Annotated in this window: 110 protein-coding genes (2 of these 110 only partly in view); 43 read left to right on the top strand and 67 right to left on the bottom strand. The window is 31.5% G+C overall.

Annotated elements, in window-relative coordinates; translation table 11 throughout:
- The 10 genes from H0I32_RS14905 to H0I32_RS14860 form a co-directional block, all read right to left on the bottom strand.
- Nucleotides 1–176: the start of a DUF2314 domain-containing protein gene (locus tag H0I32_RS14905; protein WP_179314267.1), read on the bottom strand. The gene continues 580 nt to the left of window position 1, outside the view; 176 of the gene's 756 nt are visible here — the first part of the coding sequence; its start codon is at nt 174–176; its stop codon lies off the left edge, out of view.
- 24 nt (nt 177–200) lie between these two features.
- Nucleotides 201–722: a hypothetical protein gene (locus H0I32_RS14900; RefSeq protein ID WP_179314268.1), complete on the bottom strand. Its 522-nt coding sequence runs from the start codon at nt 720–722 to the stop codon at nt 201–203.
- A 14-nt stretch (nt 723–736) separates the two neighbouring features.
- Entirely contained in the window at nt 737–1,456 is a 720-nt protein-coding gene (locus H0I32_RS14895; RefSeq protein ID WP_179314269.1) for a DUF1963 domain-containing protein, read from the bottom strand.
- A 14-nt stretch (nt 1,457–1,470) separates the two neighbouring features.
- Nucleotides 1,471–1,893, bottom strand: coding sequence for a DUF2262 domain-containing protein (locus H0I32_RS14890; RefSeq protein WP_179314270.1), 423 nt, complete (start codon nt 1,891–1,893; stop codon nt 1,471–1,473).
- 33 nt (nt 1,894–1,926) lie between these two features.
- Nucleotides 1,927–2,676 (bottom strand): DUF1963 domain-containing protein, encoded by a 750-nt coding sequence (locus tag H0I32_RS14885; RefSeq protein ID WP_179314271.1) that lies wholly within the window; start codon nt 2,674–2,676, stop codon nt 1,927–1,929.
- Nucleotides 2,677–2,752: 76 nt separating this feature from the next.
- Entirely contained in the window at nt 2,753–3,895 is a 1,143-nt protein-coding gene (locus H0I32_RS14880; RefSeq protein WP_179314272.1) for a hypothetical protein, read from the bottom strand.
- Between the two features lie 198 nt (nt 3,896–4,093).
- Nucleotides 4,094–5,350 (bottom strand): hypothetical protein, encoded by a 1,257-nt coding sequence (locus H0I32_RS14875; protein ID WP_179314273.1) that lies wholly within the window; start codon nt 5,348–5,350, stop codon nt 4,094–4,096.
- Between the two features lie 46 nt (nt 5,351–5,396).
- Nucleotides 5,397–6,038, bottom strand: coding sequence for a hypothetical protein (locus H0I32_RS14870; RefSeq protein ID WP_179314274.1), 642 nt, complete (start codon nt 6,036–6,038; stop codon nt 5,397–5,399).
- Nucleotides 6,039–6,172: 134 nt separating this feature from the next.
- On the bottom strand, nt 6,173–6,709 hold the full coding sequence (locus H0I32_RS14865; RefSeq protein ID WP_179314275.1) for an HD domain-containing protein: 537 nt from the start codon (nt 6,707–6,709) through the stop codon (nt 6,173–6,175).
- Nucleotides 6,710–6,730: 21 nt separating this feature from the next.
- On the bottom strand, nt 6,731–7,636 hold the full coding sequence (locus H0I32_RS14860) for a DUF6892 domain-containing protein (protein ID WP_179314276.1): 906 nt from the start codon (nt 7,634–7,636) through the stop codon (nt 6,731–6,733).
- A gap of 162 nt (nt 7,637–7,798) precedes the next feature.
- On the opposite strand from H0I32_RS14860, the gene H0I32_RS14855 reads away from it, so the two are divergent.
- The 10 genes from H0I32_RS14855 (at nt 7,799) to H0I32_RS14810 (ending at nt 19,852) form a co-directional block, all read left to right on the top strand.
- The gene (locus H0I32_RS14855; protein ID WP_173588630.1) at nt 7,799–8,149 is read left to right on the top strand and encodes a hypothetical protein; all 351 of its coding nucleotides are present in this window, start codon (nt 7,799–7,801) and stop codon (nt 8,147–8,149) included.
- Between the two features lie 2 nt (nt 8,150–8,151).
- The gene (locus tag H0I32_RS14850; RefSeq protein ID WP_179314277.1) at nt 8,152–9,015 is read left to right on the top strand and encodes a hypothetical protein; all 864 of its coding nucleotides are present in this window, start codon (nt 8,152–8,154) and stop codon (nt 9,013–9,015) included.
- Nucleotides 9,016–10,149 carry an adenylosuccinate synthetase gene (locus H0I32_RS14845; RefSeq protein ID WP_179314278.1) on the top strand — a complete coding sequence of 378 codons (1,134 nt, stop codon included), beginning with the start codon at nt 9,016–9,018 and terminating at the stop codon, nt 10,147–10,149.
- 46 nt (nt 10,150–10,195) lie between these two features.
- Entirely contained in the window at nt 10,196–10,612 is a 417-nt protein-coding gene (locus H0I32_RS14840; protein ID WP_179314279.1) for a hypothetical protein, read from the top strand.
- Nucleotides 10,613–10,704: 92 nt separating this feature from the next.
- Nucleotides 10,705–11,766: an SMI1/KNR4 family protein gene (locus H0I32_RS14835; RefSeq protein ID WP_179314280.1), complete on the top strand. Its 1,062-nt coding sequence runs from the start codon at nt 10,705–10,707 to the stop codon at nt 11,764–11,766.
- 58 nt (nt 11,767–11,824) lie between these two features.
- A complete protein-coding gene (locus tag H0I32_RS14830; protein WP_179314281.1) occupies nt 11,825–14,311 on the top strand; it encodes a hypothetical protein in 2,487 nt (828 codons plus the stop codon).
- A gap of 3 nt (nt 14,312–14,314) precedes the next feature.
- A complete protein-coding gene (locus tag H0I32_RS14825) occupies nt 14,315–14,974 on the top strand; it encodes a DUF1266 domain-containing protein (protein WP_173588624.1) in 660 nt (219 codons plus the stop codon).
- Nucleotides 14,971–17,220 carry a tetratricopeptide repeat protein gene (locus tag H0I32_RS14820; RefSeq protein WP_179314282.1) on the top strand — a complete coding sequence of 750 codons (2,250 nt, stop codon included), beginning with the start codon at nt 14,971–14,973 and terminating at the stop codon, nt 17,218–17,220. The genes H0I32_RS14825 and H0I32_RS14820 overlap by 4 nt, the downstream gene beginning before the upstream one ends.
- A gap of 68 nt (nt 17,221–17,288) precedes the next feature.
- Nucleotides 17,289–19,211: a tetratricopeptide repeat protein gene (locus H0I32_RS14815; RefSeq protein ID WP_256928775.1), complete on the top strand. Its 1,923-nt coding sequence runs from the start codon at nt 17,289–17,291 to the stop codon at nt 19,209–19,211.
- A 5-nt stretch (nt 19,212–19,216) separates the two neighbouring features.
- Nucleotides 19,217–19,852, top strand: a complete 636-nt coding sequence (locus tag H0I32_RS14810) for a response regulator transcription factor (protein WP_173588621.1) — start codon at nt 19,217–19,219, stop codon at nt 19,850–19,852.
- Between the two features lie 57 nt (nt 19,853–19,909).
- On the opposite strand, the gene H0I32_RS14805 is transcribed toward H0I32_RS14810, so the two are convergent.
- The gene (locus tag H0I32_RS14805) at nt 19,910–20,902 is read right to left on the bottom strand and encodes a hypothetical protein (protein ID WP_179314284.1); all 993 of its coding nucleotides are present in this window, start codon (nt 20,900–20,902) and stop codon (nt 19,910–19,912) included.
- 152 nt (nt 20,903–21,054) lie between these two features.
- Between H0I32_RS14805 and H0I32_RS14800 the strand changes: the two genes are divergently transcribed.
- Nucleotides 21,055–21,450 carry a hypothetical protein gene (locus H0I32_RS14800; protein ID WP_173588619.1) on the top strand — a complete coding sequence of 132 codons (396 nt, stop codon included), beginning with the start codon at nt 21,055–21,057 and terminating at the stop codon, nt 21,448–21,450.
- A 156-nt stretch (nt 21,451–21,606) separates the two neighbouring features.
- Here H0I32_RS14800 and H0I32_RS14795 read toward each other — a convergent pair whose 3' ends face one another.
- Nucleotides 21,607–22,008 (bottom strand): hypothetical protein, encoded by a 402-nt coding sequence (locus tag H0I32_RS14795; RefSeq protein WP_173588618.1) that lies wholly within the window; start codon nt 22,006–22,008, stop codon nt 21,607–21,609.
- A 13-nt stretch (nt 22,009–22,021) separates the two neighbouring features.
- On the bottom strand, nt 22,022–22,711 hold the full coding sequence (locus H0I32_RS14790; protein WP_179314285.1) for a hypothetical protein: 690 nt from the start codon (nt 22,709–22,711) through the stop codon (nt 22,022–22,024).
- A gap of 275 nt (nt 22,712–22,986) precedes the next feature.
- Here H0I32_RS14790 and H0I32_RS14785 point away from each other — a divergent pair, with 275 nt between their 5' ends.
- Together H0I32_RS14785 and H0I32_RS14780 are read left to right on the top strand one after the other, a co-directional pair.
- Entirely contained in the window at nt 22,987–24,315 is a 1,329-nt protein-coding gene (locus H0I32_RS14785; protein WP_173588616.1) for a sodium:proton antiporter, read from the top strand.
- 389 nt (nt 24,316–24,704) lie between these two features.
- Nucleotides 24,705–24,992 carry a CAP domain-containing protein gene (locus tag H0I32_RS14780; protein WP_179314286.1) on the top strand — a complete coding sequence of 96 codons (288 nt, stop codon included), beginning with the start codon at nt 24,705–24,707 and terminating at the stop codon, nt 24,990–24,992.
- Nucleotides 24,993–25,241: 249 nt separating this feature from the next.
- Here the strand turns inward: H0I32_RS14780 and H0I32_RS14775 are convergent, their stop codons facing one another.
- The 19 genes from H0I32_RS14775 to H0I32_RS14685 form a co-directional block, all read right to left on the bottom strand.
- Entirely contained in the window at nt 25,242–26,066 is an 825-nt protein-coding gene (locus tag H0I32_RS14775; RefSeq protein WP_179314287.1) for a phosphodiester glycosidase family protein, read from the bottom strand.
- Between the two features lie 74 nt (nt 26,067–26,140).
- Nucleotides 26,141–27,244: a toxin-antitoxin system YwqK family antitoxin gene (locus H0I32_RS14770; protein ID WP_179314288.1), complete on the bottom strand. Its 1,104-nt coding sequence runs from the start codon at nt 27,242–27,244 to the stop codon at nt 26,141–26,143.
- Between the two features lie 207 nt (nt 27,245–27,451).
- Complete coding sequence (locus H0I32_RS14765; protein WP_218747082.1) at nt 27,452–28,207, bottom strand: hypothetical protein; 756 nt, start codon at nt 28,205–28,207, stop codon at nt 27,452–27,454.
- Between the two features lie 251 nt (nt 28,208–28,458).
- A complete protein-coding gene (locus H0I32_RS14760; protein WP_179314290.1) occupies nt 28,459–29,214 on the bottom strand; it encodes a hypothetical protein in 756 nt (251 codons plus the stop codon).
- Nucleotides 29,215–29,480: 266 nt separating this feature from the next.
- Complete coding sequence (locus tag H0I32_RS14755) at nt 29,481–30,170, bottom strand: hypothetical protein (RefSeq protein ID WP_179314291.1); 690 nt, start codon at nt 30,168–30,170, stop codon at nt 29,481–29,483.
- 12 nt (nt 30,171–30,182) lie between these two features.
- Nucleotides 30,183–30,563 (bottom strand): hypothetical protein, encoded by a 381-nt coding sequence (locus tag H0I32_RS14750; RefSeq protein ID WP_179314292.1) that lies wholly within the window; start codon nt 30,561–30,563, stop codon nt 30,183–30,185.
- Between the two features lie 23 nt (nt 30,564–30,586).
- A complete protein-coding gene (locus H0I32_RS14745) occupies nt 30,587–31,360 on the bottom strand; it encodes a hypothetical protein (RefSeq protein WP_179314293.1) in 774 nt (257 codons plus the stop codon).
- A 255-nt stretch (nt 31,361–31,615) separates the two neighbouring features.
- Nucleotides 31,616–32,104, bottom strand: a complete 489-nt coding sequence (locus H0I32_RS14740) for a hypothetical protein (protein ID WP_179314294.1) — start codon at nt 32,102–32,104, stop codon at nt 31,616–31,618.
- 53 nt (nt 32,105–32,157) lie between these two features.
- Nucleotides 32,158–34,314, bottom strand: coding sequence for a toxin-antitoxin system YwqK family antitoxin (locus H0I32_RS14735; protein ID WP_179314295.1), 2,157 nt, complete (start codon nt 34,312–34,314; stop codon nt 32,158–32,160).
- A gap of 158 nt (nt 34,315–34,472) precedes the next feature.
- Nucleotides 34,473–34,886: a hypothetical protein gene (locus H0I32_RS14730; RefSeq protein ID WP_179314296.1), complete on the bottom strand. Its 414-nt coding sequence runs from the start codon at nt 34,884–34,886 to the stop codon at nt 34,473–34,475.
- A 191-nt stretch (nt 34,887–35,077) separates the two neighbouring features.
- Nucleotides 35,078–35,812 carry a LytR/AlgR family response regulator transcription factor gene (locus H0I32_RS14725; protein ID WP_173588605.1) on the bottom strand — a complete coding sequence of 245 codons (735 nt, stop codon included), beginning with the start codon at nt 35,810–35,812 and terminating at the stop codon, nt 35,078–35,080.
- A 5-nt stretch (nt 35,813–35,817) separates the two neighbouring features.
- Nucleotides 35,818–37,419, bottom strand: coding sequence for a histidine kinase (locus H0I32_RS14720; RefSeq protein WP_173588604.1), 1,602 nt, complete (start codon nt 37,417–37,419; stop codon nt 35,818–35,820).
- A 620-nt stretch (nt 37,420–38,039) separates the two neighbouring features.
- Nucleotides 38,040–38,660: a hypothetical protein gene (locus H0I32_RS14715; protein WP_173588603.1), complete on the bottom strand. Its 621-nt coding sequence runs from the start codon at nt 38,658–38,660 to the stop codon at nt 38,040–38,042.
- 1 nt (nt 38,661) lies between these two features.
- Complete coding sequence (locus tag H0I32_RS14710; protein WP_173588602.1) at nt 38,662–38,931, bottom strand: hypothetical protein; 270 nt, start codon at nt 38,929–38,931, stop codon at nt 38,662–38,664.
- A gap of 439 nt (nt 38,932–39,370) precedes the next feature.
- Nucleotides 39,371–39,928 (bottom strand): hypothetical protein, encoded by a 558-nt coding sequence (locus H0I32_RS14705; RefSeq protein WP_173588601.1) that lies wholly within the window; start codon nt 39,926–39,928, stop codon nt 39,371–39,373.
- A gap of 34 nt (nt 39,929–39,962) precedes the next feature.
- A complete protein-coding gene (locus tag H0I32_RS14700; RefSeq protein ID WP_173588600.1) occupies nt 39,963–40,700 on the bottom strand; it encodes a hypothetical protein in 738 nt (245 codons plus the stop codon).
- Between the two features lie 33 nt (nt 40,701–40,733).
- Nucleotides 40,734–40,976, bottom strand: a complete 243-nt coding sequence (locus H0I32_RS14695) for a hypothetical protein (protein WP_179314297.1) — start codon at nt 40,974–40,976, stop codon at nt 40,734–40,736.
- A 33-nt stretch (nt 40,977–41,009) separates the two neighbouring features.
- On the bottom strand, nt 41,010–41,279 hold the full coding sequence (locus tag H0I32_RS14690; RefSeq protein WP_179314298.1) for an immunity 17 family protein: 270 nt from the start codon (nt 41,277–41,279) through the stop codon (nt 41,010–41,012).
- Nucleotides 41,280–41,314: 35 nt separating this feature from the next.
- On the bottom strand, nt 41,315–42,139 hold the full coding sequence (locus tag H0I32_RS14685; protein ID WP_179314299.1) for a hypothetical protein: 825 nt from the start codon (nt 42,137–42,139) through the stop codon (nt 41,315–41,317).
- 674 nt (nt 42,140–42,813) lie between these two features.
- Here H0I32_RS14685 and H0I32_RS14680 point away from each other — a divergent pair.
- Genes H0I32_RS14680 through H0I32_RS14670 form a run of 3 tightly spaced genes read left to right on the top strand, consistent with a single transcriptional unit; the run spans nt 42,814 to nt 44,938 of the window.
- Entirely contained in the window at nt 42,814–43,404 is a 591-nt protein-coding gene (locus H0I32_RS14680) for a hypothetical protein (RefSeq protein ID WP_173588596.1), read from the top strand.
- Nucleotides 43,405–43,447: 43 nt separating this feature from the next.
- Nucleotides 43,448–44,080 (top strand): hypothetical protein, encoded by a 633-nt coding sequence (locus tag H0I32_RS14675; protein WP_173588595.1) that lies wholly within the window; start codon nt 43,448–43,450, stop codon nt 44,078–44,080.
- A gap of 33 nt (nt 44,081–44,113) precedes the next feature.
- The gene (locus tag H0I32_RS14670; protein ID WP_179314300.1) at nt 44,114–44,938 is read left to right on the top strand and encodes a hypothetical protein; all 825 of its coding nucleotides are present in this window, start codon (nt 44,114–44,116) and stop codon (nt 44,936–44,938) included.
- Nucleotides 44,939–45,035: 97 nt separating this feature from the next.
- Here H0I32_RS14670 and H0I32_RS14665 read toward each other — a convergent pair whose 3' ends face one another.
- From H0I32_RS14665 to H0I32_RS14645, 5 genes are all read right to left on the bottom strand, one after another.
- Entirely contained in the window at nt 45,036–46,070 is a 1,035-nt protein-coding gene (locus H0I32_RS14665; protein WP_179314301.1) for an arylsulfotransferase family protein, read from the bottom strand.
- 19 nt (nt 46,071–46,089) lie between these two features.
- Nucleotides 46,090–47,328 carry a DUF1566 domain-containing protein gene (locus tag H0I32_RS14660; RefSeq protein WP_179314302.1) on the bottom strand — a complete coding sequence of 413 codons (1,239 nt, stop codon included), beginning with the start codon at nt 47,326–47,328 and terminating at the stop codon, nt 46,090–46,092.
- A 156-nt stretch (nt 47,329–47,484) separates the two neighbouring features.
- Nucleotides 47,485–48,672 carry a DUF1566 domain-containing protein gene (locus H0I32_RS14655; protein ID WP_179314303.1) on the bottom strand — a complete coding sequence of 396 codons (1,188 nt, stop codon included), beginning with the start codon at nt 48,670–48,672 and terminating at the stop codon, nt 47,485–47,487.
- A gap of 97 nt (nt 48,673–48,769) precedes the next feature.
- Nucleotides 48,770–49,486 (bottom strand): LytR/AlgR family response regulator transcription factor, encoded by a 717-nt coding sequence (locus H0I32_RS14650; protein ID WP_179314304.1) that lies wholly within the window; start codon nt 49,484–49,486, stop codon nt 48,770–48,772.
- Nucleotides 49,483–50,592, bottom strand: a complete 1,110-nt coding sequence (locus H0I32_RS14645; RefSeq protein ID WP_218747081.1) for a sensor histidine kinase — start codon at nt 50,590–50,592, stop codon at nt 49,483–49,485. Before H0I32_RS14645 ends, H0I32_RS14650 begins: the two co-directional genes overlap by 4 nt.
- A 1,042-nt stretch (nt 50,593–51,634) precedes the next feature.
- Between H0I32_RS14645 and H0I32_RS14640 the strand changes: the two genes are divergently transcribed.
- From H0I32_RS14640 to H0I32_RS14570, 15 genes are all read left to right on the top strand, one after another.
- Nucleotides 51,635–52,102, top strand: coding sequence for a hypothetical protein (locus H0I32_RS14640; protein ID WP_179314306.1), 468 nt, complete (start codon nt 51,635–51,637; stop codon nt 52,100–52,102).
- Nucleotides 52,103–52,267: 165 nt separating this feature from the next.
- Nucleotides 52,268–53,272 (top strand): competence protein CoiA family protein, encoded by a 1,005-nt coding sequence (locus tag H0I32_RS14635; RefSeq protein WP_179314307.1) that lies wholly within the window; start codon nt 52,268–52,270, stop codon nt 53,270–53,272.
- A gap of 211 nt (nt 53,273–53,483) precedes the next feature.
- Complete coding sequence (locus tag H0I32_RS14630; protein ID WP_179314308.1) at nt 53,484–53,825, top strand: hypothetical protein; 342 nt, start codon at nt 53,484–53,486, stop codon at nt 53,823–53,825.
- Nucleotides 53,826–53,829: 4 nt separating this feature from the next.
- Nucleotides 53,830–54,270, top strand: coding sequence for a UPF0158 family protein (locus tag H0I32_RS14625; RefSeq protein ID WP_173588586.1), 441 nt, complete (start codon nt 53,830–53,832; stop codon nt 54,268–54,270).
- Between the two features lie 226 nt (nt 54,271–54,496).
- Entirely contained in the window at nt 54,497–56,509 is a 2,013-nt protein-coding gene (locus tag H0I32_RS14620; RefSeq protein ID WP_179314309.1) for a YHYH protein, read from the top strand.
- A 222-nt stretch (nt 56,510–56,731) separates the two neighbouring features.
- The gene (locus H0I32_RS14615; protein WP_179314310.1) at nt 56,732–58,201 is read left to right on the top strand and encodes a T9SS type A sorting domain-containing protein; all 1,470 of its coding nucleotides are present in this window, start codon (nt 56,732–56,734) and stop codon (nt 58,199–58,201) included.
- Nucleotides 58,202–58,490: 289 nt separating this feature from the next.
- Nucleotides 58,491–58,853: a hypothetical protein gene (locus tag H0I32_RS14610; protein ID WP_179314311.1), complete on the top strand. Its 363-nt coding sequence runs from the start codon at nt 58,491–58,493 to the stop codon at nt 58,851–58,853.
- Between the two features lie 234 nt (nt 58,854–59,087).
- On the top strand, nt 59,088–60,287 hold the full coding sequence (locus H0I32_RS14605) for an SH3 domain-containing protein (RefSeq protein WP_179314312.1): 1,200 nt from the start codon (nt 59,088–59,090) through the stop codon (nt 60,285–60,287).
- A 276-nt stretch (nt 60,288–60,563) separates the two neighbouring features.
- Complete coding sequence (locus H0I32_RS14600) at nt 60,564–60,980, top strand: hypothetical protein (RefSeq protein WP_173588578.1); 417 nt, start codon at nt 60,564–60,566, stop codon at nt 60,978–60,980.
- Between the two features lie 273 nt (nt 60,981–61,253).
- The gene (locus H0I32_RS14595) at nt 61,254–61,502 is read left to right on the top strand and encodes a barstar family protein (protein ID WP_179314313.1); all 249 of its coding nucleotides are present in this window, start codon (nt 61,254–61,256) and stop codon (nt 61,500–61,502) included.
- 514 nt (nt 61,503–62,016) lie between these two features.
- On the top strand, nt 62,017–62,592 hold the full coding sequence (locus H0I32_RS14590) for a DUF6705 family protein (protein ID WP_179314314.1): 576 nt from the start codon (nt 62,017–62,019) through the stop codon (nt 62,590–62,592).
- A 323-nt stretch (nt 62,593–62,915) separates the two neighbouring features.
- Entirely contained in the window at nt 62,916–63,890 is a 975-nt protein-coding gene (locus H0I32_RS14585) for a hypothetical protein (protein WP_179314315.1), read from the top strand.
- Nucleotides 63,891–64,156: 266 nt separating this feature from the next.
- Complete coding sequence (locus H0I32_RS14580) at nt 64,157–64,444, top strand: hypothetical protein (RefSeq protein WP_179314316.1); 288 nt, start codon at nt 64,157–64,159, stop codon at nt 64,442–64,444.
- 590 nt (nt 64,445–65,034) lie between these two features.
- Nucleotides 65,035–65,583 carry a hypothetical protein gene (locus tag H0I32_RS14575; protein WP_179314317.1) on the top strand — a complete coding sequence of 183 codons (549 nt, stop codon included), beginning with the start codon at nt 65,035–65,037 and terminating at the stop codon, nt 65,581–65,583.
- 176 nt (nt 65,584–65,759) lie between these two features.
- A complete protein-coding gene (locus H0I32_RS14570) occupies nt 65,760–66,809 on the top strand; it encodes a hypothetical protein (protein ID WP_179314318.1) in 1,050 nt (349 codons plus the stop codon).
- Between the two features lie 185 nt (nt 66,810–66,994).
- Here H0I32_RS14570 and H0I32_RS14565 read toward each other — a convergent pair whose 3' ends face one another.
- The 21 genes from H0I32_RS14565 to mnmE form a co-directional block, all read right to left on the bottom strand.
- Nucleotides 66,995–67,429, bottom strand: a complete 435-nt coding sequence (locus tag H0I32_RS14565) for a hypothetical protein (RefSeq protein ID WP_179314319.1) — start codon at nt 67,427–67,429, stop codon at nt 66,995–66,997.
- A 340-nt stretch (nt 67,430–67,769) separates the two neighbouring features.
- Complete coding sequence (locus tag H0I32_RS14560; RefSeq protein WP_179314320.1) at nt 67,770–68,411, bottom strand: DUF6266 family protein; 642 nt, start codon at nt 68,409–68,411, stop codon at nt 67,770–67,772.
- Between the two features lie 125 nt (nt 68,412–68,536).
- Nucleotides 68,537–69,049 carry a DUF6943 family protein gene (locus tag H0I32_RS14555; RefSeq protein ID WP_243878570.1) on the bottom strand — a complete coding sequence of 171 codons (513 nt, stop codon included), beginning with the start codon at nt 69,047–69,049 and terminating at the stop codon, nt 68,537–68,539.
- 175 nt (nt 69,050–69,224) lie between these two features.
- A complete protein-coding gene (locus H0I32_RS14550; protein ID WP_179314321.1) occupies nt 69,225–69,392 on the bottom strand; it encodes a hypothetical protein in 168 nt (55 codons plus the stop codon).
- 796 nt (nt 69,393–70,188) lie between these two features.
- Nucleotides 70,189–72,135: a heavy metal translocating P-type ATPase gene (locus H0I32_RS14545; RefSeq protein ID WP_179314322.1), complete on the bottom strand. Its 1,947-nt coding sequence runs from the start codon at nt 72,133–72,135 to the stop codon at nt 70,189–70,191.
- Nucleotides 72,132–72,494 (bottom strand): DUF3703 domain-containing protein, encoded by a 363-nt coding sequence (locus H0I32_RS14540; RefSeq protein WP_013622781.1) that lies wholly within the window; start codon nt 72,492–72,494, stop codon nt 72,132–72,134. Before H0I32_RS14540 ends, H0I32_RS14545 begins: the two co-directional genes overlap by 4 nt.
- 56 nt (nt 72,495–72,550) lie before the next feature.
- Nucleotides 72,551–72,964, bottom strand: a complete 414-nt coding sequence (locus H0I32_RS14535; RefSeq protein WP_013622780.1) for a Fur family transcriptional regulator — start codon at nt 72,962–72,964, stop codon at nt 72,551–72,553.
- Nucleotides 72,965–72,966: 2 nt separating this feature from the next.
- Nucleotides 72,967–74,172, bottom strand: a complete 1,206-nt coding sequence (locus H0I32_RS14530) for an efflux RND transporter periplasmic adaptor subunit (protein ID WP_179314323.1) — start codon at nt 74,170–74,172, stop codon at nt 72,967–72,969.
- Between the two features lie 4 nt (nt 74,173–74,176).
- Entirely contained in the window at nt 74,177–78,511 is a 4,335-nt protein-coding gene (locus H0I32_RS14525; protein WP_179314324.1) for a CusA/CzcA family heavy metal efflux RND transporter, read from the bottom strand.
- Nucleotides 78,512–78,634: 123 nt separating this feature from the next.
- Nucleotides 78,635–79,030: a hypothetical protein gene (locus H0I32_RS14520; RefSeq protein WP_236630970.1), complete on the bottom strand. Its 396-nt coding sequence runs from the start codon at nt 79,028–79,030 to the stop codon at nt 78,635–78,637.
- Nucleotides 79,031–79,093: 63 nt separating this feature from the next.
- The gene (locus H0I32_RS14515) at nt 79,094–81,205 is read right to left on the bottom strand and encodes a Piwi domain-containing protein (RefSeq protein ID WP_179314325.1); all 2,112 of its coding nucleotides are present in this window, start codon (nt 81,203–81,205) and stop codon (nt 79,094–79,096) included.
- A gap of 31 nt (nt 81,206–81,236) precedes the next feature.
- Nucleotides 81,237–81,560: a hypothetical protein gene (locus tag H0I32_RS14510; RefSeq protein ID WP_179314326.1), complete on the bottom strand. Its 324-nt coding sequence runs from the start codon at nt 81,558–81,560 to the stop codon at nt 81,237–81,239.
- A gap of 6 nt (nt 81,561–81,566) precedes the next feature.
- The gene (locus tag H0I32_RS14505; RefSeq protein WP_179314327.1) at nt 81,567–81,860 is read right to left on the bottom strand and encodes a helix-turn-helix domain-containing protein; all 294 of its coding nucleotides are present in this window, start codon (nt 81,858–81,860) and stop codon (nt 81,567–81,569) included.
- 154 nt (nt 81,861–82,014) lie between these two features.
- Nucleotides 82,015–83,766 carry a DUF3987 domain-containing protein gene (locus H0I32_RS14500; protein ID WP_179314328.1) on the bottom strand — a complete coding sequence of 584 codons (1,752 nt, stop codon included), beginning with the start codon at nt 83,764–83,766 and terminating at the stop codon, nt 82,015–82,017.
- On the bottom strand, nt 83,763–84,671 hold the full coding sequence (locus H0I32_RS14495; protein ID WP_179314329.1) for a BT4734/BF3469 family protein: 909 nt from the start codon (nt 84,669–84,671) through the stop codon (nt 83,763–83,765). The genes H0I32_RS14500 and H0I32_RS14495 overlap by 4 nt, the downstream gene beginning before the upstream one ends.
- Nucleotides 84,658–84,954 carry a helix-turn-helix domain-containing protein gene (locus H0I32_RS14490; RefSeq protein WP_013622771.1) on the bottom strand — a complete coding sequence of 99 codons (297 nt, stop codon included), beginning with the start codon at nt 84,952–84,954 and terminating at the stop codon, nt 84,658–84,660. The genes H0I32_RS14495 and H0I32_RS14490 overlap by 14 nt, the downstream gene beginning before the upstream one ends.
- A complete protein-coding gene (locus H0I32_RS14485; protein ID WP_013622770.1) occupies nt 84,951–85,253 on the bottom strand; it encodes a helix-turn-helix domain-containing protein in 303 nt (100 codons plus the stop codon). The genes H0I32_RS14490 and H0I32_RS14485 overlap by 4 nt, the downstream gene beginning before the upstream one ends.
- 156 nt (nt 85,254–85,409) lie before the next feature.
- On the bottom strand, nt 85,410–86,357 hold the full coding sequence (locus H0I32_RS14480; protein ID WP_179314330.1) for a DUF6617 family protein: 948 nt from the start codon (nt 86,355–86,357) through the stop codon (nt 85,410–85,412).
- Nucleotides 86,357–87,451, bottom strand: a complete 1,095-nt coding sequence (locus H0I32_RS14475; RefSeq protein ID WP_179314331.1) for a site-specific integrase — start codon at nt 87,449–87,451, stop codon at nt 86,357–86,359. The genes H0I32_RS14480 and H0I32_RS14475 overlap by 1 nt, the downstream gene beginning before the upstream one ends.
- A 7-nt stretch (nt 87,452–87,458) precedes the next feature.
- Entirely contained in the window at nt 87,459–87,911 is a 453-nt protein-coding gene (locus tag H0I32_RS14470) for a helix-turn-helix domain-containing protein (protein WP_246284990.1), read from the bottom strand.
- Between the two features lie 130 nt (nt 87,912–88,041).
- Nucleotides 88,042–89,448 carry a tRNA uridine-5-carboxymethylaminomethyl(34) synthesis GTPase MnmE gene (gene mnmE, locus H0I32_RS14465; RefSeq protein WP_173588552.1) on the bottom strand — a complete coding sequence of 469 codons (1,407 nt, stop codon included), beginning with the start codon at nt 89,446–89,448 and terminating at the stop codon, nt 88,042–88,044.
- Between the two features lie 151 nt (nt 89,449–89,599).
- Here mnmE and H0I32_RS14460 point away from each other — a divergent pair, with 151 nt between their 5' ends.
- Nucleotides 89,600–90,334, top strand: coding sequence for a DUF4369 domain-containing protein (locus tag H0I32_RS14460; protein ID WP_179314332.1), 735 nt, complete (start codon nt 89,600–89,602; stop codon nt 90,332–90,334).
- Between the two features lie 250 nt (nt 90,335–90,584).
- Entirely contained in the window at nt 90,585–91,718 is a 1,134-nt protein-coding gene (locus H0I32_RS14455; protein WP_246293633.1) for a TlpA disulfide reductase family protein, read from the top strand.
- Between the two features lie 79 nt (nt 91,719–91,797).
- Here the strand turns inward: H0I32_RS14455 and H0I32_RS14450 are convergent, their stop codons facing one another.
- Both H0I32_RS14450 and H0I32_RS14445 read right to left on the bottom strand, forming a co-directional pair.
- Complete coding sequence (locus H0I32_RS14450) at nt 91,798–93,606, bottom strand: hypothetical protein (protein ID WP_179314333.1); 1,809 nt, start codon at nt 93,604–93,606, stop codon at nt 91,798–91,800.
- A 105-nt stretch (nt 93,607–93,711) separates the two neighbouring features.
- Nucleotides 93,712–94,365, bottom strand: a complete 654-nt coding sequence (locus H0I32_RS14445; RefSeq protein WP_179314334.1) for a rhomboid family intramembrane serine protease — start codon at nt 94,363–94,365, stop codon at nt 93,712–93,714.
- A 60-nt stretch (nt 94,366–94,425) separates the two neighbouring features.
- On the opposite strand from H0I32_RS14445, the gene H0I32_RS14440 reads away from it, so the two are divergent.
- A complete protein-coding gene (locus H0I32_RS14440) occupies nt 94,426–95,316 on the top strand; it encodes a lysophospholipid acyltransferase family protein (RefSeq protein ID WP_179314335.1) in 891 nt (296 codons plus the stop codon).
- A gap of 237 nt (nt 95,317–95,553) precedes the next feature.
- Here the strand turns inward: H0I32_RS14440 and H0I32_RS14435 are convergent, their stop codons facing one another.
- Nucleotides 95,554–97,059 carry an aminotransferase class V-fold PLP-dependent enzyme gene (locus H0I32_RS14435; RefSeq protein WP_246293634.1) on the bottom strand — a complete coding sequence of 502 codons (1,506 nt, stop codon included), beginning with the start codon at nt 97,057–97,059 and terminating at the stop codon, nt 95,554–95,556.
- Nucleotides 97,060–97,140: 81 nt separating this feature from the next.
- On the bottom strand, nt 97,141–98,529 hold the full coding sequence (gene glmM, locus H0I32_RS14430; protein WP_173588547.1) for a phosphoglucosamine mutase: 1,389 nt from the start codon (nt 98,527–98,529) through the stop codon (nt 97,141–97,143).
- A gap of 78 nt (nt 98,530–98,607) precedes the next feature.
- Here glmM and H0I32_RS14425 point away from each other — a divergent pair, with 78 nt between their 5' ends.
- From H0I32_RS14425 to H0I32_RS14410, 4 genes are all read left to right on the top strand, one after another.
- The gene (locus H0I32_RS14425) at nt 98,608–99,210 is read left to right on the top strand and encodes an ACP phosphodiesterase (protein WP_179314336.1); all 603 of its coding nucleotides are present in this window, start codon (nt 98,608–98,610) and stop codon (nt 99,208–99,210) included.
- A gap of 203 nt (nt 99,211–99,413) precedes the next feature.
- Nucleotides 99,414–101,702: a discoidin domain-containing protein gene (locus H0I32_RS14420; RefSeq protein ID WP_179314337.1), complete on the top strand. Its 2,289-nt coding sequence runs from the start codon at nt 99,414–99,416 to the stop codon at nt 101,700–101,702.
- 201 nt (nt 101,703–101,903) lie between these two features.
- Nucleotides 101,904–102,635, top strand: a complete 732-nt coding sequence (locus H0I32_RS14415; protein WP_173588544.1) for a hypothetical protein — start codon at nt 101,904–101,906, stop codon at nt 102,633–102,635.
- A gap of 218 nt (nt 102,636–102,853) precedes the next feature.
- Nucleotides 102,854–103,204 (top strand): hypothetical protein, encoded by a 351-nt coding sequence (locus H0I32_RS14410; protein ID WP_179314338.1) that lies wholly within the window; start codon nt 102,854–102,856, stop codon nt 103,202–103,204.
- A gap of 144 nt (nt 103,205–103,348) precedes the next feature.
- On the opposite strand, the gene H0I32_RS14405 is transcribed toward H0I32_RS14410, so the two are convergent.
- From H0I32_RS14405 to H0I32_RS14385, 5 genes are all read right to left on the bottom strand, one after another.
- Nucleotides 103,349–104,179, bottom strand: a complete 831-nt coding sequence (locus H0I32_RS14405) for a T9SS type A sorting domain-containing protein (protein WP_173588542.1) — start codon at nt 104,177–104,179, stop codon at nt 103,349–103,351.
- A gap of 184 nt (nt 104,180–104,363) precedes the next feature.
- The gene (locus H0I32_RS14400; RefSeq protein ID WP_173588541.1) at nt 104,364–105,125 is read right to left on the bottom strand and encodes an NYN domain-containing protein; all 762 of its coding nucleotides are present in this window, start codon (nt 105,123–105,125) and stop codon (nt 104,364–104,366) included.
- A gap of 417 nt (nt 105,126–105,542) precedes the next feature.
- A complete protein-coding gene (locus H0I32_RS14395) occupies nt 105,543–105,689 on the bottom strand; it encodes a hypothetical protein (protein WP_173588540.1) in 147 nt (48 codons plus the stop codon).
- 164 nt (nt 105,690–105,853) lie between these two features.
- Nucleotides 105,854–106,276 carry a DUF2452 domain-containing protein gene (locus tag H0I32_RS14390; protein WP_179314339.1) on the bottom strand — a complete coding sequence of 141 codons (423 nt, stop codon included), beginning with the start codon at nt 106,274–106,276 and terminating at the stop codon, nt 105,854–105,856.
- A 475-nt stretch (nt 106,277–106,751) separates the two neighbouring features.
- Nucleotides 106,752–107,366, bottom strand: coding sequence for a fumarylacetoacetate hydrolase family protein (locus tag H0I32_RS14385; RefSeq protein WP_173588537.1), 615 nt, complete (start codon nt 107,364–107,366; stop codon nt 106,752–106,754).
- Between the two features lie 242 nt (nt 107,367–107,608).
- On the opposite strand from H0I32_RS14385, the gene H0I32_RS14380 reads away from it, so the two are divergent.
- The 5 genes from H0I32_RS14380 to H0I32_RS14360 form a co-directional block, all read left to right on the top strand.
- Nucleotides 107,609–108,496, top strand: coding sequence for a phospholipase A (locus tag H0I32_RS14380; RefSeq protein WP_218747080.1), 888 nt, complete (start codon nt 107,609–107,611; stop codon nt 108,494–108,496).
- A 111-nt stretch (nt 108,497–108,607) separates the two neighbouring features.
- Nucleotides 108,608–111,532, top strand: a complete 2,925-nt coding sequence (locus H0I32_RS14375; protein WP_179314341.1) for an AsmA-like C-terminal region-containing protein — start codon at nt 108,608–108,610, stop codon at nt 111,530–111,532.
- 179 nt (nt 111,533–111,711) lie between these two features.
- Nucleotides 111,712–114,537 (top strand): excinuclease ABC subunit UvrA, encoded by a 2,826-nt coding sequence (gene uvrA, locus H0I32_RS14370; RefSeq protein WP_179314342.1) that lies wholly within the window; start codon nt 111,712–111,714, stop codon nt 114,535–114,537.
- Nucleotides 114,538–114,683: 146 nt separating this feature from the next.
- Entirely contained in the window at nt 114,684–114,851 is a 168-nt protein-coding gene (locus H0I32_RS14365; protein ID WP_173588534.1) for a lmo0937 family membrane protein, read from the top strand.
- A gap of 164 nt (nt 114,852–115,015) precedes the next feature.
- Nucleotides 115,016–115,343, top strand: the 5' end (the start) of a protein-coding gene (locus H0I32_RS14360; protein ID WP_173588533.1) for a TIGR00730 family Rossman fold protein. 359 nt of this gene lie beyond the right edge of the window; only the first 328 of its 687 coding nucleotides appear in the window; its start codon is at nt 115,016–115,018; its stop codon lies beyond the right edge, outside the window.

Genomic DNA, 115,343 nt, shown 5'->3' with positions numbered 1-115,343 from the left:
TCAGCCATTTGTTGAAAAGGAATTTTTACCAACGCTAAATTATGTGCAGGAACCACACGTTTTGCTTCCCAATATATTTCTCTCCAGAAATAGTTAAACGTGTCTTGTGCTTTAAGGTAAGCCGCTTTCATTTTTTCGTTTTGTTTAGCAAAAACGATATTGTTATCTTGACTCATAGTAATTGTTTTTTATTTATGTTTTTAAAGAAAGAATGTACCTGTTTCAGACATTCCGATAGGGTGTTGCGTACGTACTGTCCATTCTTCGTTATTCAAAATAGCATTAGGTTGCATTTCTATTTTGGTATCTAAACTTTTTCTACCCACAAGTACTATTTTGTCTTCTATGTTAGATTTAGTACTGTTGAAAATTTCTAAATAGGCTTCATTAAAATGCATTAGCATTATCTGTATTTTATTCTCAATTGTATAAATATCTAGCACTTTAAAATAAGCTCCAGAAGCAATTAAATGAAACCCATATTTTGCTACATCCGGATTTATTTCTCCTAAGTTAGAAGCCGAATTAGAGGCGATAGCAAAGCGTACATTTTTAGCTAAACCTTCTGCTTGATTAGAGACATCTGTAAAACCACGTTCTTGTATAATTTGATCTACCTTATAACGCGTCACTAAATCCTCTGAAAGCTCACAATCTCTATAATACATGGTTAAACCTGAAAATGTATTTTGGTAGGCCTGTTCAATTTTTATGTTTTCCATTTTGAAATTTTCAATTAATAAAAATCGTAATACAAACTCCACTGTTTGGTGTCGTTATTTTTAGCAAACATTAAACTACCATTATCTACCACGTTAAAATTTGCTTTTTCATCTGATGAAATTTGAAACACAAACTGAAAGCCTTTTCCAAAACCATCAGCATCGCCTATTCCAGATTGACAAAAAGAAGGATAACCACCTATTTTGTGGTCGTAAATATGTGCTGTAATTTCATCTGTGATATCAAAATAATCGTCGATAACACCTTCGTCTTCTAGTTTTAAAATTTCTGCTTCATCTTCTAGAGATAAACCGCCACCATCCCATAACGGGAAATCATTTTCGTCTAATTCTGCGTGTAACGGAAAAGCATTTATAAACGAGTCTGAATTTTCTATATTTTTAATTTGAATATTTTCTAAGTTGTTATATTCTCTTATCACCCAATGGTCTCCCATATCTTCAAAACATTCTGGCCATTCTGCAGAAACAAAAACAGTGATGAGTTTGGTATCCTTAAGACTTGGATGAACGTAAGGCAAATTAGGAAGGTAAAATTGCGCCAACGGAAACATTTGATCTCCGTTTTTATCTAACGGAATGTCTTCATCTTCATTATAAGCAAAGACTTTACCTATCCAACTTTCTTCAATCGTATTTTTGGGTCTAAAGCCACCTGTGTTAAATTTAGTAACCGGTTTAGATATTTTATTTTTAAGATCTTTTACTGTCATTTTTCGTGTTTTTTTTAACCAAACATGGTGCTATCGTCAAAATTTTCACCATCGTAAGATTGCGCGATTAAATAATGATTCCCGAACATTCCATCTTCATTATAAATGACATCTATCAAATCTTTGGCGTAAAAATGAATAGCTGTTATGGTTAATTTTTGTCTGAATTCTGGCTTGCTTAATTCTGGATATCCATTGTCTTCATCGACCCAGTTTTCATTGTAATTTTCGTAAAACGCATTTACGATTTCATCTGTGGCTTTTTTTTTATCTTCAAAATCTTCTAAAAATGAATTTCCTAAAGCAATCATGTCATCTAAATTAATGTCTTCGATATTTAGGCTGATATCAATTTTATTTTGCCCAAATAAAATTGTTGTTCTATAACAATCTTCGCTTCGTGGATCTTTTTTGAGCGTATCTTTGGTTATTTTCATTAGAATAATTTATAAATAAATAAACTTATGATATTAACCTAAATCGGTTCTAACGTTAGAGAAATCTCCTTTGGCAAGTTTATCTTTTTCAATAAAAAACATTAGAAACTCATCCATATCCCAGTCCCAAGAAAAAACATTATTCCATCGCAAAGTAAGTAAAGACGTCCATTCATCAGTTTTACGAGGATCATAAGCTAAGGTGTTGAAATATGGGTATCCAAATAAATAGCTGAACGTTTTTTTGCTTACCATATCTGGTACTTTGCTACAAACGTAATCTAGTTGCCTTTTATTTAATCCTTTATCTTTGTATAACTCTTCTCTGTAAGGTATATCTACATTTTCGAGTAAATCAATGCGTATACAATGATCTACATAGAAGTAATCTAAATTAGGATTTACATAGGTTTTTAAAGGTGTACCTTCTTCAAAATGATAGACTTTCGCATAATCTTTTGCTCCAAAAAATACATTTTTGTCATCATCATTAGCAATAAAAAAGCTTAACATTCCTGTTTTTGGTAGTGGCGTTTCAAATTTAATTTCACTTAAATTAATTTGTAATGCAAAACGATAATCACCAAACTCGTGTTTAGGCCATTCAAAATCTTCAGGTACTTCTGGATAGCCTCCTTGTTTACTTAAACCTACATTTTCTTTACTGCGATTTTCTCCTACTATTTTAATAGAGGGTAACATTACAGATCTTAAATACGCTTCTTTTTTATATAAATCGTATTTTTCAATTTTAACTATCTCTTCAAATTTAGCTTTGTCCATAAAGTTATTTTTTATTATTGATATCTTACAAAAATGAAGCTTTGCTTAGGTTTTTGAGTAACGGTTTTCAGTGATATTATAATTCTGCTTGACGTTCTTGAAGTTTATTTATTAACAAATCTATATGTTTTAATTTTTCTTTGTACTCACTTTTAATTACTTCTTGTGATGATTCTATAGTATCATTATAATCAAAATCTAATGGCTCTATTTTTTCTTGAAATTCTTGAGTGTTTTCTAAATTTTTAGACTTGAATAATTGTATTGCTACGCCTTCGTTATTTTCTAAATCTTTAATTGAAATTGTTTTAACAGTTCCGGACTGCGCTAATGCTAAAGAATCTGATGCAACAAAAACATCTTTCAGCGATAAGGTAAAATTCACTGTAGATGGACTACGATAAACAACACCTTCTATACCTTCTTCTATTTCTAACTGAGATGCTAGCGAAGCTTCTGGTTTTGGAATTTCTAATGTTAAAATATCCTTTAACACACCTTTACTTTCAAAAATATGCTTTGGATAAATGGTATGATAAATCTTATCATCTTTAGTATTAGACCAACGATTTTCTTCAGAATATAATGCTGTTGGATCTATAATTACAGTGTATTTTATTTTCGATTTTTTAACGTAAGGCTTAAAATCTTCATTTAACATTTTGAACTGGCTTTTATAGAAAGAGATTAAATTCAAAGCTAATTCTGCCTCATCTTTAGTCGTAATCTTATCTAATTTATCGTTCATTTCTAAAATTGCAGAATATGCTTCTGCTTCAATATTAGAATCTGTAAGCGAAGCTACTGGCAATGTATTACGTGCCATTATTTCTGAAGAAGGAATACTTATGGTTTGTTTTTGAATACTGTTTTTTCCATTTATTCCCGTATTTACAAATGAGGTTTCGGACAATTGCTTTCCGGTAACCACAAATGTTTGTGACTGATCTGCAACTAAAAGTTTTGTGATTTTAATAGGATCTTCAATCGTAACTTTAGTAGAACTTGATGTTAATGCTTGATCTATTCCATTTATAGAAACTCTTGGTTCATTTAGCGTATAAATCACCTCTAGTTTTAAAAGGTTTTTAGACAAATGATATTGAGTTTCATTAGCTGTTAATGTACTACCTTCTTTATATAAAGCTGTATAACTTTTTTTGCTACAAGAAGAAAATAGGCCTAATATTAACGTGAAATAAAGTAGAGTATTTTTCATTTTTGAATGTGTTTGTTTTACAGTTCAAAATTAGAACTAACACTCTATTATTTTATCCCTGAAACTAGTGAGATTTATACATACTGAATTCAGGTTGTTTTATTTTCTAACTAATAAACAACAAAAAAAGCACGCTTTTATAGACGTGCTTTTTTCTCTAAATACGATTAGTAAAGTGAAATAATTATGGATTCCTTTTTACCATTTCATTATAGGTTCATCTTTCCATAAAACAAGCCTAAATTCTTCGTAATGATTACCAGTCCCTATAGTGTGTTTATCTCTAAGCCCTTTTTCTAGTTGTAGTTTATGAAGCATTCCTGAAGCAGAACCAACCCACAGCGTCTTTTCATCTTCAGAAATGGTAATACCTGTAATTGTAGATCCTAAAAAATATCTCCAAATACAATTACCCTTGGTATCTACAGCTCTAATATACCCGAATGCATCTCCTAAAATATAGAATTCCGAAGTAGAAACGCCGCAATAAACTCTCATTTCCGAATCTATAGTTGTACAATCTTCACTTCCGTCATAAGCAGGTATACTAAGGTTTTTTAAACTTGAAGTATCTACACCAATAGTTATACCGTTATAAAAGTGACACGAATTTGTAATTAACTGTTTATCGTCTTTAGAAAAAAGACAAAAATCGGGGTAATCAGATTGCGGACCAATTTCCCCAATTTCAGTACCATTCTGATCTAAAATTCTATGATCGTAACACTGATCGCCCACAACGATATACTTATTATCATTAGAAAGCGTTGCATTTTCCATATCCAAATAAGGCTCCCACTCATCATCTTCTGGGTCTGGTAAAGGATGAATTAAATTTTCAATAGCGTTTGAAATAATGTAAATACCGTCTGATGATACTAAAAGAACTTTAAGTCCGTCGTTAAAAGGAATCAATTCTGTAATCCCTATATTTTTAGCTTTATCTAAAGTAAAAGTTGCAATAATTTCACCTTCCCAACCTTGTGTAGTTACAATCGTATTATTTGCTGCTATGGCAAAAACATGATTTTGCTTAGACTTTCCTATAGCACTTATAGACGAATCAAGCTCTAAAGTCTCACTGTCTTTAAGAAGATAAGCTTGTCTTTTTTGATAAGCTGTTCCTGTTAAAAAAACAATTTTCTGATGATCTATAAAATGTAATTGCTCTACACTTTGTCCTTTATCTTTCATAAACTGAACAAAAGGCGTGTGAGCAGGCGGAAAATCTATTCTAAATTGAGCAACCGTATTATTTTTGTTAGCTTCTTTTAAAAGTTGATAGACCATACCTGCCAAATGATCTCTTTCATCTTTAGGTTCTTCCCCTTTCCAATTTTCCCATCCGTTAGTTTCACCAAATGCAACCATTTTATTAACATCAGAAGCATATTTACTTCCTAAACTATTCCAGTCTTCTTTAGTGTTTTCTATATTTTTACTTGTTAACTCCATTTGTCCCTTTTTACTTAGAAATACCTTTAGTCTAAAGCGTTTCTATTTAATTAAAAACGATAGCTGTGTTGTTAGTGATGCTAAATTTTGCAGCATCTAAAAGTGTAGCACAAACCAATGTCTCTACCCAAAAATCACCTTTAGCTTGAATTTTCTCATTCAATTCTGGTAAATTTGAAACAATATCATTTTCGTTTAATGTAATCCCTAAATGTTTTGAAAGACTTTTTAATTCCCTTAAAAGATCGTAAGAAGAACCAATCATTGCCCCAGGAACGGGTGCTTCATCGTTGTCAAAAAGAATTTCTGGTAATTCTACTGGAATATAAAAACCTTCTGAATCTGAATGTGTTAAAAGATGACTAGACATATAAGAATAGTGGTCTTCTAAAATAGAATCTGCACCAGGCTCATCATCTTGTGAAAAAAGTGTTGGCTTCCAATTATCATTACCTTCATTCTCCCATACATGTGCAGCAAAACGTCTTAAATAATGCAAAAAACTATAAGGAAAACCGCCTGAGGATAGAGGTGCCCTTTCTAAAACATCTGGTTCTTGGTGAGGTGTTACATTATTCTTTGCCAATATTATATTTATATTGTTGAAGTATGTTTTATAAGCTTCGTAACCTTTTGGTTCATTTTCCTTGAAATCTACTAATATTCCACTTGTAATTGTTAATCCCATTATCTTGTTGTTTTTATTTTACAAGACAAAATTAGAATTAATACTTTTTTGTTTTATCCCTGAAACTAGTGAGATTTATTTTTACTGAATTTAGCCTGTTTCATTTTTTCGTTACTAAAAAAAGCCTCTCACGCCTAATGAACATACTTTGCATAATCATCAATTTTAAATTGAAGCCTGACATTTAAATAGTTATTTTTATCTTGAAGTTTAAATGCAATCAAAATGGCTTCTTCGTGATAAGCTTTTATCTTTTCAGGGTTCCATAAGCTTGGGGGTTGCTGTAAATTTGTAATCCTATCTGCTAATTTTACAAGACCAACTTCTTTCTCTAAACTATTTATTCGATTTAAACTATCAAGCATACGCTCGCTTTTAGTCGGAATGGTATTATTTTTAGTTAACGCTTGCACACCCTCGGCTATACTAAGACCAAATGTAGCTTCTATATCATTAAAACTCGTATCAGTATCTTCAAGCGTATCGTGTAATAATGCTAATTGTATGGCAAAAGCCAAATTAAAATCTGGTTCGTTTTGATAAGCCATTAAAACTTCCATCGCCACATTAGAGAGATGCAATACATAATTTGAATTACTTCCTGGCACCTTTTGATCGTGATGTTTTTCTCCTGCAAATTGTATGGCTTTTTGATATAAATCTTGAATCATAGGCTTTAATTTATTAATATTCTATAATGATTCTGCATCAATTCCTAGTGCTGAAAACTCATCATAAACACAATCTTTAGCATAACATAATGTTGCTTTTTTTAAATTAGGAAACTGTTTAGCATCTTCTGCAGATTCTATATCCCAATATTCTACTGCCCCACCTGAAAATGGAGATAAATTCATATAAATATCGTTTCCACCATCTTGATAAATCTCCGTGATTTCTGAAGCTAAACGTTTTGGGATGGGTAAATCTTTAAAATATTGCTCTACTTCTGCAATCGGCTCGTAGCCTTCTTCATTAATATCAATGTCACGTTCTTTATACCATCTTGCAAATTCGTGTATATCAAATAGAGGTTTTAATAATCCTTTAACATACATCAGTTCTTCAATAATTGACAGTTTAAATCCAAAATCTACAAAGGTGATTTCTTCTTCATTCAGTGGTTTAATACTGTACTTATCTTCCGGAATACCTTCCCAACGGTTATAAATTTCATAAGTACTTATTTCAATGGCACTAATACGGTTATCATTAACATCAAACCAAGCACTCATATTATTCAGTACTAAAGCACCACAATCATCACCTTCAAAAAGCGCAATATGCTCTGCTTTATGCGTTTTATAATAATTTATAATCTCTTCATCATTAAAATAAAATGTTCCAGAGAACTTGGTTTTCGGACAAAAATCGAAAGCATCAGGTTCTAACTCTAACGTTAGAGAATCGATATGTTCTCCATCGCCTGAATAGCCTAAAATCCCTAAATTATCCCAAGTAAAAATGGTATTCTCTTTTAGTTTTACACTTCTGTAATTCGCATCTAAACCATCTTTTAAAGTTTCTATTGAAACTGGAAATTCTATAGACACTAAATTAATTTTTAAACCTGTTGAAGATAAATGTATTGTCGTCATAATTACATGCTTTTAAAAGACCAAAGATAACAACATCCTCAAGAGTTTAAATGGCTGTTTTCCGTGATTTTTTATTCGGAATAAGAAAGCTCAAAACAATATCACGGTTATCAGGGATAAAAAAAACAATAGCTTCTTTTAACTTTGCTTAAAACCTTTTTTATGGAAGACCAAGTTAAAAGTGCTGCGTTTTTAGAATCCTTAAAACGTAACAACGAAAAAATAAGAGATGATCGTGCCAATGCTATTGCAGAAGATGCACAACTCATGTACAAACGCGAAACAGAAGATTTAGCTTTGTCTTTAAAACGTTTAAAACGTGAGCAAGAAAATATGCTAGATATGAGCCCTACAGATGCAAATAGTTTGGTCTTAGCTTCAGATTTTGATGCCAAAGATTATGTAGCCAAAGACTTAGAAATGTCAGTGAAAATTAGAAATTTTGAAATTAAATTAGAATTAGCCAAAAAGCGCTATACACACTTATTTGGTGGAATAATAAATGAACTATAATTATGGGAGGAGGAAGATTTAGTAACGACGCCTATAAGCGTTTACGAAAAATGAAAGACTATGGTAACAAGTCTAGAGAAGAAATATTTACATCCAGACACATAGATCCAGAAATGGATCCTACAAAAGCAGTCGTAAGAGAATCGAGAGATTCTGAAGAACATCCTGAAACAGTATCTATTATTGTCGCTCTAGATGTTACTGGAAGTATGGGTTTTGTACCAGAACATATTGTGAAAGAAGCCTTACCAGATCTTATTGGCTCATTAATGGAAGCTGGAATTGAAGATCCGCAAGTACTATTTTTAGGGATTGGCGATTTTATTTATGATAGTGCACCTTTACAAGTTGGACAGTTTGAATCGTCTGCAGAATTGTTAGACCGTTGGTTAACACGCGTCTATTTAGAAGGTGGCGGTGGCGGAAACAATCAAGAAGGGTATAACTTGGCACATTTGTTTGCTGCACGTCATACCGCTATTGATTGTTGGGAAATAAGACAACAAAAAGGCTTTTTATTTACCATTGGTGATGAACCTGTTTTCCCTACTATTCCAGCCGAAATCATTAAAAGATATACCTGTACAAATGAAGCAGAAACCATAACTACAGAAGCTATTATTACAGAAGCACAAGAAAAATATAATGTTTTCCATATGCATTTAGAGCATAACGAATGGTCAAAACAAGATAGTCGTAAAGGTAATTGGAAGACACTTTTGGGAGAAAACTTTATAGAAGTTCCTGATTTTAAAACCGTAGCAAAACGTATTGCAGAGGTGGTGATTCAAAATCATAAACCATATAGTGCTACAATAAATACAAATACGTCTTCTGACACTACAGAAGTAGAAAATATGCTATAAATGACAAAGTGTAGTTTGGTTATAGATTTAGGTTTTGGTGATGCTGGAAAAGGGTTAACGACCGATTTTCTGGCATCACAAAATCCTAAAGAAAGTTTAGTGGTTCGGCTTTCAGGAGGTCATCAAATTGGGCATACCGTGAGTACAGACACGCTTACCCATACGTTCAGTAATTTTGGTTCTGGGACTTTATTGGGTGTGCCAACGTATTATTCGAAGCACACTACCCTATTTCCTCCTGCCATTTTAGACGAAGGTGATTTCTTAAAAACCTACAAGCCAAAATTGTATTTTCATCCATTGGCGATGATTACTACGTTTTACGATATTGCTTATAATAGAGCGATTGAAAAACAACAAAATCACGGCTCTTGCGGCTTGGGTTTCGGTACAACCATCGCTAGAAATAAAGCAGAAGTATATCTTTATGCTAACGACTTACAATTTCAATGGATTTTAAAACAACGTTTAGAAAGTATAAAATTGTATTATGAAACGAAACTAGAAAGTCAGCCAAAATCGATTCAAGATTATTACAAAAACGAACTTAAAGATTACAACGAAGATTATTTTACTGACAGTTGTTTAGATATTAAAAAGTATTATAGTTTAACCTCTCTTTCAGAGTTAAAAAAAACATTCGAGCATTTTATTTTTGAAGGCAGTCAAGGTATTTTATTAGATACACAACATGGTTTTCATCCGCATACCACGTGGAGTTATACCACTTCTAAAAACGCTATTCAGCTTATAAAAACACATTTAAAAGCTGAAGTAGAAATAGATATTTATTACGTGACGCGCTGTTACCAAACACGACATGGCAACGGACCAATGTCTAACACAAAACCTGTTTCACTTCAGAATAATGAAAATGAAGCGAATGTAACTAACGAGTTTCAAGGGGAGTTTAGAACACAAGCTTTAGATCCAGTATTACTTAATTATGCTTTAAGTTCTGATGCCATTCATCATCAGGATTTAAAAACTCAAAAGCATGTAATGATTACCTGTCTCGACCAGTTACCTGGTTTTTCTTACGTGAATTTACTTCAAAAATTAGATACAACATTCAATACTATTTATGGAAGTTACGGCCCTAGACGAGAATGCATAGAGAAACTTCAAAATTGATTTTATAAAACCATAATACAATATCTAAGAAGATATATTATAAAGTATGCACAAAACAAACACTAAATCTGAAATTGAACTAAGTTCTAAAGCAAAAAACAAACCTTTGATTTTTGCACTATTTATGATAGGACTAAGCCTAATAACTCTACAAGCGACATCAATAGAAATAGTCTTTCCAATAGCATTTTGTATAATATTTTTTAGTCTATATGCCTTCAACAAAAATCTTAAAGTGTTTAAATTTTCAGAACATCACTTTGTATTTCAAGCCGGAATTATAGGTAAAAAAGAGGTATCTTATAGTGCCCTTAAATCTTATGTTGTTGAGAGAAAGGTTATGATTATCACCTATCAAAACCCGAATGAAAAAGAAAAAAAGATAAGAATTCAGGTCAGTCAAATTGAACCAACACAATTTCCATTATTAGAAGACATTTTAAAAAGTAAGATTAGGTTTTAAACCAATACCTTCATTTTTATAAAATCACTAGTTTCAGGGATAAAAATTTTAGTTTTCTAGAGTACTTTAGCATTGCCAAAAATTAAGAAAACATGAATAATTACGTAACGTATTCAGAAGATTTCAAATTATTAAAATGGGATGATTTCAATTTTGAACCTATCAAAATAGAGACACTTCCAACTCTTGAAGATCCAAAACATTACAAGAATTCTTTTACGTTTAGAGATGCACTTTTAGAGGCTATTGAAACCCGCTCTGGGAAAAAATTATTCAAACTATCACTTATTACACCAGATTATAAATTTAATACCAAATTTTACGGAATTGGATTTTTAGAAGACAGAACTGTTGCTACTTTTGAAATAGAAAATACGCCACTATTTAAAGCATGGTTTATAAATATTCAGCGTTTTAGAAGTGATGACGTCGTTAAAAATTTTGTAGAATCTGTTTATAACTTTAGTACGAGTTTGTATAGTTCTCAGCCTGTTTCTAATTTTAAAGATATTACGTTTCAAGACAACACAGGTGCTTTTATTAATGAATTTATTCCTAATCAATTTATAGCAGAACAATTAGCAAAAGAAAAAGCCGATTTCTTAAAGCCTTTTATTCAGTTAGAAGCTGAAATTAATATGAAAGAGGTTACACAATCTTTTATCGCTTTAATCACAGAAAAAAAATTAAAATTAAATCCACCGAATAGTAATGACGCGATTTATGCTCAGTTTGAAAAAGAGGCCGGTTTTCCTTTTCCTACAATAATAAAAGAATACTTAACGTTGCATAATGGTATTGATAGATGTGCTATAATGGGCGCAGATGATATTTATAAAGAATGGAAACAGTGGAAAGACATTTACGATGATTGGACGCAAGAAGACTTGTTCGATACCTATTCTACAAACCAAGGAAAAGCCTTATTAATGTACACCACACCCTATTGGATTCCGTTTTTCGATTTACAAAACGGTAATTTTTTAGCTTTCGATTTTGCACCAAATACAAAAGGAAAAGCCGGACAAATTATTCGTTATGGAGCTGATCAGGAAATTGGATATATTGAAGCCGAAGATTTAAATACCTTCTTGAAAAGTTTAATGGGTAACGAAGGCGAAATTGAAGAAAACGAATGGTTTTATGTCGAATAGAGAATCATCCTAAAAAGAATAAAACACATTACAATATAATTTGAATAATACCCAGCACATGTCTGCGATTTTTAAAGAAAAAATAGTACCAAAATTAAAGTTAGAATCATTAGCCCCACCTGAAGTAAAAGCAATGCTTCAAGTTTTAGAGATAATGGACGCTACAGATACCGATGTTTACAGAAATGCTGTAAACAGTAGTAAACACGAAGGTGTAACTGATGAATTTACAGAAAACACAGCGCAACACCTCTATTTTCACCCTAAGGTTTTTGCCAATGAACAGGAAGGTTTAGAGCTTGTTGGGTCTTGGTACCCACTATTACAAAAAGGATTATTTCCTGATGAAAAAAGCACGAATAAGCTCGTCGAGTTTTTAAATTTTAGTCTAAGTTATTTACAAACCGATGCCGTTTCTGAAGATTTAAAAACACAAATTTTTCAGGTTTTAAAAATGCTAGTACAAAGTGAATCGGAAGCCTCTCTTCCTATCGCCCGCTTTTTAATCGACCGGATTTTTGATATTCGAGATGTATTGAGTTCTGATTTTTTAATTCAGTTTTGTATTAGATATCAAATTTTAAACGAAACATATTCCGTTGTCCAGTCAGATAAAACGATTACTAAATTTCCGTTCAAAATAAACAACGATTTTGTTCAGTATTTTTTTGAGAATGATTGGAGTAAATTCATCACTCAATTTCATCGTATATTACCCGTCGGTCGCGTATACGTTACTGGTGCTTACGATTTAATGTTGCCTTGGTTTACCACAGATTTAGCAGCCTATTATTATAATAGCTTAGAAGTTATTTACGAAGCACATAAAGCGATAAAAGAACGCTTGATTTTTGGAGACGTTAAAAGTTTAGAATTACTTAATTTAAAAACGGCTGAAGGTTTTTATCCGTTAATTGCCGCTTTGGGTCCTAAAGTTTGGGATGCTGGCGATACCTTATTATTTAATAATCGAGATAAAAATATACCGCAAGAACAATTAGACGTTTGCTATTTAAGATTTATAGATTGGTTAACTGCCGATGGCGGAAGTAATTTTTATACGGAAGCTTTTAAAGATTATGGCAAACTCATTTTCACAGAAAATACAGCAGAAGCACTTCCGCTGCGATGCATTCCGTTTTGGTTTAATACATGCCATCCAGAAACAGGTATTAAAAACCAAACAGAAACATACAATATCATTTTTTCAGATCTATTGATTGAAGAACGCCAAGGCAAACTTCCTATAATGCGTTTTGATCACAAGGATTTTCAAATGACGGGTGAATTTTTAATTAAAAACGTTTTTCAAACTAAAGATAACTTAAAGGGGTTTCTTCATGGTTTTACTAAAGAAAGTATTAAAAATCCATTAAATCAGTTTTTAGTTCGTACGTTTTACGATGCTCGCGAGGAATTATTTAATTTATACAACGCAGAACAACAAGAGATTTTACAATTGTATTTGTTAGAAATGGCCTATTCTACCAGAGATGTTAGAGATGATATTAGAAAACAAAACTTGCCTTTAATCACAAAAACGCTCATTACGTTATGTGCGGAACCAGGAAATTATTCTCGTGTAAACGAAATTGGCGCTCTTAAAAGTATTGATGCTTGTGTGGCCAAAATTTGTAACACGTTTGCTGGCGGACATTATATCAATGAAGCGCGTCCGTTAGAACTAAATATAATTCAAGCGTGGTTTAATTATTTAGGCGATTTTTATTACAGTTCTAGACAAGAAGCCGTTTGGGTTTCTAATCTTTTAACAACCCAAGGCGTAAGGACAGCTACCTATTTTAATGATCGTGAAGATGACACCAGTTATTTCTTAGATAAGGCGATCAATCGTATCATCACTTTTCATAAAAAATGTAAAATTAAAGCTTCTGAAAATGTCGCTTTAGCTGAAATTTCAACAGAAATTGAAGTGTATTTAACCGACTTTTTAGGGGCGTTAAAAAAAGATAAACTAAACGTAAACACCACTAAATATCTTTCTGATTATAGTCAAAGTACAATAGCCGATTTTAATGATCAAACAGAATTAGTAACTGCTATTAAAGCTTTTTATAATTTTCATTTTAAAGAAGAAACAACCACAGAAACACCCACAGCTGTTAATAATTCTCAAACCATTACAATTGAAATGGAAGTTACAGAAATTAACCAAAAATATGTAGATGCTGTACTTCATAATCTAGAACATTATAGTGAAACTGGAAGTTACGACACCGAACTTTTACAGCCTTTGGATGAAAAAATAGAAGAATTTAAAACCTGGTTACTTGATGATGAAACAGGAATGCAAGTACGGATGGGGCAAGCACTTTATATGACTTTACTAGACACCAATTTAGCGCCAGGAACAGCACAAGAAACCTACGGAAATCTTTGCCGAAGTTTATTTATACACTTAGTAAAAGGCACTCAAATGGCACCTTCGTACGGTATGGGATTACAAGCTATGGCAAAATCTGGAGCCTATTCAGAAGATTTAACGACGGCTTTATTACAAGTCGTTGATGATTTAAACGCTTAGAAAATGACACAAGAGATCACACCCGAAATACAAGACCAATTAAATTTATCGGCCTTGATTTTAAAGAAAAATTATAAAAACGCAGATTTAACAAGTTGGTCTGGTTTCGATTTAGAAAACCAAATGCATGTAAAGCAAGCCAAACGCCTTTTAAGTTTATTTGGCATAAAATCTGGTTTGCACTTACGCAATAGTTTACAACGCTATGAAAACGGACAAATGGTATCTCATAATTTTGAAAAATTGGCTTCAGAGTTTCGTATGATTACCACAACCGATTTTGATGCCAAATATAATGCCGAAGAAAGCCCAAGAACCAAAGGCATTTATAAAATGGTATGGAAATACCGCTTTAGTCTAAAAAAAGAAAAACTTATGGGGTACGAAATGGCCTTTTATATTTTTCAAATGCGTTTAGGTCACGTATTAGGTTTTATAAATACAGATGAAATGATTTTACGTTTAGAAGAAGCTAACGACACTATAAAATCGACCTTTTCTAGTTGGAGTGATTTTCATCGTAACGTATGTTTAGGAGACGAATACGCTTTGGGAGCAACAGAACAAGATGTGAGTAAATTTCCAGGAACAGCGACGCTTTGGGACTGCTACCAACGTTTACATATAGAACATGCCGATTGGTTTAAAACATGGAAAAAATGAGTTTAACAAGAAGAGAAGTTATAAAACAAATTGAGCATGCAGAAGCACTTTATAAAGCTAACCTTTATGCGCCTTTACAATCTGTAATAAGCAATATTCAAGAAAATTTTGACGTATTAGGAGATAACAATCTTGCCGATAATGCCAGATATTATCGTATTTACATGCTTTATCTTGGTGCTTTTGAAGAAATGAATATGGACGTTATGGAGTCTTATTTACAAGCTTTAATAGATATAAATGAAGTATTACCTTCCGATTACGAATATGTTTGTAGTTACTATAAAGAGTGTAAAGAATGGGTATATGAAACGGCATTAATGACGTATTCATATAATGAAACCTTACATATCCATTACGCGTTAAAACTTCAAGAAGACAAACGATTTGAAGAAGCTATTATCACGCTTAAATATGTTTTAGAATGTTATCCTGCGTTAACAGAAGCACGTTTATTACTTTGGGATATTCAATCAGCTCAGTTAGAACAGTTATGCGCATCTTCCGAAGAAGCAGATTGTTTTGAATTATTAGATTTAGCATCGGCTACCCATAATAAAACGGTTCTAAAAGGCTTACAATTAGATGATCGTTTAGATCAAGCTGGTAAAAACCTAGCAATGATACAAGTCGAGATTTGGTCAAAATGGTCGGCAGAAATAAAAAAGCTATGGGATAAAGAATGGAAATATTTCGATTTAACAGATCACACACGCTTATTATTAGCTGATTTTGCTAAGAATTTTATGAGATATGATTTTGTATCTCAAATAGTAGCAACACCGCCTGAACCGGAATTTCCAGAGGAAAACTACAGCAATTTTGAGGAGTATCAAACCTATATGAAAGCCTTAGCAAACTCAGGTTGGCAATCGGCACAGCATCAATATGTGTTGATAGGAAATGCAGGATATTATCATACAAAACACAAACCAACTATTGAGGCTTGTGTAGAACGCGGTTTAGCTTTAAACCCTAAAAACCCGTTACTTCATGTTCTAAAAGCAAAATCTTATTTCCTTGACAAAGACTATAACCAAACAGGAGTTGCCTACCACGAGGCTTTTAGAAACGGATTAAGAATGAGTGAATATTTACAATATTTACTAGAGGTTAATGGTAGAATAGAAAGCTGGCAAGGTATTTTAGATATCGTTGTACAGTTTCATCGCAGAGAAACACCAACGCTTAAAACCTTATTTTTTCAAGCACGAGCATTATTTAGATTACATAGATTTGACGAAGCGCTAGAGGTGATTAATGAAGCGCTTGCAGATTTTCCGTTACCAAAACATTCTTTTGCGCCTTGGTTGTATAATTTACGAATGAATATTCATAGAATAAACCATAATTACACGGCCTTTTTTGAAGATATGCAAGAAGAAATCAACTTTTATGAGGATGATGATTCGGATTATTTTAGTACAATGAATATGTGTATTGAAGTACTTGTAGAAATGGGAGATTACGAAGAATGCCATAAATACGCCATCTATAATTTTGAGCAAGAGCAGTTACCGACAGAATTAAAACCCGTTTTTCAATGGATTTGTTATTATACGTTTTTAGAACACCCAGAAGAATTAGGTAAAGCCACTGCCGATGATTTAATAGATAACCCAACAACATTCAGTGAGTACAGAAATAACGGATTTATTCAATGGATGTTAAGAGATAATACTGCTGGGGCCGAATCTTTAAAAATGGCAGCAGAGCTTTCAACTAACAAAGCCTGTTATTTAAAATTAGCCTTAGATTGTTTAACAGCAGGTTTTGATAATAAAACAACTATTGCCCTTTGTGAAACCATAAAAAAAGAGGTTCCAGAAGCCAGAGATTGGCAACTAGATTTTGATTATGCCAATACTTTACAACAAGATAAAAGATATAAAGATGCTAAAATTGCGTATAAAAATCTATTGCAAAGTTATCCTAAAAAAACATTTATTAATTTCCCAAAAGACCAATATCATGTCATGTTAAGAGCTATAAAAAACATGGCTAAAGGTTTGGATAATGTAGAAGATTACACAAAATACAATGCCATGTATTTAAGTAAAGACAATCCGTCTGAAACAGCCCTATTAGAGCATTTAGAAATTGCAAAAACACATTATAAAGATGATTTATTTCTTCAACATAATTTACTAGAAAGCGTTTCTAAACGAAATATAGAATTTGAAAACGGAGAGCTAGAAATGTTAAATGAAATGAAAACTAGAATAAGAGCAGACTATTTCGTTTAAAAGTAATTAATTTCGCTCGTCAAATGAAAATTCACTCAAAATATAACCTACTTATTTTATTCTTTTTTTTGAACGTATTTAATGTCGTTGTTGCACAAACAACACAGAATACATCAAAAATAGACTCACTTTCTATTGTTTACAGCAATAATCTATATAAAAGCCCACAAGTTGCTAAAAAAGCAGCTTTAAAATGGTTAGAAGAAAGTAAAGCTTTAGAAATGGACTTACAAGTGGCTCGCGCCTTGTATGCTTTAGGAAATTTAGGAAATATTTCAGGCGATTATAAAAGTACTATAACGTACACTACCGAAGCAATTACCTTACTTAAAGCTGTTAAAGTTGAAAAAGGATTAGCAGCTTGCTATAATATATTAGCCTTAGGCTACAAAAACCTAGGGCAATATCCTGAAGCTATGGATAGTTTTATTCAGTGTTTAAATTATGCTAAACTAACAAAGAATAAAGTACAAGAATCCAATGCCTATCAAAATATAGCAACACTTTATTTACTTCAAAAAGAATATAAAAAAGCCGCAGAAAACTTAGATCGTGCAGCAAATCTTTACAGAGAGTTGGGAGATGATGATGGGGTACTTACTACCTTATTTAATTTTGCTAATATTTTAAAAGAAGAAGGGAAATTTAACCAAGCAAGAGAACATTACCAAACGGTTTTAGGCTACAGAGAAAAAGAAGGTAATAAAGCCGTAATTGCTTATGTTAATATTAACCTTTCGCAAATGCTTGTTGAAGAAGGCCGTTGTAAAGAAGCAGTGGTTGCTTTACGCAAAACAATGTCGCTTTTAGAAGCCCTTAAATTTAATTCAGATCTTGTTATTGTATTAAATGATTTAGGATTATGCGAAAGTAAATTAGGACATAGAAAAGAAGCTATTGCAGCCTTTGTAAAAGCCTTATCTATAGGCCAAAACCAATCGCTTCAGCTTTATAATTCTGATATTTATAAAAATTTAGCACAACTTTACGAAGAAGATGGCGATTACGAAAATGCTTTAAAATTTTATCAAAAAGGTGTTATTACTGGAGAAGAACAAAACTCACTAGACAAAGAAAAATATGTCGCTAACATTCAAGAACGTTACGAAACCGAATTAAAGGAAACCCGCATTCAACTTTTAGAAAAAGAGCAAAAATTAAGTGATGCCGAGTTGCAAAAAGTAGAGCTGACTGTAAAACGACAAAAATTAATTAGAAATGTGCTTATTGCTGGGTTTGGCCTAGTGTTACTAACCTTAATAATTTTAAGACTTTTCTATATTCAACGTTTGCGTGTGCAAAAAGAATTAAGCCTACAACAGGAAGAAAATGCCAAGCAAAAGATTAGTGAAATGATGAAGGATCATAAACTATCTGTTATTGAGCGTTACCAAGAAGGCCAGGATGAAGAACGCTCTAGATTAGCACGAGAAATACATGATGGCATAGGAAGTGATTTAGCAGGAATAAAAATAGCTTTTGAACATTATGTTGAAAGTAATCACGATCAATCACAATCAAATAGAATAGCAAAAGCTATAAGTAGTGCTTGTGTAGATGTACGTAGTCTTTCTCATCAACTACATCCTCTCTCTTTCTCGAAAATAGGATTTACCAGTTTCTTAAATGATTTTATTGATCAAATCTCAACAAAATCACCTATCGAAATTCAGACCTTCTTTTTTCCTGAAGAAGAAATCGATCAATTACCCGAATTACTTCTTGCAGATGCTTATCGTATTGTGCAAGAACTTATAAATAATATTTTAAAACATGCAGAGGCTACACATGCAGACGTACAATTGACCAAGCATGAAGACCATTTAAATATTGTAATAAATGACAATGGTAAAGGCTTTAAAAAGAATAAAAAACAAGGTATAGGACTTCGTAATATTAAAGAACGTTTACACAAAGTTGAAGGTGATTTAGATATTGATAGTAGTCCTGGTAACGGAACATCGATTACCATAAATATTCCTATAATTTAAAGATTTTGAAGAAAACAAACATCATTATAGCAGACGATCATCTTATGTTTTTAGAAGGCATAAATACCATATTAAGCGATATGGAAGAAATTGGTGAGATACATTTAGCTACCGAAGGCAAACAAGTAATTAGATTACTCAATCAGTTTGAAATTGGTTTAATTATAAGTGATATTAGTATGCCAAAAATGGACGGCATAGAGCTACTTACCGAGATTAAGAAAAAACATACGAGTGTAAAAATTATAATGCTGAGTATGCTAGATAACCACAGAACGGTACATAAAGTCATTCAGAAAGGTGCAGATGGATTTGTACCTAAATTTACGAGTAAAGAAGAGTTACAAAAAGCAGTGCGTACCGTTTTAGGTAATGAACAATATTTTTCAGAATTGATTAAGCAACGTTATATGGAAAGTGTTTTTGAACGTAAAAAGTATAAAAACATAGAACTTTCGCCTCGTGAAAAAGAAGTGTTAGCACTTTTGGCAGATGAGCTAACGTCTAAAGAAATTTCAGAAAAGTTATTTATTTCTGTTAATACTGTAGAGACACACCGAAAAAATATTCTTTTAAAAACAGGTTCTAAAACCACAACCGGAGCTGTAAAATACGCTATAGAATCTGGATTATTTGATTAATATAAAAACGGCTTGAATACCACTTTCAAGCCGCTTTTATTTACACTAAAAGATCATTTATTTTGTTCTTATCCCCTCTGCTTCTACCGTTTTTATTAATTGTCTTAGTTCTTCAACGTAAGAATCTTTATCATTTTCTTCTGTTAGCAATTCTCCTCGATAAATAAATTTGGTATCTAAATCAAAATAGACAACATAAATTCCGGTCTGTGGATTTCTCCATTTCTCTTTTCTATTATTTACAATTCTTTTATCTTCTAAATACTGTATCCAAGCACCTCTAGACAAAGAAGATTTATCCATATAAATTTTGCTGCTTTCAGTAATTTTAAAATAAGGGTATGGTGTTTCTATTTTTGCCTGTATATTTTTTAGAATCATTGTTTTTAAAGTTTCAAAACCAACTGCTTTTTCAGACAATAACATTGGGTTGGCTTTCCATTTACTATCTTCAACTTCTAACGGAATGATCATAAAACCTTCTGGATGACTCGCTGTTCTAATCCGTAAACTAAATTGATAAGCAGAATCTAACTCTTCTATAGATTGACTTAACCGATCTATAAAACGTGCCACGATAGCTTCCAATTCATTTGGTTTTACATCTGCCTTAAAATTTAAATCAATAATTTCTGTAGAAAAATGTATTTCAGGAATTTCATTTTTAAAATCGGCTTTAACAGCTTGTCTCGCTTCATAGCGCTTTACGGCACCTTTATATAAATCGTCAACAGTCATTGAATCTATAGTAGGGTACATTGGCAAGGTGTCGTTTTCTAATATGTTTTTTAGATTAAGGTGTGTATAAAATTCAATTTCAGGAATATTTTTATCATAAATAAGCATACCATACATATTAGGATCCATAGTTGCTGCATTGAAAAACAAGCTTAAATCACTAAAGGCAAGTCTTCCTTTATATTTTTTTTGTAAATATTCTTCTAAATTAGCAGCAGCTTTCTTTTTAGGAATTCCGATGTAATTTGCACAACCTGCAACAATAAGTCCTATAATTAGGATACAAATAATACTTATAATTGTAATTTTCATACTTTTTTTGTTTAAAAAAATAAATGTAGCATAACACGCGTAGCAAATACTCACGGAATTCAGTGAGTTTGCACATTCCCTTAATAGTGGTGTTTTTACTATTAATACATCCTATACCTTTGAGATATTAATAAAACTAAAAACCACATATTATGGGATTACAGGAAAAAAGAGCTGCAAAATCAATAGAAGACCAATATTTAGGAAATTACCAAAAAGAAATTAATGAGATTGTTGGTAAAGAATTACCAATAAATATCAATTGGGATACCTTTGAAATGGATTTTATTAAATTTGTACCAAGTGTATGTTTACAACGCCTTACAGACGGACTAAAATTAGTTTGCAAAGACGACATGGGAAAAGAAGCTGTCGCAGAAAGTATAAACGCTATTGAAGTCTATTGCATCCCAAACGAAGGTGCTGAAGCTAAAAAAGAATTAAAATTAGAAGATGGCGTATTTTCATTAACAGCATGTTGGGGAGGGCACCACAGTGGTTATTTTATAGATTTAACAATTCGTGAGTATTTAGAAAACAACTTATAGAATTATATTTTTTTTATAACGTCTAAGTATCAATACAAAAAGGGAAAACGTAATACGCTTTCCCTTTTTGTATACTTCAATATTTTTTGATATCTGAAATAAAAAAGCCTTTAAGATTCATCTCTTAAAGGCTTTTTTTATTGTAATATGTTGTGCTTAATTTAGTTTTACATCATTTAAAACGACACCTGTTAATATCGCACTAAAGTAATAATCTTGAGACTGTACATTGTTCTCTGAAAATGATTGACTGTAATTATGAATTATAGCATTATCAAATACAAAACTAACAACAGGTTCTTCTTGGTTTTGATAATAAATTTTCAAACTGCCTGACCAATCGCCTGGTTTATGAGATAACCATTCTAAAAATAGCGTGCTCATCTCGTTCCTCATAGCGCCAGATAAATTTACATCTACCCCTCTTTCTTGTTCTTCGTTTGGATAGTATGTAGACGAAAAGCTATAATCACATTGCGAAAGCTTAAATAGCTCTTCTGTATGTTCGTCTTTTTTAATTCTTAATTCTATACGCTGAATTACATTTAATTCTTTCATATCATTCTTGTTTTTACAATTGCTTTTCTATTTGTGTTTGTAATCCTTTTGCCTTCGGGAAGCTTTTTAAACCTTTAGATGTATCTACAGTAATCGAAAGTACATCTTTTTCTAAACTTGATTTATTTTCGCTACCTAAATTAAAATTTATTGTTGAAATAGATTCTGAAAATGCTTCTTTTGCTAAATGATCAGCTGCTATACTAGAAAGCGTTTCTTTTAATAACGAAACTATTTTTGAAGCATAAAATTTATCAAGATCTTCGGGAGTACCTTCATGGATATAAACTATAGAAATTTCTTTTTCTAAAACTGCTTTAACTTCTAATTCTAACGCTTTTATATCTTTTTTAAGTTGAAGAACAGTAGGAATTTCATCTGCGTTTGGTACGAAAGGAATTTTCCCATCCGATAAAAGGTAACCATACTTATTAATGTTACTCAAAGAGATCGAAGAAATTGAATGTACTTCTATATATTGAAATTGTGCATCACGATCATAAATATCACATAATAAAACAACTTTCTTTTCGGCATCATGATTTACAAAAAAACCAGAAGCACTACCTGAATGTGTAGATATTGAAACTTTAGGCATACGAGGTCTATCTTCTTTTCTTTCTATGTCTGCTATTTCTTGAACTATCTTTAAAACGGCATTAGTATCTAATACTGGTAATTGTAACATTGTTTTAAAATCCATAATTGTATTTTTTTATTTTATACAAAGTTGAAATAATAGCGGTAAATATTTCTAACTGTTTTCAGGGATATTACAATCCCATTTAAACCACTAAAAAAGCAAAAAAAACTAAAAGTATTTGCCTATCCTCACTCTCTTTTAAAAACATCAACAAAAAGACCACAAGACTACACATTACGCAATTAATTAACATAAAAATTAAATAATACAACGTGCTTAATGGTTTAACTTTTTTTAAATTAGTAGTAGATTAACTAGTTTAATAAATATACTATATGTTGTTAATAAATAATAGTCATGAATTGACTCAACAAATCCCACTTTGGCCGTCAATCCCATTTTTTTTAATCCTATTAGCCATAGCCATTGGCCCTCTCATTGCAGAGGAATGGTGGGAAAACAATCGTAATAAATTATTAGTCTCAATAGTTCTAAGTGTACCTACTATAGGTTATTTAGTATATATGGATCTTACCGAACACCTAAAACATCAAGTTTTGGGAGATTACCTACCTTTTATAGTGTTATTAACGTCCTTATTTGTTATTACAGGAGGCATACACCTCAGTGGTGATATTAAAGCTAAACCAAAGATTAATACACTGTTTTTGGGTATTGGTTTTCTTTTAGCTTCTTTTATGGGAACAACAGGAGCTGCAATGTTACTAATACGCCCTGTAATATCTATTAATAAACAAAGACAGTTTAGTGTACATACCATTTTATTTTTTATTGCTGCTGTTGCCAATTGTGGTGGGCTTTTAACCCCACTTGGTGATCCACCATTATTAATGTTATACTTAAGAGGTGCTAGTTTTACTTGGTTCTTTAATCTCTTACCCGAATGGGCTTTTGTAGGAACACTACTTCTTACAGCTTATTATTTCCTTGATTCTTATTATTATAAAAAAGAACCTAAGGTAAATCTCCTTGCGGATGAAAGACAAATAAAACCGATACGCATTACCGGAGCTATTAATTTTATCTTTTTATTAGGAGTCGTTTTTTCTGTGGCTTTAATTAATCACGATGTTATACCTGCAATGGCTGAAGAAGACGCGTCTTATTTCCTTAAACATTTAAGAGAAATTGTTCTCATTGTATTAACTGTAATGGCTTATTTTACAACATCTCAAAAAATACGTGAAAGCAATAAATTTTCATGGGGACCAATCGCAGAGGTTGCTGTGGTTTTCATCGGAATATTTATTACCATGACACCAACACTTATTTATCTAAGCCAGCATGCACCAGATTTAGGACTTACTGATCCATGGCAATATTATTATGCAACTGGTTTTCTTAGTGCCTTTTTAGATAATACACCAACGGCTGTGGCTTTTCATAGTGTAGCTTCTAGTATACCGTATGCAGATAGTATACCATTAGTCGCTAACGTCGCTGAAAACATATTAAAAGCTATTGCAACTAGTGCCGTTTTCTTTGGCGCATTAACATATATTGGAAACGGCCCCAACTTTATGGTGAAGTCTATTGCTGAAGATCACGGTATTAACATGCCTAGCTTCTTTGGGTATATGTTTAAATTTTCATTAATTATTTTATTACCCATATATATACTTACGCAACTTATATTTATGTAATAGAGTGAATATAATGTAGAACGTTTATAAAAAAAAGCTCCTATTTTTCATATGAGCTTTTTTTTTTATCTATTTATGTGAATTAATAAAAATCGCATTAGTCTTGAAATAACAATAAAATTTGGATTATCCATCTAAAACTTTAATAATCTATTACGTTGTATTCCTATGGCTACCTTTGAAGAAGATGAAGTCACATGGTTTTTTAAGTCCTCGTTACGTTAAGTATAGCAAATAGAACAACAAACTATATAATATAGAAAGGAACCCTATTCTAAATAATGAGATGATCATTACATAAAATGGGCTCCTAATCAATTTCAGTTCTTAAGTGATACAAAAACTAATAAGCTATAAAACTTTTAGGAAAAGCTTACAACACTAATTATATGATAGTTCAATCTAGACCATCACATGATAATTTTTATGAAAGACAACAGTTTTTAATGGCAGAAGCTGATATAACTGCGGTATCTGAAAATGTAGCTAACGGTTTTTCTACAGCTGAAGCGACAGTGAATACATGGTTAAATAGCGAAAGCCATAAAATGAATATTGAAGGAGATCACACACATTTTGAAATATCTGCAGAACAAGCCGATAAAGGGAAATGGTATTTTACAAATATTATAACACAAACACTTTATAGTTTTTTCACTTTACAATACAGTATCTAATTGTCCTTTATTTATAAAGAGTTAATGGTTTATGCAGTACAAATGTGATGCAAATTTTACACTATTTATCGATTAGGTAAAAAAAGCAGGTTAACTCTAATTCTGTTTATTTTCAAAAGATATTCTATGATATTTACATCATTTATAAGTTCATTTGGGTATCTCAATAGAGATATTTGTAAAAAGCAAACCCTTTAATTACAAATACTATTTTTAAGTTTTAAACTAAAAATAACGTTCTTCAATTAATTATTTTTTTGAAATACCAATAACATTCGGAATCCTCCAAAATTGATTGTTGTTATCATTTTCATTGAAGCCAGTTTCATAACTTCCCATTTTCTCTACAGTTGTTTTGTTATGATTGAGGTAAAAAGAAGCTTCTGGTCCGCCTTCTAAATACATTAAATTATGTAGGTTTAATGAAGATTTAGAGAGTATGTCAATAAAATCGTGCACCGAATATGGCGACCGAGAAAATATAAAAAGGACATTATCTTCTTTATCCTTGCCAATAACCACCATACTCCATTTTTTACTTTGCTGACTCCATCTATTTTTCTGGTTGCAATCCATCATTCTAATAGATTGTGAAAACGAATTGTATTGTGTTTTTAATACGTCCCAATCTTGACAGGTTAAATCAATAATTTGAAATTCTGGAACACTATCCGTTTTTCTATTAAAAGCAGCAACAGTATTATCGCTATTTAATCTTCCATTGTTTACGAAGTTAAAATTCTTCATATACCCAACATTTGTAGCATGGTCTGCCATATACATGCCTGCATTTATTACGGCTATTTGATTTTCTTGCTTAGACCAGTCCTTAGCTGTTTTAGAGCTACCCCCTTTTTCCTTGGCACTCAATAAATTGAAATCATATAATTTAGAAGAAATTTTTAAAACATCTATTTTACTATCACTATGGCTCGACTTTATTGGCGCATTATATGTTGTATAATACAAACCTTCATCAATTTCTTTCCAAATTATTTCACCTTCAATAAACCTACTCGACAAAAGCAGACATCCTATTATTACAGCAATAACGACATATAAAACATTTTTCATCTTATTAATTATTATATAATTCAACTTTATTATTATCTGTAATTGATGTGCTTTGACTTAGAAATTAAACCCTACTAATTATATTCTTTTTCAGAGATTATTTTATCGTTTTTGTATTCTATCTCTTTTTCAATTTTCCCGTTTAATTTATAGTATTTCCATAAACCAGTTCTTTCATCCTTTGCGTATAAACCTTCACTATACACATTACCAGCGGCATTGTAACTTTTATAAATACCATTCTTTTTACCATCTACAAAAGTGGTCGTATTTTGAAGCATTTGGTCACTTGTATAAGCGGTCCAAACACCAGTTTGATAACCAATTTTATATTGTCCTTCTAATGTTAAATCGCCTGTTTTAGAATATTTTTTGTAAATACCATCCTTGTAACCATCTTTAGAATCTACAATTTCTTTTTTATTTCCGTTGGCATAAAAATTAGTTTCAGATTTTAAATAACCTTCTGCATATTTCTTTTCACTTAACAAAATACTTGAAGAATCAAAATACATACTAACACCATCTAACTTACCATCTTTATAGGTTTCTTCTGACGCTAATTTGCCGTTAACATGGTAATCTTTCATTACATAATCTTTGGCTGCTGTGTATTCTTTCTCCCAAATCATACGACCATCTTCAGTCTTCTGTGACCAAGAACCTGTTGGTTTGTCATTTTTGTAAAACGTGGTTTCAATTAATTTTGTTCCTAATCTTGCATCCTTTAAATGCACCACCCATTTCCCTTCTTTTAAATCATTTTTATAAGATTCTGTTCTCTGTAAGTCTCCTTTTTTATTATAGGTTTTCCATTCGCCTTCCTTTAAACCATCCTGATACTTAAAGTCTTCATTTATGCTTCCATCTGAATAATAAGAAATGCTTTTCCCGTTAGCTTGCCCTTTATCATTAAAAGTCATTTCTTGTTCTATGTTTCCAGACATATCGAAATCCTTCTTAACACCTATCATTTTACCGTTCTTAAAACTGACTTCAGTATAAGCTCCACTATTCTCAGCAATTTTGTAATCGCCTTCTAAGAATTTATTATCATTTTTAAATAAAACATCTTTACCAAAACGTTGGGTTTCTACATCGTCCCACATTAAATAGGTGTCTTGAGCACTTAATTTTGTTATGGTAATTAAGCAAATTATTAAGATTAATTTATACATCTTTTATCCGTTTAGAAATTTATAATTGATACTGATGTAAAGATATGTGAGGTTAGACAAGAAGTAATTAGCCAATCTATATTCGTTAGCATTGCGTTTATATTAGTAAGATATAATGTAAGTACTTGTTAAAACGAGTTCAATAGCTAATACTCGGATGGTATAAGGCTATTATTAGCCTAAAGTACTTATTAGAGCATAGGTTTTTTATTCTGCTGAGACAGCACGTTCTCTATTCTTATTCAAACTGTATTCAACATAAATCATTATAAGATTAAAACCAATAAAAGCAATGGGCTCAAAGTTAAAAGACTTATCATCCATACCGAGAAAATGAATAGACAACATTGTTATGGGCACTAAAGGAACTAATACAAATAATGATGCTATACCTATTGAAAACGATTTTATGACTCTAAATATATTTTCGACTACAAATACATCGGCATATTTAATCATACGATAAGTGACATTTAAAATAAAGAACAACAAAGCAATGTCTATACCTTTAAGGACTAAATTATCTTGTAGAAAATTAGAAAACACCAACCAATCTTTATAAATAAAATATAAAATAACCAAAATACATGCTAACAGCCTTGAATAAAATAAACCTTCATTTTTGTTAAGGATACAATGTAACGTTTTATTATTAATGTTACTTTTTACACGCTCCGGAATTCTTAAAAACGGATTTAAAACTCCTATAATACTAAATAGAATAGCAACATTAAATTGAAAAACTAAATCGTCGTAAAACCGATTGTAATAAGAGTTATTATATGAGGCTAAGTTAAATTGAGATAGAATGATATTTAATAGTATTAAAACAACTAGAAAAATATGAAAATACATAGGATTGTAAAAAACATTATGACCAGTGGATTGTAATCCACTTTTTCTAGAGTTAAGAATTTTAGTTAATATAGCCTGTGAGCTTCCTAAAATTTTAACTTTTTTCATCAAAAAAACAATACCGACTAGCATGAACACCAAGGCAAACGAAATAAAAACATAAAAGAGCATTATTTTGGGTTCCTGAAATACAATTGAGAGTATAATGACTAAACAAAATCCTCCCAATAAGATATAAAGTCCTTTACGAATTAAGTTGCTATTATTAATATCTCCTTTTTTTTCACTCATAAATACTGCCAAATTCACCAATTATATAAATAGTTACAATTTGATATTATATGATTATTCGTCAACTATTATTTTAAATAAAGCCAATCCCCTGAAGACATACGCCCCATAATTGAATCTTTAAATTTATTATTAACAATAAACAACCTCGTATCAATAGTTGGTTTTTTCATGGTATCAAACTCAACGTCGTTATCATTGATGGTTATTCCTATTTTGAGTAAGTTCTTTTTATTATTATACTTAGAATTTATAAGTATTAACCTATCATTTGTAAGCCAACTGTAATTATAATAATCTCCAAAAAAATTATATTTTGACACTTCTGGCTTGCCATGTTTTTTAACTAAATACGCTAACAATTCTTCAAACTCAGCATCACTATCGTCTTCACTTTGAGTAGAAAGGGCTATGAATTCTCCGTTGACACTTTTCATCATATCTATTTTATGAAAACTCATTTGATTAAAATCTGCTATAGAGTCATTTTGAGACCATGAAGTCATATTGTATTGTATACCGATAACTCTGTAAGGATCGTCCAAAATTTCATTATTTCGGTAATTTATGGTATCAATCTGTATATGTTTTATATCCCAAAACTCTACTAATTGATCACCAATCTCTTCCTTAGTTTTTCCGTTTAATATCTCATCTTTTTGCCTTTCAAAGATTTCATATTTTTCAATTTCACCTTCATAAAAATCGGAAACATTAAAACTTAAATTAAAACCTTCTAAGTCTAATTTGTCTTCACCCAATTTAGACTGTTGACATGACGTTAATATTGAGAGTATCATTAAGAAAAAAAAAGTACTTTTCATTTGGGCTTGTTTAAATAGGTTGGCTATAAAAATATAATACTAAGCGCTCAAAGTAAGCAACCAATCTATATTCGTCAGTGATGTCTTGATATTTGCTCCATTAATCTTATGGTAGCCAATTAAATTTTTACCCTTGCCAGTAAACAAATCCCATTTTAAAATTTTCAGAAGTATTTTTTCTATGATATTACGGCTAAAATCACCTTCTACTTTCTAGTAAATCCTAGTACTTAATTAGACTCAACATTTTTTTATACTCAAAGTTTTTATTTAAAAGGCTTAATAATAACTTCTTCCGTAATGCTTTCGTTCTCTTTTGTGTTACAATAAAACAACACCGCTTCAATATCACCATAATAACAGTTATTTATATAATAATGGTATTCAAAGTTAGTATCTGGTAACTGCTCCATGGCTTCCATGAGTTGTGCCTTTGTTGTAATCTCTTCAGTATCTACTTTATTTTGTATGGTTTTTATAATTTCTATAGTTTCTTTTAACTCTTTCATTGAGCTATCACTAAGTACTGGATGACTAGAACTAGAGATCACTTCTAAATTTTTCTTAGACTTATGTATAGCTCCAATTTGTTGTGAATCATCTAAGCTTAAAAATTCAGTGTTTTTTTGGGGCACTATAATCTGAACTTTATTTTCTTTAAAACGGACTTCAATACTTTCATCTCCTTCCGTTATTTTTTGATAAGCTTCAGTTATTTTATAGACTTTGAGTTTTGGGTATTCTATAGTCAAAGTCATTTTTAGCTCTACAATCTCTTTGATTGTATCGATTTCGAAACTTAAGTCATTAAACACGATTTCATCTTGTGAGCTAGAACCATCTTTATATGTAATGTTATGAATTGTAGTTTTAAAAGCTATATTAGAATATTCTTGATTAGCAAATAACATCAGGTTTTCAACATTTAAAATTAGCTGAACTATAGAACCATCCATTCCAAAAGATTGCTAAAAAGAGATGTCTTCTGAAATATTAACAATCAATGAGACTGCTTTTGGTTTATCAAATGTAGTCGTCGTCTCAAAACTTTCAGTTGTAAATTTTAGTTCGTCTTGATCATTATCTTCATTACATATAAAACCTCGTTTCCGTGTTTCATTTTCTATAATTGAAGGTGACCTATCTATAAAATCTTTTTGAGTTACTACAAATTCTTCAAAACTACTAGACTTTAATTCATTTATCAATTCTTGTTTAAGTGTTGGTCTTTGTGCATTGATGGATTGGTTTGTAAAACCAGAGACTGCGCATATTAAACCTATTTTAATAACATTCCTGAAATTGAGGATTTTATAGACAATGCTATTTCTGTTCGTATGTTTATTCATATTATTTTTTACTAGTTTTATCTTTATTTTAACTGATGATATGTAATGGTTTCTTTAGATTGGTCACAGCTGTGTTCTTTAATCTCTATAACGTCATTTTCAAATATTTTAGACTGAACACCACAGTAGGCATCACCTTTCATCGTTGAAGAATAAACAAGAATAGGTGCGTCATTTTTATTTAAAATTAAATAGGCCAAAAGCCTATGTTCTTTCCAATTCTGAACAATTACCAAGTGTTTATTTCCATTAAAATTATCCGTTATAAAATAATTATCATGCCTATTTTTTGTCGTATAAGTATATGGTATTTTATAAGTACTTAAATCTTCTTTTGTTATTTTTTCAGCCTCATGCATTTCATACATTATCGTAGGGAAATCTACAGTAAACACATAACATGGACTAAACCTTTGGTTTTCATAATTCTCTAAAAGTTTTTTTAAGCGACTGTTTTCTAATTTTAAATCTTGATGAGCTATATAATCTTCTACTATAATCTTATTTATTTTCCTCAAAGCACTACTATCTTTATGAAAATCCATAAATCTTAACTCAACAAGACCTCTGTCTATTAAACTTTTCAGAAAGGGTTGAGCATATTCTGGATTGTTTAAAAGTTTAAAATTTTTATGCACATCTTGTAACGTACTTAACATTTCGCTCTGCCTTTCTGCCTCTAATTCTAGCAATTCTGCTCGTTCTTCAAGTTGATGATTTTTTAAAAAATAAACACCTATTGCTGTGCCTATTAAGACACCAATAGCCAGTATGGTAAATGCTAGTTTATTTTTCATGTTAACAATTATTTTAAGAGATACAGCTTATATAATGAGGATACTTCACAATATGCTAAAAAAGCAATTGCTTATTATCTACAAATAATTTATAAAACATTGGTGTGTGGTAATGGTAACATTCACTTACGTGCATTGTTACAGTGTATAACAACAAGAATATATCTGTGATTTTAAAAATGAATTTCATTTCAATCCTATTTTAAATAAAATTAATGAAATGATGTTGTGACTTAAAGCTCCAATATATATTCACTAGTGTTCATTCTTTTTTTGATGCTTCTTTATGTGATGTAAGAGTTCATTTAAGGTATTTCCTTTTATAAAGTTTTCATTGATACGCATTGTAGCACCATCTAAAAATTTTAATTTCACCTTTCTAAACCGTAAATAGTTACTCCTTTTAGCATAAATAGCCAAAATAAAAAAGGCTCTATTAGACATTGAAAAATCTACGGATTTTATTTTAAAACTTACCAATGTACTCAATTTACGCTCTTTTGTAATAAGCCCTAAAAAACGATGAGTTTTAAAAAAATCATCTTCAATCTCGTAAGTTTTAATATTCCAAAGACCAAAAAAAACAACTATGACACCTAAAAAGCACCACCAAAAACTGATACTTTCTGTTTTAAAGAATTCAATATATAATCCTATGATTAATAAGATAACTCCAAGAATAATAGGCTCCAACTGAACGTTATAATCTATTTTAGTTTTTATATGCGTTTTGGTGACCTTCATTGATTATTTAAACTGGAGTGTTATATAATGATATTCATCGTTTTAAGAGTATACTACTTATACCTCGTTTTCTTTATCACTTTTCCCTTTTCGTTATATAACTTCCAAACGCCTTTCTTTTCTCCTCTTTCGTAGAACTTTTCTTCTTTTATGGTTCCGTTTTCAAAATATACTATCCACGGACCATCGGATTTAGAAAGCACATATTTTCCTGTTTTTTCAACTTTTCCATTTTCATGATATCTTATTAAAGTGGACGTACGTCCTTCTTTATAACTCACACCAATAAAGCTCTCCTTTAGAATATTACTTGGGTAGTAATACTCGTACTCCTCAAAAGAACCTAAGGCTTCACCTTTATTGTAATTTTGTTTTTGTTTTAGCTTACCATCTCTATTATAATAACTCCAAAGCCCATCTTTTTTATCCGCTTTATAATGGCCTTCTGCTTCTAATTGACCACCAGAATAATAGCGCTGATATAATCCTTCCAATTCACTATATTGGTTATAAGTGAGCTTCTTTTTAGTTTTAAACTCTCTTAATTGCCCGTTTTCGAAGAAATCTTTATTTATAGTAGTACCAAAAAAAGATTCATTTTCATTTAATGGATTTAGTAGTTTATCTTCTTGAATTATTATTGAAGATAGTTGCCCTTCATTTCTATAGTAATAGTCAATTCTTTTTGAAGGAAAACAACAATCACCAGAATAAATATCGTCGCTTACAATTTGTCCGGCTTCATTATACTCTTTCCAATTACCACTTTTAACGCCTTCTTTTCTATAGCTAACAGATTCTAATTGTCCGCTTTCGTAATATTCTTTTATCTCTCCATGTAAATTTCCTTTTTTATATGAAGCACTGAATTTTAATTGGCCATTTGGGTAATACATCTTTTTAGTACCTTCCTCTCTTAACGTATTATACGCTGTAACAGACTTTAGGTTTTTACTCTCTTTATAGTATTCCTTTTTGGTGTCGACATGAGATTCTTCATCAGAAAAATCAACTTTTTTTGTCAGTTTTCCTTTGCTGTCAAACGTTTTCCAAATACCAGTTTTAATACCATCTTGGTAAATTCCAGATTGGATAATAATTTTGTTTGAATCCATTTTACCTAAAGCAACCACTTTTTTATAATCTTGTAAGTAGGTTGTAAACTCTCCCATTAATTCTCCTTGATTATTGTAACTACCTTCTTCTAAAACATAGACTTCTGGATTAGCACCTTCTGTATTATAACTTTCTGGTGTGTATTTAAAAGCACCTACTTTTTCTCCGTTTACATAATTGTATTCATAAAACAACAAACCATCATCATTAAACTTTGCGTGCTTACCGTTTTTTATGCCTTTGGTATAATTTATGGTCTCTTTTAATTGACCCTTATAATCATAAAATTCTTGAGTGCCTTCTAACGTATCATTACGTTTGCGCTCTATTCTCTCTATGCTTTCATCATTATCCTTGTATGTTTTCTCAATGATATCACCTTCTGGAGTTTTTAATATTTTGGTGTCTACATCATTGTAATCACCATCTATTATGGTATACGTTTTCTTTAATTTCCCTGTTTTTAAATCATAACTTTTTAAGGTTCCGTTACCATTTTTTAAAGTTCCGTGATTTAACTTATGACCTTCTTTATCGAAAAATGAAAGTATATTATAAACTTTACCTTCTTTATAATTAGATGATTTATGCAACTGTCCGTTATTAAAAAAAGTTTCTGAAACTCCTGCTTTACGATCATCAATAAAACTTCCGGTATTTGCTACTCTTCCGTTTTCGTGATAATAAATAAAAACGCCATGCGCTTTGCCTTTATTAAAATTAAAAGTTCCACTTAATTTCTCTTGCGCATCAAACATCTTCCATTCTCCATGTTTTTGCCGTGGTAAAAGCCGACCAAAAAAGTCATATTTATTCTGTTTTAAAAAAGGACCTTTAGCAGATAGTTTTCCTTTTTCATCATAGAGCAATATGTCGCCTACCTCTAATGCGCCTTTAGTAAAAATGGTATCTGTGGTAAATATTGTTTTCTGTTTTATTACATCATTTTTATAATAGAGTAATTCTAAGTTTGCCTTGCCATAGACTTCATGGTCGATAACTTTAGTCTCTGAATGTTGTGCAAAACTCGCTGAGATGCTAAATGCAAACAGTAAAATGAAAAATATGTTTTTATTGCTGTTTTTTAATTTCATACGATTCTTTTTATCTAAAATTATTTACACAAAATTTGTTCTGCTAAAAGACTCACAACAAAACCTACTATAACCATAAGACCTGAAAAAACAGTAAAAAGTATAGAAACTATTGTTATAAAAATGGCTGACTATTTATTATTTCGAAATATGGTTTTTCACTTAATCGTAATACCTCGACCACCATATAAATGAACAGCAAACAAACTAAACTCTTCACCTAGTTCTTCTTTTTTTAACTTATATTTTTTGCTGTTTTCTATAATTAACTTCTTTATTTGGCTAGACTTAGACATTGCAATACCTGCAATTACAAAAACGGCAAGGATAATAACACCAACTATAGACAATTCCACGGTCATAATAGTATCATAAGTATCTATAGCATAACTATTACCTGCAATAAATATATTGTGGATTAAAACGAGTACAAATATGAGGGCAAAACATAGTTTTGCATAAGTTTCCATATCTATAGACGCCCCATAAAGGTCCATCATCTCTTGAGTTTTCTCCTTTGGTATAGCCTCTAAAGATTTTAATTCAATTTTTTCTGTAGTTTCATTTCCCATAATCTCGTTCTTTTGAGATATAAAAATAGAACAGGTAAGACTGATAAAAATTAGGCAATTAATATTTGATTGGGTTGAGTCTATATTCGTGAAATAAATTCACAAAATTCCATTATAGCTTTCTTTTAAATTAATTATGAATAGAATTGAGACTATTACATTGAAAACCAATATAGATATATCAAAGTGCTTTACCCTTTAATTAACTTAGAAACAAAATCATCTTTTCTACGTGAAGCTACAGGTATTTTTTCGCCACTCTTTAAATAGATATAACCATTTTTATCATATCTATCCACAAAAGTCATGTTTACAATATAAGATTGATGCGTTCTCAAAAAATCACCTTCTGGCAACTGACCTTCGTATTCTTTAATTGGTTTTGAGGCTAAATACGATCGTCTATCCGTTAAAAAAAATGTAGTATAACCTTTGTCTGATTTGCAATACAATAACTCTTTAAAATCAATAACCTGGTACCCTTCTTGCAAACTCAAAACCAGTTTGTTTTTGTCTTTGTTTATTAACTGATCTTTTACAATTTGAATTTGTTCTCCGAGTATAGACTTATCTGCAACTAGAGCCTTATCTATGGCTTGCTCTAGCTCATCTATATCTACTGGTTTTAAAATATAATCAATAGCACCATTTTTTATAGCTTGCAAAGCGTATTGCTCGTAAGCGGTTATAAATATGACCTGAAAATCTAAACTCCCAACTTGTTCTAAAAAATCGAAAGCATTACCATCTCGTAAATTGATATCCAAGAAAATAAGGTCTGGTTTACAAGCATTGGCTACCGTTACAGCCTCTTTTACAGACTCACATTCTCCTAAAATTGTAATATCCTTATCTAAACTATTTATCATAGCCAAAAGTCCTTTTCTAATGTATAATTCGTCTTCTACGATTAACGCTTTCATCATGCTGCTTATATTTTATACGGAATCATTAATGTTACTTGAGTTCCCTTTTCATTATATTTTTCTCTGTCTTCGAGAATAAGATTCGATTCGATTTTAAAATCTTTAGATAACATTTTTAAACGCTCTGAAGTAATCTTAGTGGCAAGCGAGTTTTTGTGGCTTTTAGTTATATTTTTGGTCGCATTTAGACCAATTCCGTTATCTTTTATGGTACAAACAAGCACATTGTTTTGGGCTGATAGATGTATTTTAATTTTAGGATCGTCTATCCGTTCTTTAAACCCATGCTCTATGGCATTTTCTATAAAAGGTTGAATTAACATAGGCGGAATAAGGATATCTTCCTCATTAACAGAATCATCAATTTCAACCTTATATTCAAACGGCTGTAATCGACTTAAATTCTGTAACTCTACATAACTTTGTAAAGCCAAAAGTTCTTCCTTTACAGCGACTAATTTTTCGCGAGAACTTTCTAAAATTAGCCTCAGTAATTTTGAAAATTTAGATAAATATTTAACCGCTTTTTTATCTTCTTTATTTAATACCATGCCTTGAATTACAGACAACGAATTAAAAATAAAATGAGGGGTCATTTGCGAGCGCAAAAGTTGTTGCTCTGTTACGGATTTCTCGTGAGCAGACTTCACGTTTTTATATTTAAAGTAGAAAATAGTACTTATAAAACCTATTAAAGCCAATAAGGACACTATAGTTCCCCAAAGTATTTGCCTATCAGACGCTCTAACCTTTTCCCTTAAGTGATCCTCTCTTCTATTAGAAGTCTCTAGTGCATCTATTTCTTCATTAATTTTTTTTCTATAGATATCTTCATTTACTTCTGAAATTAATTCTAAATAATGGGAAGCTTTATCATATTTACCCTGAATTTGATAAAGCTTAAAGTAATTAGTATAAATACCTTTTTGGGCTCTTAATGAACTGTCATTGTATAAAACGCTAGCGGCAGAATCTAAATATACTTTTGATTCTGCCCACTTCCCTTGATTCATATAAACAATTGAAACGTTAGAATAGTTTACATTTAATTTTTCTGTATTGCCTTTAGACTTATATTTTGCGATAGATTTTTTAAAATAGAATAAGGCTTCATCCCATTTTTCTAAACCCATAAGGGTTAAAGCATAGTTATTAGTAAACAAGCTTAAGTCTCTATATTTTGGTAAAGTAATTTTATTGTAAGTATCGTAAGCGTTCTGAAATTCTCCTGTATGATAATACATCATTCCCCATTTAAAACATAATTTTTGAAATTCAATGGAGTCTTGTTCTCTAAAAACCCGACTTGACTGTTCACAAAATATAACGCCAGATTTATAACCACCAGAATCAATTAAATTTTCGGCTTTTAAATTAAAGGCTTTTACTAAATTTGTTGTGTCTTTTGCCTCTAAACTTTTACCAATCATCTCATTAGAATAGATCAAACCATTAGCATATTGCTTATTACGTCCGTAAGATTTTGTTAATAAAAAATAGTCGCGTAATGTGAGTGGTTCATTAGATTCCTTCGCGGTTAAAATCTCTATAACTTTAGCATAGTCTTCATTTGTAAAAAGTTCTTCTACATTATTTTGTGCGTTCAATTGTGTTGCAAAAAGCAACGTAAAGAAACAGACTGTGAGATAATGTATTCTCACTTTTAAATTGGTTTTAATAACCATATAAGTTGATATTTCTTTAATTATCTCTATTAAAATTCTTTTTGTTTTAATTACCTAACGTTCTAAATAGAGTTGTAAACCTTTTGAGTGTTGTTTTTCTATACAACCTGCCAAATCTTGACGAATGGTATTCTAAAAAAATACTCTTCATTTCAAAACTATAAAAATACATTATTAATAGTTCTGTAATAAATAGGTTCAAGTATTCGTTTTTTAGATATAATCATATTAATTAGAAAATATTTGTTTCTGATTTTCCTGTTTTTAAAATATGGCAAATATTATTCTTGTTTTCATAAATATCTAAAGGCATTTTTTACGCAGTATCATTGACATATCTTTTTAGAATAATGTTGGATTTTTAAAGTCTCGTCTTTTATTTTATTTTATTTTAAGATTAAAAAAAGATTCACCAATAGTAAGATTATCTATTTCAATTTAGAATACAGTATATTTTCCTTCGTAGCTTGTTGTCCGTTACACGCAGAAAATAATGTAGTAAAAAGCACTAAAGTGACTATTGATTTTTTCATAAAATTGATTTACATATAAGCATTTATAGCGGTTTGTCCTTTTTTAAACTTTTTATAAGTCCAAAAAGCTAACCCAAGTGTTATTGCAGTACCTAATAAGATGGTGTTTAATGTTCCTAAATATTCTGCTACAGCAAGCATAATTTGCTTTAATCCTCGTCTCCTACCTGAAATAGTAACTCTTTTACCAGCTTCAATATCTTTAGCTGTCATCGCAATTGCCAATGTAAAAAACAAAGACACTAAAGTGTAAGTTGCTTGTTTTATCCAAGTCGATATTGACTTACTTTGTATAGTTTGTAGTGATAAATGATGGGTCTTAGCTATTATATATTGAAGTGTTTCTGTATATTCTTCAATAGAATTTAATTCTAAATAAGTTTTCTCTTTTTTCTCTTTTTCAACAAAGAAAAGTTGAATTCCATTTTCGTTTTCAAAAGGCACTATTTTAGTTATTTTAGAATAGGCAATAACATGTTGCGTATCTAAAAAGCCTTTCTTTTCAGCATTTATCTTTTCTAAAAATGCATCTTTTGTTTTGTAATCTTCATCCGACAGTTTTAAACTATCATCCGTAATTAAGATGTTTTTTATTAAAGTCGCTTTTGTATTAATTATAAACTTTTCCATTTTAGTTAAGTTTTACAGATTCTTGTTGTTTCAATTTTTCTAAAATCACAAAAGCAACTGTCGCTGATATTAAAACGGCAGGTATCATAACAACTAAAATACCATCACTGTCTACATCAAAAAATGCAAATGCAATGATGAAAATTAATATTTCAATGGCAAACCAAGATATAAATGTAGCTGCGATCCACTTACCTGGTTTAATCCCTTTTTCTTCTGCTATTTTTTTTATTTGCCTAGCAAAATAACTCAGTGCTAAAATTTCTAACATAATATTTATTTTATTTTAATACAATGTTACAATACTATGAGTGCGGTTTAAAGCATCAACATTTATTCGCTAGAGAATAGTTAATATCTGTCCTTAATTTCTCTACAATTTAGAATGATGTGAATATAATTGTTAGCCTACGAATTTCATTTCTTAGTGTGTATTCTTTTTTTGTTGCTTTTTTTATAATTTGTAGTAGTTGATTAAGTTTATTTCCTTTTATAAAGTTTTCATTAATTTGTATTGTATCACCGTATATGAATTTTAATTTCACTTTTCTGAAAAGCAGACAGTTACTCCTTTTGGCGTAAATGACTAAAATGAAAAGAGCGGAAGGTGAAGATGCCATATCTATGGCTTTTATTTTAACTTGCCATTGTACTCCTAGTTTTTAATCTAAATGTATTTGGAACTATTTTGACATCAACCTTAATTTTAATTATATTTTTTGATGTTGTAGGTTGTAATAAGAATGATTGTCTTTTATGAAACTAAAAAAGTAATAATTTGTGAATTCAATTTTTCTAGAATCAGTAATAACGTTATTGTTATTGAGCAGGCCAATTCTAAATTTTGAAGAGTGATATTGATTAAGAAGTATTGCTGGTAAAAAATACCCTTTTCTGTTTTGTTCAAAATAACCCTTTTTAATTTTACCTTTAATTAGGTAAGACTTTATATAGGTCTCATTGACATGCAATGTGGCACTAATTCTTTTTTTATTAATGACTTTTAAGGTAATATAGTAACATGGTTTTTCTTCCAATTTCATGTTGTAAATAATCCTAGATTCCTTGCTTTTAAAATAAGAACCCCAAAAATAATCTAAGTATCCAGCGCTTTCAGCTTCATTATTCTCATAAGTTCCATCGAGTAAGTGTAAATTTTCTTTCGTTAATTCTATTTTGTTTTCAATAACTTCAGTTTGCTTTAATGTAGCGCAAGAAGAGGCTAATACTATTATACACAGATATGGTAAAAGTTTATGTATTGGCATTTTAAAATTTATTTTTGTTTTATGGTTTATAGTACTAGTGAAGTAAATCAACCATTACTGTTTTATAAATAGTATGACTAAATACAATAGAACTGTTGGGTAACATATTTAAATTTACCAAACCTGTTTGTTCTCTATTGAGAGTAATGCTTACATTCTTGATGGTGTTTTCGGAATCCATTAAATAAGATTTTGGTATTTTATATTCACCATGTTTTGTTTTTAACGAATCTATGGTAACACCATCATAGGCATTAGATGTAATATTATCTGCTGGCTTAGGCTTTTCAATGAATTTATTAAATTTTAATTGATGTGGAGTAAGAAGGTTTGTCCATTTTATACGCATACTGTTTGCATCATAAATCGTATCTGGTATTTCAAATTTTGTTAGATTATATGCTTCATTTGGTTTTATAAAAGCCAGTGCATGTTTGGTGCTGTCTGGTAATATAATTTCAAAATAGTAAGATGCTTTTTTAGATAAACTATCCGTAGTATAGAATGATGTTTTTGTGTAATACAATTCATCTTTCACATACAATTCCATAGGTATATTGTTGACCAGAATTTTTACTTCGTCATTAATAATTTGCTTATCTCCATCAGATAGGGAAACTTTAATCCTCCTTAAATCCTCTTTTTTATTATTGGTTTCTATTAGGATAGTTGCTTTATATTTAGACAAGTCATTTACAGCTTTGCCTCCAAGTGTTGAAACATCACAACGACTAAAAATCAGTAATAAAAGTAATAGCTTTAAATTTTTCATTTCTAAATGTATGATGAATAACTGTATTTAATATTAGGTACTATAAACTACTAAACCTATCGCTAAAGCAACTATCGTAATTGTAAAATAAATTAGAGCTGTAACCATTTTACCAGAAAGTTTATTATTTGTTTTATCTCCTAGTTTTCTTAATACTTTTTTTTCGCTCTTAGAGTATAAAAAATGTTCCTTAAAAAAACCACTAAACACCAACAGGACTATAAAAACACCAGCAAGTATCTTCTTAATCGGTAGCGTATTTAAAAAATCTTCCATAGCTTTTGATCTGTTTAAACAATAAAATTCAAATTAAACATTATACAATTCTGGATTGTATGTAAAAAACCCATAAATAAACAGTAACACTGCTAAAAACGATATAAAACCAAATACTATCCGTACCCTTTTTCGTCCAAAAACGTCTATATAATAGGCAATATTAAAATAACCACCTCCTGGTTCTAAAACCCAATCCCAATCTAAAATAAGTCCAATAATTATAAATAGAAATGCAGCTGCACCTAATAAGTAACCATATTCTGGATTAAGCGCCATAAAATTTGTAAATTCTTCTACCATAGATTTGTTCTTTTTAATGTTTCAATAACACCTGATTATGTATTAGGTATCGATATATTAAATATTTCCCTTGCTTTTTTAAAATCTACCTTGAGTTCTCCTCTCCAACCTGCTAATGGCATAACGATATCCGAACGCGCTGGCTGTTTATCAAATGTATCTTTATGTGGCAAGATTTCTAAAATGGCTAGAGTTTGTAAAATCCCATACCTTTTATACTTATCTGTTTTAGGTAGTAATTTTTCTTTTCCTATTCTTTTTTCGAGCTGACCTGGCGTTTCATTATCGTTCGCCTTTTCTATAAAAAGTAATAATAGCACAAGCATATCTTTATCTTTCTCTGTAATTTCCGGAATTGGGTATTGCATAATATCTTCTAATTCTGCAACAAAGTGTTTAGGATACTCATTCCAAGCATGACCTAGATAATAGGTAAATAAGTTATGTGTTCTATCATCTATTGTTTTTTCTGGTAGACCACAAATTTCACAATTAGAATATCCTTTTTGAGGTGTATAGTCATGAGTGCTAATATCTTGTAAATACAAATAACTAATTAGGGTTTGCCTAAACCTTGGAAATTCGCCAGTTAAACCCTTAATAAAGAGTGCTTTTGCAAATTCTAAGCTTAGCTTATCATTCTTTTTTAATTTCAAAAAATCAGAAACTAAACTGTTGTGCGTATGCGTTTTAAATTGATTAGGCTTTAGATTATTTTCTTCTAAAATTTGCCATTGATCTTTACTAAGAAAATCTGTTTTATACCCCACTTCACCCAAATGAGTCGTATCATAATCTGTATTAGTGTAGTGGTAAACTTTTTTTAGAATTTTTAAGGCTTTATTCTTGTTTTTTAGCATCGTTTAAGCATTTATTCACTTTTGTAAAAATAATAACAACATTATTTTTTATACCAAAGGTTTGGTCTTTCTTCTTTGCCCTATAATTTAATTAAAAAGCAACGTTAGATAAATAAGTGCGAGAAGCAATTTTTATTCTCGTATACTCTAAACGGTGTTCTCTAGTGATTCCTATTTTAAAAATAGATTTTTATACGCAGTCATAATGTATCAATTCATATTTCTGTAAAAATCAATATTAACCCTTTATCTCAAGTCTAAAGAACACCAATTGATATTCGTTAGTTATGAGTTAATATTTGAAAAAAAGGGGCTAACACCTCATACTAAAACATTCAATACATACTTATACCTTTAAAAACAAAGCTCTTAAGCCTTCTATATACGCCATAAACGATTACAAAACGGATACATCGTCTATAGATTTAGAAGCATTAAAGTAGGCTACGCCTATAAAATTCAAATTAGTATGATCAAATATAGACTGATAACTAACGAATATAGATTGAGGCTATTATTCTCTTAGCTATTCATGTAATCTTGTACCGAACAAATAAATATTAGTCAACAATTATTGAAATACAACAATTAATCATCAACCATTTAGAGTTCAAAACAAAAACACATTTTTAATTTAATCGCTAATAGTTTTAGCGAAAAACAAACTAACAATTATGAAAAATATTTTAAAAACCTTTTTAGCCGTTTCAGTATTAACATTATCATCTTGTGGTATGGATTCTTTAGTTCCAAAAAACTTGAATGACGCTGATGACATTGCAGTAATTAAAGCTACCGTTGAAGAAAAACTTGGTGCTGACAAGATGGTTAACAAATTAACCCTTAGAGCAGATGATTATCTATCTAGCCAATTTGAAAGAGCTCAAATAACCTATATGAGAAATGGTAAAGAATATTCTCAAGATTATTTTTTAAAAGTCGTTAACGATCCTAAAAAATCAATGTTTCAAAGAAATTTACATGATGGTGCTATAAAAATATCTGAATTCAATTTTGAGCAGATTCCTCCAAGTTTTAATAAAGCCGTTGAAATAATAAATGCAGAAACGGATGAATACCACGAGTTTGTACTGTACGAATGGGAGTTTGTTGTAGACAAAAACAATGAGGTGACATCAACTTTTACACTAAATGGAACTAAGAAATCTGAAGGAAGCCATATGGAAGGTAAATCTATAGTAACAAACTATTATGAATTTAAATTTACGTCTGACAAGGATGGTAATCTACAACTTAAAATGTAAGGTTAAACACTGTATACTATAAATTAATCAAAACTAGAATTATATGAAAACTACATTATTAGCCAGTTGCGCATTTCTATTTATTTTTCTTCAATCCTGTGGATCAGGAGGAAGCGATACTTACCTACTAAACAACGCAGAAGGTCTAAAAGGACTGCAAACTAATTTAATAGAAGAATTTGGTGGAGACAGAGCCGTATATGGCTTAGACTTAACAACAAAAGACCACTTAACAAGTGAATTTGAAATGGCAACCATAACGTACGTCGAAAATGGAAAAGCTTATTCTCAATCTTATATAACAGGTCCATATGGTGTGAAGATAGAACCTACAGAAGTTAAAGATATTGTAAAAAATGAATCATTCTTTAAAGACAAAAAAGGGAAGATAAAGATTAAGGATTTGGATTTGACAGTAATTTTAGAAAACTACAACAAAGCCATTAAAATGATTGAATCTACAACCGACCAGTTTTCTAATTTTCATATGAAAGATTTCAATATCGATGTTACAAATGACAATAAGGTAAAGGTTAAATTTGTTATAGAAGGGGAAAAACCAGATGGTAAAACTACGTATTATGGAGAACGTGTAAGAAATACGAATACTTTTCAATTTGAATTTAAAGCAGATGAAAATAATGTTCTAAAATCTACCGAAGGATTAGAGGGTTAAGAAACAAATAATTACAAACTAAAAAACATAAGTATGGGATTTAAAGACATGTTTTCAAAACTATTAAAAAGCGTAACACCTGAATATGATTTAGAAGAACTCTCTTACGAGAAATTGAAAGAAATGGAAGGTCAAGGCTTTGACGTTAAAGAACTCCTTGAAAAATACGAGAAAGGTGAGAATAAAAATCAACTTTTGGCTCGTATAAGATTTGAAGATGTTAACATAGACCTGAGCAAAATACCCAATGCTACTGATGTTAGTTTGTTAAAACCTTATATAGATTCTAAACTCGATCCAGATTCCGATTTTATAAAGAAAAGCATGTCTGCTCCATTAATGGGAAAAGATAGCTGGAAACAGAAAGTAAAAGAAGGCGAAGTGATAATAGCTACAGTTATACAATGTGCGCCTCAATTATGGGAAACACACGAAGATGTTGGGTATGGTATGCTAGTTTGTGCGTTGGTTGAAAAAAACGAATACAAAAACAATCCTCTATTTTTAAAATCTATAAGTGAACTACTTAATAACTTTAGAGATGAAGATAATTTGCCTGCAGGTTTATCACAAAGAATGACTAAACTTCATAGTGATTTGGATAATCCGAATTCTACATTCGATATTAATTTAGATCAAAGTTTGTTAGATGCTTACAATTTTCAATTCGAAAACAAACGCGTAATGTCTACAGATATTAGAGTTTCTACAATTGGTTTCTCTGATAGCCAAAATGATAAATTGCCAAGAAAAGCAATTGGTTCTGATGGCCTGTTGCCATTCATAGCTTTTGATAATAGAAACGAATTTCATGTTAACAACTATAAGGTAGTAAACGGAGAACTTTACAGCATCTAAGTATTACTCAATAATAAAAGTTTAAGTCTCATAAAATTTATTTTATGAGACTTTTTTATAGCAATAAAACAGGTATTCAATAAGCGTTTTACAAACACTAATAATCAGAATACTTACGTATCTTAAATATTTGAGATGGGCTATTTGTATTTGTAATTTCAGGTGTAAAATCCCAAACCTCTTCTCCTAATTCGTTAACTTCAATAAAACGCCCTTCAACTCCTGAACAAATTAAAGTATTTCCAGAATCCAGACGTTGTGTTCCTGATATATGATCGGAATAAAAATGGTTTGAATAATTCCAAACAACCTCATCTGCTAATGTAATTTCTAAAACTGCAGATACGTTAGTTTCTGCATTATTATTAAAAACAAGGAGGTTGCCATTATCTAAAAACGTAGCATCATGCTGCCCAGACAAAGCACCAGAAGCTGTAATACTTTGCGTAATAGCTTTACTCGCTTCATTAATGATGTATAATGTATTTTTACCTCTTGAACTTATAAGTATATTTCCGTCTTTATAATCAACCGAATTAAAATGGAGATAGTCTACGTTGTCATTATTTGCTGGTAAAATACCACCATCGTCCATAGCACTCCATTCCCAAATAATGGAATTATCAGACTTATCAATTATAATAACAACCTCATTCCAATACTCAGAATTGTTATAGGTTCTCAATTCCCAAGTTAATGCAATAATCGTGTTAGCATCTATTTCCTTAAAATCATGATGAAATGTTGCCGCATCACTAGCTTTTTCTATAGACCAAATGACATCACTATTATCGTCTAATTCTTCTATAACACCTGCAACCAGACCTCCTGTAGAAAAGGACCCACTAGTTACAAGTGGTAATTTCCCCAATCGTAATAAATTATTATTTTCGGATAAATAACTCCCTCCTGAAGAACTATAAGCGGATGACCATGTCTTAACATCTACGCCCAAAGAATCAATGAGATGAGTTGTTTTATTTCCTATATACGAATAGAGCACATACCCCTCTGTAATATGCGATGTTAATTCCGTATCTGTTTCACCACTTCCTGCCGCATCAGATTCGCAAGCACAAACGGAACACAATACAATAAGAAATAACGATATATAAAAGCTTCTGATTTTCATCTTTATTTATTTTTAATAATTAGTTGGCGTCTCGTACACATCGTATAAAATTATACACTTTACGAATATCGCCTTGTGGTCCAAAAGAATCAGGAAAATCATCTGTGCTACCTGCTTTTGGATCGTTACGTTGTGCACCTGCGCCGTGTACATCTAATAATTGGCCGTTCATTTCACCTTCAGCTTCTCCAAAACAGAAATAAACAGCATCTGTATAAGGTGTTGGTCCATCTTGTAAAGGAGAACTTGCCCAATAGTAACCATATTGACCAGAATTACCTTCATAATCTAAAATTGGAGTACACGTAAATAAAGGGTCTATGGCAGGAGAATTGGTAGTTTGTGGAGACCTTGTGTAATCTACAATACTTTGTAATTCTTTAGCATTAGGCATTCTCCAATCACTTTGACCAGCAAGCGTAAGTGATTCTGCATAAGCCAAACCATGTTCCCAATCGTAAGTTTCACCATTATCTGCTTGTTGCCACATTAAGCCAGTAGCATGATCTGTAATTGTACCATCTCCATTATCTGTAAAATTATTTTCACCATACGCTTCATTTCCTCTTACCATTCTAAAATACATAGTATTTGCTGCTCCAGTCGCTGGACTGTATTTAGGATACCCTTTTAATCTACCGTCCACAAAATTATACCCAAATACAGCTTCATTTCCTGTCATTATTTGTCCTACATATTCTGTAATAGACCATGTTTGCCCATCAATTTCTCTTTCTCCAATAGACTCATCACCAATAGGTTGGTCAAAATAATTAACGTCAATAAACATATCTACAGCATCATCACCAAAACAACGTCCTGTAAAGTTCGCTAACGAATACAATTCTTTAATTGTTGGTATTCTCCAATCTGTATAATCACCTAAATTAAAATCCTCTACCAATGCTATGGCATCTGCATAAGACATTTTATCACCCATATCTTGTTGCCACATTAAGCCGGTAACATTATCGGTAACTGTACCATCTCCATGATCCGTATAAGAAGGTTGATGACCAAAATATGTTGCATCTTGACCATAAAAAGCATCACCAATACTAGGTGATGAAATTATAGCATCATTACTATAAGAGTCAGAAACACCTGTATCTACAATAGCATAAGTAAGTCCTGTAATTACAGTCGCTCCTCCTCCATCTTCATCACTATCAGACGTATTAACATCGTCATCTGAACAAGAGATAATAGAAAAAAGAACAAATAGACTTAATGCAATTTTTAAATATTTAAAATTCATATATTTTGTTTTAAGGTATTAAAATTCAAAGGTCACTAATCAAAGTGTTGTAAAAAAAAGGTATCAATAGAATTTAGTATGCAATCAATGAAAAGCGGATTAAGTTTATAACTTTTAATATATAAGTCGCTTTTAAAACTTCAATAAGCTAGAAAATTATATTTTAATTGTACGTACGCTCCGCACATAATTGTAGACATACCTAACATCGCCTTGCGGACCGAAATATTTTGGGTATTGATTTTCATTACCACTTTTGGGATCACTTCTTTGGCATCCTGCGCCATGCACATCCATAAGCTGATTTCTCATTTTTCCTTGTCCTTCTCCAAAAGCAATATATACTGCTCCAGAAGTTGGGTTTACACCATCTAAATGCGTGGTACTCGTCCAAAAGAATGGATATTGTCCTAAATTCCCTTCTGGATCTTTAATTTCTGAAGTTATAAAAACAGGATCTATTGCTGGAGAGTTTGTTGTTTGAGGCGATCTAGAATAATCTACTATACTCTGCAATTCTTTGGCATTTGGTAAACGCCAATCTGTATAACCAGCAAGTTCTAAGTTTTCTGAATATGCTAAAGAGGCTTCCCAATCACGTCCTTTACCATCATCGGCTTTTTGCCACATTAATCCTGTTGCATAATCACTTACGGTGCCATCGTCATTATCTATAAAATTATTTTTTCCATAGTTAGTATTTCCTCTAACCATTCTAAAATACATGGTGTTTTTACTATGTGTACGTTTCTTAACTGTAGGATATCCTTTTATACGACCATCAATAAAATTAACACCAAAAACAGTCTCATCACCTCTCATTGTTACACCAACATATTTTGTAGAAGACCATGTTTGTGCATCAATTTCTCGTTCTCCGATATTGGTATTTCCTAGTGACTGATTAAAATAATTGGTATCTATAAACAATTTATTAGATGTAGCGCCTTTAACCTGACCTGTAAACTGAATTAGAGAATACAACTCTTTAATAGTTGGTACTCTCCAATCTGAATATCCGCCCAAATTAGATTGTTCTGCTTTGGAAAAAGAAGCGTCATAGGTTATTTTTTTACCCATATCTTTTTCCCACATTAATCCCGTTACATTATCGGTAATGGTGCCATCACCATGATCTGTATATGAAGGTTGACTCCCTGTATATGTGGCATCTTGACCATAAAAGGCATCGCCAATATGCGGTTCTGAAATGACAGTGTTAGCACTGTAAAATTCAGTAACACCAGTATCTACAATTGGATATGTTATTTGTGCGGCTGCAGAATAAAACACAGCGATACACATAACTAGTGTGGTAATTTCTTTATTAATCTTCTTTTTCATAATTCTAATCTTAAAATGTAACTTAGCTTAAAGGTCTCTATTTAGAGATTAGAAAAAAAATAAAATCAATAGAAGGGCATTTTCTATCAATGAAATTTCAGCTGAAGAAATTAGTACTCAAAAAAGTCTTAAAAGCTTCCTGATACGTATCACTAACTACAATAAATTCTTTTTGACTATAAATAATTCTATTCCGTTCAACGGTAACAATATGATTTAGATTCACAATAAAGGAACGATGAATACGCATAAAGTTTTCTTTAGGTAATATGTCTTCAATGTTTTTAAGGCGAAGTAAGGTTTTTACAGGCGCTCCATGCACTAAGTTTATAGAAACATATTCTTTTTGAGCTTCAAGATATTTAATGTCTTTAAAATGAATTCTAATATGTTGCTGACCAGATTTTATAAATAAAAAATCATCTTTCTTTTTGACTTCTGAAGCGAGTTGTCGCTCTTTATTTATGGTTTCTGATGCTTTGTTTGATGCCAATAAAAAGTCTACATATTCAATAGGTTTCAGCAAATAATCTATGGCGTTTACTTTATAGCCTTCTATGGCATATTCACTATAAGCCGTGGTAAAAATAATTCGAGGCGGATTTACTAAAGTTTTAGCCAATTCTAATCCGTTTAAATCGGACATATGAATATCCAAAAACAACAAATCAACAGGATTTTCTTTTAAAAAACTACCAACCTCTAGTGCATTGGTAAATTTCCCTCTAAGTTCAAGAAAAGGCGTTTGTTCTATATAAGACACAATTTGTCTAAGTGCCAAAGGTTCGTCATCTACAGCTATACAAGTGATCATATGGGGATTTTAATAGTTGAAAGATATACATTTTCATGCACTGTGTATGTAAACACGTAATCGTCTTGGTATAAGAGCCTTAAACGCTTCTCCGTGTTTTCAATACCGATTCCTGATTTTTCAACTGATTTTAATTTTTTATGCACACTGTTTTCAATCGTAAATTCAAGCTCATTTTCATGAATACATAAGTTAATATATACAAACGATTTCTGCTCATAACTAATTCCATATTTAAATGCATTCTCTAGTATATTGGTAAATAATAATGTTGGAATGGAAATATTTGGCGGATTTTCAGGAAGATGCAATTCAATACTAACATCTTCATGAAAGCGCAACTTCATAAGCTCTACATAACTCTCAATAAATTTAATTTCTTTGGATAATGGTATAGGTTTGTCGCTAGATTCATATAATAAATGACGCATTAAAACAGATAATTTCCCTATGGAACGTTTGGCTTCTTTAGTATCAAAATCAACCAAGGCATGAATATTATTGAGGGTATTCATTAAAAAATGAGGACTAACCTGGTTGCGTAAAAAGGCCAATTCATTTTTAATACTTTCTTTTTCAACTTCTGCTTTTTGTTGTTGCGTTTCCGCCCATTTTACAGAGATTTTCATTCCAGTATCAAAACCAACTAATAAGATAGATAACAAGATTAAATTTACATACGGCGGATAAGTTCCTGCACCAGCTTGTGGTTCAAAACCCCTTTGTGGTTTACCCGATTTATTTGAATTAGGAAACTGAAGTCCAACTCGTTTTTGAGGCGGATTTATATTTTGAGATGGCACTTCTTTTCGTAAGGAAATTGAGCCAATGACCGTTAACCCTATGACTATAATTACAGAAAGTATATATAAAAATTTCTTATTCTTAAATAATAAAAAAGGTGTTAAAATGAATCTATTTATGCAGAATATAACCAGTAATGGCAAGTAGTCAATCCAAACACTAAAGATTGCATTCCAACGAATAGTAGCACTATTAATCCATTGGTAAAAGAGCGGTAAAACAAACAGAAGTATCCAAAATAAACTGATAAAAGTGGACTCAAAGAAACTGGACCATTGTTTATTTAAGATTTTTTTATTCATAAGACTAAGATACATTTTAATTGAAGCTAATTAGCCAAAAACAAAAATGTATATTCCGTCTGTAGTATTCAAATAATATCAATAGAAAGTTAATTTGAATCAATGAAAAATTAAAACACTTAAAAACTACGGTTTAAAATTTACGTCCCAAATACAGAAACAAATTCCCCCTTCTTTATAGGACATCAACCACAACAAGATACAAAATAGATACAAAAAAAATATTTAAAGCTTTCAGTTGTCGTAAATTGCTTTCAGATTACTATTTTAGTATAGCATTTACAGGATAATAGCTATTTTCCAATTATTATTACTAGTTAACTACAAGCTGATTCCAAATCAACATTTTTCTAAAATTTAAACATCAAACTAACAACTTTGGATTGATTACTCGGATGAATAATGCAAACTCAAAAGCATTACGGAGTAAACTCAACTTGACTAAATAACCAAGATAATTTAGATTTAAAAAATTAAAGAAAGTAAACCAACTTACAACTCACTCTACTCTGCTTGAATTAAAAGAAACTAAGATAATTTAAGATTAAAAAAGACTAATATAGAAACCAAATATCAACTCGCTCTACTCTATTTGATAATTAAAACAACTAAGATAATTTGAGATTAAAAAGATTGATAAAGGAAACCTAGATTGAAAAGCAAACGTTTATCATTACGGCTGAACTACACGCAGGAAAACCAATCTGTACTAATCTGGATTCACTAAACGGAGTAATACGCTTAAACTCTTGCGAGAATTTGAGTTCCAAAATGAATTTAAAGTAAAATATAAAAATTTGAACGCTGCCTAAATAGAAAAAAGCCAGTAGTTAACAACGTGTATAATTAATTGCTTTTTTTAGATTACGTGCGAAAATTCCGCTGGAATTTTCTCGGGTTCGGTCAATTTTTGCTAAATTAGTTGTCAAACCACGCAACTAACCATACACAAGACCGTTGTATGCCATTTATGAAAAACCTAATTCTGACCATATTATTGTTAATTGGAATTAATTTGACTTATTGTCAAACAGACTATTCTATGCATTCTATAGAGTTTTTCGAAAATAAAACTGAAAAAGATTTTAAAGTTATAGAGATTTCAATTATTGTCGATGGAACTAAAATAAATGGAGAAAAAATTGGGACTAATTACAGATTTCCAAAAATTGACTCTACTAAAACTTTCGATTTTCATATTAAAACCAATAAAATGGATTTTGATTCAGGTTCGCATAAAGCTTGGATTTTGAATAACGGCTCGAACATAATGATTGGAAAAATAACACGAATTGACAAACTTCTCTCTGTTGCGGAATATAACGGAATGGAAAAAGAGGATGAGGATTATGAAGTATTTTCAAAACGTTTTTTCTTGCCAAACGATTATACGATTGACATAAATGAATATGAAAAAATTAAGCGTCTGGACTATATGATTTTGAATCCAATTCAACAAGGAGATGGAATTTATGTTTTGACACAAAAAGTAATTGAACTGAAAAAATAAAAACGGCATACAACACCGTATATAATTTATTGCTAGTTCTAGCCTACTTACGAAAATCCTCGCGGATTTTCTATTCGGTTTTTATTTGCTAAATTAGGTGCTTAAACCACGCAACAAACCATATACAAACACGTTGCCAGCAAGCTAAGACGAACGACATTGCAAATGAAAAATCTTTATGCTTTAAATGAAAAGAAATGCTTAATCCATATTGGAAGTGCTAAAAAAGAATTGAAAGAAAAATATACTTGTTGTAATTGTGGTAGCGAATTAATCGCAAGAAAAGGAAAAATAAAAGCACATCATTTTTCTCATAAGTCAGAAGGGAATTGTAGCTATGAAAGCTATTTACATAAAGTTTCTAAAATAAAATTTCACGAAATTTATACTCAATGTTTAAAAAATAAAAAGCCCTTTTATGTTGAGTATAAAACCAAACTTACCTGTGTTTCTTGTAAGACTATTGATAATATAAATATAGAATGCAAACTCAAAGATAAAATTGGGCGATTTGATTTAACCAAATACTTTGACAAAATTTCAATTGAAAAAGGAGTTAATGGTTTTATTGCTGATGTACTTTTAAAATCAAGTCTAAAAGGTGACGAAATCTTAATCGAATTTGCAGTTACTCATAAATGTGAGGAAAAGAAGTTACAAAGTGGATTGAGAATAATAGAAATTCAATTGAAAAACGAGAATGATTTGAAGTTTATTGATTTTAAATATATAAGCCTTTCAAATAAGAATATTGAATTGTTTAACTTCAATGTAAACCATAAAATTGACCAACTTATAAAGCCAAGAAAATGCAATCAGAAATTCGAGTTTTTCTCAATTCTTAAAGATAACACAGCAATGAAAGTAAAAAAAACAATGTCTAACATAATCTTAGATATTGAAGAGGATAAATACAAACATTTTGAAGTTTTAAAAAAACAAGAGGATGAATACACTGGTCTAGATTTCATTGACCTTGTGAAAGACTATGCAGATAAAGATAAGAGTTTTAAAAACTGTTATGCTTGTAGATTTGCAGTAAAAAGAAACAGGCCTGATACTTATTCTGATTTAGTATGTAAAAGAATGAGACAGGGAATACGAAATTCAAATACTGGAAGTAATTGCGATAAATATTGGAAATTCCAAAGTCCTTATTTACAAAATTGAAAACAATAACGAAATAAGCCAGCTGGCAACAACGTGTATAATTAATTGCTTTATTGAGCTTACTTGCGAATATTCCTGCGGAATATTCACGGGTTCGTAAATGTTTATTAACTTAGTTGCTTAACCACGCAACTAACCATACACAACAACGCTGTGCGCAAGCTAAAAAAACACTCTGCACTAAATGACAGAACCGATAAAGAAGAATTTTATGTCTGGAAAACATTGGATTATTGTTTTAATAATCTTGATTTCTGGTTACGGAATTTATAGTGGAATAAAAGATAAAAATCAAAGATGGACTGCCGAAAGCTCAAAAATTTTAACAGATAAATGTGTTTCTGACTCAAAAGAAATGGCGGAAAATTACCCTGAATTGACTCACGAATACTGTAAATGCTCGACCGAAAAAATTCAAGCGGAATTTACTCAATCGAAATATATTGAGATTACCAAAATGTCAATTGAGAATCAAAGAAAAAAATTATGGCCAGTATTTCAAAACTGTTTAACCGAATATCAAGTAAAAATAAAAGCAAAAAATCAAGAATAGGTTTATGATAAAATCTAATATAATTAAAGAAATTGCGCAAGAATTGGATTGCGGGTTTGACTGCTACTATAATATCAAAACTGATGAAATTGTTGCAATTCCGAGTTTTGCACAATTTTCAGATGAGGAAGATTTTAAAGAGGCTTTTAGTGACAGTTTAGAAAATGTAGAAAAACATAAAACGGATTTTATAAAGTTTGAGTCATTAGAAAGCTTTGAGTCATTTAAAATCATGGAGCTTTTTGTCGAGCAGTTATCTGACCAAAATATAAAGTCGGAATTGGAAAATATTTTAGCAAATAAAAAGCCATTTCAGAATTTTAAACATAAAATCGACCATTCTGAATTTAGACAAAGTTGGTTTGAATTTAAGAAAAGTGAGTTGGAAAAAATAGTAGAAAACCAATTAGACAGTGGAAAAGCCAGCGCACAACAAAATATATAATTTATTGCTAGTTATAGCCTACTTACAAAAATCCTCGCGGACTTTCTTGGTCGGTAAATATTTACTAAATTAGTGGCGCAACCACGCAACACCCGAGCGCAGCGAACAGACGAAGTAAACCATACACAAAACCGTTGTAGCCAATTTAACTAAACCTGTCTGAATTTACTTCCTTTTAAATTAAACTATTTAGAAAAAAAAGTGTCTAAAAAACAAAATATTTAAAATGATAAAATACTTAGTCTTAATGATGGTTTGCTTGGGCGCACAACTTTTCGCTCAAGAAAACAACCATTTAACTGCAACAATAATTGGCTCTGGCTCACCTAAATTTAACACAGAACGTGTGGGACCTTCCGTATTAATTACTTATAAAAACACGCAGATTTTGGTAGATATGGGAAATGGTACACAAGCCAATTTAAACAAAAACAACACCAAAATTAAAGACATTGACGGTTTCCTTTTTACACATCATCATTTAGACCATAACGAAGAATTTGCTCCTATTTTTATTCAATCGCTACTAGGCGGAAATAAAATAACTATTGCGGGTCCAAAACATACTACTTCAATCATTGCTAATATTCTTGATATTTATGAAGAAGACATTGAGTATAGATTATCAAAATCTGGAAGAAGTTTAAAAAGTGTAAAGTCCAACTATGTTGCTAAAAACTTGATAGGAAGTAATTCTTTCTATATTGGAGACATAAAAATATCATACACGCCAGTAAACCATACAATTGCCACAAATGCCTATCGTTTTGATGCTGGAAATCAATCTATCGTGATTTCTGGAGACTTAACATATTCTGAGTCATTACCTATTTTGGCTAACAATGCCGATTATTTAATAATGGATTCTGGTGGAGCTATTGAATTAGGAAAAAAAAGAAATGCTACAAGAAGTAACAACAATAGAAGCGGTGCTAAAACTAAAGAAAAAGCACACGTTAATTTAACGGAAAGTTCACAAATGGCAAAAGAAGCCAATGTTAAAAATTTAGTGTTAACGCATTTCAACTTTACAAATGTTGATGAAGATGCTACATCTGCAGAAATTCGCAAAAATTATATTGGCAAAATTTTATACGCTAAAGATTTGATGGTATTACCGCTAGAAAATGAGGTTCATAGTCATAATGGCATATCTCATTCGCACAATAATGAACACTTGCCAGAAATAAAGAACTCTTCCAAGGAAAAACTATCACTTCAAAACGAAGTTTCTATTACAGAAGATAAAAAGAATGGTGTTCGTATAATAAAATCCAATGCCATTCCAAATCATACTGTCGGTCAATTTCCCACAAAAGGAAATCCAAACACAATTACAGAACAAAACAAAGAATATTCTATTGATTTAACACCAACATTAGCGAACAAAATCACCTATGTTTATGATTTAGGAATTGATAAAGGAAGACCAAGTTATGTATTTGGTGTTGCTATTAATGGAGTGAAATTTGAGCCTTCTGCCAACGAATATTTTAGAAACATAGAAACAAATGAACCTAATTATGAATGGACACTTGAACCTTTAAGTGAAGAAGTGAACTTAGGTGAAGACTATAACAACGCTCACGTTCAACCAAATGGCGAGTATCACTATCACGGTACACCATCAGGGTTGGTTGCTAATTTTGATAAAAACAAAATGACTTTAGTGGGTTGGGCTGCAGACGGATTCCCTATGTACTATAAAATGGGATATAAAGATCCAATGGATGCAAATAGTGGCGTTATTCAGTTAAAATCTAGTTATACTTTAAAACAAGGAGAAAGACCAGGAAATGGAGTTTCTGCACCAAACGGAATTTATTCTGGAAAATATGTGCGTGATTACGAATACCAAAATAACTATGGTGATTTAGATGAATGTAACGGAAGATCTGGAGTAACACCTGAATTTCCAAATGGGACGTATTATTATGTGGTTTCTGATGAGTTTCCTTCTGCAAGCAGATGTTTTATGGGAACACCAAGTAACGATTTTAAAATTGGTGGAGGAAGAAACCAAACACAGCAAATGCAAAACCAACCACGACAAAGGGAAGAAAAAACAAATGAAAACACGCCTCCAAGTTTCACAAATATGCTCAAAAGAATGGACGCAAACAATGATGGGAAAATATCAAAATCTGAAGCTAAAGGAAATATAAAAGAAAATTTTCAGAATAGAGACAAAAACAAAGATGGTTATATCACACAAAATGAAATGACAAGAAGAAACTGATAAAAACTGGTTACAACAATGTATAAAAATAATTGCGGTTTAGTGCTTAATCAAAGGGCGTTGCGTGTTTGTAACGGCTGAATTTCCTTCGGAAATTCCTCGCATACAAACCCAAAACTAACCATACACAAGACCGTTGTGCAACATTAGAGAAAAATATCAACAAAATTATACGCTAAGCCATTTTTATAAATTACGTTTGTTTTCTATAAATCTTCAATAATGAAAAAGCACATTTTATTTCTAATATTTTTATTACTACCTATATTATTACTACAAGCCCAATGGGAACAAACTGGAGCAGATATTGACGGAGAAGCTTTAGAAGATCTTTCTGGCGGTTCAGTTTGCTTAAATTCTGATGGTTCTATTTTAGCAATTGGAGCAATCAGAAATGAAGGCAACGGATCATTTGCAGGTCATACCCGTATTTACCAAAATCAAAATGGAAATTGGATACAAATTGGAGACGACATTGATAGTGAAGAAGCCAATGATGGTTTTGGAGCCTCAGTGAGTTTAAATTCTGATGGTTCTATTTTAGCAATTGGTGGAAAAGGAAATGATGCTAATGGTATGGCCTCAGGTCATGTTCGAATATTTGAAAATATAAATGATACATGGTTTCAAGTAGGTAATGATATTGATGGTGAAGCTGCATTTGATAGTTCTGGTATTTCAATAAGCTTGAATTCTGATGGATCGATAGTCGCAATTGGTGCTTCAGGAAATGATGGTAATGGTCCAAACTCAGGTCATGTTCGTGTTTACGAAAACCAAAATGATACATGGGTACAAATAGGAGACGATATTGATGGTGAGGCTGCAGGTGATCTCTTTGGTCGTGCTGTAAGTCTAAATTCTGATGGGTCAATATTAGCAATTGGAGCTCCTAATAATGATGGTAACGGAGAAGATTCTGGACATGCAAGAATATATCAAAATCAAGAAAATACTTGGGTGCAAATAGGTGATGATATCGATGGTGAAGCATCAGGTGATTTCTTTCACTCAGTAAGCTTAAGTTCTGATGGCTCAATAGTAGCAATAGGAGGACAAGGAAATGATGGTAGTGCTTCAGCTTCAGGTCACGTCCGAATATTTGAAAACATAAGCGGTACATGGTCTCAAATAGGTAATGATATAAATGGTGAAGCTGCATTTGACAATTCTGGAATTTCAACGAGCTTGAATTCTGATGGATCGGTAGTCGCAATTGGAGCTATTGGAAATGATGGGAATGGCGAATTTTCTGGTCATGTTCGTGTTTACCAAAATTTAAATGGTCTTTGGACGAAAGTAGGAATGGATATTGACGGCGAAGCAGAAAATGACATGTCTGGTAACTCAGTAAGTTTAAGTTCTAATGGCTCTATAGTTGCTATTGGAGCGAGGTTGAATGATGGAAATGGAGAAGACTCAGGTCATGTTAGAGTTTTTAATAATAGTACACTCTCAGTTGAAGATTTTAAAAGCACAAATATTTCAATATATCCAAACCCAACAGAAGGTATTGTTTTTATAAATGAAGATCGTATTCATAAAATAGAATTGATAGATATGATTGGCAGAAGTATTTATGTAATAGAACGCAGTAATAAAATAGATTTATCAGGAAAAGAAAAAGGTATTTATATACTGAGAGTACATACCGAGAAAGGCATAGGTGTTGTTAAAGTAATTTTGAGATAGTAGTAATAGCTATTTTCCAATTATTATTACTAGTTACCACACATTTGATAAAATGACCGCAATAATCATATTTTTTACAATTATAATTGGACTGAATTGCATTCCTTACTTAATCAAAACGGAATTTCCGAAATTTGAAAAAATAATTAAAAGAACTTTAATCGTTAGTTCAATTATTCTTCTCATAATCGGAATCTTTTTATTTAATGGTTATCGACTGAAAGGAATTTATACCAATTCATTTTTTGAATTGACTTTTATAGTATTTACTTTATTATTTTTTAGTTTCGTGAAAAACAACAGAACAAAACTATTAACACTATTTCTTTTAATTCCATTAATTTCGTTAACGTTTTTACTTTTCATATTCGAACAAGTAATCGCTGAATATAAAATTAACGAAACTTATAAAATAGAAGTGTCTGAAAGTGGATTTTTAAACTGCGGGGAAAGAATTTCAATTACTAAATCGGAATTTGGAATATTTAGAAAAAGAATTTTAACAAGAACAGATTTATGTTTAATAGGAATAGATAAAATAGAAACGGTGGAATTTAACGAAAATAGTGCTGAATTTTTAATTTATCACAACGGAATTTATGATAGTGAAAATCCATATAAATTCGAAATGAAAAATAAAAACGTGTGGTAACACCATATATAATTTATTGCTGGCTTCTCGCCTACTTACAAAAATCCTCGCGGACTTTCTTGGTCGGTAAATATTTACTAAATTAGTGGCGCAACCACGCATCACCCGAGCGCAGCGAACAGACGAAGTAAACCATACACAAACACGCTGTAAATGGCTTTCAGATTACCATTTTAGTATAGCATTTACAAGATAATAGCTGTTTTCCAATTATTATTACTAGTTAGCTACAATATGAGAAAAGCGATAATCATAATTTCAATCTTAATCTCACAGTATACATTTGCAGACTGTTATTGCTTGTATGTTAATGCAATAAATGGATTGAATTTAAGAGAATCGCCATCATTCGACAGTAAAGTTTTAAAAAAACTTCCTTTCGGAACGAGAATAGTTGGAACTAAATGGAAACAACATTCTAACTGGAAATCAAAACCAGTAATTTCAATTATTGATAATGGTAAAGAAGTAAAGGGTTATTGGGTTCGTGTTGGTAAACAATTAAAAGAAAATGGAGAGTATATAAATGGTTATGTCTTTGATGCATATTTATCTGAACACTTAAATGAAATCCCCAAGTCATCCTTATATTTATACAAACGCTTGATGATAATTGATTCTTCAAAAAAAATCTTTAACATAGAATATATTCCAGAATATGATAATTCCGCTTGGAGTAATTCTGTTTGCCAAAAACATTTTTCTTGTTGCGCACCTATAAACGACTGTGAAGCTAGATATGAAAAAGAACCATATATACCTTACAGTTTTATAAACAACAAACAAGATTCAATAGACACAAAAAGCTCTAAGCTAGACACTTTAAAACATTACATAAAAATAGAAAAAATTAATGTTAACAATTATAAAAGATTAAAATCCAAGTTTGAAATTGATACTGTTTTTCAACCAAAAATTATTAAAGAAAGTTATTTAATAAAACATTTTTATCTTAAAATAAAAAAAGGACAAGATTCTATTTGCATTAGAGATACTGAAGGAGAAGGTTATACAAGCCATAATTATATTGGAGAAATAAAAGCATTAAATAAGTATTTAATTAAAGAATGCTACGAAAGTTGTTCAGTATATACAATAGACAAAGAAAATGGAGAAAAAGAATATTTTTCGGGAATTCCATATATTTCCCCAAATGGAACTTATCAAATCTCTTGTTCTTATAATGATTTTCAGATGCTAGACAACAGCTTAACAACTACGCTAAGTATTGTAAGAAAAGATAGAAAACTATATTCTATTTCAATTGATTTCAAAAGTTGGATTCCTGCAAAAGGAATTGATAATATTTTTTGGGTTTCGGAAAATGAATTTATTGTTAAAGTTTCACCTGTAGACAACTATGTAACATCTTATTTAGATAATCACAAAGAACCTTTAAAAAATTATGAATATCTGAAAATAAAAATACTGTAGCTAACAACGCATATAGCTCATAGCTAATTAGTTGCTTAAACGAAGTTAAGGAGTATTTGGAAAGTCTCCAATTTTTTAAATTTGACGATTTCCAATAAAAAAGATAAATAGTAAAATTTAAAAATCTGGCTTGTGCTCAATCCGAAAATAATTTTCTAATTTACACGCAACTAACTTATACACAAAACCGTTACCTGCAAGCTGAAAAAAACATTACGGCTGAATGAAAAATTGAGCGGATTATAGAATTTAGAATAAAAACAACGAATTGAATAGATGACAGAAATTACCTTTGAATACTGGAATAAACTTGCTGAACAAACAATTACAATTAGTTCATTACTTGGTGGATTTTCGATTGCTGTAATTGCAAATTTATTAGTTTCAGATATGAATACTAAATTATCGAAAACAATTATGGTTGTTTCAACTTTAGCTGCAAGTTTCTTTTTGATTACTGTTTTTGCAATGACTAATGTATTAATGAAAACAACTGTTGGATATCCATTTAAAGTAGTCGATAATGATTTATTCCTTCCACGAGTTTTAGGTTCTATTTCATTTTTTTTAGGAATCACATCTTTAATTGCAATGATTTCTTTAGCAGGTTGGACTAAATCAAAAAAAATGGGAAGATTTACCACAATACTTGGAATTATGACATTAATATTGATATTGTTTATGACAACCTAATAACTGAATTTGAATAAATAACTATTGCCAACACCATATATAATTTATTGCTAGTTATAGCCTACTTACAAAAATCCTCGCAGACTTTCTTGGTCGGTAAATATTTACTAAATTAGTTGCTCAAACACGCAACACCCGAGCGCAGCGAACAAACGAAGTAAACCATATACATAAACGTTGTAAATGGCTTTCAGATTACCATTTTAGTATAGCATTTACAGGATAATAGCTATTTTCCAATTATTATTACTAGTTGTGCTTAATGCAAAAAAAATGAGAACAATCGAAATAAACGGAAATAATTTCTCAAATCTAACTGAATTTTATGATGAATTGGAAAGAAAAATGACAAACGGTTTGAATTGGAAAATTGGACGGAATTTAGACGCATTTGAAGATGTTTTAAGTGGTGGTTTTGGAGTTCAAGAAGTTGAAGAGAATTACGAATTGAAATGGTTGAATAGTAAAAAAAGCAAAACGGAATTAAAAGAATACGGAATTTTAATTGAAATAATTACTTAAAATAAAAATGTTGAACTTAAATTAAACTAAATGATTTTACTTTTCATTTTTGGAATTTCTTTAGTGCAACTCGGTTTGTATTTTTTGAATAATAAGTACAAAACTAAACTGCCGAATTTTATAATTCTTTTGGTTTTATTAATCTGCTACTTTTTTCTGTTTCCAAAACTTTTTTACCCAGAGCCAAGAACAGACGGAATTAATTGCGGAATGCCAATACTTGGAATAACACTCGGATTTTGGTTTTTCGGAACAATCGCAGGAATTACAACACACATAATTTGGAAAATAAAAAAACGAATAAGCACTAAAGCACAACACCGTATATAATTTATTGCTGGCTTCTTGCCTACTTACGAAAGTCCTCGCGGACTTTCTTTGTCCGTAATTATTTACTAAATTAGTTGCTTGAAACACGCAACAAACCATATACAACAACGTTGTGGTTAATTTAAGAAAATCAGATAGCATACATCCATATGTGTTTTTCATAAGAACTAATTAATAATACTAAATGAAAATTTATTTAATTATATTATATCTATTCTGTATTAACAATTTTGCTAATGCTCAACAGAAAATCGTAAAATTAGGCTCATTTCCTGATGGGATTACCGAATTATCCAAAAACGATACTATTTACTATAAAGATTTAAACAAAAATCTTGATAAATATATTGGAACGTGGAGTTTTGAGAACGATAGTGTTTATTTCCAAATTATTATTTATAAGAAAGTAAGAATAGATAACTTCCCAAAAGTGAACATAATGTCTGACGAATTAGTATCTGAATTTATATACAAAAATAAAGGTGTTGAAATCTACAACACAAAAATTGAGGATAGCTACATAAGTGGAAATAGTGTTTTTTCTGAAAACAAGATTTCATTACTATATGGTGAACCTACTGAAAATAATCATATTAGATATAAAAATACTGATTTAATAATAGAATATATACCTGATAAACCCCCTAAGCTTTTATGGGTTAGAAAAAACTATCAAACATGCAAAGGAACAGGAGAGAAACCTATTTACGATATGTCTGATTTTAAAATTCCGGAAATAATGCAATTAACCAAGCAATAAAACTAACCACAACACCGTATATAATTTATTGCTTGGTTATAGCCTACTTACGAAAATCCTCGCGGATTTTATATTCGGTTTTTATTTGCTAAATTTAGTGCTTAAACCACGCAACACCCGAGCGCAGCGAACAGACGAAGTAAACCATACACAACAAAGCTGTAAATGGCTTTCAGATTACTATTTTAGTATAGCATTTACAGGCAATCTTCTTTAATTGGGTACGTATCATCGGTTGTGAATTGCTTTCAGATTACTATTTTAGTATAGCATTTACAGGATAATAGCTGTTTTCCAATTATATATTACTAGTTACCCACAATATGAAAAAAACTTTGAGAACTACATTTACATTTGGAATTTTATTAATTGGAATTACTGTTTTTGGACAAGATTTAGGATTTGACATTCATAATATTTCGCTGAATGAATATGTCCAAATGGAAGAAAATTTAAAAAGTGAAAGAATTCCAACAACTTCAAATCACGTTTCATTTAGTGGAGATGCTCAACCGATTAAATACAAAAGAACTGAAAAGAAAATAGCGGACTTAATAACTTACTATTACTTTAAAGAAAAAGACTCAACAATGAGTTCTGTGCTTTACGAATGGGATGTTTCTAACTTTGAAAAGAAAGATAACAATCAAAAACCTAAAAAATATCAAAAAGCATTTATTTCAAAATATAAAGGACTTAAAGAAAAAATTTCATCCGAATTTGGAGAACCAAAAACAAAGAGAAATTATTCTAATATTAGTCGATTAGATTCCATAAATACATTTGTAGAAAGTTCAACTTGGAAACCGAATGATAGTACAGAAATTGAAATGTACGCTACAGTTTCAAACTACTATGAAAAAAAAGGTGCAATGACTATAAATCCAGTTCATAGAATAAGACTTTATATCAAAAACCAATCAAAAGAAAAGGAAAAAGAAATCCCGAAATTAGACGAGAATAAACTTTCCGAATTAGAGAATATTAAGACAGATTTTTTCAAAATTTTAAAATCAAAAGATTTAACAAAATCGAAAGATTATTTATCCAACATAATTAAAGAAAAGGTTACTGACGAGCAATTAAATCTATTAATCGACAACATAGATTTTGAGAGAAAAACTGAATTAATTTACAGCGGAATCCAAATGGGTTTTGATGGAAGTATGTTTACATTACTTCAGTACAAATATTCAGATGACAGTTCAAGTCCGCCAAGTGAAATGATTAAATTAATTTTTGACGAGAAAGATAAAGTCGTAGGAATTCAGCCGATTAAATTACAAGGAAAAGAATAAAATACTGTGGGCAACACCGTATATAATTTATTGCTAGCTTCTTGCCTACTTACAAAAATCCTCGCGGACTTTCTTGGTCGATAATTATTTACTAAATTAGTTGCTTGAAACACGCAACACCCGAGCGCAGCGAACAGACGAAGTAAACCATATACAACAACGCTGTAAATGGCTTTCAGATTACTATTTTAGTATAGCATTTACAGGATAATAGCTGTTTTCCAATTATTATTACTAGTTACCACACATTTAAAAAAACGTACATTATGACATCAGAAGACAAATTATTTAGAGAATTCCAAGAATTAACAAGTTCTTTTAAGATGAATTTTTTTAAAGACAATAACGGAATACAAGGTGGCGCAAAAATGGATTTTGAAATACACCAAATTGATTCAGATATTGAAAATTCAATGGTTTTTGACTCAAAAGACACCTGTTTTAATGTAATTTCTAAAACAATGGTTGACAAAGACAAAGAAAAATTTAAAAAACTTTTAGATGAAAAAACCAATGGATTAAACTCTTTTAGAATTGCTTTCATTGAAAAATAATTTATTTAAAAACCTTTTTAATTCATCCATTTTAGAAAAGTCATGTTGATGTTTAAAAAGCAGTTCGACTAATTCTATTTCTGAATCCGATAAGTGACCGAAATTGAATTGATTAAATTGATAAAATTGATTTTATTTTGACATAATATTTGAATTTAAAATTAATAATCTGAATTAAACCTTATGGAGAATATTAAAAATGTTAATGATATTGAACTAAACGAATTTGAGAAATACAGCAAATACAAAAAGCTATCTGAATTACGAGCAATGGATGAAAAAGAATTGTTGATTCTAAACAATCTAAACCAATTCCGACTTTTAAAAACACAGAATATCTCGAAAAACATATTTATATTCTTTCTAGTTGTTGCGATTTTATCCATTCTGTTGCAAATTGTAGTTGCTTTTATAATCTGAATATAAAAACGAGTGGTAACACCGTGTATAATTAATTGCTTTTTTCTTCTCTACTTGCGAATATTCCTGCGGAATATTCACAGGTTCGTGAAAGTTTGCTAAATTAGTTGCTTAACCACGCAACTAACCATACACAACAACGTTAGGCATAATTTAGGAAAACCTCGTAAATGAAAAAAAGATATTGGATAATAGGACTAATTATACTTCTATTAGTCTCGTTAAAATTATATTTAAACAGACACACAGTCAATTGTCCTGAAATGAACACGGCATATTTTGAATGGTTTCCCTATAAGAAAAATGATGTTTTATTTTTTTCAAATGCCGATTCTATTAGAAAATACCGTGTTGATGAATTTGCTGTACATCATAGAGAGAATTACAATAGTAATCTTAAATGTGGGTGTTGTGAAGAAGGAATATATCTATCTTTAATAGGAGAAAAAGATACCATTAAGATTTCTCTTGATAATTACAAAAACCCAAATAGTTGCCTAGGTGGTTTCACTTATTTTAAACGTAATGGAATTAATTTAAAGAAAGTCAAGAATGACTCTAGTCAAAAGGAAAATTCTTCACAGGTTTGGAAATTTGAATCTTTTAAAGTTGATAAAGCCTATGGAATCGACTCATTAAAGTGGAATAATAAAATATGGAATTTCTACAAAAAAGTGAACAGCAATGACAAAAATACAATTCAATCAAATGACTGTTAAAAACTATGCCTAACACCGTGTATAATTAATTGCTTTGTTCTTCCCTACTTGCGAATATTCCTGCGGAATATTCACGGGTTCGTAAAAGTTTGCTAACTTAGTTGCTTAACCACGCAACTAACCATACACAAACACGTTGGCATTCATTTGACCAACAACTTCAATAAAAGTAAACTATGGGATTTAACATATCAGGATTGGTAATAAATAAAAATTACGAAAAAAATTTCGATGAGTTACAAAACATACTTGGTTGGAATTTAATCAAAGGCAAAAAAATTGATTTTGAAACAGCATCATCTAATTGGAAAGAAGAAAATTACTGTGATGTATATTTTTCTGAAAACGGAACTATAATTTTTCTGAATATTGATTACTGTACTAGCGGTTATCCATTAGAAAATGTGAATACTTTAACATTTGGATATTCAGAAGTATCAATGACTTTTTTGTTAGATTATTTCGAAAAAGGGACTGAACATCGGTCAATTATGGAAGCACAAGGCGAAAGAATTATTGACGAAGGTAAAAGAATTGAAGTTGAAGATAGATTTGAGGAAATGACCGAAATAATATGGAATCAGATAGAAATTGTTTTAGGCAAAAATTTTCACCAAATTGATAATTCAGAAGTTGCACATAGATATTATTTTAACAAAAAGGAATCTACTGATAATGATATTGGCGAAAAAGAGATTCAAATAAATAAAGTAAACATTTTAGAACCTTTAGATGTAAAATATTTTTCAGAAGATGAATTAATAGAATACTTTAATAAAATTGTCATTTATTGCAAGGATAATAAAATTAACTTTTTTTTACATCCAACTTTACTAGACGATAAAAATAAAAAGGTGGTTCAAAACCTCGTTGACATTAAATATTACATCGGAAGTAAAGAGAATTTATTAAATGCTGTAAGACCCAAATTTCCAATGGAAGGATATTATATGATTGGTAAATTTGAAAAAGATAACATAGATTTTAAGACATCAAAATTGTTATTTGATTTGATTGAAAATTATAAAGTTGAAAACATTGAAAACACTAAAATAAATACAAATAAAGTTGCAAATAATAAATGGATTGAAATTGACAAAAAATTAGATGATAATTCTAAAGCAAGTGATTCTGATTTTGTTCTTTTGATTATAACAATAATTGTATTATTAGCTTTTTTTGGTGGACTTATTTATGTTATATATAATATTTCCACCTTACCTTGATAAAAAACGTATGCTAACACCGTGTATAATTAATTGCTTTGGTAAGTGCTTATTTGGAAAATTCCTTCGGAATTTTCTCGCGTTCGTTTTTGTTTATTAACTTAGTTGCTCAAACACGCAACACCCGAGCGCAGCGAACAGACGAAGTAAACCACAAAACAACGTTGTAAATAGCTTTCAGATTACTATTTTAGTATAGCATTTACAGGAAAAGGCAATACCTGCCCTACATTACAAACTGGGGTATAATTAAAATGTTGCACCAGTTTTAGCCCATCACTATGAGCAATACCATTGGCAACACGTCGCTTGCCGCGTTTGTTTATCGCATCTAAATCCTTTAAACGTGTAAACAAACCCATCAATCGACTATGAAAATAGGGAAACCTATAACCTCTAAAAAAAGGCACTAAAGCCGTCCTAAAAGCTTTATTAACACCAGAGCAATGCCCAAACTCACTAGCGTTTTTGCGTACACGTTGCATACTCCGCTTCGTCTTTATGGTCTTACCATTAAAACCACCACCTGCTTTTCGGGCAATAGCCTTACCATTTAAATAATAAAAATTAATACCTCCCATAGTCCCCACTAAGGGAATAATGCCTTTCTGCTCCGCCATAATTCAACATTTTAATATAAACAGCTATAAAACAGTAATATACAAAAATTAAATTATAGGTTATAGCGTGGTTATAGCATACTTAAAACAAGCTTAAAGCAGAGTTGTTGTATAAAAGAAGCAAACAAAACCAAATAAGAAGATAAAAACGGGCACTACTTCCCGATACAATATTTAACTAACCCTGTATTCATTGGTGCTATTGTATTTGGGCAACAAATAGCATACAAAAAATGGATAATAAGAGAAGATTAGTAACAACTATTAATAAATAGAGCAACAAATATAGCATAAAAAAAACCGCTCGATTAGAGCGGTTTCCAAATAAAAACACCAAGCATTAATTAGCTGTACCAGAGCCTAAATAAATACTGTTTGATACTTGACTACCATCAGCAGAAATAAAAGCCATAAATAGCTCTACTGCATCTCCTGCATAAGTTGTTGGGATTGGAATAATTTGAGAACCTACTGTTCTGTCTGCTCCATCAAGTAAAGAAATGGATTCCTTTTTTGAAGGATTGTAAACCAATAACATCGCCTTGTCAGTAGCATTTGCGTTACCTTCAGCAGAGTTATCATCCCAACCAAACGTTACTTCTCCAGCAGTTGCTAAATCAGTCGTTGGGTTTAGCACACCAGATAAACCTCCTCGACTTACTAAAGCGTTTGGATAGTCAACAACAAAGTTAGGTTCAGTACCTGTAATAGCATTATTCAATACATACGACATTGCAGCATTAAATTCTGTTTTCTTAACAGCTAACCCTTTATAACCTAACTTAATAAAAGGCTTTACAGCCTGTAAAAATTCTAAAGTGGCAGTAAACTTGGTTCTTTGGTTTACTTGACCAACAGTTCTTGGATTGGCTACACTTGAAGGTTTAATTCTAATGTAATCAATTCCTTTCCAGCTTCCACCGATAACGTTACCAACCTTACCTGAAAGACCTCCTAAAATACCTTGAGCAATTTTACCCATAACATAAATAATTTAAATGAAACATAATTTTCTTCGGACTTGGTACGGACTTAACACGAAGTTGTACCTTCCGTTGAAATATATGGCAAGTTTTATGCTATTCTTTTGATATGGATTTTGTTGCTTTAGATTGCTTCTTTTTGCATTTTAGAAAATAAACTTTGGATATATGATACTTTCAAATCTGCCATTTTTGAAATAATTTTATGAAGCTCCTTTTCCTTTTTATTAATTGCTGACACAATATTAATATGTTTTTGCAACTGAATTGCATCATAAAACAATGAGCTGTAGCTGTTTTTCAAAGTGTTCCTACAATCATCTATTGAAATAAACGGAATAACACTACCTTTTAAATAGTAAGCGTAAAAACCGCCTATTTGCAACATCATAGATAAGTGAAAAAGTGTGTGTTTTACCTCTTCTGTTGTAGTAGTGACAACGAAACAGTTAGCACAGGATTTTAAGAGTGGTTTTCCGCTGTTTAGACCTTTGTTTAGAATGAAAAAATGAGGGTTCGAGTAAGTCTTTCCGACTTGGTGTGTTTTTAGTTCAAAAGTTGACATAGCTATCCAATTTAAAATTGCTTCGCTACGCTTCGCGCCATTATTTTTTTTGAAAAGAAAAAAGATAGCCATAGTTGTTGTGGCGTGGGCAAGGCTGTCAAGGTTTTTGGATAAAAGTTTTTTGAGTTGTATGTTTAAATCAAGAGGAAAAGGGTCTTGAAAAAAGTTTTATTCAAAACCCGTAGGGCTTGACCTTTATAGCCTTGTGCGTTGGATGAAGCAAGCCACATATATTTGCTGCCTTTTTTTATTTTAATACTACACCTACTAATATTAAAATTATTGCAAGAATAATGATTGTAAAAACCTTTGTAGAATAAGAATCGTCTCCTTCAGGATTTTCGATTTTATTACCGTTTTCATCTATATCGTGAGGAAAGAATAAATCAAATAATGATTCAATCAGTTTTTTCATACATTAAATATAACTTTTCTGGGGAATTAACTTTTAAAAAAATAGGTTTACTTAACAAATTGAGCGATGGATGAAGCGTTTGTATGGGTAGTGTTTTAAATAGTTGTTTGATAAAACAGCATTTAAACAAGCTACTTATACAGGACTTTTAGACAATAGCTTATTGCTTTTTTGAGGCACGATAAAAAGTAATGTGCTATGGCGTATTACTACATATTCTAAACCTATTTTTTTATATCCTATTTCTTGGGTGGTGGGGAAAAGTGGACATTAATATTTGTTAACGAAATGAAACAAACAAAGACTTGAGGTAAGGAATACTTGGACTTAACGATGGTTTTGTGCAGTTGAATGAGATAACGAATATTATAATAAATTAACGTTACCCTTTGAATGTTCGACTGTTTAATGTTTGTTGAAAATGTAGTTAGAAGTTCGGATGTGAGCGTTGGAATAGCGGATATTTTACATAATAGCAGTTATAGCGACGAAAATATAATAAAACGCCGTAGGCAACCATTGAAAGGATTTTTGCTCCTATAACTTCTATTATGTAACATAGCTTGGGATTGGTTTTTTGGCGTAATAGTTGTTTGAGCGTTGGCAATAGCTCTTTGCTTTTTTATTGTACTAATTTATTTATATAGATACTTTTAAATAAAACAAGTAATGTGCTATTATAGCGTTGGATACAAGTATTATGACATAAAACCAATTATGCATTGGCGAGCGGAACAGCACAAAAGACAGAGGATTTTGAGGTACGAAAAAACTGGGTTTTGGGTTGTGGGGACAATTACCAACTCATTCGTTGTAATCTAACTGCATTTAAAATTGCTAATAATGCTACTCCTACATCTGCAAAAACTGCTTCCCACATTGTAGCTAAACCACCTGCTCCTAAAATTAAGACAATAACTTTAACACCAAATGCTAAAATGATATTCTGCCAAACAATTTTACGTGTAGAACGACTTATTTTAATGGCTCTTACTACTTTTGAAGGTTGGTCTGTTTGAATGATAACATCTGCTGTTTCAATAGCTACATCGCTCCCTAAACCACCCATTGCAATACCAACGTTACTTGCTGCTAAAACTGGTGCGTCATTAATACCATCACCTATAAAAGCTACTTTATTTTCAGGATTTTTCTTTAAAATTTCAACTTCGTTTAATTTATCTTCTGGTAGCAAACCACCTTTAGCATTTTCGATGTTCAACTCTTTAGCGACTTGTTGCGTAATGGAATCTTTATCACCGGAAAACATCATAATATTTTTAATGCCTACTTTATGTAAATTAGTAATTGTTTCTTTTGCATCTTCCTTTAATTCATCTGCTATTACTACAAAACCTGCAAATTGATTATCGATTGCTACCAACACTATCGATTCTACAATAGATTCCGTTTCCGTTGGAACATTAATATTATTCGCAGTCATTAAGGCTTTATTACCTACTAAAACTGTTTTACCATTTACAATGCCTTTTAAACCTTTACCTGCAACTTCAGAAACGTCTTGTGCTTCAAAATCTTCACCTTCAGCTTTGTACTCTAAAATGGCTTTAGCAATTGGATGCGTGGATTGTTCTTCCATCGCCATTAAGTATTGCATAAATTCGGTTTCATTCCAACCAATTGCTTTTACTTCTTTGATTTTAAAAACACCTTTGGTAACGGTTCCTGTTTTGTCCATTACCAAAGTATTTATCTTGGTCATTGCATCTAAAAATGAAGCACCTTTAAATAAGATTCCATTTTTTGAAGCTGCTCCCAATCCACCGAAATATCCTAATGGAATTGAAATCACTAACGCACAAGGACAAGATATTACCAAGAAAATTAATGCTCTGTATAACCAATCTCTAAACACATAATCATCTACAAAAAAGTAAGGTATAAAAGTAACACCAATAGCTAAAAACACTACAATTGGTGTGTAGATACGAGCAAACTGTCTGATGAATAATTCTGTTTTAGATTTACGTGCTGTTGCATTTTGAACCAAGTCTAATATTCTCGCAATAGAACTGTCTTCAAACTTATTGGTTACCTCAACTTCAATAACGCTTTCCAAATTAATACTACCTGCGTAAACCTTTGCTTCTTTTTGAATGGAATCTGGTTTGCTTTCTCCTGTTAACGCAGCTGTATTTAAAGATGCTTTTTCGGATAATAAAATGCCATCCAATGGAATTTTTTCACCTACACGAATTTGAATTTTCTCTCCAATATTGACAACTTCAGGCGAAACACTTTTATAATCTCCCTCACGAAATACATTGGCTTCTTTAGGTCTAACATCTAATAATGCTTTTATATTTCCTTTTGCACGATTTACAGCAGCACTTTGAAATAATTCGCCTACTGCATAAAATAGCATTACTGCAACACCTTCGGGATATTCACCAATAACAAATGCACCAATGGTTGCTATAGACATTAAAAAGAACTCTGTAAAAACATCACCTTTTTTAATACTAATCCAACCCTCTTTTACAACAGGAAACCCTACAGGAAGATATGCAATACCATACCAAGCAATACGAATCCAATCCTTAAAGAATGAAACATCAAAATAATCTAAACCTATACCAATGATAAGCATTGTAAAACTTATTATTGCAGGCACGTAGGTTTTGAATGCACTTCCATTACCGTGATTATGACCATCATTATGCGTGTGTTGCACTTCTGAATTTGGTTTTAAATCTCTTAAATTGACTTTCTTTTTTTTCATTTAATATCTAATAATTTTTCAATGTCATTGGGAATAGGCATTCGTTTTAATGGTGGCACGTTTGCTCCACCAGTATTACCAAGTGGAACGTGATTTATAAATGATTTCCAGCCACCCACAAGCAACCTAATTATTTGACCTATTACTTCTTTCGTATCTTTTTGTCTAAATCCAAACTTTAGCATAAGCCAATGTGAATAGGTATGTTCTATAGGATAAGATTGTCCTATTATATGACTACGTTCTAAATGATACCAAGCATTACCAAACTGCTTATTTTCCAAACAGAAACTGTATTGTTTTAATTCTTGGTTATACGCCTGTTTTAGATGTTTAGGTATTTTAGTATTAAACTTCATATCCTCTAATTTTGGATAAATGTACTTTAATAGTAAGTGCAATGGAAGTGCAATAATTAGACACTACACTTATCGCAAATACCTTTTACCACCAAATTTACATTCTCTGACACAAAACCATCTGGCACTTTTATTTGAGGTATTTTATGTTCTGTTAAGCAAATGGTTTCATTGCAATTATTACAATGGAAATGTAAGTGCAAATCGGTTTCAATTTCACAATTACATCCCTTTTCACATAATGCATATTTTGTAATCCCTGTACCATCGTCTATTTGATGCACAATTGCCTTTTCTTCAAAGGTTTTAATAGTTCTGTATAAAGTGGTTCTGTCTGCTTTTGAGAAAGCATTTTCAATATCACTTAAAGTAACAGCGACCTCTTTTTCTGCAAGAAACTTATATATAAGCAAACGCATTGCTGTAACACGAATATTTTTTGACTCTAATACTTGTTCTATTGTTTCCATAATTAATGTGCGTGTTCTGCTTCTCCTTTTTTCATTTCTGCGTTAAGATAATAAGCATTGTTATAAGCAAATTTTGTATTACTTTCTATGTTTTCAGTAAATTGAACCGATACCCAATCACCATCTTTAGTGCCTAACACAACTTCAATAGGTTTAAAGCTCCAATCGTCATTTTCTTTTTCTACTGAAAACACATAATATCTTTCGCCTTCTTTTATAATTGCACTTTCTGGTAAAGCTTTTGTTTGGGTATTATCTACTTGAATTTTACCTTGAATATACATACCAGGAATTAAGTTACCTTTTTTGTTTTCTATTTCTGCGTGAACGTGGACTGCTTTTGGGTTGTCCTCAAAGGTTTTGCTTACGGAATAGATTTCTGCGATAAGCTCTGCATCTGGTATGGATTGTACCGTAAAGTTAACTTTCTGACCTTTCTGTACTTTATAAACATCTTTTTCAAAAACCATTAAATCGGCGTGAACGTGATGCGTATTTACAACTTCAAATAATTCGGTTTGTGGTTCTACATATTGACCTGTTTTTACTTCAACTTTTTGTACAAAACCCTCTATTGGACTTCTTAAAGCAATGCGTTGCGAAATTGTGCCATTACGAACAGAAGAGGTATTGACATTTAATATTTTTAATTGTGCTTGCATACCATTTACCATTGCTTTTGATGCATCATATTCTGCTTCTGCCTTTTGAAAATTAGCACCAGAGCCAACACCTGCTTCATATAATTTTTGTTGACGTTCGAAATTCTTTTTCAGAAAATTACTATTGCTATATGCGTTTAAGTAATCAGTTTGAGCTTGTATAATATTGGGATGCGAGAGATAAGCCACAACTTGACCTTTATTAACCTTGTCACCTTCAATCACTTCAATTGAAACAACATTTGCACCAATGACTGTGGTAATGGCTGCTTCATTTTGTGGTGGCACTTCTAACGTTCCATTTGCCTCAACATAACCGCTCATATTGCGTAATGCTAACGTATCTATTTTCATTTTTAAAGCATCGAATTGTTGTTGTGAAAGCATTACTTCTTCGCTTTCATTATGTTCTTCTTTAATTTCTGTTTTTTCTTCCTCATCGTGGGAATGACCATCATTTTCGTTATGATTTTCTTTATTTCCGCAAGCTGACACAAAAATGGTTAACACCATTACGATAAGGATTTTATATGTTTTACTTTTCATTGTCTTATTGATTAAAATATTGTAGTTGAAATGTGCTTTCTAAATAGTTTACTAATGCTGTTTGTGCTTCCAATTCTGACTGAATGGCTTCTTTTATCAACTGCGTAAATGCAGTATAATCTATTTCGCCTTCTCTATATGCCAGTAATGCACCTGTTTTTTGCTCTTTTGTTAATGGTAAAACTTGGTCTTTGTAAAACTCCCAAGATGTTTTCCATTTCATATATTTTTCTTTAGCCAGAACAAACCTTGATTGTACTTCCTGTTTTTTGAACGCTACATTGGTTTCGGCTATGTCTTTATCAATTCTGGCACTTCTAACTTGTGCTTTGTTAGAACCTGATAAAAACGGAATGGAAATACCTGCTTGATAGGTGTAAAACCCTGAATTGCCATTTACTTTTTGTAAACCACCTTGTAGATTGAACTTCGGTAAATTATCCGCCTTTGCAGCTTTATATTTGGCTTCTGCTTCATCTACAATGTTCATCGACATACTGTACAACGGATGATTTTCAATACTAATCGTTTCCACATCACTATCTATCGCTACATCAAATTCATCTGAAACCGTAAAAATTTCTTCTGAAACTAACCACAAATTGAATTGCTGTAAAGCAATATGATAATCACTATAAGCTTGCGCTTTTTTATTCTGAATTTGAAACGCTTGATTTTTTGCTGCTGAATATTCTAATTTAGAAATAGCTTCTACTTCATAATTTAAAGCTGCTGCTTGTTCAAATTTGGAATATATGGAATCCAGTTCTTTATACAAATCATAGTTTCGTTTCATTTGATAACATTTTGACCACGCTTTTTTGACTTCCAATTCTAATTCCAATTCGGAAAGTTGAAAGGCTTTTTGTGCCAATTGAATGCGTTGTTCTTGTAACTTCTTTTTAGAAGCTATACCAAATACATCGATATTTGATTGACCAATACCAATGGTTGTATAGATGCCATTTCCATTATCAATTTCTTCTCCACCTGTAAAAATTTGAGTCGTTCCGAAATCATAGGCAGTCGATTTTAATTGTTCTTGTTTTGTAATTTCCAACTGCTTTTGCTTCAATAATGGATAATTACTTTTTGCGAGTTTAACAGCTTCCTGTAATGAAATTTCGGGAATTGTATCATTCAACTCTTGTGCATTACTTTGTGGTGAAAAGCCAAATAGTAATAATACAACTGCTGTTGCTGTTACTAACTTTTTATTTGGCTTAAACGTAAAAGATTTGTTTTCTACCCAATGATATAAAATTGGTAAAACAAATAAGGTAAGCAAAGTTGAAGTTAATAATCCACCAATAACAACCGTTGCCAATGGACGTTGTACTTCTGCACCAGCTGATGATGAAATAGCCATTGGTAGAAAGCCTAATACATCTGTAAAAGCAGTTAGCATAATAGGTCTGATTCTTCGTTTAGTACCTTCAACTATTCTATCCTTTAGATTGGTTACACCTTCTTCTTTTAATTCGTTGAGTCCGCTTATCATTACCAAACCATTTAAAACTGCAACACCAAACAGCACAATAAAACCAACACCTGCCGAAATACTAAATGGCATATCACGTAACCACAACGCCACAACACCACCAATAGTTGCCATTGGAATAGCTATGTAAATCATTAAGGTCTGTGGTAAAGATTTTAATGCAAAATATATTAGTATAAATATGAGTAACAATGCAATAGGCACAACGGTTTGTAATCGGTTGCTGGCACGTTCTAAATTTTCAAATGCACCACCATAACGAATAAAATAACCTGATGGTAATTCTAATTGTGCATCTAATTTTGATTTAATTTCAGTTACTAACGATTTTACATCACGTCCTCTAACATTAACACCTACATAGGTTCTTCTATTGGTGTTATCTCTACTGATTTGCATTGGTCCTGCTTTATAGCTTACATCTGCAATTTCACGTAAAGGAATTTGAGCACCCGAAGGTAAATTGATATACAGGTTTTGAACATCTGAAATATCCTTACGGTTTTGATCGCTTAATCGTACTACTAAATCGAAGCGTTTTTCACCTTCAAAAATTACACCTGCTGTACCACCTGCAAATGCAGATTGTACGGTTTGATTAAGCGTATTTATTTGAAGACCATATTGCGCCAATTTATTCCTGTTGTAATTGATTGTCATTTGTGGCAAACCTGTTGTGGCTTCCGCTTTCATATCACCAATACCTTCAGTACCTGCGATAATTTTAGATATTTCTTCGGCTTTTTGAGATAGAATATCAATGTCTTCACCATAAAGTTTTATAGCAATATCTTCACGAACACCTTCTAATAACTCGTTAAAACGCATTTCAATAGGTTGTGTAAACTCATAATTAACACCAGGAACCATTTCAACTGCTTCTTTCATTGCTTCAATCAATTCATCTTTTGATTCTATAGTAGTCCATTCACTTTTAGGTTTCAGAATTACAAAAACATCGGCAATATCCATAGGCATCGGGTCGGTTGGAATTTCGGCAACACCAATACGACTCACAATTTTATCAACTTCTGGAAATTTTGCTTTTACTATTTGTTCTATTTTGGTAGTAGTTTCAATAGTTTCTGTAAGTGAACTACCTGGTTTTAAAATAGCGTGAAATGCAATATCACCTTCATCGAGTTGCGGAATGAACTCGCCACCCATTCTTGAAAACATAAAAACGGTTATTCCGAACAACACAACTGCAATACCAATTACCCATTTCCCTTTTCGCAAGGCTCTAACCAATAAAGGTTGGTATTTATCTTCAACCCAATGCACAAATCTATCTCCATAAGATTTTTTATCGTTTTTAGGTGCTCTTAATATTAAAGCTGACATCATTGGCACATAGGTTAAACAAAGTACCATTGCACCAATCATAGCAAAAATAAAGGTCAAAGCCATTGGTTTAAACATCTTTCCTTCAATACCTTGTAAGGCTAAAATGGGTAGAAAAACGATAAGGATAATCAACTGACCGAAGAAGGCAGCATTCATCATCTTTTTTGAAGCATTAGAAGCAACTTTATCTCTTTCTTTAGATGTAAGTTGTTTCTTTTTCAAAACTTGTGATGCTATAAGAAAAACAGTGCTTTCAACAATAATTACAGCACCATCTACAATGATTCCGAAATCAATTGCTCCTAAACTCATTAGGTTTACCCAAACATCAAAAACATTCATTAAAATAAAAGCAAATAATAAGGATAATGGAATAGTAGAGGCAACTATTAAACCTCCTCGCCAATTACCTAATAAAAAGACCAACACAAAAATGACGATTAATGCACCTTCAATAAGATTAGTTGTTACTGTAGAAGTTGTTTCGCCAATTAATTTACTTCGGTCTAATAATGGTTCAATAATTACGCCTTCTGGTAACGACTTTTCAATTTGAGTCATTCGCTCTTTTACATTGGCAATAACATCATTGGAATTAGCTCCTTTTAGCATCATTACCAATCCACCTACAACTTCTCCTTCACCATCTTGGGTTAATGCACCGTAACGAATTGCAGAGCCAAATTGTACCGTAGCAATATCGCCAATAGTGACAGGTATATTATTAATATTCTTGACAGTGATTTTTTTAATGTCCTCTAAACTTCTCACCAAGCCTTCACCACGAATAAAATTGGCTTGATGGTTCTTTTCAATATATGCACCTCCTGTATTTTGATTATTGGCTTCAAGTGCATTAAACACATCTGTAATGGTAAGGCCAATAGCATTTAAATCGTTTGGGTCAACCGCTACTTCGTATTGTTTTATTTTTCCACCAATAGCGTTTACTTCTACCACACCAGGAACCATTGCCATTTGACGCTGTACAATCCAGTCTTGCATTGAGCGTAAATCTGCAATGTTGTATTTGTCTTTAAACTCTGGTGCAACTTTTAGTGTGTATTGGTAAATCTCTCCTAAACCTGTTGAAATAGGACCCATTGTAGGTTCGCCAAATCCAGCAGGTATTTGCTCTTTGACTTTGTTTAGTTTTTCGGCTACTAATTGGCGAGGTAGATATGTTCCCATATCATCATCAAATACAATAGTAACCACAGATAAGCCAAAACGAGAAATTGACCTTATTTCCTGAACATCAGGAAGATTGCTCATTGCCACTTCAATTGGATAAGTAACAATTTGCTCAATATCTTCAGTACCTAAATTGGGGGATTGTGTTATAACCTGTACTTGGTTATTGGTAATATCTGGAACAGCATCTATTGGCACTTTGGTCATACTCCAAATACCTGTTCCGATTATGGTAAGCGTAAGCAAACCAATAATGAATTTGTTATTGATTGAAAAATCAATGATTTTATTAATCATAGAAAATGTATTAATTCAGTTAAACTATTCGATACAATTCTGATATAAGAAAATAGAATTACACAAAATGAAATGAACCCTTTAGGCTCAAAATTGGATATAGCTATCCATTAAAAAACTGAATTATACTTTAGGTGGCTGGAAAAGTGATTCCAAATATCTGGAAGTGAAGTTTACTTTATGTAAATTATATTGTTTTTTCTCTTCAAACTTTAATCGATTGGTTAAAGCCAAATTATTGTTCGCAATAATTAATACCAAAGGGTGACAACATTGATTATGGGAATGGACTGGTGTATTCTCCTTATCTGGGTTATGATGATGCTCTTCATTTTTAGCATCGCTCTCAATGTAATCTTCAACTACATATTCAAAGAAAGAGTCTCCATAAACTTTATGGTCTTGATAATGGGTAATTACATTTGAAATTTCTTTAATTGGACCACAAAAGTCCATATCTATGCTTATCCCTTGAAAAAAGAATAAAATAGACATTGATATGGAAACAAATATTTTCATATAATTTATACAAATATACAAATTATTGAATGCAATGGTGTTGCAAATAAATTGATTGGTAAATTACAAAAACCATAGAGCATCTTTAGCATCGTCTGGAACCCCATTATTAAAATGTGGTGCTATTTGTGCTACCATTTCTGGATATTTTATTGTGATTGGTACATTTTGTTGTCGAAGCGATTTCCAATATAATCTGCTAAACTGATACACTTGTGTTAATAATTCTAACACTACATCTGCATCTTCAAAAGCATCTTCATCTGGACTGCTTACCTTAATTTTTATTGGGAACGGATAACCATCTGTATCTGCATACCGCTGTGAATTAGGGTAACGTGCATTATTAAACAACAAAAAATGATTTTCGCTAATACGTATGTATGTACCACTTACAGGCATTAACTTTTTGTTCCAATTAAGGTCGTAAGCAATAATATCTTCTGCTTCTGTTTTATTGATATTTAGAATGTAGAGCGGAATTTTTAACCCTAATGTATGCATCCCTCTAATAATTGGTTTTAGTTCCTCGTAACTCATTTCCTTATAGAAGTGAATGACTACTTTATCTGCTTCTGCAACCGATGTAAAATCTCTAATGGCTTTACATATACTTCCTGCCAATAGTTCTGTTTCGCTTTGGTCAAAATATTCGAACTTTCTAAATAAGCCATTGTTTTGAAAACTAAAGGCACTTGCTATATAACGTCTGTTTTCGCCTTGATTGGTAAATGCACCAACACCTATTACTAATTCTTTTTTATCGGTTACTGCAAGTTTCCAAGGTGCGCCACCTAATTTGGCGTGAATAGCTAACGCCATATTTTGCAATGAAAATTGGAAGTTGTATTGATTCTCGATATTGACCACCATTTTTTCATAATCTACCACTTGTGTAACAATGCCTTCATTTAAAAACAGTTCTTTGATTTGAATATAGATTTCGCGGTCTTCGGGATTTTGTGTGAACTTATCGAAAGGACTTAAATAAAAAGCTGCGTAAAGCACATTATCGTGGTCGAAGGTTAAACTCTCTAACTTTTCAACTATTTCTGGTATTGGGTCGTTTTCGTTGGTAAATTCAATGAAGTGTTCTTTGGATGATGATGCTTTAATGTTCACATAGGCTTCTAATCCTTTATAATAATTCTTTTCTGTATTTACACCTTCCTTTAAATTTTGATAGAAAGACAATACCGAATCTTTATGAGAAGTATGGCAAATGAAAAATATCTTGATATTTTGATTGTTTGGACGTCTGTAAGGGTTTAGGATATTCATTGCCTTTTTAGGCACTAAATGGGTTTTCTTGTTACCGTATTGGTCTTTACCAAATTCCAATAAACCTACTTGTGGGTCGATATGGTTGATACGATTGAGTGGCACATCTATAAACGTATCAGTTTTAAATGGAAATATGACTTTAAAATCTTCTTTAAACAGATAGTTGGTTGCAAAATTATTAATAAGTGCTACGTACTTTTGATATTTATTAATTGGTCTTATAGGTTCCTCAATAGGTATATCTAATGCTCGTGCTAATGACAAATTAAAAATTGGGTATGCTTGGTCAAACTGAATAGCATTGTAAAATTCTTGTTTTTCCTCTGTATCGAGGTCCATTTGGTAATTGAACGTTTTTTGACCATATACACAACGCTTTATTAGCTCTGAATCCTCTATATCCTTAACCGACGTTGTAAGGACTTTTGAAGTACCATCGTATGATACAATTAACTCTGGTAAGTCTGTGAGTTTTGCAAACTGTATCTTAAATGAAAATTTATAGTAGAGGTTATAGTCTGCTGTATTCCCTTTTTTTGAAGGCATCCACACTTGTACATCGCCAACAAAGTTTTTTACTACTATATAGTCTTTAGATTTAAAATAGCTTCTTAATTGGTGTTTAAGGTATTGTTTATATATTCTCAATTCTCTACCATTTACTAAATTCAGCTTAATGCTTGGTGCATTGGGTATTTCTGTAATAAATGTTGTAAATATTTGGTCTGTATTAGATAGGTCTGTGTCTGGAAACACCTCTTTAATCTGTCTTGAAAATTTAGATTTATGAATGGGATGACTGCCTTCAATATCCTCTAATGATAAAAATATTGTAGGCGCACTATTAGGCCATTTAAAATTAAGTATGTTGGTTTTGAGGTGTTCTTGCATTGGTATTGTAATTTTCAGTTTTACATAAAATCTATTTGAATTGCTCTGTTATTTTTAATCCTTTTTCAATAACTAAATTAATATCATTACTGTTATTTGATTGTGCGTTTAGAGAGCCTAAAATTTTTAAACTTTCTTCTGTTTTATAGTCAATATCTTGTTTAAAAAACACTTCAATAGCTTGTTCTATTCTTTCTTGTATAATTTTAAGTTCTTTTTGTTGGTCTCCTTTTTGTTCTGCTCTGGTAAGTGAATAGTATTCACCTTTTGAAGGTCTTTTAATTCTTTTATCCAAATTATATGCTCTATTTAAAAATGCTTCCAAACGCATTGCTTTTATTTCTTCTGTTGCCATATTTATTTAGTTTTCATCAATCTTACTAATTTTTTCTTTAGCTATTTTGAGGATTTCCGTACGTTCTCTTTCATTTTTAAGCATTAGTACAATTTGTTCGGACATCCATAGCTTAATTAATTCGTTTTCGTCTTCTTTTAATGCTTTGGCGAATGCAACTACTTGTTCACGTCTTGCCATCCGATTTCCTCGTTCTATTTTGCTTAAATAGGCAACGTCCATATTTAGGTTTGCAGCCATTTCCCTTAATAGCAAATTGCGTTTTTCACGCAATGAGCGTATGTACTCCCCAAACTCCATAATAGAATTATTTAGACTTGTCAAATTTTGTCTAATTTAAGTAAAGGAAACTAAAGGAAAAGAAAAAGATATAAGTAGTTATTAACAGATAGTGAGGATATTAAGGATTTAAGGAAGTCATTTAACCATATCCCTAAATCCTTAATATCCTTAATTACGTCCTTGCAGGATTTGAATAGTTATTGTGTGCTTCTCTGTGAATTAATCCTGCTTCTACAAATTTGGTAATATAACCTTCTGCGGTTTTATGTGGGATATTCTGTTTTGTGGATAAATCTAAATACTCTTGTCTGCTAAATTGCTTTGGCAAACTTTCTAAAAAGCGTTCTTTTCTATTTGAACGTTTTGTTGCTCTCTGCTCTATTGGTAAATCATTAAATACTTTACTACTGTGCTTCACTAAAATTGAAATTATGGTTATAGCGTTTTCAAAATCTATATCCTCACATTCTTTAGTTGCGTTTACATCACCATCTTCCATAATGCGGAATGCTGTGAATAGCATCATTATTCTAAATGCAATTAAGCCTAACCGCCTTATTGTTGCAATGTATTCTTCGGGTTGTAGGTTGATGTATTTGGTTTGTAAGGATTCAAAAAACGTATTGAATTGCTGTTGTTGGCTTGTGGTTAATCGTATTTCAATCTCTGGGTTATTTTTAAGCGTTTTATACAGTTCTAAAAACTCGCTACCTAATTGGTTATAGTAATCATCTAAACCTACTTTATTGCTGTTTTGAAACACGTTTTTCCAAGTTGGTTTAATATTCATATAGTAAAACATAAAACGACTAAACAAACCATTTTCTGCGTTGGGTATTAGAGTCGCCACTTGTTTAGGTGTACCTGATAATACTGTTGATAAACACGGTTTTTCAATATCTACATATTCTCTATCTGTTCTGCGATAATAGCTTATAGTTTCGTGATGAAAGGCTTTACGAAAACCATCGGAATAATTACCATAATCGCTTTTAAAGGCTTGTGCTAACGTATCGCCTTCGGTTTCAAAAATTAAACCTCTGCCTTTATTATCAGAAATTAATTGATATACGCCTGTTACACTATTGTTAGCAGGAATGAACAGCATTCGCTCTGGCGGTTTACTCGGTTTTTCCAAGTTTTCATCTTTGCCTTTGTTCATATTGTAAGTAGCGTTTTCTGATTGAAATTGTTGCTTTAATACTTTGGCTTGTTCTCGTTTTAATTTGTGAACAGGCTCTACTAAATTTTTAATTTGGTTAAGCCTTCCTTTTCCTGCAGAAGCAGGTGCGGTTACAAATAAATATAAGTTGCTGAATACTTTACGTTGGTCATAGATTCCGAAGAGTTTAGGAAAACACGCACTAAATGCTGTTAATGCGCCTAACAATAAAATGTCCTTTTCTTCCTGTCCATTAGCAGGGTTTACAACTTGTTGTAAAAACTGTGGCAAATTCTCATATACCGTTTCTGGTATTGTAGGCATTGCTTGGTTGGGTGTATCGACAACAGTTGCAACGTTTGTTGCAACTTCGTTGTTGTACTGTTGTTTAGGCGGTTTGACACCTGACTGATGTGCATAGTGATAAAAGGTAGCAATTGTAATTCCGTGTCCTTTTGCGTTTAAGCATTTATTGAATTGTGCATCACACTCTTTAGCATCGTAACCTGCATAATTTTTACTTATTCGGTGGAAATAATCTCTTCCTGCTTCTCCGTATTCTTCTGCTAATGCAAAGCCTAAATCTCTCCAAATAGCGTAACTTCCTGTTATGTCTGTACCTGATTGCTCGATTACTGAAATGTAGGGTTCAATGTCGTTATCAGCAACAGCAACAACATTGGTTGTTGCTGTGTTGCTTTTTGGTTGAGGTTGCTCTTTAGGAACTTCTAACCAATCTTTTGGATTAAATATTTTACTCATAATGCTTGATGTCTTTTATGTAAAAAGGCTGTTGGGTCGTATGGTAAAAAACACGCTCTGGAAACGTCTTTACCTGACTGGTCAACCTCAATGTTATAATTGTGTTTAATGTAATTTGCAACTGCTGTGAAATATTCTGAATGTGTTACTTCTGAAATATCTATTCTAATAATCCATTTTAAACCATCACCAGATGGTGATATGAATAGCATTTCGGTTTCAAAATATTCATCATTTAAGAGCTGTGTTCTTAACTCTTGTAGATTCTCTAAATGGTCAAAATCAATGGTTAATAAATTAGAATGCTTTATCAAGTTGTTATCGCTTCGTTTTTCAAATGTTCCTGAAAGTGTTACGTAATCAAAGCGATTCGCTTTGAATTTACGTGCTTCTTTTACATTGGTAATTGCTCTTAATTCTTCAGTAATGCTTTTGTATTTATCACTTGTGATTAATGCAAACACTTGATGCAATCGCAAGGTTTCCGAGGGAAACACATTGCGAACAGGCGCTTTAAAAAAGCTACAGTTGGCATACCAGGTATCGTCTGGTTCATTAAGCCATTCCAATTCGTCTTTTTCCTTGACTTCTAAATTTAGATGTAGCTCTTGATTTATCTTCTGGTACAAATCTTCTTCATCGGTTATTCTAAAATGATATTGTGCAAAATCGAATACATCACCTTTAAAGGCTTCTAATTCTGTATCTCGATGTGTTGCTATAATACCATCAATATGAATCCGTAAGGTTTCTTTACCACCATTAAAAGGGTTTCGAGTTATCCCACAGTCCCTTCCTTTTACAGAAAGGACTGTTTGATTAGGATAATACTGTCTCAACACATAGGCATAGATTTTTAAACCATAATGTGTTTTGTCTAAAATTGCTTCTCTACTTATTTCCATCTTGCTTGAAATTATGGTTGTAGTAGTTGTCTTGAAGCAACTGCTCTATGTCAGCAACTTTATAGTAAAATTTACCTTTTACTTTGCTGTAAGGCAAAGTGCCATTGGTTCTTAAAGTTTGTAGCGTTCGCTTACTTATATGTAAGGTCTGCAATACATCTTGATTGTCTATCCACGTATCTTTTAATACTTCTGCTCTCGATTGTCGTAACAATTCGATACGTGCTTTAATGTCCTTTATTTCTTGAGAGAGCGTTAAGAGTAAATCGATTATTTCAGTCATAACTTCACTGCTCCTTTCTTAATAAGGTAATCGGCAGCTTGCTGTTCGATTTCGTCTCTTGAGTTCATACGGTTACGCAGTAACCAATGGTCTAACTCTTCTCTTTGGAAATAAATCTTTTTACCATTCGGTTTATAATGTGGAATGGTTCCCGTACTTGTGAGTTTATACAAGTGCGATTGGGATAATTCTAAATACTTGCAAGTTTCATTAAAGTTTAATACTTGCTTTTGCATTGTTTGTTGCTCTAATAAGAGTTTTTCAATGCGGTCTAACTTTTCGATGATATTTGTGTCCATCGTTTATTTTGTTTTAAATAAATGAGGACATCTGGCCAAATGTCATTCTTGGTTTTCAAGAACAGGACAAAGGTTGAAAATTGGCTTCCCGATTTTAGTAAGAGTGTAAAACAAGGGTAAGACAACAGTAAGGTTTCTTACTATTCTTACTGTTTTTTATTGCAGTTGTTGGATGATTTTATCTATTTCTTCCTTTTCTTTTGGGTTGTGAATTTTGTTTTTGTGAAGATTATTCGCCTTTAATAGCGTACCTGTTTTAGTAATAAATTTTCCAGAACGTTCTATTGAGGTAGGATTGAAACCATTAAAAAATGGTTTAAGTTTTGTTACAAGGTAACTAAACTGTGTAGTTTCGCATTGAAGATAAATTTGCGATTCTGTATTTGCAAAATCTTTTGCTAATAACAATTGGTGCAAATGTTCAACAGTTGTGCGGTTATCTAACAAGTCGATTTTTAGATTTACTTGTTTAAGTACAGTTAGCAAAGTTGAAGTGTCATTACTTTTATATCCAAAAGAAGTCTTGGGTGTTGCTTTCGTTTTTGATGTTTTTTTGGTAGCAACTTTTTTAGTGGTGTTCTTTTCTATTAAGCTAACATCAAAAGTTTCATCATTAAAGTATTTTTCTGCAATTTCAGAAATTGAGAATTTTGTATTTTCCGAAAATTGTCCGTATTGCTCTTGTAGTTCAGCATACAACCTTATTACAGATACTTTTAAGTAGTTTATGATATAATTGTCATCATTATTTAAATCTGTTGTTATACCTCTTTTATTGATATAAGTTGCAATGTCATTTAAGTACTTATCAAATTTATTAAGTAGAATGGTATAGCTGTATTTATTTTCTGGTGTAGTTGCATTTTTCGGAAATTCCTTTACAAATGATGCTACTGTATTTTCTGTTTCATTAAATATTAGCTTTTGGCAGTATTCTTTTTTCGCATTTAAAGGCTTTTTAAAGTTTACTTTAAAAACTGCGTTATTAGCTTTTTGGTTCAATTTAAAATCAGACAATAAGTATTTAAAATCCTTTTCCTGTCTATTATCTCTATGTAAGCCATTGGTTATAGAAACCAAACTTGAAAATATACTTCCTTTCATTATAAATCCAGTTGAATACGGTTAGCAGCTTCTTTCTTTTTATCGTCAATTACTTTGGCATATATCTGTGTAGTTCGTAACTCTTTATGACCTAATAATTTTGATACAGTATATATGTCTGTACCCAAAGTTAATTGTAAGGTAGCGTAGGTATGACGCGCACAATGAAACGTAATAGTTTTAGTAATACCTCCCTTCATCATCCATTGTTGTAATTTTAAATTAGACCAGGCACTATAATGTAAGCCATCAAATACTTTATCGTCTGGATTACCTTTTTCTCCTAATAGATTTCTTGCTTGGTCTGATATTGGTAAGGTTTCGACACCTTTAGTTTTCTTTTGTCTAAATCGGATATAATATCCCATTTCTTTTGAGTGCTGGATTTCTGACCATATCAGTTTTTCAATATCTGACCAACGTAATCCGGTTAAAGCTGAAAAAATAAAAGCATTTTTTAAAATAGGTAGTTCACATTCTGTATTAACTGCCTTTTGTAATTCATCAAGCGTTAAAAATTCTCGTTGAGGTTCACCTTGTTTAAAATACTCTACACCATTTGCAGGATTTACTTTTAATATGCCATCTTTGACCGCCTGTTTTAATGCAGCTGAAAATTTACCATAATACGAATATTTAGAATTTTGAGACAGTTGCTTACCTGCTCTACCTATTGCATCTTTATCTAAATACTCTTTGAAACGCTCAACAAATGATTTGTCTATATCTTGAAAACTAACATCTGTTGGACAAAACTTTTTTAAATGTTTTAGCATACTATTCCAATTACCATAATTGCCAGAGCTTGTATTTTTCTTTTCTGCTAAAGCTGTGATATAAGTAATAAAACTGCCTTTTAGCTTTTCAATATCTTGAAAGCCATAAATACCATTTTGAATTTCTATTTGTCGCTGTGCACATATAGTTTCAGCCAATTGTTTGGTTTTCTTATTTACCTCTCTTTCAGTTTTGGTTTTAGGATTAGGCGTAAGGTATAAGCGTAAGTATTCTGTTTTACGTTTGCCTTTATGATAGTAATCTAAATACAGGCTTATTTTGTCGTTCTTCTTGCGTTGTCTTAATGTTACTTTCATAATGTAATTAATTAAAAAGGTTTTCTATTTGCCATCTGGCCACAATACGCTTTCTACCAAAAGGAACTGCTTTTAAACGTCCTTGTTGTATCATTCTTTGAATGGTCCATCTACTTACTCCAATAAGTTGTGAGGCTTCTGTAACACTTAAAAAATCCTTGTTATTTACTGCATTAGGATTATGAACCTCAACAATTTCTTTTTGTTGTTGCATATCTTCAGTAAGAGTAGCTTGAATTTTTTCTTTTCGTTTGCGTGCCTTATAGGCTCTTTTTGCACAAGTATCACCACAGTATTTAGTAACTGTTGTGCGTGCTGTAAACGCATTACCGCAATGCTTACAAGTTTTAGGAATGAATAAATTACTGCTCATAAATGGTGCTTTATGTAGCGTAATGGTGCAACGTGGTGCGTTATGGTGCATCATTTCGCCAATATCTTCGCCAACAGAAATGGGCAACAATTCTATATTTTAGGCAACAGATATACAACAAATTTAATCAAAAAAGAGCAAATAAACAACAAACAAAAGAAGATAAAATACTATAAAGTCAACAATAACAAGGGATTAACAAATAAAAGAAAGTAAGTTACTTCCCGATACAGAAATTAGCAAATATATTACCCAACAAATCATCATTGGTTATCTCGCCCGTTATCTCACCAAAGTGATATAAAGCTTGCCGAATATCAATAGCCAACAAATCTCCTGACAAGTCGGTTTCTAAACCATATTGTACTTTTTGCACTTCTTCAAAAGCCTTTAATAAAGCATCATAATGACGAGAGTTAGTAACAATAGTTTCATTATTTCTTAAAGCTCCTGTATTAATTAAATTAAGCAGTTTATTGGTCAATTCCTCCACTCCAAATCCTGTTTTAGCAGAAATAGGAATCACATTTGAAGCCTTAACTTCTAAAGCTGTAGTTATGGTTGCTAATTCAGAATCCGTTATTTGATCTATTTTGTTTAAAATAACCAACAACTGCTTTTGTGGAAACTGATTTCTTACTTTTTCTATTTCAATTAAAAAATTAGCGATGGCTTTACCTCCAACAGCTAATTGTGGACTTCCTATTAAAAACAGCACCACTTGGGCTTGCTCTATTTTTTCAAAGGTCTTTTTAATACCAATACTCTCTACAACATCTTCAGTGTCCCTAATTCCCGCAGTATCTATAAAACGAAAGCCAATACCTCCTATTGAAATTTCGTCTTCTATAGTATCTCTTGTCGTCCCTGCTATTTCCGATACTATCGCACGATCTTCATTCAGTAAAGCATTCAACAACGTAGACTTCCCCACATTAGGCTCACCGACAATAGCTACTGGAATACCGTTTTTTATAACGTTTCCAACAGCAAAAGAATCAATCAAACGTTTCAATACAAAAGTGATACGCGCTATCAACTGCTTAAATTGTGTACGGTCTGCAAACTCTACATCTTCTTCCGCAAAGTCCAATTCTAATTCTATTAAAGACGCAAAGTTTAAAAGCTCTTCCCTTAGCTTAGCTATTTCCGAAGAAAATCCACCTCGCATCTGCTGCATAGCTATTTGGTGAGAGGCTTCATTATCACTAGAAATTAAATCGGCTACAGCTTCTGCCTGACTCAAATCGAGTTTTCCATTTAAAAAAGCACGCAGTGTAAACTCACCTGCTGTCGCCATTCTACAGCCTTTTCGTAAAAATAACTGAATAATTTCTTGCTGAATATAAGATGATCCATGGCAAGATATTTCTACTACATTTTCACCTGTATAAGAATTAGGGTCTTTAAAAACAGAAACTAAAACTTCATCTATAGTTCTACCGCCTTCAACGATATGACCCAAATGAATGGTATGTGTTTTTTGCTTATTCAGATCTTTATCAGATACAGATTTAAAGCTTTTAGATGCTATTGTTATGGCTTCTTTTCCCGATAAGCGAATAACTGCTATAGCTCCACTCCCAGAGGGTGTTGCTAAAGCTACAATGGTATCATTATGCATATTCTAATTCTTTAATGCAAAAGTATTGTAATTTATGCGATTGATTAAACATTATCCTTGCCAACTTTTAAGTGGTCGCTTTTATAAGCATACTATTAATCATTGTTTTTATATTTGCAATGCACACTTTAATAAAGAACAATATTAATTCATGAAAAATCTATGCCTCCTTATTTTTACTTGTCTATTATGTTTTAGCTGTAAAGAAGCAGAACCTAAACTCCCTCATTATACGATTACCGGTACTGCAAAAGGAGTTTATAATGGTGTTAGAATTCATCTAAAAAGCTCTGATGATAAAGAAAAAGATAAAATAGTGAGTACAAGAATGGTTAAGAACGAAAGCTTTTTTATTGAAGGAAGAGTAGATATGCCAACGTTATACAATGTTACAATAGATGGCATACAAGGAAAACTATCTATAATGGTTGAAAACAGTAACATCAATATCGACATTAATAAATCTAAAATAGAAGAATCTAAAATAACGGGGTCTAAAGCGCAGGAAGATTATGATCGTTTTTATATTGGATTTAATAAACTTGATAAAGAAATTTTTGCAACTGTAAAAGAGTTTAGAAAATATAGATCTCAAAATAATAAAACAAAACTAGACTCACTTTCTAATCAAATGAAAATCATTGACAATAAAAAAACTCAATATGTCATTGACTTCATTAATAATAATGAGGATAATTTTTTTAGTTTATTCCTAATCAGTAAACAATTAAATAACAAAAAATTAGACGCAAAAAAATACATGGATGCCTTTAATAACTTATCCTCTGAAATTAAATCTTCTAAAAAAGGAATAGAAATTAAATTAAAACTAGAAAACTTACTTGATAACTATTTAAAAACCAATCAACCTAAAATTGAAAAGTAACACCAAGTTTTGAAGCTACAACCCCCGATGGTAATACTATAAACCCAAAGGAAAGGCATTAGAACTAAAAGTTAGAATATAAATTAAAGTTGGACAATCTTCAGATTGTTCAGCTTTTTTTTAGTTTGTACTGCTTTCTTATTAATTTTTCTTTTCTAGATCTATAGCATTATCTACATTTAAGAGTTCTAATTTATAGAGCTACTATTTAACCATTGTTTTTATATTTGTAGTATACAAACTATCTATTATGAAAAGACTCGTTACAATTGCAATAATTAGTTTACTTTTTTTAAGCTGCAAAACAGAACCAAAAAGAACAGATTTTATTATTAACGGAACGGCTAAAAACATCTACAATGGTGTGCGCACTTATTTAAAAGTGAAACAGCAAAATGGAAGAACAAGAGTCATTGATACAGCTATCGTTGTTAATGAAAAATTCACTTTTACAGGTAAGGTATTAAACCCTACACTTCATTTAATAACTGTAAATTCTGTAAAAGGAGAGTTAGATTTTATGCTAGAAAATAATCAGATTGATATAACTATTAACAAATCTGATATTACACAATCTACAGTCGTTGGTTCTAAATCTAATGCAGACTATAAAACGTACAATGATAATCTACAAGAATTAAATAAAGAAGCTGAGGCTTTAAAAATGCAATTAAGAAATAGAACAACAAGAGATTCTATTTCTAAACTTTATACCATAGTGCAAAATAAACAAAAAGAAGCACCTTTAAATTTCATTGATAAAAACAGAAGTAGCTATTACAGTTTAGTTTTAATAAAACAAAAAAACTCTAAAGACAATACAAACATCGAAGACTATATTGAAGCTTTTAACAAACTAGATGCTGATATACAAAACTCTCCTGAAGGTGTTGCCATTAAAATAAATCTCGACAAAGCATTGGCTGATTACTTAAAAACAGCTCAAATTGAAATAGGTAAAGTAGCACCAAATTTTGAAGCTCCAAATCTTGATGGTAAAATGGTTAGTCTCAATGATGTAAAAGGTAAAGTGACCATTATAGATTTTTGGGCCGCTTGGTGCGGACCTTGCCGTCGCGAAAACCCTAATGTGGTTAGAATCTACAACAAATACCATGATCAAGGACTAGAAATTATTGGGGTATCTTTAGATGGAACACGCAATCAAAAAGATCCTAAAAACGCTTGGCTAAACGCAATTAAAACAGATAAATTAACTTGGACGCATGTTTCTAATTTACAATATTTTAAAGATCCTATTGTAGAACTTTACAATGTTACAGCTATACCGGCCACTTTTATCTTAGATAAAGATGGTAAAATTGCAGCTAAAAACCTTAGAGGAAGAGCATTGGAATTAAAAGTGCAAGAACTTTTAAAATAAACATCAAAAAAAGCCTTTAAAGAAAATTTAAAGGCTTTTTTTTTATGTCAATAAGTTAATAAAATTCTAAATAGAAAAGTTAAGCCAATTCTAATTCGGGAATTTTAACAGCTATCAATTCTTCTTTATTTATCTGAAGTTCTTCTTGAATAGTTTTATATTCTGAAGAAACTGAAGCTACAAACACATCTTGATAGTATGCAATACCATCGAATAAATGGCTTTTAAAAGCATTCCATTTTTTTATTTGTTTAGCAGAAAGATCTTCAGACATAGTCTCTATTTCATTTTTTAAATAATCGATATACATCTTTAATTCTTTAACAAACATATTAGGACGCTTAGCATTAGAAAGTACAGATGCATTTCCATTAATATGCTTCATCATTTCAAACAAAGAGACTTCCTTATCAAAATAAGCTAAATTAGGACCAGGGCATATAACAACGCCTTGCTCCTGCCCTTTTATGCTAATCTCATTTTCTAAATAAGAGGCATTTGCTAAACCTACACAAAGACAAGCTTTCTCGGTAATTTTAGCTTTTGCATTAGCATAAGCTTTTGAAGATAAATCTGCTTTTTCAGATTCTAATGCTTCCAATTTAATATCCTGATATTTCTTAGAAGCTGTACAAATCCCTTCGGCTCCAAACTCTTTACTTAGAGCCAATAATTTTTTAGGACAAGAACTTCCTGCTTTATCATTATCAATACGTTTTTGTTTATGAAATTCATTAGATGTACCTTTAATAGTGTTAAAAGGAACTCCTAAAGGTGATATTCCGCTTAAATACAAATCTTTTTCTTTAGCGTTTGCTAATAAATCTCGTGTTACTTTATCTACAGAGGTGGCTTCTGGCACTAATAAAAACGGTGTTCCCCAACCTACAGAATCAACATTATAATTATCAAGTAAAAAAGATTGCTCATCAGCAGTACCAACTCCTCCTTGAACAGTAATTTTCAACTCTAAAGGTTGCTCTGGTATTACCAATTCTTTTTGACTTAAGCCTTTTACATAAACTTCATAAGTATCGTTTATTAATTCTGATTTTTTAGTTTTAAATTCCTCTAAAATAGGACCTAATAAAAAACCTTCGGTAGCAAAAGCATGTCCGCCACAGTTTAATCCCGATTCTATTCTATATTCTGAAACCCAAAGTCCTTTTTTTGCTAAAAATTTTCCTTGAATCGTTGCAGAACGATAATCACTAACTTTTAAAATGATTTTCTTTTTTAATTGTCCATTTGCATCAGGAAAGAAGTCTTTAAAGTTCTCAAAATAACTGTACAGTCGTGGATTCATTCCTGCAGAAAGTACTACAGAAGAACTTAGGTTACTATTAGCAAATCCTCTAAGTGAAGCATGAGCATCATTAAACGCGGTTGGAAGTTGTTCCCCTTTTTCAAAATTATCTTTATCAACTTTGGTCATGATGTTAACATCAATATCCCCTGCTTTTAAATGTGTTTCTAAATAAGCTTTAATGTGGTCCTTAAACGCTGCTCCTTCTTGTAATAAGTTAGAAAGCCCTTCTTTAAAGTCTGACTTATGCGGTAAGGTTGAAATAAAGTTTTCTAAAGCCAATTTACTTTCCGATAATTCAGCTTTAAACTTTGAGAATTTGTCTTTTACAATGGTATCCGCTAAGTTTAAATAGGACGTAATACGTTCTGCACGATAGTCGTGTGCCTTTTTTGTTATTTCTTTATATGGTAAGTTGAATTTCTTACTATAAAAAGCATTCATTTTTTCTACAAGCTCGTCATCTATAATAGATATTACAGACGAAATACCATATTGAGCCACTCTAATTGGGCTATCTATAGTATAAGCTAATCCCATAACTGGGATATGAAAATTATGTGTTAGGTGAGATGAAGCCATCTTTTTTATTTTTAAAATTAGATAAGCTACGAATATAGACTCATCACTTTCTAAAAAACATGACAATTGTCATACAACCTCAACCTTTATTTAATAAGCTAACACTTAATTAAGTTTCCCTGTTTTATAGAGTACAAAAAGAATAATGATAGGGATTGCCAAAATACCAACATGCAATAAATCGGTTTTAAATAGGCTTGGCATCATTATTAATGTCACCACATAACCACCAATAGCACCACCAAAGTGAGCATCATGTCCTATATTACCAATTCTATTTTTCATTCCATATATTGAATAAAGTAAGTAACCAATACCAAATATATAACCTGGAATAGGGATTGGTATAAACATCATATATAAACTCATTTGTGGCTGAAGTAAAATAGCGGCATATAAAATTCCGGTAACAGCTCCACTAGCTCCTATTGCACTATACCAATCTTCATCTTTATGAAAATAAAGCGAAAGTAAGTTTCCAAATATTAAACTCGCCATATAAATAATAACAAATTTAACAGAACCTAATTGCATAATTACAGCATCTGCAAACATGTAAAGTGTAAACATATTAAACAATAAATGTGTAATATCTGCATGTAAGAATCCAGAGCTAATCATTCTTATTTGCTCACCGCGTTTTATGCTCCCAACATTAAATTTATAGCGTTCAAAAAACATACGATCACCAAATCCTTTATAGGAAAAAAGAGCGTTTGCAACAATGATTACTATTGTTACGATACTTAAATTATACATAAATTCTAAATCTTATAAATCAAATATAATATATTTGCGCCTTAACACTAACATAGTTTAATGCAACTTATTGCTTACATCATAATCTACCCAATTCTTTGGCTAGTTTCTATATTACCTTTTAGATTACTCTATGGGCTTTCTGATGTTATTTACTTTTTAATTTACAGAGTTATAGGCTACCGTAAGTCTACTGTAAAAGAAAATCTAAGATTGGTTTTCCCTGATAAATCAGAAAAAGAAGTCTCTAAAATAACGAGTCAGTTTTACCATCATTTTTGTGATATGATGGTCGAAGCTATAAAATCATTAACAATTACAGAAGCGCAAATGAATAAACGCTTCAAATTTACCAACGTAGAACTTATTAGTGATTTAGAAGCAAAACAACGCAGCATCATTTTAATGTGTGCACATTATGGAAGCTGGGAATGGATTTTCATTTTACAAAAACACGTAAAACATAAAGGTTATGCTGTTTATAAACGTTTAGCCAATAAGCATTTTGATAAATTAGTAAAACGCATTAGAGCAAAATACAACTCACACCTCATCACCACTAAGGAAACTTATAAAGTTCTTTATGATAGTAAGAAAAAAGGTGAATTAACAATTAACGGATTTGTATCTGACCAATCTCCAAAAGCAACCAAAGCCTTTCATTGGAATGAATTTATGGGTATAAAAGTACCCATGTACGTAGGTGCTGAAATATTAGCAAAAAGATTGGATATGGCTGTTGTATTTTTTAGTGTAAAACGTATTAAACGCGGTTATTACGAAACAACTTTTAAAACAATTACAGAACACCCAAAAGAATTTAAGGATTACGAAATCACCGATTTATTTTTCAAATTAGTAGAAAAAGAAATTCTTGAAGCACCCCAATATTACCTTTGGACTCATAAACGATGGAAACACAGAGATAAAGTACCTGCTAAATTCCTTTAATTAATCCCTTTACAAAAAGAATCTAAGCGTAATTCTACTTATAAGAGGCAAAGACTATTTTAGTATTTAAACTAGGTTTTCTGCAGCAGTCTCGGGTTTCTGTAAATTAGTTTTTCATTTTAAAATAAAAAATCAAACTTTACTTCTTATTTTTTTTCTCCGTACTTCTTGTGTAAACTCTAAGAATCTTTGTGAAAGTATTTTTCTCAAAAAATATCAAAGTAAAAAGCTTAGTTCTTACAACTCAAACCAAGCATCTACATTAGTCGCTTTACAATCTACATTAGCTATAGACTTGTGAATAAATTCATTATTGCATTTAGAATAATCATAATCCTTAGCCCAATCAATATGATTTTTAGCTAAGTCTGCAATACTATTGCAAACATATTCAATTTCAGAATTTGTAGTTGTTGGATGAATAGACATACGAATCCAACCTGGCTTGCGTACTAAATCTCCAATAGAAATCTCATTAGTTAACTCATTAGACATTTGCTGATCTACATGAAGTAAAAAGTGACCATAAGTACCAGCACAACTACAACCACCACGTGTTTGAATACCAAATCTGTCATTCAATATTTTTACAGCTAGATTGAAGTGTAAGTCATCAATGTAAAATGAAATTACCCCTAAACGATCTTTATGTTGACCAGCAAGAATATTGATATTAGAAATACCATCTAACTTATCAAAAATAATAGCGACCAACTCATGCTCGCGCTTTAAGATATTATCGACTCCCATTTGTTCTTTTAAACGAATAGAAAGTGCTGTTTTTATAGTTTGAAGAAATCCTGGTGTACCACCATCTTCACGGTCTTCAATATTATCGATATATCTGTGTTCTCCCCAAGGATTCGTCCAACTTACAGTTCCACCTCCTGGACAATCGGGAACCATATTTTTATATAGTTTTTTATTAAATACTAAAACACCTGAAGTTCCTGGTCCTCCTAAAAATTTATGAGGTGAAAAGAAAATAGCATCTAGTTGTGCTGCTTCATCTTCAGGGTGCATATCCATAGCAACATAAGGTGCAGAACAAGCAAAATCTACAAAACAGACACCTCCATGTTGATGCATCAGTTTTGCCACATCATGATGAGGAACTTGAACTCCTGTAACATTAGATGCCCCAACAACAGAAGCGATTTTAATGGTACAATCTTTATATTGATGTAATAATACTTCTAAATTCTTCAAACAAAATAAACCATCTTCATCTGGCGGAACCACTTCAACTTTTGCTACAGTTTCTAACCATGTGGTTTGATTAGAGTGGTGTTCCATATGCGAAATAAAAACCACGGGGCGCATTTCATCTGGAATCGTTGTAAAGTTTTTTAAATTCTCAGGAATTTTTAATCCTAATATTCTTTGAAACTTATTAATCACGCCAGTCATACCATTTCCTGAGCAAATTAAAATATCATCCTCATTAGCATTAACGTGATCTTTAATAATATGCTTCGCTTTATGGTAGGCTTTTGTCATTGCTGTACCAGACACTGTAGTTTCGGTATGTGTATTGGCCACAAAGGGTCCAAAATCGTTACATAACTTTTCTTCAATAGGTCGGTATAAACGACCAGAAGCTGTCCAATCGGTATAAATGATTTTTTGTTCACCAAAAGGTGATTCAAACATTTGATTTTGACCAATAATATGTTGTCTAAACTGACTAAAATAAGTTTCTAATTCAGTTACTTTATTTGTGCTTGTTTCTAAAATCATCATTCTATCACTTTACCAATTAAGACCTATCTTAATCTTTTTTATTACTCTAGCTTTAATCTAATTCAATCTAATATCTCAAGACTAGATATTAGCAATCGTTTTAATTTCTGCAATAAAACGATCAGCTAAAATATCTGCAGCTTCTTGGCTTGGTGCTTCTGTATATATTCTTATTATAGGTTCTGTATTACTTTTACGTAAATGCACCCAACTATCTGCAAAATCAATTTTCACACCATCAATAGTCGTCAGTTTTTCATGACTATAATTAGCTTCCATAGTACTTAAAATTCCATCGACATCTAACTCTGGTGTTAATTGAATTTTCTTTTTACTCATATAGTAGTTAGGATAAGAAGCACGTAACTCACTTACTTTTATCTGTCTTTCTGCTAATAAGCTTAAAAATAGAGCCACACCAACTAAAGCATCTCGTCCGTAATGTGATTCTGGATAAATAATACCTCCATTACCTTCTCCTCCTATAACAACATTATTTTTCTTCATCAATGTTACAACATTTACTTCGCCTACAGCACTAGCTTCGTAAGTTCCTCCATACTTTTCTGTAACATCTCTCAACGCTCTTGTAGAACTCATGTTACTTACTGTATTTCCTGGGTTTTTACTTAAAACGTAATCTGCACAAGCAACTAAAGTGTATTCTTCACCAAACATTTCACCTGTTTCATCCATAAAAGCCAAACGATCTACATCAGGATCTACAACAATACCAAAATCAGCGTGTTCTTTTACAACTGCTTTTGCTAAATCGCCTAAATGTTCTTTTAAAGGTTCTGGATTATGAGGAAAATGCCCCGTTGGGTCACAATATAATTTAACAGGCTCTACACCTAAACGTTCTAATAATAAAGGAATAGCAATTCCTCCTGTAGAATTTACGCCATCAACAACCACTTTAAAGTTAGCAGCTTCAATAGCTTTTTTATTTACTAATGGTAATTTTAAAACCTCATCAATATGTAAATCAATGTAAGCATCATTCACCGTAATTTTCCCTAAGTCATCTACCTCTGCAAAATTCATAGCATTAGAATCTGCGATTTCTAAAATCTTCTGCCCCTCAGATCCATTTAAAAATTCACCTTTAGCATTTAAAAGCTTTAAGGCATTCCATTGTTTTGGATTATGACTTGCTGTTAAAATAATTCCTCCATCTGCATGTTCCATAGGCACAGCAATTTCAACAGTAGGCGTTGTAGATAAGCCTAAATCAATAACGTGAATTCCTAAACCTACTAAGGTATTCATTACCAAGTTCTGAATCATTTCTCCAGAAATACGTGCATCACGACCAACAACCACAATATAATTATCCTTACTGCGTTGCTGCTTTAACCACGTTCCATAAGCTGCTGCAAATTTAACCGCATCAATTGGAGTTAAATTATCATCAACAGAACCTCCAATAGTTCCACGAATTCCTGAAATAGATTTTATCAATGTCATAAAGAATATTTTTTTACAAATATAAAGAGATATCCCCTTTTTAACGATTTTGTTATTATGAATTTGTAATTTCGAAAGATGAACTTTCTAGCCCATATATACCTCTCAGGAGACCACAAACTTATCACTATTGGAAACTTTGCTGCCGATGGTGTAAGAGGTAATAAATACAAAACCTACCCTAAAGAAATTCAAGCGGGTATTATGTTGCATCGGCATATAGATACTTTTACAGATGCACATCCTCTTTTTAGACAGTGTACAAAAAGACTACATAGAGGTTATGGGCATTACAGTGGTGTGATTGTCGATATATTTTTCGATCATTTTTTAGCTAAAAACTGGAAAACGTACTCTGACGTTCCTTTAGAACTTTATATATCTAACTTCTATAAAAACCTCATTGAAAACCTTGACAATTTACCTCCAAGATTTCAAGCCTTAACTCCAATTATGATCGAAGATAATTGGCTACTTAGTTATGCTACTATTGAAGGCATTCAAAAAGTATTAAATGGAATGAATAAAAGAACTGAAGGCCGTTCTAAGATGAATGAAGCAGTCAATGAACTCAAAGAATTTTATGAGGACTTTGAAGAAGACTTTACTTTGTTTTTTGAAGACTTAATGGAATTTAGTCGCTTAAAACGGATAGAAATAAAAAATCAATTCAAGATATAAAGCTCACTACTTAAAAAAACAAAAATTTCATTAGCCTCATTATTTTATCTTAAAATTATTAATATAATAATATAATGACATTTATTACATATATCTACAAATACCACTGTATTAATAATTAATTTTATGGTTTTTAACAAAAAAAAGACACAATTTTAAATATATTTAGCTTTTTTTTAAACAAAAACCAACTAACTAAAATTATGATAAAAATCTTTACCCCTCTTTTATGCTTACTCTTAGCTTTTTCAACTAATATGTTCGCACAACAAATCGATCAATCTAACTACTCTATACAATCCTACAGTACCGATAACAACTCGACACCAGTTGCAAACGCTTTTGATGGAAATACTTCTACTTACTGGGCTATTTATGATGCTGGTGGATTTTCACTACCCGCATATGTTGAAGTTGATTTAGGAGCAACTCATGACGTAAATGGCTTTAGCTACACACCTAATGCAAATAACTTAGAAAGAAAAGCCGTTGGATACGAGATTTATCTTAGCACTGATGGATCAACATGGGGAACCCCTGAAAGTGTAGGTGATTTTGTATGGGCAGACCTTTCAGATGCAGCCCAAAAAGATATAACTTTTGGAGCCGTATCCGCAAGATATGTCAAGGTTGTATATACCTCAAACAATAGTGACACAACAGACAATACTCATACAGCTGAACTTATTTTTTATGAAAGTTCTACGGGATCTACACAAGAAAATCAAACCATAGCCTTTAATCCAGTAGAAAATAAAAGTTCTACGGCTGCACCTTTTGCTATTTCAGCTTCAGCAAGCTCTGGTTTAACAGACATTACTTATAGCGTTGAATCTGGACCTGCAACAATCATTGGTAACACCGTGACTTTAACTGGTGTTGCTGGTATAGTTACTTTAAAAGCAGAACAAGCAGGCGATTCAAATTATTATGCTGCTGAAGCCTATCAACAGTTTGAAGTTTTAGATCTTAGCACTTATTACCCTACAGTCTCAACTCGACTAACAGAAGATTACTCTTTAGAAATGCCTTCTTTTTATGCATACCCTATCTATGTAACATCGTCTATAGAAGAACCTGATTTTATGACTATAGATTACGTAGAAATTTCAGTTGATGGAAATCCTATAACCATTGTTGGAGAAGAAGGCTTACATTATGGCCTATGGACACCAACATCATATGGCACAAAAACCGTAAATATTACCGTATTTGGCACTAACGGTAACAGTACTACAATTACAAGAAACATAAATGTTACTGATGTTATTAACACCCAAAATGTTCAAACAATGGAAGACGTGGTAATAGAAATTGGTACTGAGAATAGTCAGTTTTATTATGGTACACATACCTTACCTCAGCATATTGGTAGTTATGATGAAATCATTGCAAATTTAACAGTTGAGTGTCCTTCTGATGATGGAGATTGTGATGATTGGGATCGTAGAGCTAACATTGATGTTATGGGACCTGATGGTAACTGGATACAAATAATTCGTTATATAACACCTTATGGAGTTGGATGTAATCACACCATAGATTTAACAGATTACGCTAGCTTACTTCAAGGAGAAGTAGAATTTAGAATGTATATTCAGACCTACGGAACGGGAGGTTGGCAAATATCTTTAGATTTTGACTTTATACAAGGTACTCCAACCTACTTATATTCAAACATCGATGAATTGTGGGACGGATCATGGGATTTTGGGGACCCTAGCAATTTACAACCTGTTGATGTTATAAATTATACTTACGATTCTAACATTTTAAGTTCTCACTTACGTTTATCCACTACAGGTCATGGTTGGGGAGATAACAATACAAGCAATGCTGCAGAATTTTATAACGCTACGCATTATATAGATGTTGATGGCGTACCAAATTATACGCAAAACTTATGGAATACATGTAATCCAAACCCAGACAACTGTACTGGTCAATTAGGTACTTGGACGTATAGCAGAGCCGGATGGTGTCCTGGTGCAATTTCTCCTCCAGACATTATTGATATGACAGCTCAAATTGCTAATAGTACTGTAGATTTTAGTTATAGATTTGATCCTACTTACGTAGATTATTGTCACCCTAACAGCGAAGATTGTATTTCAGGAACGACTTGTACGGACTGTGATGATGGTTTTAAAGCTCAATACGTTATAGATGGTCAACTTATCAACTTTAGCAATACGCCATTAATACAAGGAACACTAGGTATAGAGGAAGTAAATAATACAGCTACGTATGAATTATTAGCATACCCTAATCCTTCTACGGGAGTATTTCAAATATCTAGCCCAAGTACTATAGGTAAATCTGTAATGCACATACAAAGTGTTTCTGGTGAAATAGTGAAAAGTTATTATTTAAATTCTGCTGCGGAATTAAATAATAAAACTTTTGATTTATCTTCAGTAGCTTCAGGTGTTTATTTTATTAGTATAGAAAACAATGCTGGTCAAGGTAACTTGAAGCTTATAATACAATAAGGTAAATTATCTAGTATTTATAAATTATAAAACATCGTTAAGATTAATCTTAACGATGTTTTTTTTATACCTTTTTAACCATTAAATTCCCTCTAATTCATTTAAAGCTTACAATAAAACAATGCTAGTTTTCTATTCTTACTGTACCTTTACATACTTAAATTTAGTACTCTTATAACGATAACAAAAATACTTTCACATATGAAAAAGACATCTAAACTAAAAAAAGTTTTAAAAATAATAGGAGGCATCATTGTCTTTTTCACTTTACCTACTCTTCTACTCTTTGGATTTCTATACTTTAAATACAATGAAGAATTACCCACAGGACAACAAGGAGCTAAGGCAGATCAATTAGCAATACAAATGCTTAATGCTTTAGATGAAACAGCTTATATAAACACCGATTATTTAGAATGGACTTTTAAAGGAAGACATCATTATAAATGGTATAAATCTGATAATAAGTGTGAAGTGAGTTGGGATCAGATTACTGTAATTCTAGATTTAAAAAATCATGATAATTCTAAAGTTTTTGTAGCAGAACAAGAATACAATGGTATAGAAAAGCACGATTATATACATAAGGCTGAAGGTTATTTTAATAATGATTCTTTTTGGCTTGTTGCACCCTATAAAGTATTTGATGCTGGTGTAGAACGTAGAATAGTTGCTACTAAAAACAATAAAGAAGCGCTTTTAGTTACTTATACTTCAGGTGGATCTACACCTGGTGATTCTTATTTATGGCATTTAGATGAAAACTATAAACCAAAAAGCTTCCAAATGTGGGTAGATATTTTACCAATTAAAGGTTTAGAAGCTACATGGGAAAACTGGACAACTACAGAAAGTGGCGCACAACTTCCAACCTTTCATAAGTTTCTTGTTTTAGGTATTGAAATGGATAATGTTACAGGGGTGAAATTATAAATGAAGTAGTCATTATAGTGTTTTTAAACTAAAAAAAATAAAATTGTTACTCCTCACTTAGTATTCATATTTAAATATTCAAAAACCAAGTTATTCCACTGTATATTAACATCATAAATGAACACTTTTTTTAAATTGTTAAGAATTGCTAAAAGTATTAAATCAGGTGAAAAATCTTAGTATTTTTGACCTGATCAACAATTTAAACGCGATTAATTATGAAAAAACTATTTTTTACACTTTTATGCTTCGGTATATTTTTAACAGCTTCAGCCAATAATACTCCAAAAATCGGTGATGTTTTAATCGTTAAAACCCCTTCTACAGAAAGTTTTAAACACATTGATTTTCCGAAGGCAAATATTTTAATAAAAAGAGGTGTAGTAACACGTTACAAATCAGTATTCAATGAAGCCGTAGTTATAGAAGAAGTTAACATAAAAAATAACGGATCTACTTCTGTAGTTTTAAAGAAAAAAGACGGCACTAAATTCTTTGGATTTTTAAATAAAGTGGAAGCTAATTACGAAAAAGCAATCAATGCAGGTGAACTTGAAATCCTTAAATAACTAGGCTTATTTTCACTTATAAACATAAAAAAACTTAGCCTAAATAATAGACTAAGTTTTTTTGTATTAATAAAGTACTTCAATAAGAACTTTCAATTTTATTAAACGTAAAACTTACATTTTACACATTCTTATACCATAATTCTATTGTTTTACAACTCTAAAACTATGTTGTCCTTCTTCAGAAAACAATTTTACAATATAAACACCTGAGGTAAATTCAGATAAGTCTATCTGTAATTGAGAAGCTTCTGTATTTCTACGTAAAACCTCTTGCCCTACTATATTATAAACTGTTACACCTGTTAAATTAGATTTGTAATTGATGTTTAAAACATCTTTTGTAGGATTAGGATAAACTGCTAAAGCATTACGCTCAAAAGTATCGGTACTTAAGGTTGCTAAGTTTAAAGTAAAATCTAATGCCTGACCGTAACCTGGCTCAACAACTTCTCCAAAAACATCAAATGTTATACCACAAGCGTCTACCTCTGCTAAAGAAGCTGGATATCCATCTGGATCTGGATCCGTGTAAGTTTTAGTAATTCTAATACGCGTTTCACCTAAAACAGCATCTGTAGGGATTGTAATATCTAAAGACACAGATACACCATCCGTGCCATCGGTATCAAATAGAGTTCCAACGGCGTAAACTTCACCTTCATCATCTAATATATCATTATGGTTCCAATCTATAAAAGCAACAATATCAGTTTCAAAATCACCTTCGGTATTTCCTGTGACAACTAAAGCATATGTTTCATCTGGAGCTACATTAGCAGCAAAAGAAGTTGCGTTTATCAAAACAGAACTTAAGTCTGTATTTACAATACTAGCGTCTGCAAAACTCACCGTTGAGATTTCTTCTACTATAACTTGTGCTTCATCTGCAATCTCGCAGTATGGAGCTGGAAACGTTTGTGCTTGTGCGCCTATAGCTAATAATAAGGCTGTTGCTAAAGTAATTTTCTTCATATGTTATTATATTTATAAGGTTAACTAGCAATTTATGATAAAAAAACACCACTTCTTCAAATCAATCCTATTTTAACAAAAACAAATATTTTAACACATAAACCAACAAAAACACAAAACTCTCATTATATATATATAAAACGTAACAATCACCTGAGTTTACACCTTCAAAACATATCGGTTTTCACTTCTTCTTCCGTTTTGATTTTTCTTCATTAAGCTTTACATAAATCAATTTTGAACGTCCCTTGGAATCTTCACGACGTTCTATTTCAAAATCAGGAATAGAATTAATTAAAGGTGTTAATTTTTGAAAACCGTAGTTACGTGAATCAAAATTAGGTTGTTTCTTCTGCAATAAACTTCCAACATCGCCTAAAAATGCCCAACCATCATCATCCGCAACATCATCTATAGTAGTTGCTATAAAATTAATTTCTTTTTGAGTGATGGTGTCATAATCACTTTTAGGAGATGTCGGAGCTGTACTAGATTCTGAAGGGAGATCTTCTCGCTGATTTTTAAGAATCTCTATGTAGATAAATTTATCACAGGCCACAATAAATGGACTTGGGGTTTTCTTTTCGCCTATACCATAAACCGCCATCCCAGCTTCTCTTAATCGAGTAGCTAAACGTGTAAAGTCGCTATCACTAGACACCAAACAGAATCCATCTACTTTTTCTGAATATAGAATATCCATAGCATCTATAATCATTGCTGAATCTGTAGCATTCTTCCCTGTTGTATAACCATATTGTTGTATAGGTGTGATGGCGTTTTCTAATAAAACGTTTTTCCACTTAGACAAATTAGGCTTTGTCCAATCTCCGTAAATACGTTTTATAGTTGGATTACCATATTTTGCAATCTCTTCCATCATTTCTTTTACATAAGCAGACGGTATGTTGTCTCCGTCTATAAGCACGGCTAATTTTATATCCATAATAAGTTATTGATTTATATTTTATTTGTAACTAAAGATACTTCCTCTAACGCAAAAAAACCACTCCTAATGAAGTGGTTTTATAAATTATTGATAAGATTTTAAGTACGACTCGCCTTTTTAGCTTGTTTTGCCGCCTTTTTCTCTTTAGCTGATAATGTAGCTTCTTTTTTTACATTTTTCTTTGAATCTTGTGATTTTGACATATTGATAACGTTTTAAGATTTCTTCGTTTTATGAAAGTTAAATGTAGTAAAAAGAGCAATACAAATCCTTTTGTAGAAGACTTGTTTTAATTATAAATTTTATATGTTTTTTTTCACTCTATGCCATTAAAAAAAAGCCGTAACAAACTATGTAAAGACTAAAATTAAAGTTTTACAAAAGAATTATAGTAATGAGAATTAACCTTCATTATTAAATAAACAAAAACATATCGTCTTCATTAGACGTTGTATTTGCATCTAAAGTTTCTACATCATAAAAAGGATCGTTAAAACTCTCTTCTTTAGGATCTAATGTTGTTTTCTGTAGCCGGTTTCTAAATTCTTCCAGTAGTTTCATAGTGCTTTCTCGTTTTATTTTAAATATACGGATAAAAACACAGTATTGGATGTTTTAAAAGTACATAAAACGCCACATATCAAATATTTAGCATTCTATTAACATTTAGATTGTATTACAGAAACATTTAACCTAAAATTTAAACAGAAGCACCAAGTTTAATACTACTGAAGTCCTGTTTCAGTAGTTACCTTTTTCCATATCAATTCACTGTTAAGTAGAAAACTTCCTATGTAATCGAAATTACAGTCGCTGGGTGCAATAATGGACAAAAAAGATTCTTCTTTTTTGTCACGGTATAAATGATAAGTTTCCCCTACAATAGGTTCAAAAGCATAGCGTGCATTATAAACTAAATTATTATACTCTAACTCTTCCATCATTTTTTCATAGGCTGCTTTAAGCTCTAAATACTTGGCTTTAATTTGCTTATTTGCCTTGTTTACGTTTCTGGTTTTCCAAGATGAATTATCTGTCACTTGAATTGCTGGTGCCCCTACGCTAGTTGCATATGGCTTTAATGCGGCATCGTACCGTTGTGTATCTTCATTAAATACAACTTGATCTGGTTTCTTGGATTTAGACATAAATTAAAAGGCTTTATACAAAGGTAAAACTCATTTAGGGCTCATAAAAAGGAATAGGCTATATTTTTTTATTAAATTTAGAACCTTAATATATTTGACTAAAATGAGCTTTACAAAAAAAATAGGTCCCTTAAACCTTTTTATGTTAGCACTATGTGCATTAATTATTGTAGTTGCCGAGTATTTATTTTTAAGAGGAGATGAGCTTCATGCTATCTTTATCGGACTATGGGCACCAACACTACTGGGATTAGTAATTTTTATAAAACAGATCTTAAATGGAGGCAAATGAAATAATTTTCTCATTCTCGTTATTTGTATCCGTATGTGTGGTCATTTGGGCCATACTGTTGATCCGTACTTATTACAAGATTGACCGTAAAGAATAGTGTGGTTTACTATACTTAAATTTTTAGCAAAAAAATGTGGTACTTTATTATAGCACCACATCTTTTTTTAATTTTATATTTTAAGATTAAATCATTTTAAAATCTAGAAGCAACTCACCTTCAATAGAAGCTTCTAAATGATCTCCTTTAACCACTAATCCAGTTCCACTAGCCGGAGTTCCTGTAAAGATAACATCACCTTCTTCTAGCGTCATAAATGAAGATACATAAGCTATAATTTCTTTAAAACTATAGATCATAAGACTTGTAGTTCCTACTTGTTTTTGCTCACCGTTAATTTTTAAGTCGAAATTAATCGCATTTAAATCAGGAAAATCAGATACTGGTTTAAAAGCCGACATAGGTGATGCTCCATCAAACCCTTTAGCTAATGCCCAAGGTCCTTTGTTTTCTCTACTTGCACTTAATACATCTTTAGCTGTATAATCAATCCCTACGGCTAATTCTGAAATGTAAGATTCTGCATCTTCTAAAGTGATGTCCTTACCTCGTTTTCCTATTTTAGCTACAAGTTCAACCTCATAAGCTAACTGATTTGTAATCTTAGGAAAATCAATATTCTTATTACCCGTTACCAAACTAGAATCTGGTTTAGTAAATATGGTTTGAGCTCCTGTTTTTATAGCGCTTATTTCAGATTTATCGTTGACGTAATTTTTACCAATACCTATTATTTTCATGTTATTTTTAGTTTAATTTTTTCAGGACTAAAGGTAAAAAAAGAACAGTAAAAGAATGTCATTAAAATAAAGAAAATACATCTATTATAATCAATAGAATTAACATTACATAAATTGCATTACTTAAGCTAGTCTTATTATAAACCTCATAATAATGGTATAAACCAAAAAACTAATTAAAATAAACAAAATCACAAATTATAAAATAGATTTGCAATACCATACCAATTAAAATTCTTGAGATGATTAAACCCATAATAACCTTAACCTTTTTGGTATTCATTAGTTTAAAAACAAATGCTCAAGCCTTAATTGAAAACCCACGAGAACTTAAAACTATAGAAAACATATGGGATTTAGATAAATCTAATAAACAAGGTACTTTTAAACTTACGCCATACAAACCAATCTATGTAACAGCTGCCAGATGGTCTAACAGCCCCAACAAATTACCTTATAGCGAAAACCCTGACTATACTGTAACAGACCCCATAGATTATAACAGTTTTGAAGCTAAATTTCAGCTTAGTTTTAAAACTAAGATTGCAGAATCTATACTCTTTGGAGAAGGAGATTTATGGCTTGGTTATACACAAATAGCACATTGGCAAATTTATAATACCGATATATCTCGTGCCTTTAGGGAATTAAACTATGAGCCAGAACTGATCTTAACCTATCCACTAAACTTAAAATTTGCTGGATTTACCATAAAAATGGCTCGCTTTAGTTTTAACCATCAATCTAATGGTAGAGATTTACCACGATCTCGAAGTTGGAACCGACTTATCTTTAGCCTTGCTATGGAAACTAAAAACTTACAACTTGAGGTTTCGCCTTGGTTTAGATTACCCGATGATGAAGACGAAAACCCACTTATTACGAGTTACGTTGGTAATGCTAGTATTACAGCTACATACAAACTAAGTAAACATACATTTTACGCTATTTTTAATAATTCATTCAAACTCAATGATAATCGCGGTAGTTTACAATTCAACTATCTCTTTCCGTTAAATGAAAATTTAAATTTACACGCGCAATTATTCACTGGCTATGGAGAAACTTTAATAGACTATAATCACTACCAAAACACCATTGGCTTAGGGGTTTCGCTTTATAATTGGTAACCTCTTACCTATTTTACACACTTTAACAATTTCTTAGTGTATATTGACTAATAGCACATTAAAAATAACACTATTTTTGATCGCTTAGAATCCCAACTAACACACGCTATAATGGAAACGGTCAATAACAAGAAGAAATTGCTAACTAAAATTTTAAAATGGACTTTAGCCATTATTATTCTACTGATCACTAGCCTGTTTGCTATCCCAAGTATTTTTAACGATGCTATTGCCAATCAAATAAAAAAAGGTATTAACGAAAACTTAGCAACAGAACTTCAGTTTAAAGATTCTAACATTTCTTTCTTTAATCATTTTCCTTCACTAACTTTTTCTTTTGAAGACGTTAACCTATCTAGCTCTCAACCTTTTGAAAAAGATTCTTTAATAACAGCCAAAGAACTCGGATTTGGTATTAATGTGTTTAAACTTATTTTTTCGGATAAAGTGGTTATTAATGAAACTTACTTAACCGATTGCCATATAAAATTAGTTAAAGATAAGTTTGATAGAAATAACTACGATATATTTAAAGCAACAGACACAATTACGACCAATAAAATAGAGACTGAAACAGATACAACTGCTCTAGGCTTAAATCTGAATTTAAAACATTTAAAGATTGACAATGCAACTGTACATTATGAAGATCAAGACCTTGGCATCACTATGATTTCTAACGGATTGAATTATAATGGCAGAGGCGGAATTGTTAATGGAAAGCTAGAATTAGGCTCTAAATTAGATATTACGAGTGTAGATGTTGTTTTTGATCATGTTGATTATTTAAAAGGCAAGAAACTTAAAGCGCGTTCTTTCACCATTTACGATACTGAAAACCTATCCATTACTTTAGATAAAAACACCATTGCTTTAAATGATTTAAAGGTGAATTTTCACGGAAAACTCGATGTCTTTGAAAACGGATTTGCATACAACTTATTATTCAATACAGAAGATGGTACGCTTGAAGATGTTGTAAGTGCTTTACCTCCAAAATACACTGAATGGTCTAAAACCGTTTCGCTTAACGGAGATCTAGATGCAAAATTACAACTTACAGGATATACAGGTATTGTTCCTAAAGCTTCAGTAATAGAACGTACTAATGTCGAAGTTAATATATATGATGGTAAAATTAAACATGCAGATGCCGATAAAGCTGTAGAAAATCTATACCTAAAATTTAAAGGAGATATCACAGGCGATGAGATAAAAATAAAGCTAGATAGCCTTAACTTTTCTCTTAATAATGAAATTACATCAGGGCAAATACTTGCGCAAGGTAAAATGGATTCATTGTATATAAAGTCTAACATAAAATCGAACATTGACTTAAACATCTTAAATCAGACTTTAAAACTTCCAGACCTTCAATTTAACGGTTTATTAATTGCAGATGTAGCTGTAGATGGTGTTTACCAACCTTCCCACTCTAAGTTCCCAAAAACAAACGGAACTTTCAACTTATCTAAAGGTTATCTATTAACTTCAGGATACCCAGAACCAATTAAAGATATTACCTTAAATGCTATAGTTAAAAATGAAGGACAAACTTATGCGGAGTCCTCTCTAACCGTTAATGCTTTAAATTTTAGTTTTCTAGAAAATCAGTTTACAAGTAGTGGCGTTTTTAAAAATTTCGACAATTTAGAATACCTCATTAAAGGAAAAGGAAATATAGATTTCACAACCTTAAATCAAGTTATTGAGCTACCTGTTTTAATTGCTAACGGACAACTTAAAGCCGATTTAAATTTAAAAGGACAACTAAATAATCCAAACAGCAATAATACACATAGCGGTTCACTTATACTTAAAGATATAGAAATCAATACAAACGAACTTCAATATCCTGTTTTTATAAAAGAAGGTGAGTTTTTATTCTTAAATGATAGAATGGCTTTTTCTAACCTTAATGTAAAGCATCAATCATCAGATGTTATAATGAATGGATATTTTCAGAATTATCTAGATTATGGTTTATATGAAAAAGGAGTATTACTTGGAGATTTAAAATTAGCATCTTCTAAAATTGATATTACAGAATTCTTTCCGAAACAAGAACAAATACAACAACAAACAGATAGCATAACTAATACAAACAACATAGAAACTGTTGTTAGTGGAGTAATGCAAGTCCCTAAAAATATAGATTTAGCTATTGAAGTAAAAATAGACACCTTACAATACAATAAGCTAGTCATCACCACTCTCTCTGGAGACTTAGGCGTAAAAGAACAAAGTCTTTTCTTAAAGAACAGTCATCTACAAATGGCAGATGGTACGGCAGATCTTAGCGGATTCTACCAACCAACAGCTATAGACCAAGCCTTATTTGCAATGGATATTAAAGTTAAAAATCTTAATATAAAAAAAGGCTACAACAGTATAGACCTGTTTAAAGAACTAGCACCTGCCGCAGCCCAAGCATCAGGGATTGCCTCGGTAGATTATAAATTAACAGGCACATTAGATAAAGAAATGCTTCCTGTATTGTCTGCATTAAAAGGTAAAGGGGTTTTAAAAGTTCATAATGTAAAATTTGATGGTTATAAACTACTCGGTAAAGTTTCTGAAAAATCAGGTTTTGATGCCCTTAATGATCCTAAAATTTCAGAAATCACAATAAATTCTAAACTAGATAATAATGTTTTAGAACTCGAACAATTCAAATTTAAAGTCAGTCCATTTAGATTACGTTTAGAAGGACAAACAACCTTAGACGGTGAGTTAAGTCTTAAAATGAGAATAGGATTACCCCCAATAGGTCTTATAGGAATCCCTGTTGTTATAGAAGGAAATAGTGATGAGTTTGATGTTAAGGTTGGTAAAAAATCATCAGACCTTAATACGCTAGAAACAGATACTTCAAGCTATACAGAAGACAAAATAAAACAAATGTCTACACTAAAAGATTCTATAAGAGAAAGTGCATCTTTAGATGAAATAAGTAAAATGAAACAAAGCATTAAAAACGTTAACCTAGACGCAATAAAAAAACAAGAAACAGACACTCTTAAGGTTCAAAAATAAAGAATATGTAAGTTATTTGTTTATAAATACGGATTAACATAACGATTTAAAAATCACAAAAAAGACTACTTTACTACAATCAAGGCTTATAAAAAGTAACAACTATAATTTGTATCTTTGCAAACCTGTAAGCTTTACAGAAAAAACTGCACAACACAAAAGAAAGATTCTAACCTTATATGAGCCATTTTAACGATTCTATTGAAGTACAAGGAGCACGTGTTCACAACCTTAAAAATATAGACGTTACCATTCCTAGAGATAAACTTGTCGTTATTACAGGATTATCTGGTAGTGGAAAATCGTCTTTAGCTTTCGATACTATTTATGCAGAAGGACAACGTCGATATATTGAAACATTTTCTGCTTATGCACGTCAGTTTCTAGGCAATTTAGAGCGCCCAGATGTCGATAAGATTGATGGTTTATCTCCTGTTATTGCCATAGAACAAAAAACCACGAGTAAATCTCCACGTTCTACAGTCGGGACCATTACAGAAATCTATGATTTTTTGCGTTTATTATACGCTCGCGCTTCAGATGCTTACAGTTTTAATACTGGTGAGCAAATGGTAAGTTATAATGACGAGCAGATAAAAGATCTTATTTTACAATCTTACGAAGGTAAACGCATTAATATTTTATCACCTGTTATACGATCTCGTAAAGGACATTATCGCGAATTGTTTGAGCAAATTGCAAAACAAGGTTTCGTAAAAGTAAGAACAGATGGCAAGATTGTAGATATAGAAAAAGGATTAAAACTAGATCGTTATAAAAACCACGATATAGAAATTGTTATCGATAGACTTAAGATAGATAGCTCTAAAGACAATGAAAAACGTCTTATGGAAAGCATCAACACCGCTATGTATCATGGTGAAGATGTACTTATGGTTATTGATCAAGATACTAACGAACCGCGTTTCTTTAGTCGTAACTTAATGTGTCCTTCTACAGGAATCTCCTACCCTAACCCAGAGCCAAACAACTTCTCTTTTAACTCACCAAAAGGAGCTTGTTCTAATTGTAATGGTATTGGTGAATTGTATGTGGTAAATGATGCAAAATTAGTTCCAGACGAAACGCTTTCTATAAAAAATGGTGCTCTAGCACCACATGGTCCTCAAAAGAAAAGTTGGATTTTTAAACAATTTGAAACCATAGCACAACGCTTTGATTTTTCATTAAGTGATCCATGGAAAGACATACCCGACGAAGCAAAACACGTTATTCTGAACGGAGGAAAAGAGAGTTTCAGCGTAGAAAGCAAATTATTAGGCGTCACTAGAGATTACAAAATTGATTTTGAAGGTGTTGCTAATTTCATTCAAAGTCAATACAATTCAGATTCAACATCATTAGTTCGTTGGGCTAAGGAATATATGGACAAAGTAGAATGTCCGGTTTGTGAAGGCTCTCGTTTACGTAGAGAATCTTTATACTTTAAAGTAGATGGTAAAAGTATTGCCGAATTAGCCAACATGGACGTTGTAGAATTAGGGCAATGGTTAGACGGATTAACAGAGCGTCTATCAAATAAACAGCAACAAATTTCAGCTGAAATTATAAAAGAAATCAGAAACAGAGTTCAATTTTTATTAGATGTAGGTTTAACCTATTTATCTTTAAACCGAAGCTCTAAATCGCTTTCTGGTGGTGAAGCACAACGAATTAGATTAGCGACACAAATTGGCTCTCAATTAGTTGGTGTACTTTATATTTTAGATGAACCAAGTATTGGATTGCACCAACGCGATAACGAAAAACTAATTAATTCTTTAATTTCATTAAGAGACGTAGGAAACTCCGTTATTGTGGTAGAACATGATAAGGATATGATAGAACGTGCTGACCACGTTATTGATATTGGTCCTTTTGCAGGAAAATTTGGTGGAGAAATAATTAGTCAAGGAACCCCAAAAGAATTACTAAAACAAAAAACCTTAACGGCTGCATATCTTAATGGAGAACGTAAAATTGAAATCCCAAAAGAGAGACGAAAAGGGAATGGCAAAAAACTAATCCTTAAAGGTTGTACAGGAAATAATTTAAAGAATGTTGATGTAGAGTTCCCTTTAGGAAAAATGATTGGAGTAACTGGAGTTTCGGGTAGTGGAAAGTCTACGCTTATTAACGAAACCCTCTACCCTATTTTAAATGCACATTATTTTAATGGTGTAAAAAAGCCAATGCCTTACAAAAGCATTAAAGGTTTAGAACATTTAGATAAGGTAATTGACATAAATCAATCACCAATAGGACGTACACCAAGAAGTAATCCGGCAACTTACACTAAGACTTTTGATGAAATAAGAAGTCTATTTGCTAAGATTCCAGAAGCACTTATTCGTGGTTATAAACCGGGTCGTTTTAGTTTTAATGTAAAAGGAGGACGTTGCGAAACTTGCCAAGGAGGAGGATTACGTGTCATAGAAATGAACTTCTTACCAGACGTTTATGTAGAATGTGAAACCTGCCAAGGAAAGCGTTTTAATCGTGAAACTTTAGAAATTCGTTATAAAGGAAAATCGATCAGTGATGTCTTAAACATGACGATTGAAGAAGCTGTTGGTTTCTTTGAACATATACCTAAAATTCACAGAAAACTAAAAACCATAAAAGATGTTGGCTTAGGTTACATAACTCTAGGACAACAAAGTACAACGCTTTCTGGTGGTGAAGCACAGCGTATAAAATTAGCTACAGAATTAAGTAAACGCGATACAGGTAATACATTTTATATCCTAGATGAACCTACAACTGGTTTACATTTTGAAGATATTAGAGTCCTAATGAAAGTACTTAATAAACTTGCAGATAAAGGAAACACCGTTTTAATTATAGAGCACAATTTAGACGTCATTAAAACCGTAGACTATGTTATAGATATTGGTTACGAAGGCGGAAAAGGTGGAGGAGAATTAGTTGCCAAAGGCACACCCGAACAAATTATTAAAGATAAAAAGAGTTACACCGCTAAGTTTTTAAAGAAAGAAATGTAATTTTTTACAAAAAACAAAGTTTATCCCTTGTTAATAGCAATCTGTAGCTTATACAACCATAATGTTAACTCTATAGACTTAGATATTTTGTAGTTGATAGCTTAATTTATAATTTTAAAGTATTAACAACTTAAATCTTAAAAATTATGAAAAGTATTCTCTGGTTAGTCGCCGTTATATGTATAGTCGTTTGGTTACTTGGTTTATTAAATATTATTCCCGGTATGAGCAGCAATAGTCTTATTCATATTTTATTAGTTATTGCAGTAATTGTTATTCTCTATAATATTATATCGGGTAGAAAACCATTATAAACCTTTAAAATATATCAGTAACAAGCGTATCAAAATATTTTGATGCGCTTATTTTTGTATTAAATATTAATTTCAATCAATTTAACTTAACTTTGAGGAACATTTAAAGAAAAAATGAGCCATATTAAATTATGGCTTTTATATGTTATAATTAGAATAAACTTATGCGAACAGAAAGTAATAGCAAACGTTGGAATGAAATAAAAACAAATGACTCTTGGGCGATTTTTAAAATCATGGGAGAATTTGTAAACGGATATGAAAAATTAAGTAAAATAGGACCTTGTGTTTCTATTTTTGGATCGGCAAGAACTAAGCCTGATCATAAATATTATAAATTAGCTGAAGATGTAGCTACTCAAATTGTAGAACATGGATATGGTGTTATTACAGGCGGTGGCCCCGGTATTATGGAAGCCGGTAACAAAGGTGCTCATATTGCAGGTGGTACTTCTGTAGGACTAAATATAGAATTACCTTTTGAGCAACACG

Origin of the sequence: Winogradskyella sp. HaHa_3_26, from assembly GCF_019278425.1 — a bacterium.
GTDB classification, from domain to species: domain Bacteria; phylum Bacteroidota; class Bacteroidia; order Flavobacteriales; family Flavobacteriaceae; genus Winogradskyella; species Winogradskyella undariae.
This window is presented reverse-complemented; position numbering and strand designations above follow the sequence as displayed.

Bases quoted from the DNA above. Each gene is read 5' to 3' on its own strand.
- H0I32_RS14900 (WP_179314268.1), bottom strand. From the start codon at position 722: ATGGAAAACATAAAAATTGAACAGGCCTACCAAAATACATTTTCAGGT.
- H0I32_RS14895 (WP_179314269.1), bottom strand. From the start codon at position 1,456: ATGACAGTAAAAGATCTTAAAAATAAAATATCTAAACCGGTTACTAAA.
- H0I32_RS14890 (WP_179314270.1), bottom strand. From the start codon at position 1,893: ATGAAAATAACCAAAGATACGCTCAAAAAAGATCCACGAAGCGAAGAT.
- H0I32_RS14885 (WP_179314271.1), bottom strand. From the start codon at position 2,676: ATGGACAAAGCTAAATTTGAAGAGATAGTTAAAATTGAAAAATACGAT.
- H0I32_RS14880 (WP_179314272.1), bottom strand. From the start codon at position 3,895: ATGAAAAATACTCTACTTTATTTCACGTTAATATTAGGCCTATTTTCT.
- H0I32_RS14875 (WP_179314273.1), bottom strand. From the start codon at position 5,350: ATGGAGTTAACAAGTAAAAATATAGAAAACACTAAAGAAGACTGGAAT.
- H0I32_RS14870 (WP_179314274.1), bottom strand. From the start codon at position 6,038: ATGGGATTAACAATTACAAGTGGAATATTAGTAGATTTCAAGGAAAAT.
- H0I32_RS14865 (WP_179314275.1), bottom strand. From the start codon at position 6,709: ATGATTCAAGATTTATATCAAAAAGCCATACAATTTGCAGGAGAAAAA.
- H0I32_RS14860 (WP_179314276.1), bottom strand. From the start codon at position 7,636: ATGACGACAATACATTTATCTTCAACAGGTTTAAAAATTAATTTAGTG.
- H0I32_RS14855 (WP_173588630.1), top strand. From the start codon at position 7,799: ATGGAAGACCAAGTTAAAAGTGCTGCGTTTTTAGAATCCTTAAAACGT.
- H0I32_RS14850 (WP_179314277.1), top strand. From the start codon at position 8,152: ATGGGAGGAGGAAGATTTAGTAACGACGCCTATAAGCGTTTACGAAAA.
- H0I32_RS14845 (WP_179314278.1), top strand. From the start codon at position 9,016: ATGACAAAGTGTAGTTTGGTTATAGATTTAGGTTTTGGTGATGCTGGA.
- H0I32_RS14840 (WP_179314279.1), top strand. From the start codon at position 10,196: ATGCACAAAACAAACACTAAATCTGAAATTGAACTAAGTTCTAAAGCA.
- H0I32_RS14835 (WP_179314280.1), top strand. From the start codon at position 10,705: ATGAATAATTACGTAACGTATTCAGAAGATTTCAAATTATTAAAATGG.
- H0I32_RS14830 (WP_179314281.1), top strand. From the start codon at position 11,825: ATGTCTGCGATTTTTAAAGAAAAAATAGTACCAAAATTAAAGTTAGAA.
- H0I32_RS14825 (WP_173588624.1), top strand. From the start codon at position 14,315: ATGACACAAGAGATCACACCCGAAATACAAGACCAATTAAATTTATCG.
- H0I32_RS14820 (WP_179314282.1), top strand. From the start codon at position 14,971: ATGAGTTTAACAAGAAGAGAAGTTATAAAACAAATTGAGCATGCAGAA.
- H0I32_RS14805 (WP_179314284.1), bottom strand. From the start codon at position 20,902: ATGAAAATTACAATTATAAGTATTATTTGTATCCTAATTATAGGACTT.
- H0I32_RS14800 (WP_173588619.1), top strand. From the start codon at position 21,055: ATGGGATTACAGGAAAAAAGAGCTGCAAAATCAATAGAAGACCAATAT.
- H0I32_RS14795 (WP_173588618.1), bottom strand. From the start codon at position 22,008: ATGAAAGAATTAAATGTAATTCAGCGTATAGAATTAAGAATTAAAAAA.
- H0I32_RS14790 (WP_179314285.1), bottom strand. From the start codon at position 22,711: ATGGATTTTAAAACAATGTTACAATTACCAGTATTAGATACTAATGCC.
- H0I32_RS14785 (WP_173588616.1), top strand. From the start codon at position 22,987: ATGTTGTTAATAAATAATAGTCATGAATTGACTCAACAAATCCCACTT.
- H0I32_RS14780 (WP_179314286.1), top strand. From the start codon at position 24,705: ATGATAGTTCAATCTAGACCATCACATGATAATTTTTATGAAAGACAA.
- H0I32_RS14775 (WP_179314287.1), bottom strand. From the start codon at position 26,066: ATGAAAAATGTTTTATATGTCGTTATTGCTGTAATAATAGGATGTCTG.
- H0I32_RS14770 (WP_179314288.1), bottom strand. From the start codon at position 27,244: ATGTATAAATTAATCTTAATAATTTGCTTAATTACCATAACAAAATTA.
- H0I32_RS14765 (WP_218747082.1), bottom strand. From the start codon at position 28,207: ATGAAAAAAGTTAAAATTTTAGGAAGCTCACAGGCTATATTAACTAAA.
- H0I32_RS14760 (WP_179314290.1), bottom strand. From the start codon at position 29,214: ATGAAAAGTACTTTTTTTTTCTTAATGATACTCTCAATATTAACGTCA.
- H0I32_RS14755 (WP_179314291.1), bottom strand. From the start codon at position 30,170: ATGGATGGTTCTATAGTTCAGCTAATTTTAAATGTTGAAAACCTGATG.
- H0I32_RS14750 (WP_179314292.1), bottom strand. From the start codon at position 30,563: ATGAATAAACATACGAACAGAAATAGCATTGTCTATAAAATCCTCAAT.
- H0I32_RS14745 (WP_179314293.1), bottom strand. From the start codon at position 31,360: ATGAAAAATAAACTAGCATTTACCATACTGGCTATTGGTGTCTTAATA.
- H0I32_RS14740 (WP_179314294.1), bottom strand. From the start codon at position 32,104: ATGAAGGTCACCAAAACGCATATAAAAACTAAAATAGATTATAACGTT.
- H0I32_RS14735 (WP_179314295.1), bottom strand. From the start codon at position 34,314: ATGAAATTAAAAAACAGCAATAAAAACATATTTTTCATTTTACTGTTT.
- H0I32_RS14730 (WP_179314296.1), bottom strand. From the start codon at position 34,886: ATGGGAAATGAAACTACAGAAAAAATTGAATTAAAATCTTTAGAGGCT.
- H0I32_RS14725 (WP_173588605.1), bottom strand. From the start codon at position 35,812: ATGATGAAAGCGTTAATCGTAGAAGACGAATTATACATTAGAAAAGGA.
- H0I32_RS14715 (WP_173588603.1), bottom strand. From the start codon at position 38,660: ATGGAAAAGTTTATAATTAATACAAAAGCGACTTTAATAAAAAACATC.
- H0I32_RS14710 (WP_173588602.1), bottom strand. From the start codon at position 38,931: ATGTTAGAAATTTTAGCACTGAGTTATTTTGCTAGGCAAATAAAAAAA.
- H0I32_RS14705 (WP_173588601.1), bottom strand. From the start codon at position 39,928: ATGCCAATACATAAACTTTTACCATATCTGTGTATAATAGTATTAGCC.
- H0I32_RS14700 (WP_173588600.1), bottom strand. From the start codon at position 40,700: ATGAAAAATTTAAAGCTATTACTTTTATTACTGATTTTTAGTCGTTGT.
- H0I32_RS14695 (WP_179314297.1), bottom strand. From the start codon at position 40,976: ATGGAAGATTTTTTAAATACGCTACCGATTAAGAAGATACTTGCTGGT.
- H0I32_RS14690 (WP_179314298.1), bottom strand. From the start codon at position 41,279: ATGGTAGAAGAATTTACAAATTTTATGGCGCTTAATCCAGAATATGGT.
- H0I32_RS14685 (WP_179314299.1), bottom strand. From the start codon at position 42,139: ATGCTAAAAAACAAGAATAAAGCCTTAAAAATTCTAAAAAAAGTTTAC.
- H0I32_RS14680 (WP_173588596.1), top strand. From the start codon at position 42,814: ATGAAAAATATTTTAAAAACCTTTTTAGCCGTTTCAGTATTAACATTA.
- H0I32_RS14675 (WP_173588595.1), top strand. From the start codon at position 43,448: ATGAAAACTACATTATTAGCCAGTTGCGCATTTCTATTTATTTTTCTT.
- H0I32_RS14670 (WP_179314300.1), top strand. From the start codon at position 44,114: ATGGGATTTAAAGACATGTTTTCAAAACTATTAAAAAGCGTAACACCT.
- H0I32_RS14665 (WP_179314301.1), bottom strand. From the start codon at position 46,070: ATGAAAATCAGAAGCTTTTATATATCGTTATTTCTTATTGTATTGTGT.
- H0I32_RS14660 (WP_179314302.1), bottom strand. From the start codon at position 47,328: ATGAATTTTAAATATTTAAAAATTGCATTAAGTCTATTTGTTCTTTTT.
- H0I32_RS14655 (WP_179314303.1), bottom strand. From the start codon at position 48,672: ATGAAAAAGAAGATTAATAAAGAAATTACCACACTAGTTATGTGTATC.
- H0I32_RS14650 (WP_179314304.1), bottom strand. From the start codon at position 49,486: ATGATCACTTGTATAGCTGTAGATGACGAACCTTTGGCACTTAGACAA.
- H0I32_RS14645 (WP_218747081.1), bottom strand. From the start codon at position 50,592: ATGAATAAAAAAATCTTAAATAAACAATGGTCCAGTTTCTTTGAGTCC.
- H0I32_RS14640 (WP_179314306.1), top strand. From the start codon at position 51,635: ATGCATTCTATAGAGTTTTTCGAAAATAAAACTGAAAAAGATTTTAAA.
- H0I32_RS14635 (WP_179314307.1), top strand. From the start codon at position 52,268: ATGAAAAATCTTTATGCTTTAAATGAAAAGAAATGCTTAATCCATATT.
- H0I32_RS14630 (WP_179314308.1), top strand. From the start codon at position 53,484: ATGTCTGGAAAACATTGGATTATTGTTTTAATAATCTTGATTTCTGGT.
- H0I32_RS14625 (WP_173588586.1), top strand. From the start codon at position 53,830: ATGATAAAATCTAATATAATTAAAGAAATTGCGCAAGAATTGGATTGC.
- H0I32_RS14620 (WP_179314309.1), top strand. From the start codon at position 54,497: ATGATAAAATACTTAGTCTTAATGATGGTTTGCTTGGGCGCACAACTT.
- H0I32_RS14615 (WP_179314310.1), top strand. From the start codon at position 56,732: ATGAAAAAGCACATTTTATTTCTAATATTTTTATTACTACCTATATTA.
- H0I32_RS14605 (WP_179314312.1), top strand. From the start codon at position 59,088: ATGAGAAAAGCGATAATCATAATTTCAATCTTAATCTCACAGTATACA.
- H0I32_RS14600 (WP_173588578.1), top strand. From the start codon at position 60,564: ATGACAGAAATTACCTTTGAATACTGGAATAAACTTGCTGAACAAACA.
- H0I32_RS14595 (WP_179314313.1), top strand. From the start codon at position 61,254: ATGAGAACAATCGAAATAAACGGAAATAATTTCTCAAATCTAACTGAA.
- H0I32_RS14590 (WP_179314314.1), top strand. From the start codon at position 62,017: ATGAAAATTTATTTAATTATATTATATCTATTCTGTATTAACAATTTT.
- H0I32_RS14585 (WP_179314315.1), top strand. From the start codon at position 62,916: ATGAAAAAAACTTTGAGAACTACATTTACATTTGGAATTTTATTAATT.
- H0I32_RS14580 (WP_179314316.1), top strand. From the start codon at position 64,157: ATGACATCAGAAGACAAATTATTTAGAGAATTCCAAGAATTAACAAGT.
- H0I32_RS14575 (WP_179314317.1), top strand. From the start codon at position 65,035: ATGAAAAAAAGATATTGGATAATAGGACTAATTATACTTCTATTAGTC.
- H0I32_RS14570 (WP_179314318.1), top strand. From the start codon at position 65,760: ATGGGATTTAACATATCAGGATTGGTAATAAATAAAAATTACGAAAAA.
- H0I32_RS14565 (WP_179314319.1), bottom strand. From the start codon at position 67,429: ATGGCGGAGCAGAAAGGCATTATTCCCTTAGTGGGGACTATGGGAGGT.
- H0I32_RS14560 (WP_179314320.1), bottom strand. From the start codon at position 68,411: ATGGGTAAAATTGCTCAAGGTATTTTAGGAGGTCTTTCAGGTAAGGTT.
- H0I32_RS14555 (WP_243878570.1), bottom strand. From the start codon at position 69,049: ATGGCTATCTTTTTTCTTTTCAAAAAAAATAATGGCGCGAAGCGTAGC.
- H0I32_RS14550 (WP_179314321.1), bottom strand. From the start codon at position 69,392: ATGAAAAAACTGATTGAATCATTATTTGATTTATTCTTTCCTCACGAT.
- H0I32_RS14545 (WP_179314322.1), bottom strand. From the start codon at position 72,135: ATGAAAAAAAAGAAAGTCAATTTAAGAGATTTAAAACCAAATTCAGAA.
- H0I32_RS14540 (WP_013622781.1), bottom strand. From the start codon at position 72,494: ATGAAGTTTAATACTAAAATACCTAAACATCTAAAACAGGCGTATAAC.
- H0I32_RS14535 (WP_013622780.1), bottom strand. From the start codon at position 72,964: ATGGAAACAATAGAACAAGTATTAGAGTCAAAAAATATTCGTGTTACA.
- H0I32_RS14530 (WP_179314323.1), bottom strand. From the start codon at position 74,172: ATGAAAAGTAAAACATATAAAATCCTTATCGTAATGGTGTTAACCATT.
- H0I32_RS14525 (WP_179314324.1), bottom strand. From the start codon at position 78,511: ATGATTAATAAAATCATTGATTTTTCAATCAATAACAAATTCATTATT.
- H0I32_RS14520 (WP_236630970.1), bottom strand. From the start codon at position 79,030: ATGAAAATATTTGTTTCCATATCAATGTCTATTTTATTCTTTTTTCAA.
- H0I32_RS14515 (WP_179314325.1), bottom strand. From the start codon at position 81,205: ATGCAAGAACACCTCAAAACCAACATACTTAATTTTAAATGGCCTAAT.
- H0I32_RS14510 (WP_179314326.1), bottom strand. From the start codon at position 81,560: ATGGCAACAGAAGAAATAAAAGCAATGCGTTTGGAAGCATTTTTAAAT.
- H0I32_RS14505 (WP_179314327.1), bottom strand. From the start codon at position 81,860: ATGGAGTTTGGGGAGTACATACGCTCATTGCGTGAAAAACGCAATTTG.
- H0I32_RS14500 (WP_179314328.1), bottom strand. From the start codon at position 83,766: ATGAGTAAAATATTTAATCCAAAAGATTGGTTAGAAGTTCCTAAAGAG.
- H0I32_RS14495 (WP_179314329.1), bottom strand. From the start codon at position 84,671: ATGGAAATAAGTAGAGAAGCAATTTTAGACAAAACACATTATGGTTTA.
- H0I32_RS14490 (WP_013622771.1), bottom strand. From the start codon at position 84,954: ATGACTGAAATAATCGATTTACTCTTAACGCTCTCTCAAGAAATAAAG.
- H0I32_RS14485 (WP_013622770.1), bottom strand. From the start codon at position 85,253: ATGGACACAAATATCATCGAAAAGTTAGACCGCATTGAAAAACTCTTA.
- H0I32_RS14480 (WP_179314330.1), bottom strand. From the start codon at position 86,357: ATGAAAGGAAGTATATTTTCAAGTTTGGTTTCTATAACCAATGGCTTA.
- H0I32_RS14475 (WP_179314331.1), bottom strand. From the start codon at position 87,451: ATGAAAGTAACATTAAGACAACGCAAGAAGAACGACAAAATAAGCCTG.
- mnmE (WP_173588552.1), bottom strand. From the start codon at position 89,448: ATGCATAATGATACCATTGTAGCTTTAGCAACACCCTCTGGGAGTGGA.
- H0I32_RS14460 (WP_179314332.1), top strand. From the start codon at position 89,600: ATGAAAAATCTATGCCTCCTTATTTTTACTTGTCTATTATGTTTTAGC.
- H0I32_RS14455 (WP_246293633.1), top strand. From the start codon at position 90,585: ATGAAAAGACTCGTTACAATTGCAATAATTAGTTTACTTTTTTTAAGC.
- H0I32_RS14450 (WP_179314333.1), bottom strand. From the start codon at position 93,606: ATGGCTTCATCTCACCTAACACATAATTTTCATATCCCAGTTATGGGA.
- H0I32_RS14445 (WP_179314334.1), bottom strand. From the start codon at position 94,365: ATGTATAATTTAAGTATCGTAACAATAGTAATCATTGTTGCAAACGCT.
- H0I32_RS14440 (WP_179314335.1), top strand. From the start codon at position 94,426: ATGCAACTTATTGCTTACATCATAATCTACCCAATTCTTTGGCTAGTT.
- H0I32_RS14435 (WP_246293634.1), bottom strand. From the start codon at position 97,059: ATGATGATTTTAGAAACAAGCACAAATAAAGTAACTGAATTAGAAACT.
- glmM (WP_173588547.1), bottom strand. From the start codon at position 98,529: ATGACATTGATAAAATCTATTTCAGGAATTCGTGGAACTATTGGAGGT.
- H0I32_RS14425 (WP_179314336.1), top strand. From the start codon at position 98,608: ATGAACTTTCTAGCCCATATATACCTCTCAGGAGACCACAAACTTATC.
- H0I32_RS14420 (WP_179314337.1), top strand. From the start codon at position 99,414: ATGATAAAAATCTTTACCCCTCTTTTATGCTTACTCTTAGCTTTTTCA.
- H0I32_RS14415 (WP_173588544.1), top strand. From the start codon at position 101,904: ATGAAAAAGACATCTAAACTAAAAAAAGTTTTAAAAATAATAGGAGGC.
- H0I32_RS14410 (WP_179314338.1), top strand. From the start codon at position 102,854: ATGAAAAAACTATTTTTTACACTTTTATGCTTCGGTATATTTTTAACA.
- H0I32_RS14405 (WP_173588542.1), bottom strand. From the start codon at position 104,179: ATGAAGAAAATTACTTTAGCAACAGCCTTATTATTAGCTATAGGCGCA.
- H0I32_RS14400 (WP_173588541.1), bottom strand. From the start codon at position 105,125: ATGGATATAAAATTAGCCGTGCTTATAGACGGAGACAACATACCGTCT.
- H0I32_RS14395 (WP_173588540.1), bottom strand. From the start codon at position 105,689: ATGAAACTACTGGAAGAATTTAGAAACCGGCTACAGAAAACAACATTA.
- H0I32_RS14390 (WP_179314339.1), bottom strand. From the start codon at position 106,276: ATGTCTAAATCCAAGAAACCAGATCAAGTTGTATTTAATGAAGATACA.
- H0I32_RS14385 (WP_173588537.1), bottom strand. From the start codon at position 107,366: ATGAAAATAATAGGTATTGGTAAAAATTACGTCAACGATAAATCTGAA.
- H0I32_RS14380 (WP_218747080.1), top strand. From the start codon at position 107,609: ATGATTAAACCCATAATAACCTTAACCTTTTTGGTATTCATTAGTTTA.
- H0I32_RS14375 (WP_179314341.1), top strand. From the start codon at position 108,608: ATGGAAACGGTCAATAACAAGAAGAAATTGCTAACTAAAATTTTAAAA.
- uvrA (WP_179314342.1), top strand. From the start codon at position 111,712: ATGAGCCATTTTAACGATTCTATTGAAGTACAAGGAGCACGTGTTCAC.
- H0I32_RS14365 (WP_173588534.1), top strand. From the start codon at position 114,684: ATGAAAAGTATTCTCTGGTTAGTCGCCGTTATATGTATAGTCGTTTGG.